The following is a 115,343-nucleotide window of genomic DNA, read 5'->3' as shown; positions in this document are numbered from 1 at the left end:
GACCGTCGACTTCTTCTCGGGCCAGGGCTCGCGCGCGGTCCGCGTGACACCGGCGAGGCAGTCCGCATCGGCGTGGAGCTCCAGCTCCGAGAGCGTCTGCCGTTCGAAGAAGCGCCACCACAGCGGCTTGGCGTCGCGGCGGTGATACTCCAGCAGCCAGCCGAGCAGCTCGGTCACACGCCGCTCCTCCGAATCCGGAGGGAGCGCCGCCGCGCGCTCGGCCAGGGCGGCCGCGTAGAGCTCGACCTCCTTCGGCACGCGATTGCTGATGGGGTCGGTCGGGGCGTCGGGGCGGGGAAGCCACGACAGCTCGGCCTCCTGCTGCCGCGCCAGCAGCCAATCGCGGAGCGGGACCATCGATTCGCAGTCGACGCGATTGTAGTCGCGGATGGCCGAGAGGATCGGCGACTCCGGCCACTGCCGGCTCTCGCCACTCTCGATCCATCGCTGGTACTCCACGACGGAGCCGCCGGCGCTGGTGATCGCCTCGGTCCGCGGCGGCATGTAGAGATGCTCGATCTCCTTCAGCGAATAGCTCGGCGTCCCGATCACCATCCCCTGCCGCACGACGGTGTAGAGATCGACGAAGACGTCGTGACGAAGCAGTTGGTCGAGCTCGTACTCGCGCGTCGCGTACTTGGTGCTCAATCGCGAGAAGGCGGTCCGCTCGTAGGCGGCGTAGTGATAGATGTGCATCGATGGGTCCTCCTTCAACCGCTCCCACGCCCAATCGATGAAGCCCTCGAAGGCGACGCGTTCCTCCGGTTCGTCGTGCGCCCACCAATCGTCGAAGGCGAGCTTGCCGTCCGTCGCGATCGTCGTGGCGCCGATGAGATACTCGAGCCCGCGTTCCGCGTAGGGAAAGCCCTCGAGATCGAGGAAGATGTCGAGCCGAGACGGTGGCGGCAGCAGGGCGAGGCCGCGGCGAGGCTGTTCGGTATCGAGCGGGCGCAGTGACCAGGCGATGGTGCCGGTGTTGCGCGTGGCGACCTGCAGCCTTGCCTGCTCGCGGATTGCCGCGAGGGACGCCGGCGAGATCCGCGGGATGGTCGCATCGGGTGCGAGGGTCGCCAGCTCTTCGACGGTGTCCACCGAGGCCGCGCGCAGTCGGATGATCTGGCTGCGACTGATGCCGGCGATCAGCGAGAGATCATCGACGTCGGTGAGCATCTGGAGTGCCGCCTCGCTCCACCGGCCGTGGGTACGGTCGAGGGCCGGATCGGGCAGCGTGTCGGTGTCCCACGATGCCTGGAAGCGCTCGAACGACTGCTTCAGGCGCCGGTAGTAGTGGATGACGTCGGCGGTGCGGAAGGTGGCCTCGCTGCCATCGCCCAGGATGAAGCCGAAGCGATCGGGCGCGCGCCCCTGCATCGCCTCGAGCATCTCGGCGTAGGCAGCAAGCTGCAGCAGGAAGTACGGCTTGGCGGAGCGGGCGAGCTTGGTGTCCCACGGTTCGTAGTGGTGATCGCCGAGGGTTGAGGCGCCCGGGACGCGATGGAGGAAATCGGCGATCCCCATCCATGGCTCGGCGCGGAGCTCGCCCTGAAAGATCACCGGGGCGCCTGCCTGCATCGCCGCGATCGTCAGCGCGTGGGCCTCGTCTGCGCGCGGCACTTCCACCAGGGTCGGCTCCTTGGCGCGGAGCCGAGCCAGGTGGGCGTCCTCGTGGGCCAACCCGCGCTGCTTCACGAGCTCGAGTTCCGCGTCGGCGCTGTCGGGGGCGAGTGCCCTCGCGCCCAGACGCTCCCGACCGCTTCCTCGCGCGCGTTCCGCGGCATTGCGCTCGCACCACGCCGCGAAGTCGCCCTCGAGGTAGGCGATCAGATCCTTGGGCGAGAAGCGATACGAACCGTCGGGGAGGCGCCGCATGAGAGATCCGTCGGGAGGGGTGCGGTGGAGACCTCCTATGATACCTCCGACCCGTGACAGGCGGGCGGGTGGCGGGGTGACAGTCACACCTCCCGTCTACCTTTCGGGGTCTCCCCTTCGGAGCCCGCCCTGAGCCAGCACACCAAACTCCGCCGCTGGATGGACCTCGTCGCCGCGCTGCTCGCCCGCAAGTACGGCGCGACGCTCGACGAACTGCGCGTCCTGGTTCCCGGCTATGGCACCGGCGCTCCGGAGGCGGTGCGGCGCGCCTTCGAGCGGGACAAGGACGAGCTCCGCGCCCTCGGCATTCCCATCGACACGGCCGGGACCCCGGGCGACGCCGAGAGCCGCTATCTGATTCGCGCCGACCGCTTCTACCTCCCCTATCTCGGCGTGGTCACTCCACGCGGCCTCAAAACCCCGCGACGGGTCGATCGCTACGGCTATCGTGCCCTCGCCTCCTTCAACTTCACCGACGACGAGTTCGCGCTGCTGGCCGACGCGGCCGCACGCGTCGCCGAGTGCGGTGACCCGACCCTGGCGGACGACGCGGCGCACGCGCTCCGCAAGCTCGCGCTCGATGTTCGCCCGCCCGACCTCGCGACCACACCGGGGATTGCCCTGAGCGCGCCACTCGCTGCCGCCGACCCCGCCATCCTCCGGAGTCTGGGCGACGCGCTGTTGGCGCGGAAGCAGGTGACCTTCACCTACTATGGCATCGAACGCGACGAGACCGAGCAACGGATCGTCCTGCCGTATGGCCTCTCCTTCACCAGTGGCCATTGGTATCTGCACGCGCTCGATCCGTCGCGCGGCTCGGTGCGGCGTTTCCGTGTCTCGCGAATGCGGCGCGTGATCGTCAACCGACGGAATCCGGGCAGTCAGGACTTCGAGATTCCACTGGACTTCCGGTTGGCGGAACGTGCGGTACCAGTCCCCGCGTGGGCGCTCGGTGACGAATCGCTGGTGCTCGTCGAAGTGCGCTTCGGGCGGAAGAACGGTGCGGTCCGCGCGGCGCGGGCGCTTGGCACCACGGTACGCGGTGCCCCCGACGTCACCCGCTACCGGGTGCGCCGTCGCGAGTCGTTCCTCCGTTGGCTTCTCGGGCTCGGGGGCGACGCCGTACCGGTCAGTCCGCCGGAGATGGTGCGCGGCTACCGCGAGCTGGTCGAGCGGACGCTGGCCGCGCTGGAGGTCGAATGACCACCGCCGCCGCGACCTTCCGCCGCTTGATGACGGTGCTGCCACGCTTCGCCGAGCGTGACACCCATCGCCTCGAGGACCTCGCCGCGGAGTGCGAGGTTCCGGTGGCGCAGTTGTCTGCCGACTTGCAGGCGTTGTCCAATCGCTTCGACGATCCCGGTGGCTATGTCGAGGGGGTGGCGGTGCTGATCGATGGCGAGGAGGTGTCGGTGCGGACCGACCACTTCCGTCGGCCGATGCGCCTCACCGTCGCCGAGCTCTGCGCGCTCGAACTCGGCCTCGCGCTGCTCGAACGGGAACACGATGGCGAGGAGACCGCCGCCCATCCGATGGCCCTGCTGCGGGCACGGCTCGCCGAGTTGATCACCAAGCTGCCGCAGGACGCCGCGTACGATGGCCTCCGCGACGGTGCCCTCGCCCATCCGGCACAGGCGCTGGCGGTGCCGCGACTCCGCGATGCGTTGCGCCGCCGTCGCGTGGTGGAGCTGCAATACCAGAAGGACCACGATGACGAGGCGCAACCGCGCGTGGTGCGTCCGTATGCGCTGCGCTTCAGCCGCGGAGCATGGTATCTGAGTGGCTGGTGCGAGCGCAGCGATGGCATGCGCCTCTTTCGCTGCGACCGCATCATGTCAGTCACGCTCACCGACCGCGAGCATGTGGTGCCAGCAGACTTTTCGGCCGATCAGCTGATGGTCGATGGCAAGGTCTTCCAGGGTGGCGAACCGACGCCGGAACTCACGGTGCGCTACAGCGCCGGCATCGCGCGGTGGATCGCCGAGCGAGATGGCGGGCCCGTCGAGGCGGACGGCAGTGCCGTGCGCACCATGCCACTAGCCGATCGCGACTGGGCCATCCGCCACGTGCTGCAGTACGGGCCGGATGCGCAGATCGTGAGCCCGGCCGAACTCCGCGACGAGCTGCGAGATCGACTTCAGCGGATGATCGATGATGGATGATCGATGATCGATGATCGATGAGTAGATTTGTTCCTTCCCTCACATCGGATCCTCCCATGCGCCTTGCCGTGCTCATCTCCGTGTGCCTTGCCGCGTGTACTCCGTCGACCGATACGCCGACGAACGCCGCGCCGCCAGATCGCCACGCCTACGTCTGGGCCGGCGGGATGGACTCCACCGTGGCCGACGTGCTGCTGGTGCTGGACATGGACTCCGCCTCCGCGACGTACGGCCAGGTCGTGGGGAGTGTCGCCACCGGGACGACGGACGGGATGCCGCACCACATCGAGCGTCGCGCGAGTGCCGACGGTCGGTTGCTCGCCAACGGCTGGCGCGCCAACACCAGCTGGCTCTTCGACGTCACCACACCGCGCGCGCCGACCATCCACGCGTCGCTGCAGACCGCCGGTGGGATCATCGGGTGGGCCCACGACTTCACTCGGCTGCCGAACGGCAACCTGCTGGTCGCCTTCAATGGCGGCCCCGGTGCGTATGTCGGCGCGGGCGGGCTCGGTGAACTCGATCGCGATGGTGCCGTGGTGCAGGCGGCGGTCGCGAAGAGCAGCGAGGCGGGCGACACCGCGATGACGCCGTACACCGTGCACCCAGTCCCCGGACGGGATCGCGCCGTCGTCGGACTCGGCGAAATGGGGATGGGGAAGGACTACAAGTATCACGACACCAGCACGCTGCAGTTGTGGTCGACCACGCCACTCGCCCCGCTTGCGCTGATTCCGCTCGCGCCGAACGGCACGGACCGCGGCCATGTCGCGCCCTCGACGGTCGCAACGACCGCCAACGGGGCGATGTTCGCGAACACCTTCTATTGCGGGCTCTATCACGTGCGCGGGCTCGAGGGCGACACGCCGATCGCGGCGCGCATCTTCACCTTCCCCGGCGGCGACACGGACGACAACCTCTGCGCCGTCGCCACGACGGTCGGGAACTACTGGATCCAGGCCGTAGCCGCACTCCCCGGCGTGATGGTGCTCGACCTGAGCGACCCCGCCGCACCGCGGGAAGTCGCGCGGCTGGTCGTCGACGGTGCACGCTTCGCCAAACCGCACTGGGTCTCCGCCAATCGGACCGGCACGCGCCTGGCCATCACCGGGATGGGCCCGTGGGTCCTGATGGCGCGCTTCGATCCGGCGACCGGAGCGATCGCGCTCGACTCGACCTTCCGCGAGGGGGGCACGCCGGGCATCACGGTGAAGGCGCCGAACGGTGCGATGCTCCATCCGCATGGGGTGGCGTGGGGGCCGTGATCAGTAACCGGTAACCAGTGACCGGTAACCAGTGACCAGTGACCAGTGACCGGTGAGGGGTGGGGGGCTGCCGCCCAAGGGAGGACCGGGGGGGCCGTCAGAGGAGGATCGCCTCGCGCGCAGCGCGAGTCGCGAGCCGACGGTTGACGGCTTCCCCCCGGCCGACCGTATGGCGGCGGCCACGGCGCGTCGAACTCGGCAAGGGGAAGGACTGGCGCATAATTAATTGAGCGATTAATGTACGGCCATGACCGCTCCCGATCCGACCCCAGCCTCCCGCGAGGCCATCCTCGACGCCGCCACCGATCTCTTTGCGAGGCAAGGACTTGAGTCCACCTCGATCAAGGAGATCGGGGCGGCTGCCGGGGTGAATCCTGCGCTCCTCTACTACTACTTCGCCGACAAACTGGCCCTTTACCAGGCCGTCATCGAGCGAATGGTCTCCAATTTTCCGGCCAGCCTCGCCGACATCGCCCAGCAGGCCGAGACACCGGCGTCGGGGATCGCCGCGATCATCCGGCGCCAGGCCGAACTCTTCCTCGCGCAGCCGCTGCTCCCGCGATTGATCGCCCGCGAGCTCGCCGACCACGAGGCGCGTCACGCCACGCCGTTCTTCCGCGAGCAGACTCGCCGCCTCCTCGGCGGGATCACCGGGCTGATTCGCGCCGGACAGGAACGCGGCGAGTTCCGCACCGACCTCGTCGCGGAGCACGTCGCCGTGTCGCTGCTGTCGCAGGTCAACTGGTTCTTCATCGCCGGACCGGTCCTCGAGATGATCGTCGACCGGCCCGGTTCGACGCGCGATGCCGCGTCGGTCCGTCAGTTTGCCGATCATGTCGTCCGCTTCTCGATGGCGGGCCTTGAACCTTCGCACCCCGTGAGTCGCTCATGATGCGCCGCGCCGCCACCATACCTTTGGTACTCCTGGCACTCGCCGCCTGCCGCGGCAACGCCGACGATGCGCTGACCGCTCGCGGCACCGTCGAAGTGCGCGAAGTCGACGTCGCGCCGATCGCGGCGGGCCGCCTCGTCTCGCTCCGGGTCGACGAGGGCGCCGCGGTGCAGGCCGGCGACACGCTCGCGATCCTCTCCGCGCCGACGCTGAGTGCGGATGCCGAAGTGGCGACGGCCCGCGTCAACTCGACGCGCGCGACGCTGCGCGACCTCGAGGCGGGCACCGATCCGCAGGAGATCGCCAAGGCCGCTGCGGAACTCGCCGCGAAGCAGGCCGATGCGACGCGCCTGGCGCATGATCGCGACCGGCTCAAGGCGCTGGCCGATGCAGGGGCGATCGCCCCGCGCGAGGCGGAGGCGGCGGCGACGGCGGCCGATGTGGCGGCAGCGGCGGTGACGTCGGCGCGTGAGATGCTGTCGCTCCGGAAGGCGGGGACGCGCAGCAACCGCATCGCGGCGGCGCGCGCCGATGTGGCGCAGGCGGAGGGGGTGCTGGCGGCGCGGTTGGCCACGAATGCCGATTTTGTCTTGATTGCGCCGATTGCCGGGGTCGTGCTGAATCGACTCGCCGAGCCGGGCGATCTGGTGCCGGTGGGCGGGGCGGTGCTGCGGATCGGGGCGATGCAGTCGCCCTGGGTGCGGATTTTCGTCCCGGCCTCCGTTCTGACGAGCCTTGCGGTGGGCGACTCTGCGATGATCTACCCACCCGGGGTGGGGGGGGTGGTGGCGAGAAAGGCGAGCCAGGACGACGAACCGCCGCCTCCCAACAGCCCTAACCGCCCCGGGTTCGGTCGCGTGGTCGCGATCAACCCACGCGCCGAGTATGTCACGCGCACGGCGCTCACGGAGGACGAGCGCGCCGATCTCCTCTTCGGCGTGAAGATCGAGATCGGTGAGCGCGATGGCCGCTTCAAGCCCGGGATGCCGGTCACCGTCACCCTGCAGCCGCGCCGACCGTTTCAGTGACCGCCGCCATCCACACCCGCGCGCTGCGCAAGAGCTTCGGCGAGTTGATCGCCGTCGATGCGCTCGACCTCGACGTCGCCCGCGGCGAGGTCTTCGGCCTCCTGGGTCCCAACGGCAGTGGCAAGACCACCACCATCCGCATGCTCTGCGGCCTGATGCCGCCAACGTCGGGTGAGATGACGGTGGTCGGCATCGATGCCGTCAAGGATCCGGAAGCGGTGCGCCGCCGGATCGGCTACATGTCGCAGCGCTTCGGCCTGTATGACGATCTCACCGTGGCCGAGAACTTCTCATTCTACGCCGGACTGTATGGACTGCACGGCAAGGTGAAGCGCGCCCGCGAGGACGAGCTCTTTGCCACGCTCGGCCTCACGCCGCGCCGGAAGCAGCTCGCCGGGACGCTCTCGGGGGGATGGAAGCAGAAGCTCGCCCTGGCCTGTGCCACGGCGCACAAACCCGATCTCGTCTTCCTCGACGAGCCGACGGCGGGCGTCGATCCGGCCGCGCGTCGCCGCTTCTGGGAGCTGATCCACGAATTCGCCTCGGGCGGGATGACGATCCTCGTCACCACGCACTACATGGATGAGGCTGCGCGCTGTGACCGCCTCGCCTTCCTCTCGCGCGGCCACCTGATCGGACTCGGCACACCGGACGAAATCACGGCGCAGTTCAACCAGCCGACCGTCGAGGATGTCTTCATCTCGTTGCAGGCCAAGGACGAGGGGCTGGCCGCGTGACGCGACTCATCGCCTGGGTGCGCGAGCTGACCATGTGGCCGATGCTGGTGAAGGAGTTCATCCAGCTCAGCCGGGACCGACCGACGATCGCCATGATGGTCGGCGTGCCGGCGATTCAGCTGATGCTCTTCGGCTTCGCGATCCGCACCGAGGTCCGCAACCTGCCGACCGCCGTCTACGACGAGGCGAAGAGCAGCGACTCGCGCGCGCTGGTGCAGACGATCCTCAACACGGGGAACTTCCGCTTCTACGCCGATGCCACCAGTCGCGACGAGGTGACGGCGTGGATCGAATCGGGGAAGGTCGCCGCGGCCATCGTCATCCCGCCCGACTTCACCCGCGACCTGGCGCGGCACCACACCGCCAAGGTGCAGGTGATCGTCGATGCGGCGGACCCACTCGCCTCGCAGGCGGCGATGAGTGGCGCGGCGATGGGTGGGCAGCAACGCGCGCTGGACATTGTCACCGCACGCGGCGGTGGTGGGGTGCCGCTCGAGGTGGTCGTCCGTCCACTCTACAACCCGACGATCCGGAGCGCGACCTACATCGTCCCCGGGATCATCGGCGTCCTGCTCTCGATGACGCTGGTGATCATCATGGGGATGTCGGTGGTGCGCGAGCGCGAGCGCGGCACACTGGAGCAGCTCGTCGTGACGCCGATCACGCGCACGTCACTGATGCTGGGGAAGGTGCTGCCGTTCGTGCTCGTGGGGTACGTGCAGATGACGGTGATTCTGACGCTCGGGCGACTCGTGTTCGATGTCCCCCTGCGCGGGTCGCTGCCACTGCTCTATCTGGCAGCGGTCGGCTTCATCGGGGCGAATCTGGCGATCGGCCTCTGGCTCTCGACCCTGGTGCGCACCCAGGCCCAGGCAATGCAGGCGGGCTTCCTCTTCCTGCTGCCGAACCTCCTGCTGTCGGGCTTCATGTTCCCCCGCGAGGCGATGCCGGAGCCGGCGCAGTGGATCGGTGCGGCCCTGCCGCTCACTTATTTCCTGCAGGTCCTCCGCGGCATCCTCCTCAAGGGAGTCGGGATCGACGCGCTGTGGCCCCAGATGTCGATCCTGATGGGGTTCGCGGTGCTGTTCATCGCGTTAGCCGTGCGGCGGTTTCATAAGACGGTGGAGTAGCGAGAAGCGAGAAGCGAGAAGCGAGAAGCGTGGCTCGGCGGGAAGATCTCTCCACTGGGCCACGCTTCTCGCTTCTCGCTTCTCGATCTCTACTTGATCTCGAAGTTCATCATCATCCCGCCATCCTCATGCACCACGTTGTGGCAGTGGAGCAGGTAGCGGCCACGATGCTGGGTGAACTGCGTGATGACTTCCACGGTTTCGCCCGGCTCCACGAGGACCGTGTCCTTCCAGCCGGTTTCCCACGGAAAGAGTCGCGCGCGGCCGCCGCTGCGTGAGAGGATCTGGAACTGGACCTCGTGCATGTGCACCGGGTGCGGAAACTGTGCGGTATTCACGAAGCGCCACACTTCGGTGCTGCCGAACGGGACGACCTCGTCGATCCGGTCCATCTCCCACGGCTTGCCGTTGATGGTGTGTTGCATCATCCGGCTGTCGAAGCGGAACTCGCGCACCTTCGTCTCGGCGGTGCGCACCAGCGGCGCAATCGTGGGGAACGGCTTCGGCACCCAGGGTCGCTCGGTCACCGCCTTGGTGACCACGAATTCCAGGAGGTCGAGGTCCGCGCCTTGTCCCTTGCCGCCGGCCCCCATCCGCCCCATCCCCATCCCCATCTCCCCCATCGGCGTGAACGGCAACGACTTCAGCATCACGCGCGTCCCCACGGCGAGTCCGCTGAAGTCGACCAGCAGATCGGCGCGTTCGCCGGTGCCGAGGTCGAGCCAGAACAGCTTCTGCGGGGCGGGGAGCAGGCCACCGTCGTTGCCGATCAGCGTCATCGCGGCGCCGGTGGAGAGGCCGAGGCGGGTGATGCGGGAACCCGTGCCGTTCACGACGCGGAGTCGATAGAGCGCGCTGTCGACGTTGTGCGTCGGCTCCATGATGCCGTTGCCGAACATCGTCGAGCCGAAGAAGCCCTCCATCCGCTCGTGCATCACGGGAGTGTAGGCGAACTCGTTGTTCGCATCGAACCGTCGTTCCTGCAGCAGCAGCGGAATCTCCCGCGCCCCGCTCGGCAGGCCGAGGGCGTCCTCCTCGGCGTCGCCGATGAGGAAGAGCCCGGCCATGCCGCGATAGATCTGTTCGCCGGTATGGTGGTGCGGATGCGCGTGGTACCAATACGTGCCCGCGCGATTCAGGATCGGGAACTCGTAGCGGTACGACGCACCGGTCTCGATGGCGAGTCGAGGGGCACCATCGGCGGCCTCGGGGACGGCGAGCCCGTGCCAGTGGAGGATCGACTGCTGCGGGAGCTTGTTCTGAAACGCGATCTGCGCGAGGTCGCCACGTCGCACCCGAATCGTCGCGCTGGCCGCCTGTCGCGAGCCGTCACCCACGACCCACGCGTTCGCCTGCACACCGGGCGCAATGTCGGCTCGGACCTGGCTCCCGATCAGCCGCTTGCCATCGGGGCGGTAGACCGGGGGCATCACCAACGGGGCCCGCTCCGCACGGCCGAGGGCGGCGAGATGGCGGCCACGTACAAAGGCGGCGGCGGTGGCGGCGGTGGCAAGGAAATCACGACGGCGCATGGCGGGACCAGGTGCAGGTGCGGGGGAAGGGAATCTTAATGGTGAACGGTGAACGGTGAAGGGGTGACCAGTAAACCGGTGACCGGTCACCAGGGGGCCTCCCTCTGGTCACAGGTCACAGGTTACAGGTTACTCGTCCCAACCCCTTGCATTATGTGTTGCCAACACGTATTGTTCCCCCATGTCGATCCGCTCCAGGCTCAACCAGTCGAAGTTCGCCAACCCCGCCGATGAGGCCGTGGTCGGCATTCTGATGGTGGCGGCCGAGGTGAATCGGGAGTTCGCCGAGCTCTGTCAGGCGAAGGGGATCACGCTCGAGCAGTACAACGTGCTGCGGATCCTGCGGGGCGCGAAGGACGACGGGTTGCCGCGCTGCGAGGTGGCGGGGCGGATGATCACCAAGGCGCCCGACGTGACGCGGATGATGGACCGGCTGGTGAAGCAGGGGTTGGTGATCCGCACCTGGGGGACCGAGAACCGGCGGCATTCCATCGCCAAGATCTCCCCGGAGGGGCTGGCGGTGTTGTCGGCCCTCGATCCGCACGTCGCGGCGGTGAATGCCCGGGTCGCGAGCCAGGTTGGCCCCGACGAGATCCAGGGGCTGATTGGCGCGTTGAACCGGATGCTCCCTTAGCCTCTGGAACGGGCTGGCCGGGTAACGTTGCGCGATAATATGTGTTGTAAACGTATTTCGTTTTTCGCAATTATTTACCGAGGAACTCTACAATGGCTGATCCGATGCTCTTTACCGCCACCGCGCTCGGCGCGATTCCAATTGCCAACCGCCTCGTCATGGCTCCGATGACGCGGAACCGGGCCGAGGCCGATGGCCGTCCCTCGCCGATGATGACCACCTACTACACGCAGCGCGCGTCGGCCGGGTTGATCGTCACCGAAATGGCGCAGATCGCCGCGACCGCCATCTCCTACGCCAACACGCCCGGCATCGAGACGGCGGAGCAGGTGGCGGGATGGAAGCAGATCACCGACGCCGTGCACGCGGAGGGCGGACGCATCGTGCTGCAGATCGCGCATGGCGGACGGATCTCCCATCCGTCGTTGCTTGGTGGCGCGACGCCGGTGGCGCCCTCCGCCATTCGTCCGGCCGGCGAGACGTGGACGCCGCTCGGCCTGGTGCCGTTCGAGACGCCGAGGGAACTCACCGCCGGCGAGATCATGGCGATCGTCACGCAGTTTCGCGTCGCGGCCACGAACGCGCGCGAGGCCGGCTTCGACGGCATCGAGTTGCACGCCGCGAACGGCTATCTGCTCGACCAGTTCCTGCGCAGCGGGAGCAACCAGCGCACCGACCAGTGGGGCGGCAGCGTCGCGAATCGCGCGCGCCTGTTGTTGGACGTGATCGAGGCGACGGTGGCCGTGTGGGGACCGGGCCGTGTTGGCGTGCGACTGTCGCCGTTCAACTCCTACAACGCCATGCACGACGACGCGCCGTTCACCACCTTTCCCGATGTGGCAGCGCTCCTCGACACACAGGCGCTGGCGTACCTGCACATCAACTACGGCGGCGGTTCGCCTGAGGATCGCGCGCGCATGCAGCACCTCCTCCGCGCCGCCTTCCACGGGGCGATCGTCGCCAACGCCGGCCTGAATGCGGAGTCGGGCGAGGAGGTGCTGGCCGAGCATCTCGCCGACGCGATCGCCTTCGGCGTGCCGTTCCTGGCCAATCCGGACTTGCCGCTCCGTCTTGCGAGCGGCGCAGAACTCAATCTTCCGGATGTGCCGACCTTCTATCAGGGCGGTGAGAAGGGCTACATCGATTACCCGTCGCTGCACGCCGGCGCCATCGCCTGAGTCACCGCGCGTGCACGTGAGTCGAATGCGGAGTGGTTTGCTCTGCATTCGACTTTCTTGTGTCGCCTATCAATCGCTCGGCCGCGACATACACTTCGGCACTGCATGCATTCTCCTCGATGTTCCGGAGTGCCGCCATGTCTACCTCGTTCTCTGCACGCACCATTCCCACGCCCATGATGATCGGCCTCACACTTGCCTTCACCGGCGTGCTGCTCGGCTTCCTCCTCGGCGGCGCATTCGGACTGCTCGAGCCGGCGATCCTCGCGCACCTCAAGGCCTCGGGTGAGGCGGTCCTCGCCACGACGTATGGCGGCGACGTCACGAAGCTCGATGCGGTCGTCGACAAGTCATGGACGTACATGCTGCGCGCGCACATGCACGGTGGCGCCATCGGATCGGCGGCACTCGGAGCGATCGGGATCCTGCTGGTCACCACCGGACGCGGTGGCATTGCGCAACTGAGTGCGCTCGCCATCGGCGGCGGTGCCCTGATCTATCCGACTTTCTGGCTGGTGACTGCCCTGGCCGCACCCGGACTCGGCGGCACGGGTGCCGCCAAAGACGCTTACGAGTGGATTGCAGTTCCCGGCGCGGGACTGGCGATTCTCGGCATGATCGGCTGCCTGATCGCCCTCTGGACGGATCGGCGAACGGCGTGACGTTGCCGCGGCGTTGAATCGACCAACCGCCGCGTCGGTGCGGTACGCGGCTCCACACGGCGCGGTCGATCATGCGGGATGGCCGACCACGGACGACCTGATCGCCGCACCATCCGCATGCCCGGCTGGAATTACCGTCGGGCCGGCTGGTACTTCGTGACGATCAATACCTGGGGGAGCTGCCACACCTTGGCGCGCGTCCGCTCGGGAAAAATGGTCCTGACGCGGATGGGGGAGATCGTTAGCGAGCGGTGGCATGCGATTCCGGGGCACCACCCCGCAGTGCGGCTGGATGAATTCGTGGTGATGCCGAGTCACATTCATGGCATCGTGGTGCTTACGAGCTCTGGTCCACCAGCAGACGGCCGTGGGTTGGGCTACTCCGCCGGGTCCCTCGCGGCGATCATCGGGTCATATAAGGCATCGTGCACCAGGATCGTCAGGGCAGAGATTCACCCACGGATGCAGGTTTGGCAGAGGAACTATTACGAACGCATCCTGATGGATCGGGAGGCGATCGATGCGGTCCGCAGGTATATCGTGGCCAATCCGTCGCGGTGGATTGCCGAGCGTCATCGGGCATGATGACCATGGGCGCGATCCCACCATCGGTGGATGTCGGGAGGTGCGGGTGGAAGGTCGTGTGTAGGGGCGCGGCCTGCCGCGCCCGTCCCACCATCGGTGGATGTCGGGAGGTGCGGGTGGAAGGTCATGTGTAGGGGCGCGGCCTGCCGCGCCCGTCCCACCATCGGTGGATGTCGGGAGGTGCGGGTGGAAGGTCGTGTGTAGGGGCGCGGCCTGCCGCGCCCGTCCCACCATCATCGGGATGTCGGCATGTCAACGACGGCGTCACGCGTCACGTCGCGGGGATTGGTGCGGACGGGAGGACGGGCGCGGCAGGCCGCGCCCCTACATCCGCGCCCCCCAATGCGCCGCGATGATCCCGGATGGGGCCGGGGGGCGGGCGGCGGCGTCCGCGCGCATTATCATTCCCCGATGCGATTCCTCGCCCCCGCGCTCCTCCTGCTGGCTGCGGCGCCCCTGCCGGCGCAGGCGCCGGTCCGGGCCCTCTCCTTCAATATCCGCTATGGCACCGCCGCGGATGGCGATCACGCCTGGCCGAATCGGCGCGGGCATGTGGTCACCCTGATCCGCGACCATGCGCCGCACCTGATCGGCTTTCAGGAGGCGCTCCGCTTCCAACTCGACGAACTCGAGCAGCGGCTCCATCGCTATCAGGAGATCGGCGTCGGGCGCGACGACGGCAAGACCGCCGGCGAATACGCCGCCATCTGGGTCGACACGCTCCGCTTCCGCGTGGTGACCAGCGGCACCTTCTGGTTCTCCGACACGCCCACGGTGCCTGGCTCCAAACACTGGGGCAACGGGATCACCCGCATCAGCACCTGGGCGCGACTGGTCGATCGCGCCACCGGCGACACCCTCCGCGTCTACAACAATCACTGGGATCATCAATCGCAACCGTCGCGCGAGAAGAGCGCGGCGCTGCTGTTGCAGCGGATTGCCCAGGATGGTGCGCCCGGGGACGGCATCCTCGTGTTCGGCGACTTCAACGCCGACGAGACGAATCCGGCGGCGCAGGCGATGGTCGCCTCGACGCGCACGCCGCTCCGCGACACTTTCCGCGCCGCCCACCCCGACGCGCGTGTCGTCGGGACCTTCAACAGCTTTCGCGGCGACTCGACCGGCGGCAAGATCGACTTCATCCTGGCCGATCCCGCCTGGCGCGTCAGTGATGCGGGGATCGACCGTCGTCGCTTCGGGCCGCTCTGGCCCTCCGATCATTTCGCCGTCTGGGCCGTGCTGCACCGGCCGCGTACCCCCTGATTCGCCACTATTCCGGAGTGCTCCATGCGCTGTGCCCCGATCGCCCTGCTCCTCGTCGCCGCCTGTGCACCGAAGGCCGCCTCCGATGCGGCCAATCCCGATAGCGGCAAGCAGGCGATGATGGCGCCGCCGCCGGGCGCGTCCGCCGCCGTCTTCAACTGCACCGACAAGGCGAAGACGGAGATCTTCGCGCTCTTCGCCACCGATTCGAGTGGCACCGGTGTGGTGTCGCTGGCGATCGGCGACGAGCGGATCCGTCTCCGTCAGGTCACGTCGGCGTCGGGGGCCCGGTACGCTGACTCCACCGCGACCTTCTGGAACAAGGGGAACGAGGTGACGCTGGAGCGGGGCGGGACGACGCTGACCTGCACCACCGCGCCGACGGCCACCGAGCCGCCCGCCCCGCCGGCCGAGAAGCCGGCCGGCGGCGAGTAACCGCTACGGCCCGGTCTCCTGATCCGACCCGCCTCGGCGGGATCACTCGACCCGCCCGCGACCCGCACAAGGTCGCGGCGCGGGAACTGAGCGCGCGACACCCCCGACTGGCTCGGCTGGTGGAGTTGGCGCACCCCCTGGAGCGGATCGTCCCCGACGAACGGCCGCTGACCGACCTGGTGGTCCGGACCGTGGTCGCCCAGTTGGTCTCGGCGGCAGCGGCACGCACGATCATGGAACGACTGCTGGTGGCGTTCGGGACGGCCGAGGGGGTGGTGGAGTGGGCGATGGCGACGCCGCCCGACGATCCGCCGGTGCACGGGCTGTCGCGCGGGAAGCGGAAGACCCTCGCGGCATGGGGGCGATACGTGGCGGAGCGGGGCGACCCGCGGTCGGCCTGGCAGGGCCTCGACGCCAATGCCCTGATCGCGGAAATCACTACCATCAAGGGGTTGGGGCCGTGGAGCGCCCAGATGGTGGCGATCTTCGGCTTCGGGCATCCCGAGATCTGGCCCACCGGTGATGCCGGCGTGGCGCGGGCGGCGGGCGTGGTCTTCCGGCGGATGAAGCCGGCGACGATCCGCCGGCTGATTGCGGGGTACGAGTCCCACGTGGCGATCTGCTGCTGGGCGCTGATCGACCAGCGCCGTCTGCACGAATTCGGTTAGTTTTTCCCCCGGCCATATTCCCGGAGTCGTCCCGTGCGTCCCATGCCGTTGCCTGAACTCGTCTACATCTATGCCTTGGTCGGCTTCTTCCTCGTGACGTTCATCGTCGCGAACGTCCTTGCCCGCGCGGTCGGCTACAAGGAGTAGCCGCGCTCAGGGGCCGACGAGGATCGTGGTGCGCCAGATGCCGGTGCCCGCCTCGATCGCGTCGAGCGGGACCAACACCGGAATGGTCAGCGACGGGTTGGTCGCGTTGATCAACAGCATCGTCGCGCCCGGGCCATACCGCCAATAGCCGAAGCGGCGGTCCGGTTCCGCGGCCGAGACCGGACAGCCGCAGGGTCCCGCCGCATCCTTCAGCGTCATGTCCACATTGAACTTGTCCGTCGCCAGCGACCTGACGAACGGCGTGAAATACGTCGTGCCGTTGATCACGTTGTCGATCGTCAGGCTCACGATCCCATCGGGATTGGTCAGGGTCGCGAGTGTTTCCGACAGCGGCTCGCCGGCCGTGCCGGCCTTGGCGCGGATGATGACCCAGCGCACGCGGGCGCTCGCCACCTTTTCCAGCTGCAGCGCGGTCGACGAGTTCTCCTGCATCGTCACCACGAGCGAGTCGTTCACGAAGAGCCGCACCGACGCCATCAGCTGGTTGGTGACCTCGAGCTGATAGACGTTCTGCGGGATGCTGAGCACCGTGAAGCTGGCCGACCCGGTCTTGCCGCCGGTGGTGGCGCTGACCGTGGCGCTGCCCGGCGAGACGGCGAGCAGCTGGCCCGCGCTGGTGACGGTGATCACGTCGGTGTTGGTCGAGGTCCACACCACGGTCCGATCCGTGACCTCGACGTCGAATTCGTCAATCACGGTCGGTCGCAACAGGAAGGTGGTCCCCAGCGAGATCGTCGCGGTGTCGGGGCGGATGGCGACGCTCTTCACCTCGGACGGAATCACGGCGACGGTCGCGAAGCCGGTGATGCCATTCACGCTCGCGAAGATCGGCGTGTTGGCGTTGTAGCGGAGCCCGAGCACGAGGCCGTTGGGCGCGACGATGGCGACGGTCGGATCGGAGACCGACCATTCCGGGGTGATCGGCACGATGCGGCCGCCGAGGTCCCGCCCGGTGGCGCGGACACGCGTGGTGTCACTCGACTTGATGACGGGGCGGTCGATGCTGACGGTGATCGCCTGCAGCGCGCCGTAGACCTGCACCTCGACCGTGTCCGCCTTGCCACCCGCCGAGGCGACCACCATCGCGCTGCCGGGGATGACGCCGGTGACCGTGCCCGATCCGCTGACGGTGGCGATGGTCGGCGCCAGTGAGCGCCAGGTGATCGGCGTCGTGACGGCGGTGCCCCCGGTGCCGATCGCGATCGCGGTCAGCGAGTCGATCCCCCCCACCCCAACCGAGAGCGTCGACGGGGTGATGACGACCACCTCGACGCCCGTGTTGCCGGTCGGCGAGCTGCTGCACGCGGCCAGGAGCAGGGCGATCGCGCCGAGCGATCGGGCCCGGCGAGGGGCAGGGAGGGGCGTCTTCGGGGCGGAGGTGGTGCGTCGCATCAGGTGCCTCGGGCATCGGGCAGAAAGTGACTGGGGTGAAATCTATCGTGGCCTTGGCCTCCCATGGGGAGGACCGGTGGTCTCATCCTTCGGCCCGTCGAAGCCGTATATTCAGCAGACGAACTCTGGGGGGCTTCCCCCGACCGACCAACGCACCAGGAATGACGTGACCGACGCCCTGCTCAACGACCTCAAGGCCGCCCTTGGCGAGGCCTACCTGATCGAGCGCGAACTCACCGGCGGCGGGATGAGCCGGGTGTTCGTGGCGCGCGAGCAGGCGCTGGGGCGTGAGGTCGTGATCAAGGTCCTGCCGCCCGAGTTGGCGGCCGGCGTCAATCGCGAGCGGTTCCGGCGCGAGGTGCAGCTGGCCGCTCGGCTCTCCCATCCCTACATCGTGCCGCTGCTCCACGCCGGCGAGGCGGGCGAGCTGCTCTGGTTCACGATGCCCTTCATCAGCGGCGAGTCGCTCCGGCATCGGCTCGAGCAGCAGGGCCCGCTGCCGGTGCGCGATACCATCGTCATGCTGCACGACGTCGTCGAGGCGCTGGCGTACGCGCATGCCCGCGGCGTGGTCCATCGCGACATCAAGCCGGCCAACATCCTCTCCGACGGGCAGCATGCCGTGGTCACCGACTTCGGCGTGGCGAAGGCGCTCTTCGCCGCGTTGCCGACCGGGATCGCGGGGCACACCACGTCGGGGATGGCGATCGGGACGCCCGCGTACATGGCGCCCGAACAACTCGCCGCCGACCCGGCCGCCGATCATCGCGTCGACATCTACGCGGTCGGGCTGCTTGCCTATGAACTGCTGATCGGTGCGAGCCCCTTCTCCGCGCCTTCCCCCACGGCGACGATGACGGCGCAGCTCACGCGCACACCGGAGTCGCTGCACGCGCTGCGCGCCGAGGTGCCGGAAGCGCTCTCGGTGCTGATTGCGCACTGCCTCGCGAAGAATCCGAGCGAGCGGCCGGCCGATGCGCAGACGGTGCTCCGCGAACTCGATCGCATCGCCGGGATGATGGCCGCCGACGCGCATCGCGAGACCTCGGGCGAGCGCACAGCCGTCGTGGTGCCGAAGAGCCGGATTCCGCTTGGGGTCGCGGCCGTGGCGCTGCTGACGGTACTGAGCGCGGCGGTGTACTGGGCGCAGATCAAGAACACCCCGCCACCCGCGACGCCCGCGGCGCCGAACACCGTCGTGGTGGCAGGGGGGCGCGACTCGTTGGAGGGGGCACCGCTGACCGGCAAGCCGCTCACGCGCGCGGACTCGCTCAAGATCGCGCAGCAGATGATGAGCGAGCTGGAGATGATGCGGGGCACGACGCCTCGGCGTACCGTCGTCGAGACGACGATGGTCACGTTGCCGCTCGACGTGCAGATCGCCTCCGTCGACTCGATCGTGCGAGCCCGCCTCGGGGAGCTGAGCCGTATGCGGATATCGACGCCGCCCACCGCGCCCGGAGTCACCGAGGTGGTCGGCGGGAGCGGTGCGAGCGGAGTGACGGCGGCCCCGGCCACCAAGACGCGTCGCCTCGTCCTGGTGACCGCGCCGCGCGCGCCCACGACACCGGAGCTCGCGGCGCTCAATGCGCAGGTGACGCAGGAGCTGGCGCGGCGCGTACGCGGAGGGACCGGCTGGGAGATCGTGGTGCCGGAGCAGGGCACCGAGCGCAACGTCCGCAACGTCGCCTTCGATGGGGCCGACGGCATGGTGCTGGTGCAACTGGCACCGAGCGGCAGCGATTCGGTCGACCTGCGGATCACCGTGCGCAACCTGGCGCCGGGGTCGGCCTTCAACGTCAACTTCGTCTCGAGTCAGGACGTCTACAAGCCGACGACGATCGAACCGTTCCGCGAGACGATCTTCCGCGCGTCCCGGATGATCGAGGACTTCAAGCGTGTGCCGGTGGGTGGGACGTGGCAGATGGACTTCAATCGGACCGGCCGGGCGACGTTCGACACCACCGGCGGGCGTCGGCCGAGCGGACCCGGCGGTCCGCGCGAAGGGATGGCCATCCCTGACAGCAACTACCGCCCCAAGTACCGGCCTCCCCAGCCGTGAGCCATCGATCATCGATGATCGATCATCGATGATCGAAACCACCCTGTCCATCCCGCCGTACGTTCCTCATGTTTCAATCTGAAAACGCCCCCTCCCCCGAGTTTCTGGCGCTCCAGGCGCAGGTCGCCGGGCGCTATTCGCTCGATCGGGAGCTGGGGCGTGGCGGGATGGGGATCGTCTTCCTGGCGCGAGAGGTCGCCCTCGACCGGCTCGTCGCCATCAAGCTGCTCCCCCCGGCCCTGGCGGCGAACGCCTCCCTCCGGGAGCGCTTCCTCCGCGAGGCGCGCACCGCCGCCCAGCTCTCCCATCCGCACATCGTCCCGATCCATGCCGTCGAATCGCACGAGGCGCTGGTCTTCTTCGTGATGACCTACGTGCGCGGCGAGACGTTGGGCGAGCGACTCCGCGCGCGCGGCGCGCTGCCGATGGCGGTGGCGTTGCGGGTGATGCAGGAGGTCAGTTGGGCGATTGCGCACGCGCATGCCCGCGGCGTGATCCATCGCGACATCAAGCCGGACAACATTCTCCTCGAAGAGGGGAACGACCGCGCCGTCGTGACGGACTTCGGCATCGCCGCCGTCGGCGAGGGAGACACGCCGGTCGGCACCGCGGTCGGGACGATGCACTACATGAGTCCCGAGCAAGCGGTCGGTGCGCCACCGGATGCCCGCGCCGACGTCTATGCGCTCGGCGTCACGGCGTTCATGGCGCTCGCCGGTCGCCGGCCGTTCGAAGGGGCCGAGGGGCGGGCGTTGCTGGCACAGCAGGCAGGCAGTGACGCCCCGTCGATTCGTTCGCTGGTGCCCGCGCTCGCCGCCGCCCCGGCCTCGGTGATCGATCGCGCGCTCGCCCGCGATCCCGGCGCACGGTGGCCCACGGTGGAGGAGTTCGCGGCGGCGCTGCAGGGAGCGCGGGCGCTCGAGCCGCAGCTCCCCGTGCCGCTGCAACGCTTCGCGCGCGAGATGCTGGTCCAGGGCAATCAGTTCAGCGCCGTGCTCGGCGGGACGTTGAGCGCCGGCATCGCCGCCGCGCTGATCGACATGGTGGTCGAGCACAACTTTCTCGGCCTCGAGAGCTTCCTCTTTCTGATGGTCGCCGCGCTCGGTGCCGGGCTGACGGTGCTGATGCTGGGGATGCAGGTCGCCTCCATCCGCGGCATTGCCGGGTGGGGCTACTCGCGCGAGGCCGTGCTCCGCGCCGTGCGCCAGCTCGAGGCCGAGGACGAAGGGACGACCCGCGCACCGTCGGGACGCCTCGGCGGCCTCTGGGACCGGCCGGTCGCCGTGAACGGACTCGGCGTGATGGCCACCTTCCTCGGCATCGTCGGTACCGTGAAGGCCGAGAGCCTCTTCGGGATCGCCTTCATGCTGGTCGCGTTGGTCGCACCAGTGGTCACGGTGCGACGCCTGGTGCAGCTCCACGGCGTGAAGGGGTCGTGGTGGGGGCGGCTGCTCGGCAGCAAGGTCGGCAAGCGGCTCTGGTCGGTCGCCACGCTCGGCCTCGGCAAGGTCCGGCAGGCGCCAACCTCGGGCGAGCCGACCGCGATCGCGCTCGGCGGCGCGATCCACGGGCTCTACGCGGCGCTGCCGCCGGGCGAGCAGAAGCTGCTCGCCGAGGTTCCCGATCTGATTGACCGCCTGGCAGCGCGCGCGCTTGATCGCGCCGATCCGCACAGCGTCGACGCCGTCATGGGGCTCGAGACGCTGCGGCTCGACCTGATGAAGCTGCGCGCCGGGCAGATCGCCGCCGACGGGATGACGGCGGATTTCGAGAAGTTGCGGGAGGTGGGGTACAGGGTCGACGCGGCAAGCGAACTGCAGGATGATCGATGATCGATGGTCGATGATCGATGGTCGAGGCACGTCATCCATGATCGCCCTGGCCAATCGATGGACGCTCATCGATCATCGATCATCCGTTGTTACCAGCCCAGCACCAACGCAAACATCAACGGCGCCACGATGCTCGCGTCGCTCTCGATGATGAACTTCGGCGTGTCGGCGCGCAGCTTGCCCCAGGTGATCTTCTCGTTGGGGACGGCGCCGGAGTAGGAGCCGTAGCTGGTGGTGCTGTCGGAGATCTGGCAGAAGTAGCCCCAGACCGGGATGTCCTCGCGCTGCAGGTCCTGGTGCAGCATCGGGACGACGCAGATGGGGAAGTCACCGGCGATGCCGCCACCGATCTGGAAGAAGCCGATGCCGCCGGGGACGTGGCTGTTCGCCATGTACCACTCGGCGAGGCGCATCATGTACTCGATGCCGGTGCGCACGGTGTGGACGTTCTTGACGTCGCCCGAGATCACGTGGCCGGTGAACATGTTGCCGAGGGTGGAGTCTTCCCAGCCGGGGACGAAGATCGGCAGGTTCTTCTCGCACGCGGCGAGCATCCACGAATTCTTCGGATCGATCTGATAGTACTTCTCGAGCTTGCCACTCCGCAGCACCCGGTAGAAGAACTCATGCGGGAAGTAGCGCTCGCCGGCCTGGTCGGCGGCGACCCACTCCTCGAGCACCGCGGTCTCGAGCCGACGCATCGCCTCCATCTCGGGGATGCAGGTGTCGGTGACGCGGTTCATGTGCCGGGCGAGCAGGGCCTCTTCGTCGGCCGGGGTGAGGTCGCGGTAGTGCGGCACCCGCTCGTAGAAGTCGTGCGCGACGAGGTTGAAGATGTCCTCCTCGAGATTCGCGCCGGTGCAGGTGATCGCCTGCACCTTCCCCTGCCGGATCATCTCGGCGAGCGAGAGGCCGAGCTCCGCGGTGCTCATCGCCCCGGCCATCGTGATCATCATGATGCCGCCGCCGTCCAGGTGCGCCGTGTACGCGGTGGACGCATCGATCAGCGCGGCCGCGTTGAAGTGGCGATAGTGGTGGCGGAGGAAGGCGGAGACGGGTGCGGACACGGGCGGATCCTGGTGTAGGGACAGATCGGAGCAGGATGATCGATGATCGATCATCGATGATCGATCATCCCTGCCAATCTCAAAAATACCCCCATCTCCATCCCCCGTCACGTTACCTTCTCCCCATGCCGCTTCCTGCCATCCTTCCCTGCTGGGCCGTCACGGCGCCAGGCGCCGAGCTGCTCGCGGCGGCGGAACTGCGCGCGCTCGGTATCGAGCCGGGCGAGGGGGAGCCTGGCGGCGTGCCGTTCGAGGCCACGGCGGCCCAGTTGGCCGACGCGCTGCTCTGGCTCCGGACGGCGGTCCGGGTGACGGTGCGGCTCGCCAGCTTCACGGCCAAGTCGTTTGCCGAGCTGGAGCGGCACGGGAAGGGCGTCGACTGGGCCTCGGTGATTCCACCGGGCACGGCGGTCCACTTCCGGGTCACCTCGAAGAAATCGAAGCTCTACCATGAGGACGGCATCGCGGAGCGCCTGGAGCGGAGTCTCTTCGCGGCGGTGTCAGGACTGACCACGGTCCGTGCGCCGTCCACGGCCGAGGCGCTTGAGGACGACGTGACGAAGGTGCCGCCGGTGCTGCGGATCGTGGTGCGGGTGCATCGCGACGTGGTGACGCTCTCGGCCGATGCCGCGGGCGGGTTGCTCCATCGTCGCGGGTGGCGGCAGGCAGTCGCCAAGGCTCCGATGCGCGAGACGCTGGCGGCCACGCTGCTGCTTGCCTCCGGATGGACGCCGACCGAGCCGCTGCTCGATCCGATGTGCGGCTCGGGAACGATCATCATCGAGGCGGCGTTGATGGCACGGCGGATGGCGCCTGGGCGCGCCCGCCGATTTGCGGCGGAGGCCTGGCCGGGGATCGCCGAGGCGACGTGGCCGGCGGCGCGGGCGCGCGCTGCGGCGCAGGAGCTGCCACGCGTGACGGTCCCCCTCGTCGGCACCGACCGTGATGCCGGGGCGATCACTGCCTCGATGGAGAACGCCGAGCGGGCGGGTGTCGCGGGCGACGTCGAGTTCGTGCGCGGCACGCTGTCGCGCTTGCCGCACGACGATGGCACCGGATGGATCGTCACCAATCCACCGTACGGGACGCGCATCGGCGAGCGCACGGCGCTCCGCGATCTCTACGCCTCGCTCGGCCATCTGGTCACCCAGCGGCGGCCGCAGTGGCATCTGGCGATGATCAGCGCCGACCGGATGCTCGAGGGACAACTCGGCTTTCCGCTTCGGGAAGTGCTGCGGACGACGAACGGCGGGCTGCCGGTGCATGTGATGACGACGTCTTCAACCGCGCATGTCAATGCGCGGCGGCCGCCAGGCCGTGATGGTGGATGATCGATGATCGATGGTCGAATGCTGGACGACTACTCACCACCCCTCGCCGCGCATTGACATGCGCGGCTGAAGAGACCTATGACTTCCGACCTTACCCTTGCCCAACGCCTCGAACGCACCGAGGCCCGCTCTAACGCCGCCTTCGTCGAGGCGCGTGCGCGATTGATGCCCGAGGTTGGTGCGGCCTGGCAGGACTTCGAAGGTACCTACGCGATGTTCGACGGGGTCGGATCGCCTCTCACGCAGAGCTTCGGGTTGGGCGTCTTCGGCGAGGTGACCGACGCGCATCTCGCGGCGCTGGAGCAGTTCTTCGATGCGCGGGGTGCCGCGTCGCAGCACGAGATGTCAGTACTGGCGGGGAACGCGGCCCTGGCACCACTTGCCGCGCGCGGCTATCGACCGATCGAACTCTCGACGGTGCTGTGCCAGCCCGTGGTCGACGCGCCGCCTGCGGCACTGCCGCCCTCACTGCGAGTTCGCGCCATCGCTGCGGATGAGGTCGATCGGTGGGCTGCCACCTCGGCGGCGGGGTGGGGGGAGACGCCGGAGCTGGCGGCGTTCATGTTGGCATTCGGCCGTGTCGCCGCGACGGCCGCGGGGTGCGTGGCCTTCCTGGCCGAGTGGGATGGCGAGCCGATCGCGGCCGCCGCGATGAATCTCCATCACGGAACGGCGCTGCTCGCGGGTGCCGCGACCATTCCCGCGTGGCGAGGGCGCGGGGCGCAGGCTGCGTTGTTGGGGGCGAGGTTGCACCATGCGGCGCGTGCCGGCTGCGACCTCGCGATGATGGCGGCGGAACCGGGGAGCACCTCCCAGCGGAACGCCGAGCGGCAGGGATTTCGGGTGGCGTACAACAGGATCAAGTGGGGGAAGGAGTAGCAAGGGCGAACGGCGAACTGCGAACGGCGGTAAGGGGTGAGGGGGTATTGTCATCCTGAGCGAAGCACCCCGCAGGGGTGCGCAGTCGAAGGACCTCTTTCCCGGCGCACGGAGAGAGGTCCTTCGACTGCGTCCGCTTTGCGGACTTCGCTCAGGATGACAACCGTCCGGGCGGCTACGGCTCCTGCGGCGTCTCCGTTCCCAGTTCGCCGTTCGCTGTTCGCGGCTTCACCACCACCAACACCACGGCCGGCACCAACAGCATGGTCGCGAGGACGATGCGCGGCGTGATGTGCTCATCCGCCACGAGGGCGCCGAGCGCGAGGGCCACGATCGGATTGACGTAGGTGTAGGACGACACCGCCGTGGCGTCGACGTGTTCCATGAGCCACTGGAAGACGGTGTAGGCGAGCATCGAGCCGAAGACGGTCAGGTAGCCCCAGGCGGCGAGGCTCTGCCACGACACGGCGTTGGCGTCGAAGTGATTCGCCTCGCCGAGCAGCACGCCCGCCACGATCGCGATCCATCCTCCCGCAAACATCTGCGCGCCGCTGCCCATCAACAGATTGCGCGTCTGTGGCCAGTCGCGTCCGTACGTCGCGCCGATGGCCCAGGCGATCATCGCGAGCGCGATCATCCCGAGGCGGAGCGGGTCGGGGATCGCGGCGAAGGTCTCGCTGCCGAGCAGCACGAGCCCGACGGTGCCGAGGGCGAGGCCGATCAGGCGACGGGTGCCGAGCGGCGTCCCGGTGCGCTGCCAGGTGAGGAGCGAGATCAGCAGTGGCGAGCCGGCGGCGAAGAGCGCGACGACGCCCGAGGGAACGCGCTGTTCCACCCAGACGATCAGCGCATTGCTGAGCGTGACGAGGCAGAGGCCGACGCCAGCGGCGCCGAGCCACTCGCGGCCCTTCGGAAACACGGTGCCGCGATGGCGCGCAATGGCCAGAATGACCGCGCCGGCGACGACGAATCGTGCACCGGCGAGGAGGAAGGGCGGCAGCGTCTCGACGGCGATGCGGATGCCGAGGTAGGTGGAACCCCAGACGAGATAGAGCGTGACGAAGGCGGCGAGGACGCGGCCCGGCGTGGCGGCGACGTCGGTCCGCGTCACGCTACGGTCGGGTCCCCGTGGGTGGCGACATGACGCGGCGCGCCAGGCACGGCTCGTCGCTGTAGACCGTCGGCATCAGCCAGCGGGTGCCGTCCCAGCGAATCGTGCCGGCGGAGGTGACGACTTCGTCGATGCCATCGCGGTCACTGTCGACGGTGCCATAGATGTCGACATTGCCCGACATCTTCGCCACCGGAAAGCCCCAACCATCCACCAGCCAGGTGCCGGTGGTGTTGGCGGTGCCGTCGTTGTAGTCGTCGCGCAGCCAGTAGGTGAAGACCGCGAGATTGCGACCGCCGGGGCCGCGCACGCCAATCAGGGTGCGGGTGCCGTGCCCCGAGTCGAGCGAGTCGGTGTGGAAGCTGTACCAGAGGAAGGCAGCGGCGCGTTCAGTCTTCGGCTTGGTCGCCGCGAGGTAGCGTTGCCATGCGGAATCGGCGGTCGCGAGGAACGAGTACTTGGCGCCGCTTCGGGCCAGTGGTGGCGGATCGCGGCGCACGGGGGTGCCGAACACCCCCGGGAGCACCACGGCGAAGGCCGAGGTCGGTGGCGCATCGAGGTCGTAGAGCCATCCCGGATGCGCCACTTCGTCACAGGCTGCGCGCCACGAGAGCGGCGGATCGAAGCGACGGCGGGCGGTCACCTTGGCACTGCGCACGCGACCGAGCGTGGCGCCGTTGTCGAAGTAGTAGAGCGTGACGGAGTCGCCCACATTGGCCATCGGCATGATGCCGAGCGAATCGAATTGCGAGGCGACCGGCCGCCGGGCGTTGGCGCGGGACCGTTGGAAGACCTGCGCGCCCTGCGCCCGCTGCGCCGGATGCGGCGCCGGACGCGGATCGGGGAGGAGGCGGACGGTCGGCGAGGCGACGCGTGGGCGTCCGCTGATCTGGGCGTGGAGCGGTGTCGACGTGTCGAGCAGTAGCGCGAGCCCGAGCAGGATCGTGGCAGATCGTGTCATCGCCCTCTTCCGTTGGTCTGGCGAGGGCTCCAGGCGCGGGTGAGCTTCCACGTCAGGCCGCTGCGCGTAAAGGTCAGGACACCACCATCGTCGGCAGTCTTCCCTGCCGGATAAAGGACGACATCGACCTGTGACGGCGCACGGTAGCGGTAGGAGGTGACGGCGGTGCCGGTGAGGGAGTCGGCGGCGTCCGGACCTGGGAGGCGCGTCCCGAACTGGGTCACGATCTGCGACAGCCCCTCCGGCGTCACTGCCGCGTCGACCAGGCCGCCGAGCATGGCGGTCGCCACGGTGGCACCGAGGCCGGACCGTGCGCGGGCCTCGATCCCCTTCCGCAGATCCTCCCGCAGGTTCATCCGGAGCAGCGGGAAGTCGACGGTGGCCTCGAGTTCGGCCTCGTTGCCGAAGGCGACGGCCTGCAGGAAGCGGTCGTAGGCTCGGCGCGGGGCGAGATAGTACCAGACGCCGGTCAGGACGAGGACGATCAGGAGGGTCCAGCGGAGGAAGCGGGCCATGGTGGAATCTAGGGGGAGCCGGCGAACCGCGAACGGCGAACGGCGAGCGGCGGTTGCGTTGTCGAGGATGTTTAACAGCGTTAGGCTGACGGTATGCCCTCCAAGACCCGTCGCACCCGCGAACGCGAAGCCACCCACGATCGCATCCTCGATGTGGCACGGGAGTTGTTCGTGGAGCGCGGCGTTGAGGCGACCACGATGCGGGCGATCGCCGAGCGACTGGAGTGCACCGCACCGGCGATCTACCACCACTTCGCCGACAAGCAGTCGCTGCTGCGCGAGTTGGTGACCCAAGACATCGGCGCGCTCGGCGCGAGCTTCCTGCGGTTGGCGGCGGTCGCCGACCCGGTCGAGCGGCTGATCAAGTTGGGGATGGCCTACGTCCGCTTCGGCCTCGAGCATCCGCAACACTATCGGCTGCTCTTCATGACGCCGGGGGCGAAGCGCGACCACCCGGACGACCACGTCCAGCAGGTCGAGCGGAATCCCGAGAGCGACGCCTACGGCATCGTCCGCGCGACGGTGGCCGAGGCGATCCAGGCGGGTCGATTTCGCGGCGACTATGGCGATCCGGAACGCGTCTCCCAGATCTGCTGGGCTGCCACGCATGGCCTGATCTCGCTGCACATGGTCTTCGCGGAGGATGCCTGGATCGAGTGGCGCGACGTGGAGACGAGTGCGGAGCGGATGCTCGCCGCGCTCGTAGACGGGATGATGGATGATCGATGATGATCGATCATCCTGCGTGTTCTACGGCGTCGTCCCCCCCTCCGGCACCAGCATGAACCGCGCGACATTCTTCGGATCGAGGTAGCGCGCGGCGGCGGCCTTCACCATCGCCGGGGTGAGCGCGGTCAGGCGGGCATCCCAGGCGAGGATCTCCGCGAGCGGGCGTCCTTCCTGCTGGGCCTGACGCAGCTGCCCGAGCCACCAGCCGTTGGTCTTGACGGCGACTTCGGTGCCGCGACGATACTGCGCCACGAACTTCTGCAGCTCCTCGGCGGTCGGTCCATTCGTCCGGAGCGCGGCGATGATCCCTTGCGCGGCGGCCCAGAGGGTGTCGACCTGTTCCGGCGTCGACGTGAACTGGATCATCGCGTTGTATTCCCCGTGCGGCTGGCGGCTCACCTCGGTCATCGCGTTGACGCTGTAGGTGGCGCCCATCGCCTCGCGCAGTGCCTCGAGCAGCCGGGTCTGCAGGATTTCGCCGACCGCCTCGGCGGCCATCTCCGTCATGGCGTCGGGCGGCTCGGTCGCGCCGGAGAAGATCGCGAACTGCTGGGCGACCGGCTCCTTCCCCTTGCGAATCGTCTTGGTGATCACGCCCGCGGGCGGCCGCGGGGCCACGTCCTTCCAGCTCTCCTTCCGCCCGGTGACGGGCAGCGCACCGAGCCACTGCTCCACCCGAGGGCGGAGCGAGTCGAGTTGCACGTTGCCGACGATCAGGAAGGTGTAGTCACCGAAGTCCGCGAAGCGCTCCTTGTAGATCGCCAGCGCACGATTGGCGTTGAACATCTCCAGCGTGGCGGCGGTGACCGACGGCTGGCGCGGGGAATTCTGCGTCATCACCGCCGAGAGGGTGTCGAGCAGCGCCATCGTCGGGATGCGATCGCGGCCGGCGAGTTGACTCTTCAGCTGGTTGACGAAGGCGGCCACCGCGTTGGAGTCGTAGCGCGGTGCGGTCGCGTTGAGCCAGAGCAACTCGAAGAAGGTATCGAGGTCCTTCGGTGTGGTCGCGCCGCCGATGCCTTCCGTGAGGTCGGCGATGTTGGCCGAGACGCGCGCGACCTTGCCCGCGAGCCGCCGACGGAGCGAGGCCGCGTCGAAATCGCCGACCCCGCTCTGCTGCACGATGATGGTGGCGAACTGCGAGTTGAGGACGTCGGCGTCGCTCACCAGCGAGGCGCCGCCGGGCGACCAGCCGGAGACGACGATCTCGTCGGCCTTGAAGGTGGTCGGCTTGACGAGCACGCGGATGCCGTTGCTGAGCGTCCACTCGGTGAAGCCGAGCTCGCTGTTCTGCTTCTCGCCGACGATGCGGCCTGCCTTGGGGATCATCGGGACGAGCGGGCCGGCGACGGTGGTCTCGGTCCATGCGTCGGTGGTCATCGTGTCGGTCCGCGCGACGATCGCGAGCAGCGCCTCCTGTGTCGGCACCGTCATCCCGGCCTTTTCCGGAATGCGCGCGGCGAGGAAGCGATCGCTCCCTGCGGCCTGCTCGCGAAGGGCGGCATCGATTTCGGCCTTGGTGATCGTCGGCAGGAGTTGCTGCGCGAGCGCAAAGCGCGTCTTCGCCGATGGCGTCGTGTTGCCGCTGGTGATGGCATCGATGTAGAGGTCGACGAAGGCGTTGCTGAACGCCTTCTCCTGCTCGTTCGCGGCCACTTCCCGCCCGCGCAGCAGCGATGCCTTGGCGCGCTCGAGCTCGGCGGGGAGGACGCCGTGTTGCGCCAGTCGGCGCGCCTCGCGCAGCACCTCCTCGAACGCCTGCGTCAGCTTGCCTTCCTTGGGGCCGACCGAGACCGAGAAGAGCTCGACGTCGCGAATGAGCCGCGTCGGGCCGATGCCGGCGCCGACGAAGCCGGCGTTCGGATTGCGCGCGAGGTCGGCGAGCCGCTGGCCGGCAATGGTCGAGACGATGGCATTGATCAGTACGCGACGCTCATCCGCTTCGCGACGATACGGCCCGTGGGACGGGCGCCGCACCAGCAACTGGATTGACTCGCTGCCGAGTTCGGGGTCGGTCACGATCGAGACGCGGGTTCCCGGCTGCTCCGGAATCGGCGCCTCGACGCGCGGCCGTGGCCGTGGCGGATTGGTCAACTTGCTGAAGCGATTGCGGATCAGCGCTTCGAGTCGATCGGCCGGCACGTCGCCAACGGCGATCACGGCCATCAGGTCGGGGCGATACCAGTCGCGATAGTAGCGCTTGAGCGGGGCCGGCACCGCATGCGCGATCGTCGCGGTGTCGCCGATCGGCAACCGCTCGGCGTAGCGCGACCCGCGGAAGAGGAGCGGGAATTCCTTGTCCTGGATGCGCTTGCCGGCGCTGAGCCCGCTGCGCCATTCGCCGAGCACCACGCCGCGCTCATTCACGACCTCGGCCGAATCGAACGAGATCCCACTCGCCCAATCCTGGAGGATGTCAAAGGCGCGCTCGAGCAGCTCCGGCTTGTCGGTCGGGACGGGGAGGATGTAGACCGTCTCGTCAAACGAGGTGTAGGCGTTGAGGTCGGCGCCGAAGCGGACCCCGATCGACTCGAGGTACGAGACCAGGTCGTTCTTCTTGAAGCGCGTGGTGCCGTTGAAGGCCATGTGCTCGATGAAGTGCGCGAGCCCGCGCTGGTCCTGGTCCTCCTGGATCGATCCGGCCCGCACCACCAGCCGCAGCTCGAGTCGATCGGCGGGGAGGGGGTGCTGCCGGATGATGAAGCGGAAGCCGTTGGCGAGCGTCCCGGTCCGGACCGCGGCATCGGCCGGGATCAGGGCGTCCGGGGTCTGGCCGGCGAGCGGGGTGGCGACCAGGAGGAGCAAGGCGAGCGAGAGGAAACGCATCGACGGTCCAGAGGAGAGAGTTACCGGAAGATACCGCGCGTCAGACGGTGACGGCCGCCACGCGCGGGTCGCCGTAGCGGGCCGCGGCCACCCGAAGGCGGAGGTTCGGGAGGATGGCCGCCTCCCGGGCGGCATGGGTGTGTCCGGCGAGGACCGTGATCTGGTGGTCTGGATGGGCCATCGCAAAGCGTCGGAGGACCGCCCCGGTGGCTCCAGACACCAGCAGCGGGTGCCACTCGGCGCGGGAGAGCCGGCCGCTCGCGGGGAGCCCCTCGACGAAGGGCGGCACGTGGGTCGCGACCACGATCCGGTGATAGTCGGGCGCGGCGCGTTCCAGCAGCGTGGCGAGTCGCGTGGCATCGGCGTCGGCCAGGGCGCGTTTGACCGCCAACTTCGAGATCCGGTCCGGCTGGGCGGCGACCTCTGCGATCAGTCGGTCATCATTGAGGACCAGGGGCGTCGTGAGCGCATTGCCGGCGCGGCCATCCGCCCAGCCGTCGACCCCGACGAGCGCGGTGTCCGCATCGAGGGGTACCACGCCGGCTGGTGGCAACCATTGAATCGATGGATGGGTCTCATGGAGGGCGATCACCGCGTCGCGCACCGAGCCGATGCCGCCGTGGTAATGGTCGTGGTTGCCGAGGACGAGATAGAGTGGCGCCGCCGCGGCGTCGGCGAGGTCGATCAGGTCCTGGACGAGGCGGGGGGCGGTCGAGAGGTCACCGGTCAGGATGACGGGAAGGGCCGGCCCCCGACGCAATGCCAGGAAGAACGACTCGACCACCCCGGGTGCGGCGTGGTCGAGATGGAGGTCGGTGGCCCAGCGGATCCCGGTCATCACGGTCCTTACCCTTGGCCGGTGGAGCGCGTCAAGTCTGGTGCGAACTGCCGGAATGTATAGATTGGATGCACTGCCGTACCGATGCAATCTAGAACGTCTCATCGTTGGAACGCAGGACCAAGTACCCCTACCCACTCTGTTGGAGGCTTCCAGTATGCGGATCAAGTCCATGTTTGCAGGTGCAGTGCTTGCGCTCGGCGTCGCCGCCTTTGCGCCGTCGACCGCACAGGCGCAGGTCGGTTTCGTCGTGCAGGGCAGCTATGGCTTCGATGTCGAGGCGCTGGGCGTCGGCGGCGGCGTGAACCTCGGGCTGGGCTCGCTGACCGAGAAGCAGGGGATCCGCCTCGAGGCGACGTTCGACTACTTCCTCGCTGATGACCCCCTCACGTTCTGGGAGATCAACGGGAACCTGCTCAAGGACATCCCGTCGGTGAAGAACCTGTACGTCGGCGCCGGCATCAACTACGCCAACTCGTCGTTCGACTCCGCCTTCTGCGGCACCCTTGTTGACTGCAGCAGCAGCGACATCGGCATCAACGTCCTCGGCGGCTACAAGCTGGGCAGCGGCAAGGCGGCTCCGTTCGTGCAGGCCCGCTTCGCCATCGGTGGCGCCGAGCAGCTCTACGTGACCGGCGGCTTCCGCTTCTAGTCACGACCTCGATGCCGTGACCCTCTGGGGTCGGGCGTCGGACCACGCGGGGACCTCCTCAACGGGGGGTCCCCGCGTCGCGTATTGGGGGGGATTGGCGCGGAGCGAGCGAACGGGGCGCAGCATGCTGCGCCCATACACACTGAGCGTCGGAGCGGTGCATGGGGATCTCGAAGGCGGTGAGGTGGGTGGTGGTGTTCGGGGCGGTGCTGGCGCCGCTCGGGGCGGGGGCGCAGGCGCCGCGGCTGTCGATCATCACGCAGGCGAGCTATGCCGCGGACATGGAGGCGTTCGGCGTGGGTGCCGGGCTCGGCTTCCCGATCCAGGAGTCGAAGGTGGGCGACGGCATCCGCGGGCAGGCGACCTTCGACTGGTTCTTCCTCGAGAAGGTGGTCTCCGGCCCGCTGGCAACGCGGCCGACCTACTGGGAGTTCAACGTCAACGGCACCTACGAGCTGCCCAAGACGCACGGGATCTATGTCGGGACCGGGTTGAACTACACCAACTACACGGTCGATGGCGCCCTCTACACCAACGCCGGCGGGACGGAGCTCGGGTTGAATGCGATCGCGGGCCTGAAGCTGGGGCGTGGCCGCGGGGCACCGTTCGCCCAGGCCCGCTACGAATTGGGCGGCGGAAAGCAGCTGGTCCTCACCGGCGGCATCGAGTTCTAGGCGAGGCGGGGCCGGGTGATTCCCGGCCCCGTTAGTTTTCAGCACTTCCTTCCTCTCCGGAGCCCCATCCGATGCTTGCCCATGTCGAAGACGCCTACGAGGCCCTCTACACCGGCCGCTCCTACCAGCATGAGATCGGGCTGGTGGACCGTCTGCTCGACGTGCGGCTGCCGCCGCCGCCCGAAGACGAAGAGCCGGAGCCGCGTCGGGTGCTCGAGATCGGCTGCGGGCCCGGCCTGCGCCTCGCGGTGCTGAACCAGTGGCACGGGAAGTACCGCCCGGAAGGACTGGACCGTGACCCCGAAATGCTCCGCCTCGCCGCCCGCCGCCTCGGCGACGTCCCGCTCCACCTCGGCGACATGCGGGACTTTGCCGTCGACGGCAAGTTCGCGGCGGTCCTCTGCCTCTTCGGGATGATCGGCTACATGCGCGACGTGGCCGACATGACGAAGGCCGTCACCCGGATGCGCAGCCACCTCGCCCCGAATGGGGTGTTGCTGCTGGAGCCCTGGCTCTCGCCGGCCCAGGTGACCGATGGCCACGTGAAGGCGGACCGTGCCCAGCGCCCGGGGCTCTTCGTGCAGCGGATGAACTACACCCGCATCGTCGGCAATCGCTCCCTGCTCGACATCCACTACCTGATCGGCACCGACTCCGGCGTCCGTCACGTGCAGGAGCTCCGCACGCTGACGCTGTTCACCGATGCGGAGTACCGGATCGCGCTGAAGGCCGCCGGCTTCGGCGACGTGGTGCTCGAGGCGTACGGGCCGCAGGGGCGCGGCCTGTATATCGCGCAGGTCTGATCGATGATCGATGATCGATCATCGATGATCGATGGTCGATCTGTGTTGCCAATTGAGGCCACTCTTCCCGCGCTTCGGGCTGCACTCGCCGAGGCGCGGCGCGCGGTGCTGGTCGCGCCCCCGGGCGCCGGCAAGACGACGCGCGTCCCGCTGGCGCTGCTCGACGCGCCGTGGCTTGGGGCTCGGCGCATTGTCATGCTGGAGCCTCGTCGGCTCGCCACCCGCGCCGCGGCGACCTACATGGCGAGCATCCTGGGCGAGCGGGTCGGGCAACGGGTCGGATACCGGATGCGGCAAGACACCAAGGTCAGCAGCGCCACGCGCATCGAGGTGGTGACCGAGGGGATTCTCACCCGCATGCTGCAGGACGATCCCGCGCTCGACGGGATCGGCGCCGTCCTGTTCGACGAGTATCACGAGCGCTCGCTGGTGGCCGACACCGGATTGGCGCTCACGCTGGCCGCCGCCGAGCTCTTCCGCGACGACCTGCGCCTGTTGGTGATGTCGGCCACGCTGGATGGCGCGGCGGTTGCGGCGTTGCTGGGCGACGCGCCGTTGATCGAGAGCGAGGGGCGTTCCTTCCCGGTCGAGACGCGGCACGCCCCGGCGCGGAGTGGTGTGCGCCTCGAGGCGCACGTCGCGCAGGTGGTGCGTGAGGTGCTGGCCACCGAGACGGGCTCGGTGCTGGTCTTCCTCCCTGGTGCCGGCGAGATCCGCCGAGTCGAGTCGCTGCTGCGGGAAGGGGCGTTGCCGAGCGACGTCAGTGTGCAGCCGCTCTACGGGATGATGGAGGGGAGCGCGCAGGATGCGGCGATCGCCCCGGCGCCGGCGGGACGGCGGAAGGTGGTGCTCGCCACCTCGATTGCTGAGACGTCGCTCACGATCGATGGCATTCGGGTGGTGGTCGATGGCGGGATGATGCGGATTCCGCGCTTCTCGCCGCGCACCGGGATGACCCACCTCGAGACGGTGCGGGTGTCGCGTGCCTCGGCCGATCAGCGGCGCGGCCGCGCCGGGCGGTTGATGCCGGGCATCTGTGTGCGCTGCTGGAGCGCCGGGGAAGAGGCAGGGCTGGTGCCGCAGACGCGCGCGGAGATCCTCGACAGCGACCTGGCGCCGCTGGCGCTCGACCTGGCGGCGGCAGGCTTCGCCGACCCGACCGCGTTGCGCTGGCTCGACGCGCCGCCCGCCGCGGCGTTCGCGCAGGGGCGCGATCTGCTCACGCTGCTCGGTGCCCTGGATGGTGCGGGAGGCTTGACCGCACACGGCCAGGCGATGGCCGGACTCGGCACGCACCCGCGATTGGCACATCTGCTGTTGCGCGCCCGCGAGGGTGGGGCAGCAACGTTGGCGCGCGCGGCGGCGCTGGTGGCGTTGCTCGACGAGAAGGATCCGCTGCGCGGCACGATGGGCCCACCACCAGCGGACCTGGCGCTGCGACTCGACCTGCTCGATCGGCGCAGCAGTGAGGGGGCCGGCACACTTGGGGCGACGGTCGATCGCGGAGCGCTCGAGCGGGTGCGCACCACGGCGACGGCGTGGCGGCAACGGGTGGGGAGCGCGCGAGGTGACAGCGCGCTCTGGTCCGATGGCGTGTTGCTGGCATTGGCATATCCGGAACGTGTGGCGCGCCAGCGCGGTGGGCCAGGGCGATTCCTGCTGCGCAACGGGCGCGGCGCCACGCTCCCGGTGACCGACCCACTGGCGCATGAGGCATGGCTGGCGGTCGCAGTGATCGAGGATGTCGGGCGCGAGGGGCAAATCCGCCTCGCGGCGGCGCTCGACCTCGATGAGTTGTTGCTGCACGCCAGTGAGCAGGTCGAGGTGGTCGACGAAGTCACCTGGGATGATGCGTCTGACGCCGTCGTCGCACGGCGCCAGCATCGGCTCGGCGCGCTGGTGCTCCGCGAGCAGCCGCTGCGCGAGGTCGATGCGGAGGCGGTGCGCGGGGCGCTGCTGGCGGCGATTGCCGGTCGCGGGATCGGCGCGCTGCCGTGGTCGGCGGGTGCGGTGCAGCTGCGCGATCGGCTGCAATTCCTGCATGCGCTCGATGCGCGGTGGCCGGACGTTGGCGACGCCGCGCTCCTCGCGACGCTCGGCGCCTGGTTGGGCCCGACGCTCACCGGCATCCGAAAGCTCGAGGCCATCAGCCGTGTCGATCTGAGTGGGGCACTCCTTGATCAGCTCGACTGGGAGCAGCGGCGGCGGCTCGACGAACTCGCGCCGGAGCACGTCGAGGTGCCGACCGGATCACGGATTCGCGTGGACTACAGCGATCCGTCGGCGCCGGTGCTCGCCGTGCGATTGCAGGAAGTGTTCGGATGGCGGGAGACGCCGCGGATCGGTGGCGGGGCGGTGCCGCTCACGATGCACCTGCTCTCGCCGGCGCATCGGCCGATGCAGGTGACCCGGGATCTGGCCAGCTTCTGGGCGACGGGATACTTCGACGTGCGGAAGGACCTGCGCGGGCGGTACCCGAAGCATCACTGGCCCGACGATCCGCTGACGGCGCCACCGGTCCGGGGTGCCAAGCGGCGAAAGTGAGGTTTATCCCTCGAGGGCTTCCATCAACTCGTCCAGCGTGAATGGTTTGGCCAGGAAGGGCACATCGCGGTTGCTGAAGGTGTGACGCAGGCGATCGTCGTCCGTGAATCCCGACATCAGGACGACGCGCTGGGCCGGGTAGCGCTTCTCGATCTCTTCCAGCAATTCGAAGCCGGTGCGACCCGGCATCGCATGGTCGGTGAGCACCACGTCGAAGGGCGTGGTGCTTGCCGCGAGCGTGGCGAGGGCTTCGTCGGCGCTCTCGACACTGGTCACCGTGATGCCACGGTGCTCCAACAGGCGCTGCGTGCTGCGACGGACGACCTCATCATCGTCGACCAGCAGGAGGCGGCGCACGGCGCGGCCCGCCTGTTTCGGCAGATGCCGAGCGTCGACGGACGCCGAGTCGTCCACTTCGGTGAGGATCGGGAGTATGAGCCGCACCGTGGTGCCCTCTCCCGGCAGTGACTCGACCTGCACGCTCCCCTGCAAGCGCCGCACGAATCCGTAGACGGTCGGCATGCCGAGGCCGGTGCCCTTGCCCTGGGGTTTGGTGGTGAAGAATGGTTCGAAGATTCGCTCGCGAACCTCGTCGGTCATCCCGACGCCGGTGTCGCGCACCGTGATGATCACGAACCGGGTGGCGACGCGTGGGGCCGGGGCGTCGAGGCCGGGCGCCTCGTCGACCACCTGCGTGGAGATCAGCACCGTCCCGCCATCAGGCATCGCATCGCGGGCGTTCGCCACCAGGTTGAGCAGCGCGAGCTCGAGGTTGGCGGGGTCGAGACGCAACAGCTGGTCCGGTGCCGCCAGTTCGACGCGCAGGGCCTGGGCCGGTCCGAGCATCCGGTGCAGCAACGGCGCCACCTGCGATACGACCGCATCCACCACCACCATGGCGCTCTGTTCCACATCCTGGCGGGAGAAGGCCAACAACTGCCGCGTGAGCGCCTTGGCCCGGTCAGCGGCCAACGCGATGTTCTGCAAATCCTGTTCGTGGGGATCGCCCGCCGACGTGGTGTCCAGCAGCAATTCCGTGGTGGAGCCGATGGCGGTGAGCAGGTTGTTGAAGTCGTGGGCGATGCCGCCGGCGAGCTTGCCGACGGCATCCATCTTTTGTCCGTGACGGATCTGCTCCTCCAGCGCCTTCTGGTGCGTCACGTCGGTATGCGTGCCGACCATGCGCACGGCCCGGCCCTCGGCGTCGCGCGAGAAGGCGCGGCCCCGGGCCCGGATCCAGACCCAATGGCCCTCGGCGTGGCGCATGCGAAACGTCTTGTCGAAGTCCTCGCCGGGGGCCTCCAGGTGGCGCTCGACGGCGGGCCACAGGGCGGTCAAGTCCTCGGGGTGCACCAGCTGCGTGAAGACCGAGATGTCACCGAAGCGGCCCTCCGCCGGATACCCGAGCATGCCGAACCACTGCGGGCCGAAGTAGATCTTCCCGGTGACGCAGTCCCAGTCCCAGACGCCATCCCGTGTCGCTTCGAGCACAAGGCCGAGGCGCTCCTCCGCCTCGGCCCGCGCCGATTCGGACAGCTTGCGCTCGGTGATGTCTTCCGCCTGCACAATCATCTGCGGCGGGCGCTCGGACTGGCCGCGGACACCGGCGACGGTCATCTGCGTCCAGACCAGCGTGCCATCGCGTCGCAGGCAGCGTCGCTCGGCCCGACTGCTGGCGAGTTGCCCTGCGGCGATCTCCCGGAGAACCACCGAAGCTTCCGGGATCTCGTCCGGGTGGAGGATCTGATGCCACTGCGTCCTGACCGCGTCCTCGAGGGTATAGCCGAACATGTTCGCCAGCGCGGCATTCACGCGCAGGGTCGTGCCCTCGTTGGAGACGAGGGCCATGCCGATGGCAGAGTCGTCGAACGCGGAGCGGAATTGTTCCTCGCTCTCGCGCAGGCGCGCTTCCGTCTCGACCAGCAGCGTGATGTCGCGCGTGATCGCATAGATGATGCCTGGGTCGTTGGCGTTGGCCCGCACCAACTCGCCGCGGGTACGCATCCAGCGGATCTCCCCCGAGGGCGTGATGATCCGATAGGACACCTCGAACGGGACGGTCTCGCCTGGATTCCAGGACGGGAGCGACAGGCGTCCGCGGTACACCCGCTCCCGATCGTCGGGATGCACCATCGCGCGGAGCTCGGCGATCGTCGTCGGCAGCGGGGCATCGGGAGGCAGGTCGAACAGCGTACGGTAGCTCTCGGAGACGATCAGGGCTTCGGTGGCCTGATGCATCTCCCAGGCGGAGAGGCCGGCCGCGTGCATGGCGGTGCGGTAGCGGCGCTCGCTCGCCGCGATCTCGGAGCGATCCTCGATGACCAGCTGTCGATAATCGTAGGGGAGTGGTGTCTCCGAGATCTCGATCGGACGCCACTCGCCATCGGCCGAACGCAGCTTGCATCGGAACGACGGCGGGCGGACGGCTTCCGCGGGGGGGCAATCCAGATGATCCGGCAGCCGGAGCCCGATCAGGGCGGTCGGCTCCATCTGCATCAGCGTGGCGAATGCCGCATTGGCCTCCACGATCTTCCCGTCGGGGGCCACCAGCACGATCGAGTGGGTGGATCGTTCGAAGAGCAGTTCGCGGAGCCGCGTCGACACCGCCAGCTGGACGGCGCGCTGCCGCTCGGCGGAGAGATCCTCGATGAGCACCAGCAGCGTGTCGGCATCTTCACGCGTCGCCGTCTGCCGCACCCAGGTCGCTTCGACGGCGCCGGAGACGATGGGATATTCATCCGTTTGCGGCGCGTCACTCGCCAGTGCTTCGGCGAAGCGGTCGACAAAGCGATCAATGCGTGGGGTGGGGAAGATCTGACGGAGCGTCGAACCGGCCACCTGCGAGAGTGGCCGGCGAACCATCGCCGCGATGATGGCGGATGCCTCGGTCACGCGGAAGTCCGTGATGCGGTCGAGTGCATCACGAATTGCGGTCAGTCGAAAGCCGTTTCCCGGAAGCTGGGAAGCCATGATGTACTATACCCGGTCGGACGCCGCGGGGCCTTGTGGTGCGAAGGGCTGGCGGCGCCCGGGGCAACCGCCACGCCCGGGAGGGCATGGCGGCCGCGTGGCAACTAGAAACGCAGTCCGACGGTGATCGGGATCAACGTCGACTTCGGATCGCCGAAGCCGTACATGAGCCGACCCTCGGCGAAGAGATTCTTGCCGAAATTGAGGCCGAGGCCGGCCGTCATCGCGGCATCGGAATTCGTGTTGGTGAACCGGACGCCGCTGACCACGATCTGATTCTCGTTGCGGACGACGCCGACGCCACCGATCGCGTACATCGTCGGCGACAGGTCGTAATCGGCGCGGACGAAGGCGGCGAAGATGTTGGCGTGCGCGTCGGTGAAGGCATCCTGATTCAGCCGATGCAGCGAGGCATGCAGCTTGAAGACCACCTTCGAATCCAGGGCGCGATAGCCGATAGCGGCGGCGCCGTGGAAGCCGGTGTCATAGAGATCGGCGGTGTTGCCCATCGGAATCGTCACGCCGCCGCCGAGCGAGGTTTCGAAGGAACCGCCCTGGGCCGAGGCGAAAGTCGGCACGGTGGCGGCGAGGAGGGCGGCGAATAGGACGTTGCGCATAGTGGTGCTCCTGGTGAAGGGCCATCGCGTTGGGCGACGGTACTACCAGAGAACACGTCCCAGTGTGCGAAGGGCACACACAACTATTCCGGTTTGAAACGTTCTCCATCGTTGGGTGGAGTCCACGGATGCTTCGGCTCGAAGGTCTGCCAGAGCAGCGCAGACACCTTGCGCAGCAGGGTGTAGCCCTGGTTGGACGCGCGATAGGTGGTGTCCTGCTGATTCCTGGTGATGACGGCGAAGACGTAGTCGCCCGAGGGCGCATTCACGAGCACCACTTCGGAGCGCGAGCGATCGACGGCGCCCTGCTTCGACGCGGTCTGCACCCAGGGCGGGATCGTGGAGAGCGCCTCGCCGGTGAAGTAGATGCGCGTCAGATGACGATACATCTCGGCCGAAGCGGCAGGTGACACCGCCTTGCCCTCGCGAATGCGCACCACCAGTTCGGCGATCTCGCGCGGCGTGGTCTGGCCCCATCCCATCGCGGCGCGGTTGGCCTGACGCCCCGGGGTCCGCGAGTTCATGCGGGTCGAATCGAAGCCGTTGGCCGCGAGCCAGCCGTTGATGGCGGTGCCGCCGCCCACGAGCGCCTGCAGCCAGAGCGCCGCGGCGTTGTCCGAGGTGGTGATCATCATGAGCGAGACCTGCGCGAGCGGCACCTTGACGCCATCCCGCAACTTGTCGAAGAGATCGTCCTCGCCGTTGTAGCGCAGCGAGTCGCTCCATGTCAGCGTTGTGTCAACGCGCAGCGCGCCCTGCTGCATCCGGTCGAAGAGGGTGGCGAGGATCGGCACCTTGATCATCGAGGCGGTGGGGAAGAGCTCGTCGGCCCGGAGCACGGCGCCACGGCCGCTCTTCAGGTGGCGGACGTAGATGCCGACATCGCCCTGCACCGCGCTGGCGAGCGCTTGGAGCTTGGCTTCCAGCGCCTTGTCGCGCTTGACGGCCGGCCACTGGCCTTGGGCGGCGAGCGGTGCGGCGAGCAGGAGGAGCAGGGCGAGGGTGCGTCGGAAGAGGGCCATGGGGCATCTCGATGGGGAGGCGCAGAGGGTTCGCGCAGAGGCGCAGAGGGGCACGAGGCGCAGGATAGCTGAAGATACGTCGGTTTCTGCCCCGAAACCTCCATCGTAGGGGGGTCGTACAGGCTCCCGGTCGCTAGCTTCCCGTTCACCGTTCACCGTTCACCCCCTCCCTACCCGGATCCCCGATGCTGCTGCTCGCCACCGCTGTCACGGCTGCCTTCCTCGTGGTGCCCGGCCCCGCCGATCCTGACCCGCGGGTGCATTCGGGGCGAGCGGGGCAGACCGCCGTCAAGCCGCCCCGGTTGGCGGGGGTGGCGACCATCGATGGCGTGCTGGACGAGCCGATGTGGGGGCAGGCCGCGGTGTTGACGGGCTTCTCGCAGTTCACTCCGGTTGATGGCGTGGCGGCGGGCGACTCGACCGAGGTCCTGGTCTGGTACTCGGCCACCGCGCTGCACATCGGGGTTCGGGCGTTCGCGCCGGGCGGCACGGTGCGGGCCACGCTGGCCGAGCGGGACCGGATCGGCAGCGATGACCAGGTCCAGCTGTATCTCTCGACCTTCAACGACGGGCGGCAGGCATCGTACTTCGCCGTCAACCCGCTGGGCGTGCAGGCGGACGGCGCGCTGAACGAGTCGGGCGGGGTGTCGTGCGGGATGATGGGGTGCGGCGCCTCGACGCGGCAGTCCCCCGACCTGTCACAGGACTTTGTCTGGACCTCCAAGGGGACGGTGACCGCGGACGGCTACGTCGTGGAGATGCGGATTCCCTTCAAGAGCATCCGCATGCAGGGGAGCAAGGTGCAGACGTGGGGAATCAACCTGCTCCGCAGGGTGCAGCGGAGCGGGCAGGAACAGACGTGGACGGCCGCCAAGCTCGCGTCCTCCTCCTTTCTGGCGCAGTCGGGCCGGCTCGAAGGGCTGACGGATCTCGACACCGGCCACGCGCTCGACATCATCCCGACGATCACGTCGCGGGTGACGGGTGCGCCGCCGTCGGGCAGTGGCCGATTCGACTACGGCGGTGGGACGCCGGAGTTCGGCGGCGACCTCCGCTACGGCGTGACCCCCAACCTGACGTTGCGCGCCACGGCGCATCCCGACTTCTCGCAGGTCGAGAGCGACGTCACGCAGTTCGCGTTCGACCCGCGGCAGGCCGTGCGCTACGCGGAGCGTCGGCCCTTCTTCCTCGACGGCGTCGAGCAGTTCGACGCCCCGTTCGGGTTGATCTACACGCGCCGCATCGTGCAGCCGGTGTTCGCCACGAAGTTGACGGGCAAGGTCGGCAACAATCAGATCGGCGTGATGGCGGCGGTGGACGATCAGGCCGGCTCCGCCTTCGACAGCCATCCGGTCTACGGCATCGTCCGCGCCTCCCACGACCTCGGCCCCGGCTCGAGGATCGCAGGATTGTGGACCGAGCAACATGACGGCGATGCCACCAACCGCGTCCTCGGCATCGACGGCCGATTGGTGATCAAGGGAATCAACTCGCTGACCTGGAGCGCGGCGTACGCCCACGACAACCGCAACGGCGTGGTGACCAACGCGCCGATCTTCAGTGCCGGGTTCCGGCGCGCCGGGCGCAACCTCCGGCTCAACTACTCGATGAACGCGGTGCCGGGCGACTTCATCACGCGCACGGGGCTGATCGGCCAGCGCGACGTCGCCAACGTGGTCATCGACCACAGCTACACCTGGCTCCTCGGCCGGAAGACGGTGGAATCGGTGACCGGCGGCGTCTCGGTGCAGGGGACCTGGAAGTACGACAACTTCGTCCACGGCGGCGAGATCCTCAACCGCTACCTCCACTTCAACACGACGGCGCGGCTCAAGGGTGGCTGGAATGTCGGGGCGTCGTACTTCGTGGAGACGTTCGGCTACGACTCGACGATCTACCGCGGCGTCTATGTGCAGCAGGCCAACGGCGACGTCACGCCGTTCACCGGCGGCGGGCAGCGGTTGCCGAACAACGACTATGTCCTGCAGTTCAACACCCCGGCGTGGAAGCACTTCGATTTCAGCGGCTTCACGCTGATCGGGTTGAACGACGAGAACTACGCCGAGTGGTCGTCGGGGCGGTTGTTCACGACGAACCTCGGGATGAACATCCGGCCCAATGACCAGCTCCGGCTCGGCTTCTCGGTCAACGAGAACCGCGTCTACCGCGCGACGGACCACAGCCGCGTCCTGCTGCAGGACGTCCTGGTCGGCCGCGTCGAATACCAGATCTCGCGGGCGATGCAGATCCGCCTGATCACCCAGTACTCCATCGACACGCGTGATTCGCTGCGTGATGATGGACGCACCAACCTGCCGCTGGTCGTGCAGCAGGGCAACGCGTTCGTCCCGGCCGCGGCGTACGATCGACGCAGCCTGCAGGCCAACTTCCTCTTCACCTACCTGCCGAACCCGGGCACGGTGATGTACCTCGGTTACGGCAACCTCCGCCAGCGGCCCGACCTCGATGGGCGCGCGGCGCTGGGGCCGACGCGGAGCGACTTCTTCTTGAAGCTCAGCTATTTGCTCAAGATGAGGGGATAGTTCGGCAAGGGAGAAGCGAGAAGCGAGAAGCGTGGCTCGGCGGGAAGATCTCTCCGCTGGGCCACGCTTCTCGCTTCTCGCTTCTCGCTTCTCGAGCTACGCCAGTCTGCTGCTCCCATTCGCCGCATCGACGAAGGCCTCGAAGAGGCGGCCGACGCCGGCGTCACCGCCTTCGAACATTTCGGGGTGCCACTGGACGCCGACGGCGAAGCCTTCCGTGGCTTCGGCGGCCTCGATGAGGCCGTCGGGGGCCGTGGCGGTGGCGACCAGGTTGTAGCCGAGGGTGCGAATGCCCTGATGGTGCATCGAATTCACCGACACGGCGCCGTGCCCGAGGGCTTCGCCGAGGCGGGAATCGCCGCGGACTTCGACGTCGTGGGCGCGGTGTTCGCGGGCCCAGCCGGCCGTCGGGAAGAAGTCGTGCTTGAGTGACTCGGGGCGTTCCTCGGCGAGGTCCTGCCAGAGGGAGCCGCCGAGCGCGACGTTGAGCACTTGCAGACCGCGGCAGAGGCCGAGGAGCGGCTTGGCGTCCTTGACGGCCCAGCGGGCGATCACCAATTCGGAGGTGTCACGGGCGGGGTCGAGGCGGCCGAGCTTCTCGTGGCGCGGGGTGCGGTAGTAGGCGGGGTCGATGTCGACGCCGCCAGGAATCAGCACGCCGTCGATCCGCTCGTAAATGGCCCGCAGGGTGGCCGGGTCCTCGGCCAGCAGCGGGATCAGCACGGGGACGCCGCCCGCCGCCATCACGGCGTGGACATAGCGCTGGTTCATCACCCAGGAGACGGGGAGGTCCTGGGGGATGCCGTCGATGGCGTGCAGGGTCTGCGTTGTCACCCCGATGAGGGGCCTGGTCCGGGCCATCTACCGCACTCCTTCCGCTGTTTCTGCCACGAGGCGATCCACCACGTCGTGAAGATTGCCAGTTTCGCGCCACGTCGCCAGCTGGCGGTCCGCCGAGGTCCCCTCGTTGAGGATCTTGTAGGCGTATTCGACCTCCTTCCGGGAGCCGAGCTCGTCGAGGACGTCATCGAGGAACCACTCGATCAGCTCGCGGATCAGGTCGCGGGCGGGGAACTCCTCGCCCTTGCCGAGGTCGATCAGCTTCCCTTCGAGGCCATAGCGGATGGCCCGCCACTTGTTCTCCTCGATGAAGTGCACCGAGTACTGGCGGAAGGTCAGGTTGTCGCGGCGCAGCTTCCAGAGCTTGAAGCAGATCGCCTGGAAGATGGCGCCGATGCAGACGGCCTCGTCGACGCGGGTGCAGATGTCGCAGATCCGGAACTCGAGCGTCGGGTAGCTCCAGCTCGGCCGCACGTCCCACCAGATCTTGGAGGCGTTGGGGATCGAGTTGGTCTTGACCGACAGGTTGACCAGCGACTCGAAGTCGTTCCACGATTCCATGGTGCGCGGGATGCCGGTGCGCGGGAAGTTGCGGAAGACGATGCTGCGGTAGCTCTTGAGGCCGGTGTTGCGGCCGAACCAGAACGGCGACGAGGTCGAGAGCGCGAGGACGTGCGGCAGGAAATAGCGGCAGACGTTCATCGCGTCGATGAGGAACTCGCGGTCCTCGATGCCGATGTGCACGTGGGTGCCGAAGATCAGCAGCCGCTGCGCGAGGTCCTGCAGGTCCTCCTTCACGCCGACGTAGCGATCGAGCGGCGTGATCTCCTGATCCATCCACTTCGAGAAGGGGTGCGTGCCGGCGGCGGCGATCACCAGGCCATTCTTCGCGGCGAGGTCCATCACCATGCCGCGGAGCCGGACGATTTCCGCACGCGCCTCCGCCGGGGTGTGGCAGACCTGGGTGCCGACCTCGACCATCGACTGGTGCAACTCCGGCTTGATCTCGCGGAGGATCGCGGAGTCGGCCTTGAGCATCTCGGTGATGTAGCTCTTCAGCTCGCGAGTCACCGGATCGATGATCTGGTACTCCTCCTCGATGCCGATCGTGAACGACGGCTGCTTCATGATCATCGGGGCTCCACGACGAAGGTGGGAATGGTGGAGCCGCCACCGGCGGTGACGTTCACCAGGGTCGAGGTCGAGATGCGGGTGAGGCAGCCGTCCATGAACGCGCCGTGCCAGCAGAACGGCGCGGTGTCGACGATCCGATCCTCGACGTGGAGCGCGCCCTCGTGGATGGCGGGGAACGGCTCGCTCGGCAGGGCGATCCGGCGCTGCACGACGTACGGCTCCGCCACGGCGCGCGCGACAGCGGCGTGCCAGGTGGTGTCGTCGACTTCCCAGCCGAGGACGATGCCGGTGCCGCCGTAGTCGTCGTTCGGCTTGAGGACGAGCGACTCGCGCTCCCGGAGCATCCAGGGGAGGAGATCGATGGCGGTTCCGTCGATCACCGTCTTCCGCTCCTCGACCACGCGGGTCCAGGGGACGTGCGTGGCGATGGCGGCCTGCTCGGCCCCGGAGAAGCGGCCGGCATTGCGTTCGTCGGAGAGCACGGCGAGCGAGGCCTTCTTGTGCAGCGGCTTGCAGGCGAACGGATTCACCATGCAGACCGCGCCGTCGGCCACGGCGCGCACCATCGGATGCTCGAGTCCGCCCTCGGCGATCAACTCATGCAGCAGGACGCGCTTGTAGATCAGGTCGATCACCGTGCCATCGGCGTCCTTGAGCTTGCCGCCCTCGTAGCGCAGCGCCTCCGGTGTCGTGATCCGGCAGGGGACACCCATCGCGCGGAAATAGTCGAGGCAGATCCGGAACTCGGCCTGGGTCGGGACGTCGTCCCAGTCCACGATGGCGATGCTCGGCACGGTGCGCACGCCGCGGAAACGATGCCAGCTCTCGAGCAGGACGTTGTGCACGTGCCCCATCGCGGGGAGCGGGCGCACCACCCAGTGCTCGAGGAAGGGGCGCATCGCCGGCAGCGCGAGGAAGAGCTCGGCCAGCGCATCGGTGTAGCCGGTGCCGGCCGGGGTCTCGCCGTTGTATTCGGTGATCCGGGCGATGCCGCTCACCGGGTCGATGAAGGCGTCGAGGCGCGAGAGGGGCGCCGCCACATGGAGCCGGGGTGCGGTGGCGAGGAGCTGCTCCTCCCAGTCGGCGAGCCGGAACTGCGCGCGGAAGGCGTCGTCGTCCTGCGCCATCGCACCGGCGTGGCGGAAGGCGCCGAGCAGCGAGGCCGACGCGGTGCGGAGCGTGTCGTATTCGGCGGGACTCAGGAAGCGCGGCCGAATGACGGTGCAGAGCGGCCGCTCGCCGAAGGTCAGGCCGATGTCGCGCTGGCGCGCGGTCAGCCACTCCGACGACTCGCGGGCGAGTCCGTCGTCGAGACCGTCATGGTAGGCGGCGACCGCGTGCTGGCTCATCCCGTGCGCTCGTGTCCGGCGAAGAGGTGCTTCGCCTTCGGCTTCGGGGCGACCCGCTCCTCGAGGGCCAGCGCGATCGTCACGTCAGCCATCGTCTGCACGGCCCACTCGAAGTGGGTCGGCGTGAGCGAGTTGATGTCGAAGTCCGGCGCCGGATTCATGAAGTCGATGGCGTAGGGGACGCCGTCGCGGATGGCGAATTCGATCGAGTTCATGTCGTAGCCGAGGGCGCGGCAGAGCTTCCGCACCTGCTTGATGATCGTCTCCTTCATCTCGGGCTCGAGGAACTCGCCGACGTGGTACTTCCGCTCCTTCGGGTCGTACTTCATCACCAGGACATGCTCGCGGCCGATGCAGAGGCAGCGGATGAACTCCTCCCAGACGATGAACTCCTGCACGATCATCGTCAGCATGCCGCAGCGGTCGTAGTGATAGAGCAGTTCGTCGAGGGTGTGGCAGACGTAGACGTCGCGCCAGCCGCCGCCGTGGGCATCCTTGAGGATGCAGGGGAGGCCGATGTGGTCGATGATCCCCTGCCAGTCGAGCGGATACTCGAGGTTGCGCAGCGATTCGTCGTGCTTGATGCCGGGGACGTAGTCCTTGTTCGGCAGCAGGATCGTCTTGGGCGAGCGAATGTCGTTCGCCTCGGCGAGGGTCGCGCCGAAGAACTTGTCGTCGGCGGTCCACATGAAGGGATTGTTGATCACCTTTACGCCCCGCGTCGCGGCGTGCTTGAGCCAGGTGCGATAGAACGGCACCTCGTGGGAGATGCGGTCGACGACCACGTCCCAGGGGATGACGTCGTCGAGGGTCGGCCCACCGAGCGTGACGAACTCCGCCACCACGCCGGCGTCGCGCCGATTCACTTCCTCGATGAAGGCGGGGGGCCACGACCACTCGCGTCCCACCAGGAGTCCGATGCGCTTCGGGCCGGCCTGCGATTCCTTGCTCATGACAACCTCAGTCGTGTCCACCGATGTAGAGTCGCACCATCTGCTTCCACCAGGGCCAATCGTGTGCCCAGCCGTCCCAGAGACGGAGGGCGTTGCCGATCCCGCGCTCCCAGAGGACGCGGGAGAATGCCTCGTTGCCGGGACGCAGCGGGTCGTCGCGCCCCACGGCCAGGATGATGTCCATCCGGCGGAAGGCCTCGAGGCGCGCCGGGTCATGCTCGTGCCGCATGAAGTCGGCGGGATTGTACGCGTACACCAGGTCGTCCGAGTAGCCGTGCGTGAGCCGCTTGATGTCGACCAGGCCGCTCATCGCCAGGACGCGACTGACGAGATGCGGATAGCGGCAGCCGAACGCCAGCGCGTGGTAGGCGCCGAAGGACGCCCCCATCGTGATCAGAAACGGATTCGGATTGCTGACCAGGGTGAAGGGCACCACTTCGTCGCGCAGATACGCGTCATAGCGCGCGTGCCACACGGCCTGATGGTGCGGGTGCGCGTGATCGTCGTACCAGCTCTCGGCGTCGACCGACGCGACGCAGATCAACTGCAGATGGCCCGCCGAGAGCTGATCGGCGAGCAGCTGCGCCATCCCCTGGTCTTCCCATTCGTGGAACCGTCCCATCGAGGTCGGAAAGACCAGCACGCGCGCCCCGGCATGGCCATGCACCACGAGTTCCATCGACCGCCCCAGGAGGTTCGGGCTCTCCCAGCGGTGGGTGGTACGCTGCCACATCCTGTCGGGTCCGGCGTTGAGGGTGAAGAGAGAAAGTAACAGCGAACGGCGAACCGCGAACGGCGGACAGCGATCAAGTGACCTGTGACCTGTAACCCGTGACCAGGGGTGTTCCGGGGGAGAGGTCACTGGTTACCGGTCACCGCTGTTTCGGTGCACTATGAAACAATTGAGTACCCGTCCCCGAATTGCCCGAACGTCGATCTGGCTCCGGCGTGCAAGTGGGTACTTGCTACGTTGAACGTTGTTAGGTAATATCGTCTCATGGACATCAGATCATCGCTGCTCGAAGTCACCGCCCAGCTCTTTGCCGAACATGGCTGGCGCGGCACGACCACCCGCCGGATCGCCGAGGCGGCCGGGGTCAACGAAGTGACCGTCTTCCGGCACTTCGGGTCGAAGGAGGTCCTGCTCCGCGAGGCCATCGAGTCCGCGGCCACCGTGGGACCGTTGGCAATCCTCCCGGAGGAGCCGGGGCAGGTGCGGGAGGAGTTGTTGTCGTGGGCCATGGCGGTTCATGCGCATGTCCTGGGGCAGCGCAAGCTGATCCGGACGGCGCTGGCCGAGTTCGAGGAGCATCCCGAGGTGGCCCCGGTGAGTTGCGAGGGGGCGATGCGGGCGATGGAACAGATGGTGGGGTATCTCACGAAGGCGCGTGCGCGTGGACTGATCGCTGACGAGGGGTCGCTCGAAGGGGCGACCGTAATGCTGATGAATGCAATCTTTCTGGATGGAATCACCCGCGACGTGGTGCCGTCGTGCGGTGGCATGACGGCGCCCGTGACGATCGAGGCTTTCGTCGACCTGATGACGCGCGCGCTGGGGGTGACGGCGTGAGGGGGGCGTGGGTGGTGGTGGGGGCGATGATCGTCGGGGCGGGGCCTATGGGGGCGCAGGCGCGGGCGACGGTAGGGGCGACGCATGCGTCGCCCCAACCCAAGGCCAGCATTGGCCCATTGGGTGAGCCCGTGCGCCTGACGTTGGCGGACGCATTGGCCCGCATGGATTCGGCGTCGGAGTCGGTCGGGATCGCGCGCGCCGCGGTGCGGAGCGCGGAGGCCGGCCAGATGAGGGCGCGGTCGGCGTATCTGCCGCAGCTGAACGGCAGCGTCGCCTACACCCGCACCCTCAAGACGCAGTTCTCGGGGTTGTCGACGGGGAGCAACGACTCCACGCCGGCACCGACGAATTGCGGGACCTTCCGCCCCAATCCTGCGCTGCCACTCGCCGAGCGACTCGACTCGCTCGAGCGCGGTCTCGACTGCACCGCGAACGGCAATGGCGGACTCGACTTCTCGAATCTGCCGTTCGGCCGCGCCAACCAATGGAACTTCGGCCTCTCGGCGACGCAGACGATCTACAACCCGGCGCTGGCCGGTCGGCGTGGTGCGGCGAATGCCGCCCTCGATCGGGCCGAGCTCGCGCTGGCAGCTGAGCGCGCCAAGGCAATTCTCGACGGGGCGCAGGCGTACCTCGATGCGCAGCTGGCGGAGCGGTTGCTGGCGATCGCCGACTCCTCGTTGGCTCAGGCCGAGCGCACGCTCGGCGAGACGCGCCTTGCGCGGGAAGTCGGCAACGCCGCCGAGTTCGACCTGCTGCGTGCCTCGGTGGCACGCGACAACCAGCGCCCGATCGTGATTCAGCGTCGGGTGCAGCGCGATCAGGCGTTGCTCCGGCTGCGGCAACTGCTCGATCTGCCGGCCGGGACGACGCTCTCCCTGGTCACGCCGCTCGGAGACACCAGTGCGGTCGCCCTGCCGACCTTCGCCGCGACGATCGCGGCGGCCGGCAGCGGCGGCGCGATGGACCGCGCCCCGGTGCGCCAGGCCGAAGCCGGGCTGCGCGCCAGCGCGGGCAACCTCTCCTCTGCGCGCGGGACCCGGTTGCCGTCGTTGGCGCTGAGCAGCGACTACGCCAAGATCGCCTTCCCCGACGATGTCTTCGGGATCAAGAACTTCCTGACCGACTGGACCGTCGCCGTGCGCGTCCGGGTCCCGCTCTTCACGGGCGGCGCGCTGCGTTCCGACGTGCTGGCCGCCGAGGCCGCGCGGGATGATGCCGCGCTCCGCCTGCGCCAGGCGACCGAAGTGGCGACGCGCGAAGCGGAGTCATTGCAGCTCGAGCTTCAGGGCGCCGAAGCGTCCTGGGCCGCGAGCGCCGGCACGGCGGAGCAGGCCGCGCGCGCCTACGCGATCAGCGAGGTCCGGGTACGCAACGGCCTCTCGACGTTGACCGACTTGGCGGAGGCCCGGCTGCAGTTGCAGCAGGCCGAGGCGAATCGTGCGCAGGCCGCGCGCGACCTGCAGGTGACGCGCCTCCGCATGGCGCTCTTGCGTGACCTTCCGTTTGGCACTGCCGCTTCGGGTGGCTTCTGATGCGTTCCTTCCTGACCCCACGGCCCGCGATGACGGGCGTTGAGACGACCATGCCGACCCCCCAGTCCCTTCTGCGGCGCTTTGTGCGCCTCGCCCCACTCGTCGTGCTCGCCACGGCGGCTTGCAGCAAGCCCGCGGCCGAAGAGGCCGCACCTGAACCGCCGGTGCAGGTGGCGGCGGACCAAGTGGCGATGGTGGATTCGCTCGAGGTCGAGAGCGGCCCCGCCCTCTCCGGCACGCTGACCGCCGAGCGCACCGCGCAGGTCCGCTCCCAGATGAGCGGCACCGTGCTCGCACTCTACGTCAAGGAAGGGCAGGCGGTGAGCGCCGGTCAGGCGATCGCGCTGATCGACACCACGGTCGCGGCGGAGCAGGCGCGCTCGGCGCGCTCGGCGCTCCGAAGTGCCCAGGTGCAGGCGCAGCTCGCGACGCGCAATGCCGAACGGGCCGCCACGCTCCTGAAGGCCGGCGCGATTGCCGATCGGGACGAGGAAGGTGCCCGAGCGCAGGCGCAGTCCGCAGCGGCTGCGGTGGCCGACGCAACGTCGCGGCTCGCCTCGGCCGAGAAGCTGCTGCGTGACGGCACGGTGCGCGCGCCGTTCGCCGGCGTCATCAGTGAACTGCCGGTGAGCACGGGCGACGTGGTGCAGGGCGGGGCCGGTGGCGCGACGCTGCTGGCGACGGTGGTCGACCCGACCGAGCTCACCCTCGAGGCCTCGGTCCCGGCGGAGCACCTCGGCGCGATCAAGCGCGGCGCCCAGGTCGAGTTCACGCTCAACGGGATGAGCACGAAGGTGGTGACGGGAACGGTGGCGCGGATCAATCCGACCGTCGATGCCACCACGCGCCAGGTGCGGATCTACATCGTGGTGCCGAATCGCAATCAGGCACTCGCCAGCGGTCTCTTCGCCGAAGGGCGGGTGACGGTCGAGGCGACGCGCGCCCTCGCGGTGCCGATCTCGGCGCTCGATCCGCGCGCGACGACGCCGTCGGTGAAGCGGCTGAAGGGCGGCAAGGTCGAGCTGGTGCCGGTCACGGTCGGCTTGCGCGATGCGCTGCGCGAGCGGGTCGTCGTGACCGGCGTGGCGCGTGGCGACACGGTGCTCCTCGGCGGCGCGATCGGCACCCCAACCGGCTCGTCGGTGCGCATCACGCGCGCCGACGGCTGATCGGAGCGCGACGCCATGTGGATCTCTGATTTCGCCATCAAGCGCCCGATGATCACCATCGTCTCGATGCTGGCGCTGGTGGCGTTCGGTGTCGCGGCGCTGTTCAACCTGCAGACCGACGAGTTCCCCGACATCCAGCAGCCGATCGTCGCGGTGAGCATCGTCTATCCGGGCGCCTCGCCGGACATCGTCGAGCGCGAGATCGTCGAGCCGATCGAAGAGGCCGTGCTCGCCATCGCCGGCGTCGACCGCACCAAGACCAAGGTCAACGCGGTGGACGGGCTGGCGCAGTTCACGGTCTTCTTCGAGTTCTCGAAGCCGGTGGCGGAGGCGTCACAGGACGTGCGCGACGCGATCGCGGCGATCCGCGACGAGCTGCCGACCGAAATGAAGGAGCCGATCATCACTCGGTTCGATCCGGCGCAGCAGTCGCTGCTGTCGTTGAGCCTGGCGTCGGCGACGATGTCGCCGGAGGCCCTGACGCGCGTGGCCGACCCGACCGTGGTGCGGGCGCTGCGCTCGGTGCCGGGTGTGGCCGAGGTCACGGTGGTCGGCGGGTCGTATCCGGAGATGACGGTGCAGATCAAGCCGGCCGCGATGCAGGCCGCCGGAGTCGGCGTCGACGCGATCGTCGCGGCGGTGGGGCAGCAGAACCTCGCGGCGCCAGTCGGCCGCCTCAATGGTGCACTCGAGGAGCGCTCGATCCGGCTCAAGGGACGCCTGGCCGATGCCGAGGCGTTCCGGCAGCTGGTGATCACCAGCCGCAACGGGACGCTGGTGCGGCTCGGTGACGTGGCCGACGTGTTCGAGGGGAACGAGGAGCAGCGGACCGCCGCGAACTTCAGCGGCAAGCCGGCGGTCGGCATCGAGGTCAAGAAGGCGAAGGGCTATTCGACCACCGCGGTGGTGGCCTCGCTCAAGGAGGAGTTGGCGCGCCTCGAGGGCACGCTGCCCGGCGACGCGAAGGTGAGCATCGTCCGTGACCAGGGTTTCCGGGTCGAGCGCGCGGTGGCGAACGTGCAGTCGGCGCTCATCGAAGGCGCCGTGCTGACGGTGCTGGTGGTCTTCCTCTTCCTGAACTCGTGGCGCTCGACGGTGATCACCGGCCTGGCGCTGCCGGTCTCGGTGCTCGCGTCGTTCATCGCGGTATGGGCGTTCGGCTTCACGCTCAACACGATGTCGCTGCTCGGCCTCTCGCTGGCGATCGGCATCCTGATCGACGACGCCATCGTGGTGCGCGAGAACATCGTGCGCCACATCGAGATGGGGAAGGACCACATGACGGCCTCCCACGAGGGGACGGCCGAGATCGGGCTGGCGGTGGCGGCGACGACCTTCTCGATCGTCGCGGTGTTCGTGCCGATCGCCTTCATGTCGGGGCAGGCGGGGCAGTGGTTCAAGCCGTTCGCGCTGACGATTGCCTGCGCCGTGCTGGTGTCGCTGTTCGTCTCCTTCTCGCTCGACCCGATGCTCTCGGCCTACTGGGCCGATCCGCACAAGGAAGAGCACGAGAAGGGCGTCATCACCCGGACGCTCGACAAGTTCAATCGCTGGTTCGACCGGATGACCGAGGGGTACACGAGCGTCGTCGGCTGGGCGCTCGACCATCGCAAGTCGATGGTGTTCCTGGCGCTCCTCTCGTTCGTCGGGGCCTTGGTGCTCCAGGGGACGATCGGCGGCTTCGGCTTCGTGCCGGTGGCCGACCGGTCGGAGTTCGAGGCGATCGTCGAGTCGCCGCCGAGCGCCAACCTGGCCTACACGATGGAGCGCGCCGAGGCGGTGGCGAAGATCGCGCGCGCGCACCCCGAGGTGGCCTACACCTACATCACGGCGGGGAATCCGCTGCCGATGCGGACGCCCGGCGTCGACCAGGCGCAGGTGTACGTCAAGCTGACGCCCAAGGCGGAGCGGAAGACGTCGCAGGCCGACATCGCCACGATGCTGCGGAAGGAGTTCCAGCAGGTCGGCGGCGTGAACGTCTCGGTCTATTCCTCCGGCTTTGCCGGCGCGATGAAGGAGATCCAGTTCGAACTGCAGGGGCCGGACGCGGCGGTGCTGACGCAGCTGGCCGAGCGGGCCGGGGCCGCGGCGCAGACGGTGAAGGGTGCCGTGGACGTCGGGTTGTCGGTGCGCGGTACCCGCGAAGAGGAGACCGTCGACCTCAACCGCGGGCTGGCCGGCTCGCTCGGGCTCTCGGTGGCGCAGGTGGCGCAGGCGCTGCGGCCGTCGTTCGCCGGCATCGATGCGGGCGACTGGGTCGACCCGACCGGCGAGACGCGCGACGTCCGGATCCGGCTCGCGCCGGATGCGCGGTCGCGCTCGGCGGACCTGGCGCAGCTGCCGATCACCGTCCGTGGCGCCAATGGCACCACGAGTACGGTGCCGCTCGGCCAGATCGCCACGGTGCGGAGCGAGATCGCGCCGGGGCAGATCGACCACCTCGACCGCAACAAGGTGATCACCCTCGGTGCCAACACCGACGGCCGCGCGTTGACCGAGGTCTCGGTCGACATCCGGGCCAAGCTCGACAAGCTCGGCTTCCCGCCGGGGTACGGCATCATCGAGGGCGGGCAGGGGCGCGACCAGGCCGAGGTGTTCCGCAACGTCTTCACGGCGCTCGGCATCGCGGTGCTGATGATGTACCTGATCCTGGTGGTGCAGTTCGGCTCGTTCCTCGATCCGATCGCCATCCTGGTCTCGCTGCCGCTCTCGCTGATCGGCGTCGTGGTGACGCTGATCCTGACCGGCGACACGATCAACATCATGTCGCTGATCGGGGTGATCCTGCTGATGGGGATCGTGGCGAAGAACGCCATCCTGCTGATCGACTTCGCGAAGTGGGCGCGCGAGAAGAAGGGGCTCCCGCTGCGCGAGGCGCTGATCGAGGCGGGGCGGATCCGGCTCCGGCCGATCCTGATGACCACCTTCGCGCTGATCGCCGGGATGATCCCGGTAGCGCTCGGCCTCGGCGAAGGCGCCGACTTCCGCGCCCCGCTCGGCCGCGCCGTCATCGGCGGCACGATCACCTCGACGATCCTCACGCTGCTGGTGATCCCGACGTTCTACGAGATCATCGACGGGATGCGGACCCGCTTCGCGAATTTTGCAGGACGGTACTTCGTGGGGGCGTCGGAGTGGCGCGCGAAGACGGGGGAGTTTGTGGTGCCGGTGAAGGAGTCGTAAGTCGTAAGTCGTAAGTCGTAGGTCGTAAGTCATCCCGAGCGACGCGAGGGACCTGCGTGGCAGCCACCACGCAGATCCCTCACGTTGTTCGGGATGACGCCATACACGACTTACGACCTACGACTTAGGACCTACGACCTATTTCAGCATCCCCACCAATCTCGTCCACTGCTCATCGACCCTCCGGCCCCACGACGCCTCGTCGTGGTCGCCGTCGGGATCTTCGAGGTAGTGCAGCCCCTGATTCAGTTTCCAGCCGCGGGTGACGAGGAGGTCGCGCATCTGGCGGACTTCGTCGAGCTGGTCGTCGCCTTCCTTCACGCCGGTGTCGAGCCAGAGCTGGCCGACGGGACCGGGCTGCGTCGCGATCCAGTCGTAGATCGCGCCGCCGGCATACCAGAGCGCGGGGGAGAGGACCCAGGCGGCGCCGAAGGTGCCGGCTTCCTGGATCATCGCGTAGAGGGCGAGGAGGCCACCCATCGAGGAGCCGCCGATGCCGGTGGAGGCGCGCTCGGGGCGGGTGCGGAAGGAGCGGTCGATCAGCGGCTTCACGGTGCGCGCGACGTAGCGGAGGTAGGCTGTCCCTCGCCGACGCCGTGGATCACGTCATCGAAGGGGGAGTACTCGCGCAGCCGGCCGTGGCCGAGGTTGGGAGTGCCGACGAGGATGACGGGATGCCTGGGGTGCGCGGCCATCGTCTCGAGGAGACTCCAGTGCCCGGCGTAGGAGGTCATCGGGTCGAAGCAGTTCTGGCCGTCCTGCAGGTAGACGACGGGATAGCGGGTGCGCGGGTGCTGGTCGTAGCCGGGTGGCAGGGCGACCATGATGTCGCGCACCGCGTCGCCTGGCCCGGTCACCTCCTCGAAGCTCCAGAGCGTAGGCGGCTCGTGGGCGTCGGGGAAGGCGACGGGCAGCGGGAGGAGGATGGGGTGGGCACGGGGGGCCAAGGATAATCGCGAACAGGAACGGCGAAAAGCGAACGGCCAGAAGCGTGGCCCAGTGAGGGAGATCTCCCCGCCAGACCACGCTTCTCGCTTCTCGCTTCTCGTTACCTACGCTGTTCGACTAGAACAGCGTGCTGATCCCCACCAGGACGCGGCGGCCGATGACGGCACCACCGAACATCTGGTAGCGCTGCTGGTCGAGGATGTTCACGCCGTTGGCGAACAGCCGGTAGCCTTCGCCGGTGTCGAAGCCGATGGTGGCGTTGATCTGCTGCTGCGCCGGGACGCGGCCGACGAAGACGCCGGCGGCCCAGTCATACGAGGCCACGAAGCGGGAGGACAGCGAGGCGTTGATGCCGTTGCGTGCCCCTTCGTAGGTCAAGCCGAGCGTCGCCTTGCGGTCCGGCGTGTTCGGCAGGAGCTGGTCGCCGGCGCGCTGGCTGTTGACGGTGAAGTCGAAGAACGAGAAGGTGGCATCGGCCCGCAGCTCGGAGGTCAGCTGGACGCCGACGCCGACGTCGAGGCCCTTCTGGTCGACGTCACCCGCGTTGGTGTACGAGACGAGCACCGCGGTGTTGCCGTTCTCGTCGCGGGTGAGGCCGGCGGCGGCGAGCGCCGTGGCCGGGTTCGCACCCAGCTGCGCCTTGATCGCACCGATGAGGCCCGGCACCGCGGCACCCGGGACCGCGGCGGGCGCGGTCCAGTACGGGAACGCCGAGTTCACGCCCGGGAGGAGGTCGGTGATGAAGCCGGTGATGTTGTTCTGGTAGAGATCCACCGTGACATACACCTTCTCGCTCAGCGCGCCCTTGTAGCCCACCTCATAGCCGGTGGTCTTCTCGACGTCGAGGGCCGCGTTGCCGCGGGCAAGCACTGGCACCGAGGCGGAGTTGGTGAACAGCGTGCCGACGGGGACGCCGGCGAGCGCCGGCCCGAGCTGGGCGTTGGCGCGCAGGCCGGTCTCGAGGGCCGAGAAGTTCACCGGGGCGCCGGCGTTGGCGCGGAGGAAGAACTCCGAGTAGTTGGCGGTCTGGAACGCCTTGTTCACGGTGAAGCGGAAGGCGTGGTTCTCGTTCGGCGTGTAGACGATCGCGCCCTTCGGCGAGACCTGGCCTTCGAAGAGGTCGCCCTCGTCGTAGCGCGCGGCGCCCACGAGGCGGAGCTTGTCGCCGATACGCAGCTCGCCCTGACCGAACACCGACTTGACGGCATCGCTGCGGTCGTCGTTGGCGAGGCTCATCAGGGTGCCGAAGGTATTGAGGGCGTAGTTCCGGTACGACGCGCCGCCGATGAGGCGGAACTTGCCATCCAGGAACGTCTGGTTGCCCTGCGCTTCGATGTGCGAGACGGTGCCGGTCTCCATCAGGCCGATGCCGCTGTTGAGCAGGTACGTCGTGTCGATCGACTCGCGGCGGTTCATGTAGCCGAAGACGTTCAGGTGGCCGCTGTTGTAGGCGGCGCGAACGAACGGCTTCCGGGTCAGGCCCACCTGGGCCCGGCCGATGCCGGTCACCAGCACTTCGCCCTCGACCTGCGACGCCCCACCCTCAAGGGTGACGACGTTCGAACCGAAGTAGCGGTCCAGGCGCACGGCGCCGTAGGCGCTCTTGATGAGGTCACGGTCGCCCTTCGGCCGGCGAGTGCCGGTCCCCACGCAGGCGGAGCTCTGACCGTCGCAGGTCTGACCGGCCAGCGCACGGATCTCGGGGGTCTGCGCCCGGATCACGACGTCGGTGGCACCGGTACGGGCTTCCTTGTATTCGTTGCGGAGCGCGAAGGAGAACGGCGGTGCCACCTGCGGAGACGGAGTCGATGCTGGTGCGCGACCGGCTCCAGGTGTCATTGGTGCTGTAGCCGCCGGTGACGCGGATGCCGTAGCGGCCGCCGCCGAAGAGCGCCGCGTACCGGCCGTCGATCTTCTTCGAGGAGAGCCCGCCGACCGACGCGCTGACTCGGCCGCCGAGCGCTTCCCGCGGCGAGAGCGTGGTCATGTTGAGCACGCCGGCGAAGGCGTTCGGACCGTAGAGTGCCGAACCCGGGCCGCGGACCAACTCCATCCCGCGCATGTCTTCGGTCGACACGGTGAGCGAGTTCCACTCCTGCGAGCCGAGGAAGTCGATCGCCAGGTCGCGGCCGTCGAGCAGCGTGAGCACGCGACGGTTGAGGGACGAGTTGAAGCCGCGCGCGTTGATGTTGAAGTCGTTGACGCCGCTCTGGACGATGTCGACGCCGGCGGTCTGCGCCAGCGCGAGCGGCGCCTGGCCGGTGGCGCCGGTGGCCTGCAGCACCCGCGGCTCGATGCTCGAGACGGCGGCCGGCGCTTCGACGATCCGCTCCGGCTCCTTCGAGGCCGCGGTGACGGTCAGGTCGCCGAGGGCCACGGCCTTCGGCTCCAGCTCCGCATCGACGGTCTGGTCGGTGCTCACCGTGACGGTCTTCTCGACCGGCGCGTAGCCGAGCCAGCGGAAGACGAGCGTCTGGCTCCCCGCGGGGACGCGGAGGAAGACGTACTTGCCGTTGCCGTTGGTGGTGGTGGCGATCGTGGTGCCCTTGAGCGTGACGACCACGCCCGCGACCGGTTGATTGTCGCCGGACCGGGTAACCGTGCCGCGGATCGCCGCGATCTGCTGCGCGGTCAGCGGGGTCACCGCGCCGAGCAGGAGTGCGAGCGCCGCGCCGAGACGAACGTTCCTCAGGAACATGCCGTCAATCCTTTGCTGGAGTATGCAGGGGGGTGAGCAGAACCAATGGGCCTGGCGGTAAAGATCATTGCGGAATGGGATTTGGGGAAGAGTCTCCCCCGGTCTGAGGGCCGAGGGCGGCGGCAAAGCGACGGACCACCCCCCCCGCGGGTTCGATCGCCGTGATCCGGGCGACCGAGCGACCCGCCTGCCAGTACTCCACCTTGCCGTGGGCGTCCAGCGAACTGCGCTTGAGCTGCCAGAGCGAGCGGAGGGCGTAGATCGTCCGCATCCAGTGGCGGGTGCGCCGGCCCCGGAGCATCCACCGTGCGATGGGACCCGCCCGGAGCCCCATTCGTTCCACGAGGGGCGTCCGGATGATCGCCACCGGAACCCCGGTAATGCGTTCCGAGAGGACGATATCATCTTCGCCGGCCTTGAGGATCGCCGCCTTGTAGGCGTCGCTCGTCCGGCACTCCGTGGTGGCGATGAAGCGGGTGCCACACTGGACGGCGGCATAGCCGAGGTCGAGCATCGCCCGAAATTCATCGGCCTCACCGACGCCACCGGCCGCCACCACCGGGACGCCGAAGGGCGTCAGCTCGCGAAGGAGGGTGACGGCGTCGCGCCCACCCGCGTGTCCGCCGGCGCGTCGGTTCACGGCAATCAGCCCATGCACGCCCCCCGCGAGGGCCTTCTCGGCCCACTTCGGTTCGGTGACATCGTGATACACGACCCCGCCGACGGCGGCGACCCGCTCGACGACCCAGCGCGGATTCCCCAGCGAGGTGATGAAGAAGCGGATCCCCTCCTCGAGGGCGATCCCGATCCACTCCTCCATCTGCACCCGATAGCGCGCAGATGACTGCTCGATCAGGGCGTTCATGCCGATCGGCTTCGGCGTGAGCGACCGGATGAGGCGCAGCCCGTCGCGGAAGCCATGTCCATGCACGTAGGTCAGCGCGATCGGCTGCACCACGCCGAGCCCGCCGGCGTCGGACACCGCCGCCACCAGCTCCGGATTGGAGCAGGGATACATCGGGCCGCAGATGAGCGGGACCTCGACGCCGGCCGCTCGAGTGAAGGGCGTCTCCATCAGAGCGCCTCCAGGCGCCAGGTGACGGTGGCCACGGCGACCTCGTCGCCGGCGGCATCGCGGATGGTCGCGGTGACCTCGGTGTCGATCGGTTCGGTGCCGACGCTCGGTGGTGTCGCGCGGCACTCGGCGAGCAACCGACCACGCGCCTTCTTGCCGTAGCTGATGCGCAGCCCGGTCACGATACCGCGGACATTCGCCGGCACCGCGGTGAGCATCGCGAGCCCACTGGTCACCTCGGCCAGGTTGACCAGGGCGATGGCGTGGACCGAGCGGAGGTGATTCCGGACGGCGCGACGGTCACGCAGCGAGACGATGACGTGGCCCGGCACGAGCTGTTCGACCCGCGCACCGATCGACCCGGTGTACGGCACCATCCAGCCGAGGAGGCGCGAGAAGAGCCAGCGGCCGCCGGGGGAGGGCGTGGAGCCGGGCCCAGGTGGCCAGCAGGCGGGGCGCGGGGGAGACTGCCATCAGCGCCGCCGGCGCCGCCGGGCGCCGTGGCGGATCAGCATCTCCGAGCTGTCGATCGGCGGGAGGGCGCCGCGCGGACGGAAGCGGCGGCGCATCGGGAGCCAGCACCGCACGCTGCGCCGGTAGAATTCGTAGTCGCGGCCGAAGCGCCGTTGCAGTTCGTGTTCGGAGCCCGGGCGAATCAGCAAGTGCCAGAGGAGGCGAGCAGCGCGAGGTAGCCGACCAGCAGTGCCGATCCGGTGTAGATGCAGACGCCGATGCCCTGGGCGATCGTGGAGGTGGCAATCGGATTGCGCAGCCAGGCGAAGGGGCCCGTGACCACGAGCTTGGCGGGCGGCGTGAAGAGCACGGCCACCCCTTGGCCACGAATGGCGAGCGTGAGGCGACTCCAGAGATTGAAGGCGGCGGCGAGCGAGAAGACCACGAGCCCGGGAATGACCATGGGCTCGATGCCGACGTGGCGGAGCTCCTCGGCCTGCTGCCACCGGACGATGGCGCGCGGGATGTAGTACTGCAGCACACCCCAGCTGACGGCGCCCTGCAGCAGCGCCGTCACGACGGGCCACGCCACGCGGGTGATGCGACGCATCCGGACTCGGGGTGCGGGGAGTCGAGGCGCGCGGGCTTACGCCCGCGCGGCCACCGTGTTCGCGAGGAGGTACTCGATCACATCGACCGCGGAATAGCTGGTGCGGCCCTGCAGGAACTCGGCGATCATGGTGAGGTCGTCCCCGCTGGTGAGCAGCTGGGTCTCCTGGAAACCGTCTTCCCGGAATTGGCCGATGTTCACGTTGGCCATCAGGGAGTTGCAGAGACAGCGGCGGCCGGTCGTCTCCGCGATGTCGCCGCCCTTCTTCACGTAGTCCTCGATCGGCTCCGAGGCGCAGCGGAAGCCGATCTTGCCGTCTTCGCGCGCATAGGCGGTGCGCAGGTAGCCCAGGTCGCAGATGCGCTTGCGAGGAATGCCGGCATCCTTGTCGCCACTCCAGGTCACCACCTTGAACGGATAGCCCGTCGGTGAGGCGAGCGGGTCGGTGCGGACGGCCACTTCGCCCCGGAGGGCGCTCTCCAGCACGGAGCGCTTCAGCTCGGCGGTGAAGCCGGACTCATTCGAGAAGGCGAAGAGCGTCCCGATCTGGATGCCGGCCGCACCGGCCGCCTTGGCCTTGCAAAGGCGGTCGGGCCATCCTTCGCCGCCTGCCAGCCAGAAGGGGAGACCGAGCTCGGCGATCTGCGACAGGTCGACGACGTCGCGCTCGCCGTAGATCGGCTCGCCGGCGTCGTTGAGGATCATGGTGCCGCGCGGCGGCGCATTGTGGCCACCGGCCGTCGGCCCCTCGATGATGAAGCCCTGCACGCCGCCGCCACCCTTGCGGGCAAGCATCGTCGCGAGCGAGTTCGACGCGACGATGGCGAGGAACGCGGGGCGCGTCACCGGAATCGGCGTGGCACCATCCCAGTGGTCGGCGGGGTCGAGCGTGATGTACTCGGTGCGTCCTTCCTCGAGCCCGAGCACGTCCATCTTCAACTGCGCCTGCTGGTGCGTCGCGAAGGCGTCGAGTGCCGGCGGAATTTCGCGCGGGATGCCGGCGCCCATCAGGATGTAGTCCACCCCGGCGAGCATGCTGCCATACAGCGCCGCCAGATTGGGGCGCTGGATCTTGGTCAGCAGGTTGGCACCCACGAGACCGTCGTGCCCTTCCTTGGCGAGCCAGACTTCGGCGAAGGCGGCCAGCATCTGGGCCTCTTCGCGCTCGCGGCGGACGACCTGCTTGTACATCGGGAGCAGCGCGTACGGCTTCCCCGGCTCGCGTCCCTCGGGGAGGAAGTACTTCGTCAGGAAGCCATCGGCCGCCCGACGAATCGGGAACGCGGCCAGCGCCCGACGCATGTGACCACCGGCGTCGCCGTCCTGCAGTCGACGCACCAGGACCGTGTCGATGCCGGTCGCGGAGATCACCCCGAGCTGTCCGGCCATCGAGACGGTTCGCGCGAGGCGCCAATCGGAGACGGCGACTCCCATCCCGCCCTGAATGATCTCGGGCAGCGGGTGCGTGATCATGGCGTGGTCAGCCATCAGGGGCGGCGGCGTGTGGTAGGGCGCCCGCGCGCCGACGAGGCCCGGGGGCGGTCGCCGCGGGGGCGGTGGGAGCGGCAGGAGCGGCACCCGGCTGAGCGGCGCGGCGGGCCGCCTTCTCCTTGGCGCGGGCGCGCTCATCCGACTTGCGGGCCCGGATCGCGGCGATCCGCTCGGCGAGCGGGACCTCGAGCGCGACGTCGGGCTTGGCGCGATAGTCGAAATCGGGGACGGTCACGCGTGGCAGGCGCTTGTTGAGCACCTTCTCGATCTGGCGCAACTCGCTCTCTTCTTCCGGGGCCACGAAGGTGAAGGCATCGCCGGTCGCCTCGGCGCGCGCCGTCCGGCCGATCCGGTGGATGTAATCCTCGGGGACCAGCGGGACGTCGAAGTTCACGACGTGGCCGAGCTCCTCGATGTCGATGCCGCGGGCGACGATGTCGGTCGCGACGAGGACGCGATACTTCCCCTTCTTGAAGCCGGCGAGGGCCTCGGTCCGCTGGGCCTGCGAGCGATTGCCGTGGATCCGTTCCGCCGGAATGCCGTGCTTGCTCAGGAAGGCATGCAGCCGGTTGGCGCGGTGCTTGGTGCGGGTGAAGACCAGGACTTCCTGCATCTCGCCGCGCTGCAGCAGCGTGAGCAGCAGCGTCGACTTCAGCTCCTGCGCCACCGGGTAGAGCGCCTGGGTGATGCCGACGGCCGGCTTGGACTGCCGCTCGAGGTTGATCAGCACCGGATCCTTCAGCATCTCGCGCACCAGCGTCATGATCGGCGCCGGCATGGTGGCCGAGAAGAAGAGCGTCTGGCGCTTGGCCGGCACGTGCTTGAGGATCCGCTTGATGTCCGGCAGGAAGCCCATGTCGAGCATCCGGTCGGCCTCGTCGAGGACCAGGTATTCGATGCCCGGGAGCTTGCCATACTGCGACTTGAAGTGGTCGAGCAACCGGCCCGGCGTCGCGATCATGACGTCAACGCCGCTGCGGAAGGCGTGCTCCTGCGGCCCCATCCCCACGCCACCGAAGACGGCGGCGCCGGTGATCGGGGTGTGGACGGCGAGATCGTTCAGGTCGGCGAGGATCTGCGCGGCCAGTTCCCGGGTCGGCGTCAGGATCAGCGTCCGGGTGGTCCGGCGCGGCTTGTCCATGAGCTGGTGCAGGATCGGCAGCAGGAAGGCCGCGGTCTTGCCGCTGCCGGTCTGGGCGCAGGCGAGCACGTCGCGACCCGCCAGGGCCGGCGGGATGGCATCCGCCTGGATCGGGGTCGGACGGGTAAAGCCGAGTTCCTTGATGCCGCGCAGGAGGTCGGGATGCAGGTCGAGACTACTGAAAGGCACGCAAGATCCTAGGTCGGGGACGGTGTTTCGCACGAGGCAACCTAACAACCTGTCCCACCGAATGACGACAGACGGGCTCCTGCGACCCATGCTCAGGAGTGATACGCCCCGAGTGGGGCGATTGTTCGCACTTTGGCCATTCCCGGGGTGGCCTACGGGCCCGGGGTGGTGAGCTCGCGGAGCCAGATGTTGCGAAACTGTACAGTGACGCCGTGATCTTGCAGGGCGATCGGGAGCCGGTCGGGGTGGGCGGAATAGGGGGTGCGGACGCCGTTGCTGGTAGGCCCCAGCAGGATCGCCTCCTGATGGACCAGGATTCCGTTGTGGAAGACGGTCATCCGGGCGGGGACGGCGAGGAGGCCGGCAGCGTCAAAAATCGGGCGGCGGAAGACGATATCGTAGCTCTGCCACTCCCCGGGTGCCCGTGACGCATTCACGAGGGGAGGGAACTGGCCGTAGATCGAGGCTGCCTGGCCGTCGGCGTAGGTGGTGTTCTCCCACGAATCGAGGATCTGGAGCTCGTAGCGCCCCATGAAGAAGACGCCGCTGTTGCCGCGCTCCTGGCCGGTCCCCTTCACCTCCTTGGGGGTCCGCCACTCGAGGTGGAGCTGGACGTCGCCGAACGGTTGCCGGGTCCGGATGGTGCCTTTGCCCGGAACGACTTCCAACGCCTGACCGACGATCCGCCAGGGAGCCGCCCCGCCGGAGGAGTCCTTGCCGGTCTGCCACGCGGCGAGCGAGCTGCCGTCGAAGAGGACGATGGCATCGGCGGGTGCGGGGACCGGGGCGCCGGCCGGGCCGGGGTGGACAATCGGCGGCTTCGGGCGCGTCATCGAGTGCTGCGACCACTCGACGGGTGCCTGGCCGGCAAGGGGGAGGATCAGGGTGGTGGTCAGGACGGCGAGACGAGCGAGCGGGTTCAGCATGACAGCTCTCCGGGGGAATGCGCCAAGCGCGGCGGCGCAGTAAGTTATCGCGCCGGCTCAACGCATGGTGTTCCACCCGTCACGGATCGTCGATCGGTCCCGTGTCGTCCTCCCCTCGGAGAATCAATTCTATGGTTTCGCTGCTCCGCGTCGCGGGGGTGGTGACGTGCGTCGCCACGATCGCATCGCCGCTCTCCGCCCAGCGCAACGCCCCGGCGGCCTACGCCATCACCAATGCCCGATTGGTCCCGGTCTCGTCGCCGGCGATCGACCAGGGCACGGTGGTCATCCGCGGCGGTTTGATCGTCGCGGTCGGCGCCACGGTCGCCGTTCCCGCCGATGCCCGCGTGATTGATGGCACGGGCCTGACGGTCTACCCTGGCCTGATTGATGGCTTCGGCACGCTCGGTCTGCCGTCGGCGACGCCGGCCGCGGCCGGTGCTGCCGCCCCGCCGGGAGGTGGCGGCGGGCGTGGCGGTGGTGGTGCCGCGGCGCCACGGGCGCCGAATTCGACCCAGGCGGTGGGGTTGCAGCCGGAACTCGCGGTGGTCAACGAACTCGGGCCGGACGCCGCGTCGTTCACCGCGGCGCGCGCGGCAGGCTTCACCACGGCGTTCACCTCGATCGGTGGCGGCGTCTTCCGCGGGCAGTCGGCGGTGATCAACCTCGACGGCACCGACGTCTCGGCGATGGTGGTGAAGAGCGGGATGACGCAGCAGCTCGCCTTCTCGCGCGGCGGCGGTGGGGGCGGCTTCCCGGGATCGTTGTTCGGCGTCTTCGCGGCGATCCGACAGGAGCTGCTCGACGCGCAGCGCTATCGCGAGGTGACGGCCGCGTATGCGCGGAGTCCGAAGGGAATGGTGCGGCCGGCCTACGATCCCTCGATGGTGGCGCTGCAGCCGGTGCTCGCGCGGCAGATCCCGATGGTGATGCTCGCCAACACGCAGCGCGAAATCGAGCGTGCGCTCGACCTCGCGAAGGAGTTCAACCTGCGCGTGATCATCGCGGGCGGGACCGAGGCGTGGAAGGTGGCGGGACGGCTCAAGGCGGAGAACGTCCCGGTGCTGCTGACGGTCAACTTCCCGCGCCGCACGACGACGCCGGCCGCGGACGCCGACCCCGATCCGCTGCGCGTGCTGCGCGAGCGCGTCGAGGCGCCGAAGGGCCCGGCCGTGCTGGAGGCGGCCGGCGTGACCTACGCCTTCACCTCGGGCGGGGCCTTCCCCGAGTTCCTCGCGAATGTCCGCCGCGCCGTCGGGGGTGGCTTGACCACGGAGCAGGCGCTCAAGGCGATGACGACGACGCCGGCGCAGCTCTTCGGCATCGCCGATCGGATGGGTGCGCTCGAAGCGGGTCGGATCGCCAACCTGACGATCACCAAGGGCGATCTCTTCGCCCTGGGCAGCACGGTGCAGCAGCTCTTCATCGATGGCCAGCCGATCGCGATTCCGGTGACGGCGCCGACGGCGGGAGCGGGGGCGGGTGGTGGACGTGGTGCGCGGCCGGGCACGCTGGAAGGCCAGTGGACCGCGCGGATCGCCTTCGACGGCGCCGAGCGTGAGGTCACCTTCACGTTGACGCAGGACGGGGCGTCGCTCGGTGGCGTGCTCGAGGGGACGTTCGGGTCGGCCGTGCTCGAGGAAGGCAGCATCGCGGCGGACGGCACCTTCCGCTTCGCCGCCTGGCTGATGCATCACGACGGACTGGAGCGGGCGCAGTTCCGCGGCACGCGGCGGGGCGATGCCCTCGTCGGCGAGGTCGCGGTCCAGGGCCATGGCACGTCGCGCTTCACCGGCAGCCAGGAGCGCTGAGATGACCACCACTTTCGAGGCACCCATGATGAAGTCCGCCGTGGCGCTGGCGTTGCTGGTGGCCGCGCCCGCGCTGTCGGGCCAGGCGCCGCGCGCCGCGGCCCCCGCGACGCTGATCCGCAACGCCACCGTCCTCACGGTGACCAAGGGGACGCTCGCCGGCACCGACGTGCTGCTGCAGAACGGCAAGATCGCGCAGATCGGGAAGAACCTGACGGCACCAGCCGGCGCGACGACGATCGACGGCACGGGGAAGTTCCTGATGCCGGGGATCATCGATCCGCATTCGCACATGATGAGCGACGCGACGAACGAGGGCTCGCTCTCGGTGACGTCGATGGTGCGGATGCACGACGCGCTCAACCCGACGGCGCCGAACATCTACCGCGCGCTCGCCGGCGGCACCACGATGCTCAACATCCTCCACGGCTCGGCGAACACCATCGGCGGGCAGAACGCCGTCGTGAAGCTCAAGTGGGGGCGCACGGCGCAGGAGATGCTCGTGCCGGGCGCGATGCCGGGGATCAAGTTCGCCCTCGGCGAGAACGTGACCCGGAAGAACAGCCAGACGGTGATCGTGCAGGGGCAGCCCGCGGCCCCGCGCCGCTATCCGACGACGCGCATGGGCCAGGAAGTGATCCTGCGCGACGCCTTCACCCGGGCGCGGGACTACCAGGCGGCGTGGGCAGACTATCGGGCGCGGCTCGCGAAGAAGGAGGCGGGGCTGATCGCGCCGCGCCGCGACCTGGAGCTCGAGCCGCTGGTCGAGGTGCTCGAGGGGAAGCGGTGGGTCCACGCGCACTCGTATCGCGCCGACGAGATGCTGATGCTGCTCAACCTCGCCGATGACTTCGGCTTCAAGATCAAGACGCTGCAGCACGGCCTCGAGGGCTACAAGATCGCCTCGGAGATTGCCAAGCACGGCGCCGGGCTCTCGACGTTCGCCGACAGCTGGGGCTACAAGATCGAGGCGTACGATGCGATTCCCTACAACGTCGCGATCCTGGTGCGCCATGGCGTGCTGACGACGATCAATTCCGACGACGACGGCCGGGCACGCCGCCTGAACATCGACGCCGCGAAGATGGTGCGCTACGGCGCGCTGACCGAGGACGAGGCGCTGCGCATCATCACCTACAACGGCGCGGTGCAGCTCGGCCTCGAGAACCGGGTCGGCTCGATCGAGGTGGGGAAGGAAGCCGACGTGGTGCTGTGGAATGCGCACCCGCTGAGCGTCTATGCCTCGCCGGACTACACCTTCATCGACGGTGAGCTCTTCTTCTCGAAGGCGATGGACGCCGAGCAGCGCGCGGCGCGCCTTGCCGAGCGCACCGAACTCGAGAAGGCCGAACCCAATCAGGCCCCGAGCGGCCGCGGCGGCGCCGGTGGCCGCGGTGGTGCCGGGACTCCCCCCGCCATGCCCTCGAAGGAGAACCGCTGATGCGCGGCCTCATCCGTTCTGCCACGACGAGCGCGGTCGTCGCGCTGCTCGCGGCCTCGCCGCTCACGGCCCAGCTGGGCTCCTTCAATCCGCGTCCCGGCCCGCAGGGAACGTTCGCCATTCGCAATGCGCGGATCGTCCCGGTCAGCGGTCCCGAGATCGCGAACGGCACGCTGGTGATCAGCGGCGGCAAGATCACGGCGGTCGGCGCCAACGCGGTGATTCCCGCCGGCGCGCAGATCATCGACGGCACCGGCCTCTCGGTCTATCCGGGAATGATGGACGCCGCCAACGAGATCGGCCTCTCGGAGATTCCGCAGGGCGCCAATGCCACGATGGATGCCAGCGAGGTCGGGTCGTTCAACCCGCAGGCGCGGGCGATCAACGGCTTCAACCCGCACAGTGCCGTCATCGGCGTGACGCGCGTGGTGGGGATCACGCACATCCTGTCGCGGCCGAGCGGCGGCGTGATCGCCGGTGCCGCGGCGCTGATGAATCTGGCCGGTGACACCCCGCCGTCGATGGCGGTGGTGCCGCAGGCGGCGATGGTGCTCACGCTGCCCGGTGGTGGCGGCGGGCGGGGCGGCGGCGGGGGCGGTGGATTCGGTGGCGGCGGCGGTGGTGGCGGCGCGGCGACGGCGCAGCGCGACTCGCTCAAGCAGTTGCTCGACGACGCGCGCGCCTACGGCAAGGCGATTGCCGCAGCGAACGCCGACAAGGCGCTCCCGCGGCCGACCCACGACCTGACGCTCGAGGCCCTGGGGCCGGTGGTGAACGGCACGATGCCGGTGCTGATCGCCGGCACCAGCGCCGCGAACATCCGCGACATCATCGCCTTCGCCGACTCGCAGAAGATCCGGCCGATCATCCTCGGCGGCCGCGATGCGCTGCAGGTGTCGGCGCTGCTCAAGGAGAAGAACGTCCCGGTGCTGCTGACCGGGGTGCGCGCCCTGCCGGGTCGCGAGGACGATCCGTACGACGTCAACTACACGCTGCCCGCCAAGCTCGTGGCGGCGGGGGTGCGCTTCGCGATCACCTCCGGCGAAGAGACGCCCGACACGCGCGACCTCCCCTACGTGGCGGGTGTCGCGGCCGCCTTCGGCCTCAGCCATGAGGATGCGCTCAAGAGCGTCACCCTCTGGCCGGCCGAGATCTATGGTGTGGGCGACAAGCTGGGGTCGCTCGAGGTCGGCAAGATCGCCAACGTCGTGGTCACCACGGGCGACATGCTCGAGGCGCGCACCGAGACGAAGTATCTCTTCATCGACGGGCGGATGGTGCCGTTGGACACCAAGCACACGCAGCTGTACGAGATGTTCAAGGGGAGGCCGTAACCGCGAGTGACCCGTGACCCGTGACCAGTGACACCAGTCACAGGTCACCGGTTACAGGTCACAGGTAAATCTCGCTTCCCTTGGCCCGGAACTCCGCCGACTTCTCGGCCATGCCGGCCTTGGCGGCGTCGCGGATGTCCTGCGAGATCCGCATCGAGCAGAACTTCGGGCCGCACATCGAGCAGAAGTGGGCCACCTTGGCGCCTTCGGCCGGCAGCGTCTCGTCGTGATAGGCGAGCGCGGTCTGCGGGTCGAGGGCGAGGTGGAACTGGTCGCGCCAGCGGAATTCGAAGCGCGCCTTGCTGAGGGCATCGTCGCGGCGCTGCGCGCTGGGATGGCCCTTGGCGAGGTCGGCCGCGTGCGCCGCGATCTTGTAGGTGATCACGCCGGTCTTCACGTCGTCGCGGTTCGGGAGGCCGAGGTGCTCCTTCGGCGTCACGTAGCAGAGCATCGCGGTGCCGTACCAGCCGATCATCGCGGCGCCGATGGCGCTGGTGATGTGGTCGTAGCCCGGCGCGATATCGGTGGTGAGCGGCCCGAGCGTGTAGAACGGCGCCTCGCCGCACCACTCGAGCTGCTTCTCCATGTTTTCCTTGATGAGGTGCATCGGCACATGGCCGGGCCCCTCGTTCATCACCTGCACGTCGTACTCCCACGCGATCTTGGTCAGCTCGCCCTGCGTCTTCAGCTCGGCGAACTGCGCCTCGTCGTTGGCGTCGGCGATCGAGCCGGGGCGGAGGCCGTCACCCAGCGAGAACGAGACGTCGTACGCCTGCATGATCTCGCAGATCTCGCGGAAGCGGGTGTAGAGGAACGACTCCTGATGGTGCGCCAGGCACCACTTCGCGATGATGCTGCCACCGCGCGAGACGATGCCGGTCATGCGGTTGGCGGTCATCGGGATGTAGCGGAGCAGCACACCGGCGTGCACGGTGAAGTAGTCGACGCCCTGCTCGGCCTGCTCGATCAAGGTGTCGCGGTAGACCTCCCAGGTGAGGTCCTCGGCAATGCCGCCGACCTTCTCGAGCGCCTGATAGATCGGCACCGTCCCGATCGGGACCGGCGAATTGCGGAGAATCCACTGCCGCGTCTCGTGGATGTCCTTGCCGGTCGAGAGGTCCATCACCGTGTCGGCGCCCCACAGCGTCGACCAGCGGAGCTTCTCGACCTCTTCCTCGATGGAGGAGACGACGGCGGAGTTGCCGATGTTGGCGTTGATCTTCACGTGGAAGCCGCGGCCGATGATCATCGGCTCGACTTCGGGGTGATTGATGTTGGCCGGGATGATGGCGCGGCCGCGGGCGACCTCGCTGCGCACGAACTCCGCCGGCAGGCCTTCGCGGAGGGCGACGAACTCCATCTCGGGGGTGATCTCCCCCTTCCGCGCGTAGTGCAGCTGGGTCACCGGCCCGGTGCCGCGGACGACGGTGCGGCGGAGTCCCTCCGGCATCGCGACGCCGAGGGCCTGATCGCGCTCGGGGCGGAGCTCGACGGTGCGGGCGCGGATCCACGAGTCGCGGATCGGCGGCAATCCCTGGCGGACATCGACGCCCTGGGGCCCCGAGGTGTCGTAGACCCGAAGCGGCGGATTCGGGGTGCCGTCGGGGGAGTCGGCGAGGGTGATCTCGCGGACCGGGACGCGCACGCCGTCGGGACCGAGGAGATGGACCTTTTCGGAGCAGGGGAAGGCGTCGGCGAACGACGAGCCTGGGATCAGGGCAGTGGCCATCGGGGTGGACCTCGTGCGGGGTCGCCTTCCTCCGCCGGTATGAGCCGGGTCAGGTTCAAAGGGTGCCTCTCAATCCCGTGCCGGACGTGGCGCGGGATGCCCCTGGCGACGGGGCAAAGATAAGGGCTGGGCCGCCCTCTGGCGCACCCGGGACCCCGCCCCAATTGACCCCCCCCCCCCCCCCCCCCCCCCCGCGCCCCGGGCCCCGGCCCCGCCCCCGCCCCCCCTGCCCGCCCGGGGACAGTCCCGTCCCCATTTCCTCCGTTCCACTGGAGGTACCATGCGTCGAAGTGTTTTCTCAGCTGCCTTGCTCCTGACCGGCTTCGCTCTCGCCACCGCGCCGCTTTCTGCCCAGGGCTTCGTCGGCGCCGGCCTGAGCATGCCTTCGGGTGAGTATGGCGACTACGCCAAGAGTGGCTGGGTTGTGAACGCCGGATTCCGTCCGTACCAGTCCGCCGACAAGCGGATGTCGATCTGGGCCGAGGGGCTGTACGGCTCGAACAAGCACGATGGTGCGGGTGACGACAAGACCAACCTCTTTGGCGGCTTCGGCTCGGTCACCTACAACCTGACGGCCGAGGCGAGTGCGGTACCGTACGTGATCGGCTCGGCGGGCTATCTCGTCCACTCCTACAAGTCCGGCATCAACAGCAGCTTCGACGACTCGGCCGGCGGCTTCGGCTTCGGCGGCGGCGCGGGGGTCGGCATCAAGAAGCTGTACCTGGAGGCGCGGTATCTCACGGCGAAGATCGATGGCGGGACGACGGCGTTCATCATGTTCACCGCGGGGATCACGTTCTAGACGGCGAACAGCGAACGGTCGCGGGTGACCAGTGACCAGTGACCAGTGATCCGTAGCCCGTGGCCGATGTTGGTCACGGGTTACTGGTTACTGGTTACTGGTTACTCGTTTCTCTTCCACTAGCTTTCAGCACCTGCCGCCCCGGAGCTCCTGCCGTGCTGCACCTCGCGTTGACGCTGTCGCTCGTCCTGCCTCAGCAGTCGGCCGAAGGACTCCGTCAGTTCATTCCGCCGGTGCCGACGCCGGCGTCGTTCATTTCCGATCCGCGCCGCGTGCTCACCGATTCGGCCCATGCTGCGCTCGATGCGCGGATCCGCGCCTTGCAGGCGGGCGGGTTCGGCGACATCGCCGTGGCCATCGTCCCCGACATCGGCGACTACACCCCCAACGACATCGCCGTCGCGATCTACCGGGACTGGAAGGTCGGGAGTGTTGCGCCGATCGGCTCGGTCCGGCGCGACGTCGGAGTGTTGATCCTGATCGTGCCGAAGGAGCTGGCGCCGAACAAGCGGGGCCAGTGTTACATCGCGCCCGGCACTGGCGCCGAGGGGATCGTGACCGATGCGGCGAGCGGGACGATCTGTCGCGACGCGATCATTCCGCTGCTGAAGACGCGCGACTATGCCGGTGCCCTCGCGGCGGGGATCGAGGCGATCGCCGCGCGGCTGACGAACGATGCGGGGTTGGCCGACACGAGCAGCGCCCAGCGCGTGGTCGGGCCGATGCCACCTGTGGGCTGGTTTCGGTGGTGGTACATCCCTGGCGGCCTCGCCGCGGTGGTGGCGTGGATCGTGGCGGCGATCGGGATGCGGCGTCGACGCCCGCGGAATTGCCCGCGATGCGGTCGTCGGATGCATCGCCTCGGTGAATCGGATGACGACGCCTTCCTCGCGCAGGGTCAGGTCGTGGAGGAGCGGATCAAGAGCGTCGACTACGACGTCTGGGAATGCGATTGCGGCGAGCACCTCGTGCTGCCGTACAAGGCGCTCTTCACCAGTTACACCGCGTGCAAGCAGTGTCAGCGTCGGACGGCCAAGGCGAAGCGGACGGTGCTGGAGCATGCGACGACACTGTCGACGGGTCGGGCGCGCGATGCGTACCGCTGCAAGGCGTGCGAGGCGACGTGGGAGGTGCTGGTCACCCTGCCGATCATCGTTGCCTCGAGCAGTGGGTCGGGCGGCGGCGGTGGTGGTGGCGGCGGCGGTTCGTCGTTCGGCGGGTCGGGGTCGAGCAGCGGGGCTGGGGGCGGCGGCAGCTACTGATGATCATCCTCGACGGCATCGGGCAACGGCTGGCGCGCTACCTCACCGCGCCACGGCACGACCGCGTGCACGCCACCACGGCGTCGCCCGGCGCGCTCGCCCTGACGATCCGCCCGGGCGATGTGCTGCTGGTCGAGGGGAGCTCGCGCATTGCCGCCGCGATCAAGTACACGACACAGTCGACCTGGTCGCACGCCGCCCTCTGCGTGGCCGCCCCGGCGCAGGGGGTCACGACCGCTCAGGAGCCGTCGGTCCTGCTCGAAGCAGATGTGGTGGATGGCGTGCACCTGGTGCCCCTGGCGAAGTATGCCGCCCTGCACACCCGCATCTGCCGACCGGTCGGGCTGACCGTCGAGGAGATTCGTCGCGTGCTGGACTTTGCGCTCGCCCACGTGGGCCATCGCTACGATGTGAAGCACATCCTCGATCTGGCGCGATTCCTCTGGCCCACGCCCCCCGTGCCGATCCGCTATCGTCGTCGCCTGCTGGCGCTTGGCAGCGGCGATCCGACGCGCGCCATCTGTTCCGCGCTGATCGCCGAGGCGTTCCACGGTGTCGGCTATCCGGTGCTGCCGACGGCGCGGCTGTTGCCGCCCCGCGACCCGGCGGCTGCGGCGGATTACCGCGAGGCGCTCCACATCCGGCACCACTCGCTCTTCACGCCTCGGGACTTCGATGTCTCGCCCTACTTCGAGATCGTCAAGCCCACACTGGCGCAGGGGTTCGATCCGCACCGGCTGCAGTTGATCACCGATCCACCCGGGATGGAGTGAGGGAGCTACTTTTCGGCGTCGTCCCCACTTCCTCACGCGAGGTCTCCCCTGATGTTGCGCACCCTCCGGCTTCCGGCGCTGCTGCTCGCCGCCGTGACGGCCTGTTCCTCCACTGACTCCCCGATTCGGGATGCCCAAGTGATCGAAACCACGACCTTCGCCCCTGCGCTCGGTGTCAATCTCGGCGCGTCCACCAAGCTCGCCAGCGGGATGTACATCCGCGACATCACCGTCGGCACCGGCGCCGATGTGGTTGCCGGCCAGAACGTCTCGATGCGGTACACGGGCACGTTCAACAATGGCACGCAGTTCGATGCCAACACGAGCGGGACGCCGTTCTCGTTCCGCCTTGGTGCGGGGCAGGTGATCGCGGGATGGGATCAGGGGATTGTCGGCATGAAGGTCGGCGGCGTGCGCCAGCTGATCATTCCGTCCGCGCTCGGCTATGGCCGGTCGGATTATGGACCGATTCCCGGCGGATCGATCCTGGTGTTCACGGTGACGGTCGTCTCGGTCCCGTGACCGCATGAACCCGGCGCTGCAGGTCTTCCTCGCCTTCGTCGTCGGACTCGGCGCCGGCATCGTTTTGCCGAGCGAGGGAGCCCTGCACGCCGTGGAGCCGTTGGGTACGCTCTGGATCAACGCGTTGCGGATGCCGATCCTGCCGCTGATCGTGATGCTGACGATCGCGGGGATCGCCAAGGCCCGGGACACCCGTGAAGCCGGCGTGCTCACGGGACGCGCCGTCCTCACCTTCCTGTTGTTGCTGGTCACCTTCACGGCGATCATGACGGCGCTCGCCCCGCTGCTGCTGGCGGGGCTGCCGCTCGATCCGGCGGCGACGGCGGCGCTGCGTGCCTCGGCCAGCGCCGACGCGGTGACGGCCGGCGCGCAGCTGACGGTCTCGGGGTGGCTACTCTCCCTGGTGCCCACGAATCCGATCAAGGCGGCGGCCGATGGCGCCCTGTTGCCGTTGGTGGTCTTCGCGCTGTTGTACGGGCTCGCGCTGACGCGGCTCCCGGAGGATGTCCGGCGTCGGCAGGGAGATGGCGCGCAGGGGATTGCCGACGTGCTGATCGTGATCATCCGCTGGGTGCTGCTGGTGGCCCCGATCGGCGTCTTCGCGCTCGCGTACGGCCTGGGTGCCAAGGTGGGTGCGCCGGCCGCCGCCGCCGTCGCGCGCTACCTGGTGGTCACCTCGCTCGCGATCTGCGTGGGGGGCGTGGTGCTCACGGCGATGACGCTGGCGATCGGACGGGTGGCGCCGAAGGCGTTTGGCGCGGCGCTCGGCCCGGCGCTGGTCATCGCCTTCTCCTCCCGCTCCTCGCTGGCGGCGCTGCCAGTGCTGATCACCGGCGTTCGTCAGCACCTGCGACTCCCCGAGCCGGTGATCGGCGTGGTGATGCCGCTGGCGGCGTCGCTCTTCAAGTTCAACGCGGCGATCACCTGGGCCCTCGGCGCGGTCTTCGTGGGCGCACTGTACGGGGTTGAGTTGCACGCCGCGCAGTTGGTGACCTTCGGCGTGGGGACGGTGCTGCTCTCGCTCACCACGCCCGGCATTCCGAGTGGCGGCTTCCTGGTGCAGGCGCCGCTCTACCTCGCGGTGGGATTGCCGGTGGAGGGGTTGGGCATCCTGATCGCGATCGACCTGATCCCCGACTTGTTCAAGACCGCGATCAACGTGACGGGCTATGCGAGTGCGGCGGTGATCGTGGCGCGCGGGGGGGAGGGGGCGTGAAATCGTCCCTGGGAATGCTCGCGCTAACTCACACCCTCACGATCGCGGTGGCGATGATCGTGCTCGCGCGCGGGCTTCGAGGACTGCGGAGTCCGCGGATCTGGGGCATGCTCCTCGCCATCGCCCTGGGGGGCATCTTGATGCTCAAGTACGGGCAGTCCTGGTGGCCGGGAAGGTCCGGCAAGTGTCCCTGACGACAACGAATGCGTCGCTGTTCCTCCTTGGGGCCACTCTGTCCATCGGCGGGGCCGTGATTGGTCTGGGCTCGGTTTTCAGGCGATTTCGGGCCCTGCACATGGCGATGGACCGGCTTGACGGCTATCTGCAGGGCTCCGCGCCGCTGCCATTCCCGGAGCACGATGCAACGGCGCGTCGTGATCTGGGCACGGTGGCGAGACTCCTGGCCGATCCAGTGCAGTCACATCGGTACCCACCCGAGGTGCATCATCGCGTGGCTGCGCTCGCCGCGCGTCCGTTGCCGGCGCCGAGGGGATAGACCGCCATGCGATGCGGCGCGCTGCTCCTGCTGATGCTCAGCGCCATGCCGCAGGGAAGCACCGCGCAAGTCGCGCCAGTCCCGGCGCCGGCGAAGCCCGCCACCGACACGGCGATCGCCACGTGGAGCACGCGCGGCCTCACGATCCGCTTTCCCCGTTCGGTCTCTCCCGACTCGATCACCTACGACACCCGCGTCGCGGACGCCTTCTCCGGCTTCGAGTGGCGCGTCATCCTGATCACCGACCAGCGCCCCTACATGGCCGCGTTGGTGATCACGCCGAGCGATTCGCTCACGCTGCAGCACGTGCCGACGATCGCGGAGGCGTACCGTGTCGGCGACCTGCGCAGTTGCGATCGCACCACCGGCAACCTCGTGTTGCGCTGCAACCGGCTGGCGCAGGGGTTGGTGCGCGACGTGGATGGGCGGCTTGAGATCGCGATCGTCGACACGCGGTGGCTGCAGGCGCTGATGACGTCGCGGACGGTGCGCGTCCACCTGCTGGTGAAGGTGGCGAAGGAGACGGTGTGGGAGGAGGAGCGGGTGGTGACGTGGAGTGGCGCCGCGAGGCCGTAGGGGCGACGGTAGGGGCGACGCATGCGTCGCCCGTCCATGTGATGGGTAGGAGATCGTAGGGGCGACGCATGCGTCGCCCTTACACACGCATGGAACCGTGTGGGCCGGGGAGATCGGTGGCGGTTGACAATATTCCTATATGAGCATATAGTAGAGGTATGACCAAGCGACTTCTGCTCCCCATGCTCCTCCTGGTCGGCGCTGGCCCCCTGTCGGGGCAGGCGCTGACGCTCAGCGAGGCCCTGCGGCGTGCCGATTCCGCCGCCTTTCCGAACCGAATGGCCCGTGCCGCCTCGGCGGCCGCGTCGGCCCGAGCCGCTGGTGCCGACCAGGGCGTCCTGCCCGGCCTTCGGGCCGAGCTCGGCGCCGTGCGGACCTCCGACCCGCTCGGCGCCTTCGGCTTCCTCCTCCGGCAGCGCGGCGTCACGCCAGAGGCGTTTGACCCCGCGGGGCTGAACCGGCCCACGCCGCGCACCGACATCGGGGCGGCGATGGTGGCGGAGGTCCCGCTGCTCAACCTCGATGCCTGGGCCGGACGCCGGGCGGCCCGCGCCGCGGCCGACGCGGAATCGGCGCGCGAACAGTGGTCCGCGACCGGCGTCGAGCTCGAGGTCATTCGCAGCTACTTCGGCGCGGTCCTGGCGCGAGAGCAGGCGCGAGTCCTCGCCGCTGCGGACCTTGCCGGGCAGGCGCACGTCCGCCGCGCCGAGAACGCCTTGGCCAATGGCCTGGTGACCAGGTCGGATCTGCTCCTGGCGCAGGTGCGGCTCGGCGACATCGCCACCCAACGGCTGCGGGCCGACGCTGATGCGATGCTGGCGCGGCAACAGCTCGCGCTGGTGCTCGGCACGCCCAATGACACCGCCGGCGCGCTGCCCTCCCGGATTCCCGGGTTGGCCACCCGAGAGATCGCCGGATCGGGAACACGGGCCGACCTGAGCGCCATTGCGGCGATGGTGAACGCCGCCTCCCAGGAAGCGGATCGGCGGAGCCTCGCGCTCCTGCCGCGCGTGAACGGCTTCGGGCGATACGAGTGGCACGACGCCTCGTCGCCGCTGGCCGGCAAGCCGATGTGGACCGTCGGCGTGATGGCGACCTGGGCGCCGTTCAGCGGGGGCGCCGAACTGGCGGCTCGCCGCGAAGCCCGAGCCAACGCGACGGCCGCGCGGGCCGGGTTGGCGGCTGCGCAGGGTGCGGCCGCGCTGGAGCTCGCCTCGGCGGAAAGCGGCGTGCGCGTCGCCGAGCAGGCCTTGGCCATCGCGACGCGCGGGACGGCGCAGGCGGCCGAGGCGCACCGGATCGTGGTCCGCAAGTACGACGGCGGGCTGGCCACGGTGGCGGAGCTGCTCGATGCCCAGGCAACAGACCTCGGCGCGCAGCTAGGCGAAGCCAAGGCACGTCATGACCTGATTGTGGCGATCGCCACGGTCGCGCGACTGCGCGGCAGCGATCTCAGCTTGTTGGCGCAGGCGCTCGACGCGTCGGCCACGAACCCGGAGTGACACCCATGCGCGGATATTGGATGATCGGCCTTCCCCTCGTGCTGGCGGCCTGCGGCGGCGACGCCTCACCGGCCAAGCCCGCGACGCCCGCCACTGGCGGCACCGCGGTGGCCGTCGTCGACACGATGATTGTCGGCACGACGGAGGCGACCGGGCTTGCGTCGCCGATGGAGAGCAGCACCCTCTCGACCCGCTTGATGGCGAGCGTCGTGGACGTGATGGTGCTCGAAGGGGCGAAGGTCCAGCAGGGGCAGGTGCTGGTCCGATTGGACCTTCGGGACCTTGCCGCGAAGCGTCAGCAGGCGCAGGCCGGGCTGGCCGACGTCGAGGCCCAGCGGCAACTCGCCCTGGTGAGCGCCACGCGCCTGCGCGCCATGTATGCCGACAGCGCCGCGCCGAAGGCGTCACTCGACGCCGCCGAAGCGGGACTGGCACGAGCCGAGGCGGGCGTTCGGGCCGCGAAGGCGGCTTTGGCAGAACTCGATGCCGTGGCGTCCTACGGTGAGATCCGCGCGCCGTTCGCCGGCGTCGTGTCGCGGCGATTCGTCGATCCGGGCGCCTTCGTGGCTCCCGGGGCACCGATGCTGACGGTCGATCGACTCGGCGACCTCCGGATCTCGGTGACGGTGCCGGTTGCTGGAGTGGCCGGGCTGACTACCGGCCGCACGGTGATCGCGGTGATCGAGGGCGACACCGCGACGGCGAAGATCGAGGGAGTCGCGCGCGAGAGCGGCGGCACCTATGCGGTCAACGCGGTGGTGCGCAACGCCGACGGGCGCTTCCGTGGGGGCAGCTCGGCGGCGCTGCGGCTTCCAGGTACCGAACGGCGCGCGCTGTTGATTCCGACCGCTGCGCTCCGGCAGGAAGGTGATCTGCATTCGGTGCTCCGCCGCACGGCGCAGGGCGACCTGATGACGGTGGTGCGGGTCGGGAGCGTCATCGGTGATCGGACCGAGGTGCTCGGCGGACTCACGGCGGCAGACAGCGTCGTGGTGCCTGCCGTCGCCGGGAGGCCGTGATGGGCATCGCCGGCAAGATTGCCGCGTCGTGGCTGCACTCGAAGCTCACCCCGTTGGTGACGATCGCGTCGCTGGCGGTGGGTGCGCTGGCGATCGTCGCCACACCGCGCGAGGAAGAGCCGCAGATCTCGGTCCCGATGATCGACGTGATGGCGCAGCTCCCTGGTGCCGGACCGAATGAGGTCGAGCAGACCATCCTTCGGCCGATCGAGCGCCGGATGCGCGAGATCGCCGGCGTGGAGCACGTCTATGGCGTGGCCGGCGACGGCTGGGCGATGGCGACCGTCCGCTTTGCGGTGGGCGAGCCGCAGGACCTGAGCGTCGCCAAGGTGCACGCCAAGTTGATGGCCGCGATGGGCGACATGCCGCCCGGGGCGTCGCCGCCGCTGGTGACCCCCCACTCGATCGATGACGTCCCGATCCTGGCGCTGACGCTGCACGGCGGTGGGCTCGATGCCGAGGGATTGCGTCAGATCGCCGTCCATCTCGAGGACGAACTGCGCACGCTCCCCGACGTGGCCAGGACCTTCACGGTGGGTGGGTCGCCGCGCCAGTTGCGGGTGACGCTCGATCCGGCGCGACTCGCTGCGGCTGGTGTGTCGCCGGGCGAGGTGGTGCAGGCGCTACGCGGCGCGACGGCGCGGATGCAGGCGGGTGAACTGACGACGTCGCAGGGTGTCCTGCTGGTGGAGGTCGGCGCGCCCATCACCACGGCGGCCGAGGCGGCGCAGGTGATTGTGGCGTCACGCCAGGGTCGCCCGATTCCGCTTGGCGCGGTCGCGACGGTGAGTGAGGGACCAGCTGAGGCGACGCGGCAGGTGTCGTATGCCGACTCGCTCGGGACGGCGCCGGCAGTGACGATCGCGTTGGCCAAGCGCCCCGGTGCCAATGCCACAGCGGTGACGCACGCCGCGCTCGCGCGGGTCGAGGCGGCCAAGGGGCGGATCATCCCGGCGAACGTCGCCGTGGTGGTGACCCGCGACTACGGCGAGACCGCTGGCGAAAAGGCCTCGGAGCTGATCCTCCACCTGGTCCTCGCCACGCTGTCGGTGACGGTGCTGATCGGCTTCTTCCTCGGATGGCGCGAGGCGCTGGTCGTGCTGGTGGCCGTTCCGGTCACGCTCGCCCTGACGCTCTTCGTCTACTACCTGCTCGGCTACACGCTGAACCGGATCACGCTCTTCGCGCTGATCTTCTCGATCGGCATCCTGGTCGACGATGCGATCGTGGTGGTCGAGAACATCTACCGGCACCTTGCGATGGGCGGGAAGGACGCCGACGTGGCCGCCATCGAGGGGGTCGACGAGGTCGGCAATCCGACGATCCTGGCGACCTTCACGGTGATCGCGGCGATCCTGCCGATGGCCTTCGTGTCGGGGATGATGGGGCCGTACATGCGGCCGATTCCGATCGGCGCCTCGGCGGCGATGCTCGCCTCGCTCGGCGTGGCGTTCGTCATCACGCCGTGGCTGGCGATCCGGTTGCTCAAGGGGCATGTGAAGCCGAGTGGTCATGCCGAGGCCGAGTCGGCGGCGATCGCCAACGGGCGCTACTCGCGACTCATGCGCGGCTTGATCGAGAACCGGTCGCGTCGACGGCTGGTCTATCTCGGCACCGTCGGCCTGTTGCTCGCCTCGATGGCGCTGCTGGCCGTGCGGCTGGTGCAGGTGAAGATGTTGCCGTTCGACAACAAGTCGGAGTTCCAGGTGGTCCTCGACTTCCCCGAGGGGACGCCGTTGGAGACCTCGACGGCCGCCGTCGACGAGATCGCGGCGGTCCTGCGCACGGTCCCCGAGGTGGTGAGCACCCAGACGTATGCCGGCACGGCCGCGCCGTTCAACTTCAACGGCCTGGTCCGGCACTACTTCCTGCGGCAGGGAACGCACGTGGCGGACGTGCAGGTCAACCTGCTGCCGAAGGGGGAACGCAGTCGGCAGAGTCACGAGATCGCGGTCGGGGTCCGTCCGCTGGTGGTGGAGATCGCCACCCGGTATGGCGCGCGCGCGAAGATCGCCGAGATCCCGCCGGGGCCGCCGGTGATGAGCACGCTGGTCGCCGAGGTGTATGGGCCGGATGACGCCACGCGGCTCGCCGCCGCCGAGCGCGTGCGGCAGGTGATGGAGGCGACGCCGGGCGTGGTGGATGTGGACTGGAGTGTCGAGGCGCCGCAGCACCGGCTCTCGTTGCGGGTCGACCGCGCGCGGGCTGGGGCCGCTGGTGTCGCCGTCGAGCAGATCACCTCCGTGCTGGCGCTTGGCCTCTCCGGGATGCCGGTCGGCCTGGCCTCGCAGCCGAGTGCGCGCGAGCCGGTGATGATCGTGCCGCGACTCGCCACGGCCGATCGGCAGGACCTCTCCGCGTTGCTCGCCCTGCCGGTGGCCACTCCGACGGGACCGCTGCCACTCGGCCGTTTCGTCACCGTCGATTCGCTCACGCGGACGTCGGCTCGGCAGTCGCGCAACCTGCGGCCGCTGATCTACATCACCGCGGACGTGGCCGACGTGGTGGAGTCGCCGGTCTACGCGATCCTCGCCATGAACGCGGCGCTCGATACCGTCCGCGTGAATGGTCAGGCGATCGCGCGGTACAATGCGGTCCAACCGGACCAGCTCGACGAGCTCGCGCTGAAGTGGGACGGCGAGTGGCAGGTGACCATCGAAGTGTTCCGCGACCTCGGGCTCGCCTTCGCGGTGGTGCTGCTGCTGATCTATCTGCTGGTGGTGGGGTGGTTCCAGTCGTACACGATCCCGCTGGTGATCATGGCGCCGATTCCGCTCACGCTCATCGGCATTCTCCCCGGGCATGCCATCACGGGCGCCTTCTTCACGGCGACGTCGATGATCGGGATGATCGCCCTGGCCGGCATCATCGTCCGGAACTCGATCCTGCTGGTGGACTTCATTCAGCTGGCGGAGGCGCGTGGCGAATCGCTGGAACGGGCGGTGATCGAGGCGGGCGCGGTGCGCTTCCGGCCGATCGCGCTGACCGCGGCCGCCGTGGTGATCGGCGGGATCGTGATGGTGCTCGATCCGATCTTCCAGGGGCTGGCCGTGGCGCTGATGTTCGGCGCGGTCGCCGCGACGGCGCTGACGATGGTGCTGGTGCCACTGCTGTACTGGGAATTGATGCGCCGCCGTGGGCGGCAGGAGTCGCAATCATGAAACTCGTGCTCTTCCTGTACCTCGGCCCCGATCCTCAGCGGTTGCACGCCCTGGTCGAGGGGCTCGGCCTCCCCGGTCACACCGACCTTGGCGAGGTGCACGGCGCCGGCCGCACCGGACGGCACGAAGGCACGCGGGCATTCCCAGGCGGCGGCTCCGCGATGTTCAGCGTCGTGGAGAGCGCCCAGGTGCCGGTGGTCATGGCTGCCGCCGCCGCCGCGTCGGCTGCACTGCCGCCAGGCGAACGGCTGCATGCCTTCGTGCTGCCGGTCGAACAAACACTCTGATCACCACCAGCCCCCGGAGGGGAGTCCTCATGTGTCCTGATGGCATCATCCGCCGCTTCGCCGGCCTGTTCGTCCTGCTCTCGTTGGCGCTCGCCCATTGGGTGAACCCGGCGTGGTACTACTTCACCGCGTTCGTCGGGGTGAATCTGGTGCAATCGAGCTTCACGGGATTCTGCCCGCTGGAGAAGATCCTGGGGGCGGCGGGGGTGTTGGGGTGCAAAAAGGCGTAGGGGCGACGCATGCGTCGCCCGTACGAAAGGGGAGATCCAGGCGCGTCGGTAAAGCGAGAAGCGTGGTCTGGCGGGAAGATCCCTCCGCTGGGCCACGCTTCTCGCTTCTCGCTTCTCGCTTCTCGCTTACTTCCCGACAATCGCCGCGTAGATCAACGCCCGAATCCGCTGGTGGTCATCGACGCCGCCGGTGTCGTTGAGGTTGGTCATGTACGTGACGACCATATCCTCTTGCGGGTCGACCCAGTAGGTCGAGTGGTAGGCGCCGCCCCAGCCGTATTCGCCGAGGGAGCCCGGCAGGCCGGAGGTGCCAAGGGTCTGCTTGATGGAGAAGCCGAGGCCGAAGCCGTCGCTGCCATAGAGGGTGCCGGCATGGTTGACGGTCATCAGCTTGACGGTGGTCGGCGAGAGGATTCGTGCGCCGTCCAGTTGGCCGCCGTTGAGGAGCATCTGCAGAAATCGGGCATAGTCGCCGGCCGTCGAGGTGATGCCGGCGCCGCCGGAGAAGGCGATCCGCGGCCCGTCGACGTACGCCCCCTGGCCGGTCATCGCGCCCGGCGTCGGCGAGGGCTCGAGCTTGCCGTTGACGGCGGTGTAGACGGTCGCGAAGCGGCCACGGTTGGCCGGGTCGACGTAGAAGGCGGTGCTGGTCATCCGGAGCGGCACGAACAGCCGTGCCTTGAGGAACTCGGCGAGAGTCTGCCCGGAGACGGCTTCGATCACGGCGCCGAGAATGTCGGTGTTGTAGCCGTAGACGAACGCCGCGCCGGGCTGCGCGTCCATCGGCAGCGCGGCCATGCGCTTCATGACGGCCGCGACGGTCTCGTTGCGGTCGGCGAAGTACCACCCCTGAATCCCCGCGGCCTTCCACTGATCGCTGGCGGGGCCGTAGCCGTAACCGATGCCGGCGGTGTGGGTGAGGAGGTCGCGGAGCCTGATCTGACGCTTGGCCGGCACCACGTCGTATCCGCCACCGCTCTTCGCGACCGCGACCGTCGTCTTTTCCCACTCCGGGAGGTAGCGGGAGAGCGGCTGATCGATCAGCAGCTTCCCTTCCTCCTGCAGCATCATGATGCCGACGCTCACCAGCGCCTTGGTCTGCGAGGCGATCCGGAAGATGCCATCGGCGCGCATGCTGTCCTTCGCCTCGCGGTCGCGCATTCCAAAGGCATGCTCGTAGACGACCTGGCCATGCCGCTGGACGCGCAGCACGCCGCCCGCGAGCTTGCCCTGCGCCACGTAGTCGTCGAGCAGGGTGGTGAGATTGCGGAGTCGGGCCCGCGAGGTGCCCTCGACCCTCTGGGCGGCTGGTGTCGTTTGCGCGACGAGTTGCGCCTGCAGCGGAGCCGCCACCAACGCGGCGAGCAGCAGCAGGCGGCTGGTGGCGGTGCGGAGCATCACTGCCCCCGGCTCGACGGCGGGACCATGCCATTCATCCGCAGGTAGGTGACGATGTTGCCGTAGTGCTCATCGTCGTGGGCCGCGTTGGTCACCAGTGCCCAGAGCTTGCTGCGCTTCTCGCCCCAGATGGTGATCTCCTGGTGGATCGCCGCGTCGGAGATGGCATACGCCTTGGCACAGTAGGCGGTCGAGGCCTTGAGTGCCGCGACCAGCGCCGCCTTGGTCGTCGCCGACTTCTCCACGGCGTCCTCCTTCGGCTGCGGATCGCCGAGGACGGCGGCGCAGATCATGTTCTGGGCTCCGGCGACATGGCCGATCAGTTCGCCGAACGTCCGCACCCCCGCCACCGGCCGGAAGGCGTACTTCGCCTCGGGCATTTCCTCGGCGGCCGTGGTGATGAAGCCGATGGTCGGCGTCCAGACGTCGCGGACCGTGCCGGCGACATGATTGCCGGACTGGGCGGCGAGTGGAGAGGCGGCGAGGAGGAGGAGGAGGGGGAGGCGCATGAGACGGGATTCCAAGGAAGGGAGGGGTGATGGATGATCGATGGTCGATGATCGATGGTCGATGGTCGATAACTGCTCATAAGGTGTGTCTCTGGGCCAGAAAGGGGAATCCCGAGGCCCTTGGGCGCCATCGATCATCGACCATCGATCATCGATCCTCGCTTCTCGCTCTTCCCATCCCGCCTCCTTCCCCGCACGTTTGACACTTCCCTCAGCCACCGGTCCGGTGCCCATGCTCCGTCGTGTTCTGCCGTTGTTGCTCCTGGCCACCCCGCTTGCCGCGCAGGCGCGCGACTCGGTCGTCCCCGATCTGCTGGCGCTGGTGGCGCGGCCACGGAGTGAAGTGGCGCCGGTGCTCGAGCGTTGGTCGACCGACCGGGCGGCCCTGGGCCGACGGTACGCCGTGGAGTACTCGCCGGAGCGCACGAACCGGTTTCGCTCCTTCTACCGCTCCTGGCAGACCGAGCTGCAGCGACTTCCGTTCGAGAAGCTCTCGCGGCCGGGGCAGGTGGACTTCCTGCTGCTCGACAACAAGTTGCGCTACGAGTTGGCGCTGCTCGACCGCGAGCAGAAGCTCGCCGCCGAGATGGCGCCGCTGCTCCCCTTCGCGCCGACGTTGTTCGGCCTGGTCGAGGAGCGGCGGAAGTTCGTGCGCCCGGCGCCCGCCGATGCGGCGAAGCGGATCACCGCGATGACGACCGCGCTCGACGCCGCCCGCGCCTCGATGATGGCGCCCGCGAATCGGCCCACCAAGATCGTCGCGCTGCGTGCCGCGGAGGCGGCGGCCGACCTGCGCGGGCAGTTCCAGGGGTGGCTGCGCTTCTATCAGGGCTACGACGCCGAGATGACCTGGTGGGTGGGCGAGCCGGCCAAGCGCTTCGACGCGGCGCTCGAGGCGTGGCGCAAGTACCTGCGGGAGCAGCTGGTTGGTGCGCGGGATGGGCAGGATGAACCGATCGTCGGCGATCCGATCGGCGCCGAGGGGCTGGCGGTGGACCTGCAGGCCGAGATGATCGCCTATACGCCGGCGGAGTTGATCGCGATCGCGGAGAAGGAATACGCCTACCTGCTTGGTGAGGCGAAGAAGACGGCGCGCAGCATGGGCCTCGGCGACGACTGGAAGAAGGCCGCCGAGAAGACCAAGGACGACTTCGCGCCGGTCGGGACGCAAACGCTCGCGGTGCGCGACATGGCCTTCGAGGCCATCCAGTACGTCGAGAAGAACAACCTCGTGACGGTGCCGCCGCTGGCGAAGGAGATCTGGCGGATGGAGATGATGTCGCCGGCGGCGCAGAAGGTCTCGCCCTTCTTCCTCGGCGGCGAGGTGATCCAGGTGTCGTCGCCGACCGACGGGATGACCGACGAGGAGAAGCTGATGGTGCTGCGCGCCAACAACCTCCACGGGTCGCGCGCCACCGTGCAGCATGAGCTGATTCCGGGCCACCACCTGCAGGGTTTTGCCGCGGCGCGGAACGGCACCGCGCGCGGGATCTTCGGGACGCCGTTCTTCCACGAGGGGTGGGCGCTCTGGTGGGAGCTGTACCTCTGGGACCGCGGCTTCCCGGTGACACCGGAGAACCGGATGGGGATGCTCTTCTGGCGGATGCACCGCGCCGCCCGGATCATCTTCTCGTTGAAGTTCCACCTGGGTGAGTGGACGCCGCAGCAGTGCATCGACTTCCTGGTTGACGCGGTGGGCCACGAGCGGGCGAGCGCCACCGGCGAGGTGCGCCGCTCCTTCAACGGCAGCTACTCGCCGCTCTATCAGGCCGGCTACCTGCTCGGCGGGATGCAGTTGCGCGCCCTGCACACCGAGCTGGTGACCAGCGGCAAGATGACCGACCGGTCGTTCCACGACGCGGTGCTGGCGGCGGGGCCGATGCCGATCGAGATGGTGCGCGCGCAGTTGGAGCCGGACCGCCCCCTGACCCGCACGTATCGGAGCGCCTGGCGCTTCGGGGAGTGACGTGATGGCCAAGCAGAGCGCGCAGCAGCGCGCCGATCGCATCGTGGCGTTCCGCGCCGAGCTGTCCGAGCTCGAGGCGGCGGGCGTCGCGACGCTGGATCCGGTGATGGCCACGCAGATCCGCGCGCATCACGACGCCATTCTCACCCGGCTCGCCTCCGAGACGGAGGTCGATCTCTCGCGCGGCGAGGCGCGTCTCTCCGCCGGGATGCGGGCCGCGTCGATCCTCGGCGCCGCCGCGCTGTCGGCGGCGTGGGGCTTCTTCGTCGCGGCCACCTGGAACGACATCGGCCGGCCGGCGCGGCTGGCGTTGGTCACCATTCCGCCGATTCTCCTCGCCATCGGAACCGCCGTGGCCGCGCGCCGTGAGCAGAGTGGCTACGTGGCGTCGATCGTGGCGACGGTCGCCACGATCGCCTTCGGCGTGAACCTCGCCGCGCTCGGCGTGCTCTATGATCTCCCCGATTCGCGCAACTTCCTGCTGGCGGTCGGCAGCTTCGCGATGATCCTCGCCTACGGCTATGGCCTGGTGCTGCCACTGCTCGGCGGGATTGTCGGGATCGGCGGCTGGCTCTGGTCGCTGGCGGCGATTCCGCAGGGCCTCTGGTGGGACGGCGCGTATGGCGATTTCGAGCCGCTCGCCCTCCTCGGCCTCGGCGCGATCTTCCTGCCGCGTCTGGTGCGACGCGGTCCGCCCAGCTTTACCACGACGTGGCGGGCGTGTGGTGCCGCCGCGGTGATGGTTGCCCTGCTTGCGCTCGGCCAGACCCACAGCGCGTCGCTCTTCGACGGCATGAACGCGGCGCTCCTCGAGGGCGGCTACCAGCTGATTGGCGGGGCCAGCTTTGCCGTGATGATCTGGCAGGGCCTCGCACGGGATCGCAGTGAACTGGTCCGCGCGGGGACGATCGGGATGGGGATGCTCCTCTTCCTGCGGGCGGTCGACTGGTTCTGGGAGCTGATGCCGAAGTGGCTCTTCTTCCTGCTGGTGGGCGCGTTGGCATTCGGGACGCTGCTGCTGTTGCGGCGGTTGCGACTCGCGGAACGGAGGCTGCCATGAAAGCGGTCGGATTGGCGATCGGGCTGGTGGTCGTGCTCAACGCGGTGGTGATCGTGCCGGCCGCGCGCGAGCGCGCCGCCCCCGTCCACCACGTGACGGTGCAGGCGTGCGGCGATCATATCCAGGGCGGCTGGCGCGATGGGGAGCTCCCTTTGCTCACGCTGCCATTGGCGGGTCGTCCGGGTGGTTGGGGCGATGCCATCGATGGGGCGACGCTGACCCGTCTTGGCTTCACGGCGGCGCATCTCGCCCTGCTGGGCGACACGATCGCGTCGTTCGGCGACCTGCCGACACCGCGCGAGGCGTGGCTGACGATGCGCCAGCGCGACGACTCGCTCCACGAGTACGACATCGTCGGCGCCGCACCGAGCCGACCCTCGGCGGGTGACGGGGTGCTCGTGTTGCGGGGGCTGGTGGGGTTCCAGTGGGTCGATCGGCGGCTACCCCCTGGGATGGACTCCTTGCCGTCTGCGGCGCATCGGTCGCAAATCGGCGTCACGGTCATCCGGCTGCTCCCGCCGCAACTCGGCCTCGACCGCGCGCAGGCCAACGCCCTCAAGTCGCTCCGGGATGCGACCGGCGCACGATGCCCTCGGACCCTCGCGGTCACGCTGGCGTTCGGGAGTCGTGGGGCGGTCTGGGTGGAGGCGGTGGGCGCGACGCCCTGATGGCGATCGGCTAGTTGGTGGCCGCGAGGACGCTGCGGACGGTGGCCAGCAGCTGGTCGATCATGAAGGGCTTGCTCACGATGGTGACGTCCGCACCGACTCCGGCCCGCTCGCGCGTGAACTCGACCGAGTAGCCGGAGGTGAGGATCACCGGCATCGCGGATCCCCCGGCGCGAACGCTGGCGATCAGCTCCCCCCCGCTCAGTCCCGGCATCATCATGTCGGTGATCACCAGCGCCAGCGAGTCGCGGTGCTCCGCGATCGCGACCAGCGCTGCGTCGCCATCCACCGCCTCGAGCACCTCGAAGCCGTCCCGCTCGAGCACCCGCCGCATCACACGACGGACCGGCTCCTCATCGTCGACGACCAGGATGCGCTGCACCGAGGCCGGGCCGCCGGTGGGACGGCTCGGCGCGCGTGGTGTCGCTGCCGCCGTGGCCGGAAGTGGCGTGTCGGCGTCGCCTCTGGCGCCCGGCAGTCGGATGGTGAAGCTGGTACCCCGGCCCGGCGTGCTCGACGCCGTGATGCGACCGCCGGCACCCGTGATGATCCCGAGGCACGTCGCGAGTCCAAGTCCGGTGCCCTTGCCGGGTTCCTTGGTCGTGAAAAACGGTTCAAAGAGATGCTCCTGCGCCTCGGCGTCCATCCCCATGCCGGTGTCGCGTACGGTGAGCTCCACCCAGCTCTCGCCGTCTTCCGACGGGAGGCGAGTGTTGGCCATGGCCAACGTGAGCGTGCCACCCGTCGGCATCGCGTCGCGCGCGTTGATGGCCAGGTTCATCACGACCTGTTCCATCTGACCCCGATCGATCAGCACCGGCGGGAGGGTCTCGGCGAATCGGGTTTCGATCTCGATGTTCTCCCCGATCAACCGTTCGAGCATCGGCAGCAGGCCACGGACCACCTCGGCCAGGTCGACCCTCGAGACCTTCGCGGGTTGCTGGCGGGAAAATCCGAGCAGCTGCCGCGTCAGCAGGACGGCACGCGCCCCGGCGCGTTCCGCCTCCTGCAGGTCGGGCCTGGCCTCGTGGTCCGGCGGCAGCGTGGCCTGGGCCAGGTCGATCGACGAATTGATGACGGTGAGCAGATTGTTGAAGTCGTGGGCGACCGACCCGGCGAGGCGACCGACGCTTTCCATCTTCTGCGACTGGTGGAACTGGGCCTCAAAGCGGCGCTGCGCGGTGACATCGCGCTTGATGGCGATGAAGTGGGTGACCACGCCTTGCGGGTCAGACACCGGGGTGATCGTCTGCTGTTCGACGTAGCGGCTCTGATCCTTGCGGCGGTTGATGAGTTCGCCGCGCCACACCTCGCCACGCAACAAGGTGCTCCACATCTCCTCGTAGAACGCCTGATCCTGTGCCCCCGAGCGACTCAGCAAACGGGGGCTGCTGCCGAGAGCCTCCTCGCGACTGTACCCCGTGAGCGTCGTGAACGCCGGATTGCACCAGTGGATGACGCCGTTCCGATCGGTGATCACGACGGCGTCGGCGGCCGCATCGAGCGCGACCATCTCGAGGCGGGCGGTCAGTTCCGCGGCCTTCTGCTCGGAGATGTCGGTGTGGGTGCCGAGCATCCGGAGCGGGGCGCCGTGCTGGTCGCGGGCCATGGTCCGGCCCACGGATCGAATCCAGAGCCACTCCCCATGGGCCGTGCGCTGCCGGAACTCCACTCGATACTCCGGCCGATTCCCGCTGATGTAGTCGCGGAAGGCGGCAGCGACGTGCTCGCGATCGTCGGGGTGAAGGCGCTCGATCCAGGCCGCGTTGGTTTCCCGAAAGGTTGCCGGATCGTACCCGAGCATGGACGCGTATTCCGGCGAGACGATCGCCTCCCCGGTACGTACGTCGAGGTCATACGTCCCCTGGCCGCCGGCGGCGAGCGCCAGCGCCAGCCGCTCCTCGGTGGCCTTGAGCGAGCGAAAATCGCGACCGCGACGCAGCCGGTCCCGCATCAAGAGTCCGAGCACCATGGTGGCGAGCGGCAGGACCAGAAGGAGCGGGATCATCACGTCGTCGCGTGCCGCGGCGCGATGGTCGGGCGGCAGCAGGACCGTTCCGAGGAGCGTGGTCAGGTTGACCGCGATCCCGAGGGCGAGGAGTTCGGGCCACGCGAGATTGGCCAGACGGGAGCGACGCCAGTGACGCCATGCGAGGCCGATCCCACCTGATGCCATGATGGTGACCACGCCCATCAGGGCACCTTCGCCTCCGAGCGAAAGCCGATACGCCGCCGTCATCGCCATCGCGATTCCGGCGGGCGCGAGGCCGGCATAGAGGCCGGCCACCACGAGGAGGACCCCCCGGGCGTCGAATTGGATGCCCGGTCCCACCTTGAAGGGGACCATCATCAACGCGATCCCGATGGCTCCGAGCAGGATGCCGAGCACGGCGTCGCGCCGCCCCCGGAGCGCCGGACGCAGCTTCGCTGTGACCAGGTCGTAGATGGTCACCATGGCAAGCAGGAGGAGGGCGTTGGCGGACAGCGCCATCACGGCGGGAAGTAGCATGCGCTCCTCAGAACCGGGGGTGGAGTGATGCTACTGGGAATACTACCTCATATTCGTCAGGCCGCCAGCATTGGTGCTCTTGTTGGCAGGACACTTTGGTGCGATCCTCCGGGATGCGCTCCTACCTTGCCCCTTTGGTGCTCCTGCTGACTGCCTGTGCGGGCGGTTCGCGCGTCGACCCCACCCCGGTGCCAGCGGCTGGGGGCGGCACGGTGCTGCTGATCTCGCTCGACGGCTTCCGCTGGGACTATCTCGATCGGGCGGTGGCACCGAATCTCCAGGCACTGGCGCGCGGCGGCGTTCGCGCGCAGTGGATGACTCCCGCCTTTCCGTCGCTGACCTTTCCCAATCACTACACGATGGTCACCGGGCTCTATCCGGAGCACCATGGGATCGTCGCCAACACCATGCGCGACGCCGCGCTGGGGGCGTTCCGGATCTCCGACACGACCGCGGTCCGCGACGCCCGCTGGTGGGGCGGCGAACCGATCTGGCGCACGGCGCAACGGCAGGGGAAGCATGCGGCGGCCTTCTTCTGGCCAGGTTCGGAGGCGCCGATCGGGGGCGCGATGCCGTGGCGTTCCATGGCGTTCAACGACACCTTCCCGAACGCCGCCCGCGTCGACTCCGTGCTCACCTGGTTGTCGCGGCCACGGGGTGAAGCCCCGTCGGTGGTGACGCTCTACTACAGCGACGTCGACCACGCGGGGCATGACTTCGGCCCCGACGCGCCCCAGACCGATTCGGCGATCGCGCGCGTCGACTCGATGGTCGGTCGACTGATGGCCGGGCTTGCCGCAGGCAAGTTGACCGACCGGGTGAACGTGATCGTCGTCAGTGATCACGGCATGATTGCGACCTCTGCTGAGCGGGTCATCAAGCTCGACGACTACATCTCCCTCGCCGACATCGACGTGGTGGACTGGTCGCCGGTGGGAACGATCATCCCGAAGCCGGGCAAGGAGACGGCCGTCTACGACGCGCTCGTCCGAGCACATCCCCGGCTCAAGGTCTATCGCAAGGGAGAGGTGCCCGCGCGCCTCCACTTCAACAATCACGCGCGGATCACGCCGCTCGTGCTGGTGGCCGATCCGGGCTGGACCATCGCCTCGACGGCGCGGCTCGCGGCGCGGCGCCCGAACGCCGGTGGCCACGGCTTCGACAACGCGGCGCGCGAGATGGGCGCACTCTTCGTGGCGTCGGGGCCGGCGTTTCGGCAGGGCGTAACGGTCGCGCCGTTCGAGAACATCCATCTCTACAGCCTGATGGCGCACATCCTCGGGGTCACGCCGGCACCGAACGACGGCTCGCTCGACAGTGTGCGCACGCTGTTGCGCGGCGCACCGGAGCAGGGGGCCTCGGCGGATCGGATTCGCGGTCACCTGATCACATTGGCCTCCGACGCGTACGAAGGCCGGCAGCCCGGCACCCGTGGCGACACCCTGGCCACGCGCTACGTGCAGCGTGCGATGGCGTCGGCGGGACTCTCGGCGGGCAGCGCGGATGCGACGTGGTTCCAGTCGGTGTCACTCCTTGGCGTCACACCAGGCGGGACGGTGCGTCGCTGGCAGGACAGCGCGACGCGCTCGACCTTCGGCGCGAGCGACCTCCTGCTCTGGACACGTGGCATGGATGGCCCGCGTCGACTCGACACGGGGGACGTGGTGTTCGTGGGCCATGGCATCGTCACCGCCGACGGACGCTGGGACGACTACAAGGGCATCGATGTGCGCGGGAAGGTGGTGGTGCTGTTGGGGGGTGTGCCGCAGGCCGCGACGGGGGTGTCGCTCGCGCCTGGGGAACAGCAGCGCACGGCGACCGCGCGCGGTGCGTGGGCCGTGGCGATGATCGTGAATCCCGCCCAGTGGGCCCAGCTCAGCCCCGCCTTCCGCCGCGAGACCGTTCGCCTCGCTGCCGACACCAGTGTGGCTGGGACACTCGAAATCCTCGTGCATCCGGATGCGGCGACACGCTTCTTCGGCGACGGCACGGCGCTCGCCGCCGCCCGCAGCGAGGCCGCGCAGGCGAGCTTCCGGCCGCGCGCATTGCCGGGCAAGGTCTTCGTCGACTATCTGCCGCGTCGCCGGGCGGTCGTGTCGCCCAATGTCCTCGGCCTGCTCGCGGGCAGCGACCCCACACTGCGCGATGAGGTGGTCGTGGTCACGGCCCACTGGGATCACTTCGGTCGCAATCCGACGCTGACCGGCGACCAGATCTTCAACGGCGCATTCGACAACGCTGTGGGCACGGCGAGCATGCTGGAAATGGCCCGGGTGCTCGCGGCGGGCCCGCGACCAAAGCGCAGTGTGCTCTTCGTGGCGACCACCGCCGAGGAGTCCGGCCTGCTCGGCGCCACGTGGTACACGCGCCAACCGCGCTTCCCACTGGCCAAGACCGTGGCCGCGGTCAACCTCGATGCCGGCAATCCCTGGGGTCGCACCCGCGACGTCATTGTGCTCGGCGGGGCGCTGTCGTCGCTCGACAGCATCTTTGGGGCGGTGGCGGCGGCACAGGGTCGACGCGTGACGCCCGATCCGTATCCGGAGCAGGGCTTCTATCGACGCTCCGATCACTTTGCCTTCGCGCGTGTCGGCATCCCCGCGATGTTCACCGCCACGGGGATGGATTTCGTCGGTCGCCCGGCCGGGTGGGGAAAGGCGCTGTTCGATCGCTACCTCGCCGGCACGTACCACTCACCAAGTGACGAGGTTGGCGGTGACTGGGACCTCCGCGGCGGCGCCGAGGATGTTGATGCCCTGGCCGAGACCGTGCGCCGCATTGCCAACGCAGCGGGTCGGCCCACGTGGAACAATCAGCCGGAAACCGCCGCCTTCCGCGCGGCGCAGGCTGCACAGAGGAAGACTCCATGACCATCGATCGACGGCACTTCCTCGCGGCGAGTGCCGCCGCCATCCCGGCGTTGCGCGGGCTGCAGCCGCGACTCACCGTGGCGCCGAGCGCCGACCGGATGGCGTGGTGGCGCGAGGCGCGCTTCGGGATGTTCCTGCATTGGGGGCTCTACTCGATCCTCGCCGGGAAGTGGAAGGAGGATGATCGGTGGGCCGAGTGGATCCGGCACAACGCGAAGATCCCGATCGACGAGTACGATCAGCTGCGGGCGCGCTGGAATCCGACCGGCTTCGATCCGGACCAGTGGGCGCACATGGCGCAGCGCGCCGGGATGCGCTACGCCGTGCTCACCACCAAGCATCACGACGGCTTCTGCCTCTTCGATTCGACGGCGACCGACTTCGACGTGATGCAGACGCCCTCGACGCGCGACATCTGCCGCGACCTCGCCCCCGCGCTGCGCAAGCGCGGCATCCGCGTGGGGTGGTATCACTCGATCATGGACTGGCATCACCCCGACTACCTGCCGCGGCGCGACTGGGAAGCGGCGAGCCGACCGGCGTCGGAGGCACAGTTCGCCCGCTACGTCACGTACTTGCAGGCGCAGGTCGACGAGTTGCTCACCAACTATGGCGCCATCGATGTGCTCTGGTTCGATGGCCAGTGGGAGGCGACCTGGACGCACCAGTTGGCGCTCGAGCTGGAGCAGCGGATTCGCCGGCGGGCACCGCATATCGTCATCAACGATCGGATCAACGGCACCGGGACGCCGAAGGGTGGCCGGCTTGGTGACTTCGGAACCCCCGAGAACGAGGTGCCGGCGACGGGGACGCCCGAGCGCGACTGGGAATCGTGCATGACGATGAACGAGAACTGGGGCTTCAAGGCGAAGGACCAGAACTGGAAGTCGCCGCAGAAGCTGGTGGAGTTGCTGGTGGAGACGGCCTCGAAGGGGGGCAACCTCCTGCTCAATGTCGGGCCGATGGCGGATGGTCGCTTTCCGGCACCGGCGATCGAGCGGCTCGAGGCGGTCGGCGAGTGGATGGCGGTGAACTCGTCGGCGGTCTACGGCAGCTGGGCGTCGCGCTTCGCCACGCCGGTCGGCTTCCGGTCGACGACGCAGGCACGCCGCTGCAACCTCTTCCTGACGAGCTGGCCGACCGGGCCGATGCCGCTCCCCGGCCTGCGCACGATGCCGAGGCGGGTGGAGTTGCTGGGCGCTCCCGGCGCCGCCGTGCGGGTGGTCGAGCAGGCGGGTGGGCTCGCGCTCGTGGTTCCCGCCACGGCGCCGGCGGGGTTGCTGCCATGCGTGGTGCTGCACTTCGCCGATGACTGGCAGGTGATCGCGCCGCGCGGCTGAGGCCCTTCAACCCGTCGGGCTTTTCGAGTAGCTTGCCGATGTGACTGCTTGCGCGGTTCCCGCACCACCCCGTGCCTGAGGTGACGATGGGATTCTCCGCCCGACCGCGCGTTCGCTTCGGCGATGGCGACGTCTACCAGCTCCGCATCGAATTGGAAGGGATCCTCCCTACGGTCTGGCGCCGCGTGGCGGTGTCGGGTCGTGCGTCGCTCCAGGAGCTGCACGGGATCGTCCAGTGCGCGTTCGACCGCGACGACGAGATGTCGTTCGGCTATCGCTTCCTGGTGGACGGCGTCGAGTACCTCGACCCCGAGGATGGTCCCCGGCGCGGCCATGCCGCCGATGCGATCGCCCTCGAGCAGCTCGGCCTCCTCCCCGGCGCCCGCGTCGAACACGCGGTGGAGCACCACGGCGAAGGATGGCGGCACGTGGTGTCGCTGGAACAGGTGACGCCGCGCCTTGTGGGCCAGCGGTTGCCAACCTGCCTCGGCGCGGGGCGTGCCGCCCCGCCGGAGCATTGCAGCGGGGCCCCCGAGTATCGGCGGCTGCTCGACGCGCTGCACGACCCGCATGACCCACACGCCCGCGACTGGCTGCCGGATGACTTCGATCCCGCGTACGTCGATGTCGTCGCCATCAATGCGGCGCTGGCGAAGTTGAAGCGGCATCGGCCGGCGGCCTAAACTGCAGGATGATCGATGATCGATGGACGACAAACGTGAGCCGGTCGCTGAGTATCGATCATCGATCATCGATCATCCTCCCACCTTCCTCACCATTCACCGGTTTCCCATGCGTCGTCTCCTCCCGCTCTGCCTCCTCCTCGCCGCCTGCTCCAAGAAGCCGGCGGTCCCCTCCACCGACCTCGTGCTTCGCAATGCCACCGTCTACACCGGCGATTCGCTGGCGCCGACCGCGACGGCGGTGGCGGTGCAGGGCGGCAAGATCGTCTATGTCGGCGACGAGGCCGGGGTGGCGAAGTACATCCGCGAGGGGACCGAGACGATCGACCTCGCCGGGCGATTCGTCTATCCTGGCTTCGTCGACGCGCATGCGCACTTCACCGGGATCGGCCAGCGCGAGCAACGGCTGAACCTCGAAGGGACCTCGACCAAGGACGCCTTCCTCGCCAAGGTCGAGGCGGCGGTGGCCAAGGCCAAGCCGGGAGAGTGGGTCACCGGTCGCGGCTGGATCGAGACCTTCTGGACGCCGCCGGTCTTCCCGACGCGGCACGACCTCGACAAGCTCGCGCCGAACAATCCGGTGGTACTGACGCGCGCCGACGGCCACGCCTCGGTCGCCAACAGCGCGGCGCTCAAGCTGGCGGGGATCACGGGCGCGTCGGTCGCCCCGGCCGGTGGCGCGATCAACCTCGACCCCGATGGCGAGCCGACCGGGATGCTGATCGATGCGGCGCAGGGGCTGCTCCGCGACCTGGTGCCCGATCCGACCGAGGAGGAGCTCGAGCGCGCGCTCGAGCTCGCAAGCGAGCGGTCCGTGATGCTCGGCTGGACCGCCCTGCACGACGCGCACGGCTCGTGGCCGGAAGTGGCGCGGATGCGGAAGCTGTTCGGTGAGGGGCGGATCAAGATCCGGCTCTACAAGACCATCAGCGGCCCGGGTGTGGCCGCCGATTCGCTCATCAAGCTCGGGCCGCTTCCCTCCGAATTCGACGACCACTTCACGCTGCGCGACATCAAGTTGGTGATGGACGGCGCCCTCGGCTCACGCGGTGCGGCGTTGCTCGCCCCGTACACCGACGACCCGTCCACGACCGGACTGATCACCACCGACACCGTCGCCGTGCGCGACATGCTGCAGCGCGCCCTCAAGGCCGGCGTGCAGGTGGAGATCCACGCCATCGGCGACCGTGGCAACCGGCTCTCGCTCGACCTGTTCGAGGCGGCGTTCAACAGCGTGCCGGTGGCCGAGCGGAAGATCGCCGAGCCGCGGTGGCGGGTGGAGCACGCGCAGATCGTGGCACCGTCCGACCTGCCGCGCTTCAAGTCGCTCGGGTTGATCGCCTCGATGCAGCCGTCGCACGCGATCGGCGACCTCTTCTTCGTGCCGAGCCGGATCGGGGTGGCGCGCACGTCGGGGGCGTATGCCTGGGAGTCGTTCCTGAAGATGGGCGTCCCCGTCGCCGGCGGCACCGACGCGCCGGTCGAGCGCGGCGAGCCATTGATCGAGTTCTACGCCGCCGTGGCGCGGAAGTCGCTCGACGGCAAGGACGGCCCGGGCTGGCATCCGGAGGAGAAGGTCAGCCGTCATGAGGCGCTCAGGATGTTCACCTGGTTCCCGGCGTTTGCGGCGTTTCAGGAAGATCGGTCCGGGACGATCGCCGTCGGGATGCGCGGCGACTTCACGGTGTTCGACAAGGACATCATGACGATTCCCGAGCCCGAGATCCTGCAGGCGACGAATGTACTGACCGTCGTTGGCGGGAAGATCGTCTTCGCGAAGCGATGATCCGTAGGGGCGACGCATGCGTCGCCCGCGCCGAATTGAGATGCGAGCGTGGCGGACCGATGGGCGACGCATGCGTCGCCCGTACCGAAGGGGAATCCATGGCGAAACGGCTGATGCTGGCGCTCGCAGCGCTGGGAGTGGTAATGAGCGATGCCCCGTTGGAGGCACAGGATTGGGCGGGGCTGAATCGCTATCGCGCGGCCAATGCGGAGCTCGGCCTTCCGAAGCCCGGTGAGCAGCGGGTGGTCTTCTTCGGCAACTCGATCACCGAGGGATGGGCGCCGTACTTCGCGGCGCAGTTCCCGGGGAAGCCGTACGTCGGCCGCGGCATCAGCGGGCAGACCACGCCGCAGATGCTGATCCGGTTTCGGCAGGATGTGGTGGCGCTCAAGCCGGCGGTGGTGGTGATCCTCGCGGGCACCAACGACATCGCCGGCAACACCGGGCCGTCGACGCAGGCGATGATCGCCGACAACCTGATGGGGATGGTGGAGATGGCCCAGGCGAACGGGATCCGGGTCGTCCTCTCCTCCGTTCTCCCGGTCTCCGACTATCCCTGGAAGCCGGGGCTTGAGCCGGGGCCGAAGATCGTCGCGCTCAACGCCTGGATGCGCGAGTACGCCGCCGCTCGCCACGAGACCTACCTCGACTACCACTCGGCGATGGTCAACGAGAAGCTTGGACTCAATGCCGATCTCGCGGCGGACGGCGTGCATCCGACGGCCAAGGGCTACGGGATGATGGCGACGTTGGCGGAGGCGGCGATCGCGAGGGCGTTGCGGCGGTAGGGGCCGGTGTGGCGCGGACAACGGGGCGACGCAGGCGTCGCCCGTACGAATGGAGGGCGCGGTGTGAATGACGGGCTGAGGCGCATTCTCGCGCAATGCCGGGCAGGAAGTCATCTGCCCACGCCCCGGAGCGCGCCACCATGTCCGCTGTCAGCAGCCTCAGGATCGGTTCCCGCCAGATCAGCCTCTATCGCTTCACGGGTGAGGTGCTGGATAGCCAGCGCTCCTCCCACACCACGGTGACCAGCCACCAGAATGGGCAGGTCAGCGCCCAGACCGAGCACTACAACCAGGTCTTCCTGCGGGCGTCCGATGGGGAGGAGCGCTCCGTCGAGGTGGCGTCGGCGGGAGTCGCGGTGCGGGTGGGCAACATCGTGACGGTGGGATGGGGGCTCGTGGGGAGCAACGCGACCGGAAGCTATGCGACGGTGTGGAATCACGACACCAACCAGGTCGGGCACATCGCCAAGGCGATCAACGACACCGCCGGCCCGCCGCTCTACAACATGATGATCATCGTCTTCGTCTTCATCGGCGTCTTCAACGCGATGGGGGTATTCGCGTTCAATCTCCGCGCGATCTTCTGGGTCGGCCTGACCTTCTTCTTCTTCTGGTGGCTGACCCAGCGCCGTCGGACGCTGCGCGCTGCGCTGGAAGCGGTGGTCCGGGGGGGCTGAGGGGGCGACGCATGCGTCGCCCATACCCAATCGGAGCGCAGTGCGAGCGGTTGGGATCAGCCCGCGATGAGGCCCTCTTCCATGGCGAGCTTGGTGAGGCCGGCCACGGTGCGGACGTCGAGCTTGGCCATCAGCGACTCCCGGTGCGTCTCGACGGTCCGGTGGGAGATGCCGAGCCGCGCGGCGATCTCCTTGTTGGTCTCGCCGCCGGCCACGCCGATCAACACTTCCTTCTCGCGCGGCGTGAGGACATCGGTGGCCGCGGGCTGCGGCGCCGGGGCGCGCAGGGCATCGGTCAGGCGGGCCGCGACGGCGGGCGGGAAGAACTGTTCGCCGTTGAACACCGCCCGGACCGCGCGGCGCAGTTCGGCCGGCGGCGAATCCTTCAGCAGATAGCCGCGGGCCCCCGACTTCACGCTCTCGAGCACGTACTCGGGCTGGTCGTACATCGAGAGCATCAGCACCTTCGTGCGACTCCCCTGGCGATGCAGCTCGGCGGCCACCTGCAGGCCGCCCTTTTCCGGCATCGCCACATCCATCACCAGGACATCGGGCTTCTCCTTCGCCACCAGGCGCAGGGCCTCGTCGCCATTGGCGCCCTCGCCGACGATCACCACACCCGGCTCGCCCTCGAGCACACGGCGGATGCCCTCGCGGACCACGGCGTGGTCGTCGACGACGGCGACTCGGATCTCGGGCATGCGGGGACTCCGGGGGAGGAGAAAATACCGATCATCGATGATCGATCATCGATCATCGATACACAAGGCGCAGGTCCGGCTAGGTGCTCACCACGGGCACTTCCACCACCACCGTCACCCCGCTGGCGCCACTCACCTGCACGGTGCCGCCGAGGGCGGTGATCCGCTCGCGCATCCCGGCGAGGCCGAGGTGGCCGTCGCGCTCGAAGGCGGCGATGTCGCTGCCAACCGCGAAGCCGCGGCCGTCGTCTGCCACGGTCAGGCGGAGGTTGCGGCCAATACCGGTCAGCGTGAGGGTGACGTGGGTCGCCTCGGCATGACGCACCACGTTCGCGAGCGCTTCCTGTGCGGCGCGGAAGAGCGCCAGCTCGGCCTCGGGGCCGATCCGGGCCAGCGCGTCGTCGAGCTTGGTGGAAATCTGCAGGCGGCTGCGTTCGGCCACGTCATTCGCGAGCGAGCGGATCGCGGGGACGAGGCCGAGGTCGTCGAGCAGGGCGGGGCGCAGGTCGTTGATGACCCGCCGGATCCCGCGGATGCCGCCATCGACCAGCCCGAGGACATGGTCGAGTCGGGCACTCGTGATGGGGTCGGCACCCTCGCGGAGCATCCCGACCTCGAGCTTCACTGCCGAGAGGGTCTGCGCGGTTTCGTCGTGCAGTTCGCGCGAGAGTCGGCGGCGCTCGCCCTCGTATTGGCCGACGACCCGGCCCTGCAGGCGCGCGAGCTCATCGGTGCGGACGGCGAGCCGCGTGGCGAGTTCGGAGAGGACCATCAGGCCGAAGCCGATGCCGACCGCCAACTCGAAGAGGATGTCGAGGTAGTAGCCCCAGGGCTGCCACGCGCCCTTGGCGCGGAGGAACGGATAGTCGAGGTGGTGGAGGCCCCAGAGCCAGAAGGTGACCGCCACGAAGCGGGCGCCGCTGGAGTTGTTGCGGCGGGCGTGCTGCCAGAAGACCCATCCGGTCCAGATCGTGACGCCGGAAATGAGCAGGACCATCGGGAGGGCCACGAGCAGGAACCGATCGAGGCCATTGACCGCAACCCACGCCCAGCCGACGGGGATCAGGGCGAGCGATGCGTACCCGTTGCGCCACGGCAGGTCGCGGGAGAAGACCAGCGCGGCCCAGAGGATGGCGAGGGCGACCCACCCCGTGACGACCTGGTGCCAGAAGAGCCAGGTGAGGTCGCCGGTGGCGAGGAAGAAGATGATGGCGATGAGGCGCAGCAGGTACAGCGCCCACGCGGCCGCCCACCAGACGAACCAGCGGGCCCGCACCCGCCACCAGAGGACCAGCGCGAAGATCGCGAGGCCCGCGGTGATGAGCGCCTGGAAGACGGCATCGGCGAGTTCCGAGCCGGCAGCGAGTGGCATGGCGGATTCCATGCCGGGAAGGTAAGCCGGGGTAGGGTGTGGCGGGCTAGAGCGAGTCGGCCGCTGCGGCCGAGACGGCCTGTTCGCGGGCGCGGCGCGCGGCCGCGGAATCCTGGAGACGCATGGCGCCGTTCACGCCGCCCGCGCCGGGGAGTCGCGACTGTCCGATGATGCTGTCCTTCTGGTGGCGCGTCAGCGAGTCGGCGTCTGGCGCGGCGGGCTTGCTGGCGCAGCCGGCCAGGAGCAGGACGAGCATCAGCGGCTTCATGCATCGCTCCGGGGCAGGAATGGGGCGGGTGCGCAGCGCACCTCGGTGGTGACCGAGTTGGCAATAAAGCAGAGGCGGTGAGCCTCATGGTGCATCGTATCGACCTCAGCGGCCGTCGGCTGCAGTTCGCCGCTCCACTCGACTGCGGGCCGCAGCGTCACGACCGTCATCACCAATCGTCCGGCGCCGTCCTTTGCCAGCATTCCCTCGGCCTCATCGCGATAGCGCTCGACTCGAAATCCCCGCGCCGCGGCAATGCTGAGGAACCAGAGGAGGTGGCAGGCCGAGAGCGACGCGACGAAGAGCTCCTCCGGGTCGACCGCCGACGGATCGGACATCGGCGTCGGCACGACCTGCGGCGAGGATGACCCGGGCACCGACACGCCGCCATCGAAGTGCAGGGTGTGGCGCCGGGAGTAGCGCTGATCGGTGAACGTGGCGTCGCCACGCTCCCATGTCGCGGTGCTGGTGTACCGACCCATCGTGCGGCTACTCCTGGTCGAGGGTGTAGTCGAAGTGATACGAGTGCTTGCCGTCCTCGATGATGATCTGCAGCGTGCCGGTCAGGCCGACCAGCTCATCGGTACCGGAATCGGGGACGACGGAGACGTTCAGCGACGCGACGCCGCGGTTCATGATGCCCACATGGCACAACATGAAGTTGCCGCGCCGCCCGTGCAGCGAGCCGGTGACCGACTCCATGGCCACGTACGCCGCCGAGCCGGCCACGGCGGTGCGCCCGGCCAGCATCTGGCCGTTGCTGGTCCCCTCGAGATCGCCATGGAAGCGCTTGTCGAGCAGCATCCGGCCGAAGGGGCCCGCGGTGGCAGGGTCGTCCTGCTGGGGGAGGAGTTTGACGTCGAATGGGCCGGCAGCGTGGAGACGGGGCATGGGGGGTCCGGTTTTTCAGCCGCGGCCGCCTGCCCTGAGCAGAGCGAAGGGTCAGGCCGCGGTCGTAGGTCGTAAAAGTCGTAAGTCGTAGCGGATGATAGTGGGGGGTGATGGTCCGTGCGTCCGACGTTAGATTTGGCGAATCCCCTCCCCGGAGTCAGCCGATGTTCGTCCGCCCCTCGCTTGTGGCGCTTGCCGTCGCCTCCCTACTCGTGGCCCCACCGCTCGCCGCTCAGGCCAATCGGGCCGATTCGATCCGCACCGCCGGTCAGATCGATGCCGCCGGCAAGCACGCCGAGGCGCGGGCGATCTATCAGGCGCTGATTGCCACTGCGCCGGACGCGGCCGCCAAGGCCGCCGCGACCCGCCGCCTGGCGATGTCGTACGGCTATGACGCCAACTGCGCCAAGGTGATCGAGCTCGAGGAGCAGGTGATCGCCTATTGGCAGACGCGTCGGGCCGCCGAGCCGCAGAATGCCCACTATCAGGAAGGGGAGATGGCCAACGAGGCCGCCCGCGTGTGCATCGATCACGGCTTCCTCGACGAGGCCGAGAAGATGTACAAGCGCGGCACCGCCCTCGGCAACGCCGAGCCGGCGCCCCGGACGCATCCGGCGTCGCTCTGGGCGTTCCGCGAGGCGCATGCGTTGGCCCGCGTCGCCGCTCGGCGCGGCAACGCGGCCGAGGCAAAGCGTTGGGTCGGCGAGGCGCGGAAGGCACTCGATGCGGACCCGGCGATGGCCAAGGCGCAGGAACAGTATTTCCCGTACCTGGTCGGCTACGTGGCGCTCTTCACCGGCGACCTGGCGACCGCGCAGGCCGAGTTCACCAAGACCGTGGCCGCGATGCCGAACGACCCGTTCCAGCTGGTGCTGCTCGGGATGACCCACGACAAGATGGGCCACGCCGATGTGGCGCGCGGCTTCTATCAGAAGGCGTACGACATGGCGACCGGCAGCAATCCGCCGGCGGTCTATTCGCGCACGTTCACGAAGAAGGCCCTGGGCAAGCCCTGACCCCGCCGGTCCTCTCCCTCGACGCCGTCTCCCGTCGCTTCGGCAGCACCGTGGCGGTCGACGGCGTCTCGCTTGCCGTGGCGCCGGGAGAGTTCTTCTCGCTCCTCGGCCCATCCGGCTGCGGCAAGACCACGACGCTCCGGTTGATCGCCGGCTTCGAACAGCCCGACGCCGGGCGCGTGCAGATGCTCGGCGAGGATGTCACCTTGCGTCGGCCGTATGAACGGCCGATCGGGATGGTGTTCCAGAGCTACGCGATCTTCCCGCACCTGACCGTGTCCGGGAACGTGGCCTTCGGGCTGGAAGAGCGGCGCGTCCCGCGTGGAGAGATTGCGGGGCGCGTCGCGCGCGCCCTCGAGCTGGTGCGGCTCGACCCGAGCGAGTTTGCGCATCGCCGGCCGGCCGAGCTCTCCGGTGGCCAACGCCAGCGCGTCGCCCTGGCGCGCGCCCTGGTGCTCGAGCCGCCGATCCTCCTCCTGGATGAACCGCTCGCCGCCCTCGACCTCCAGCTCCGCAAGGAGATGCAGCTCGAGCTCAAGGCGCTCAACCGTCGACTCGGCATCACCTTCATCCTGGTGACGCACGATCAGGAAGAAGCGCTGGTGATGTCCGATCGGATCGCGGTGATGCATGCCGGCCGGGTCGAACAGGTGGGTACGCCGGCCGAGATCTACGAGGCACCGCGCACGGCGTTCGTTGCCGAGTTCATTGGCGAGGCGAATTTCTTCGACCTCGTCGCTGCAGACGGAACGCCCGTGCGGGCCGCCCTGCGCCCCGAGTGGCTCGACCTGCACCGCCCCGGGATGAGTCCCGCCAGCGAATCATCCCGCGCCGGGGTGGTGCGCGAGACGATCTTCCTCGGCGAGACGCTCCACGTGGTGGTGGTGCTCGGCGACGGCCAGGTCGTGCGCGTCGCGCTGCGGAATGAGGGCTTGCTGACCAAGCCGCTGCCGTGGGCCGCCGGCGAGGCGGTCGAGGTGGCGTGGCATCCGGCTGACGCTCAGGTGCTTGAAGGGTGAGCATGCGCCGCCGGCTACTCGCCGCGCTGCGACGCGTCCCGGCACTCGAGGCGACGGCGGCGCTGCTCCCTGCGGCATCGTGGATGCTGCTCTGGTTCGGCGTTCCGATCGCGATCATGGCGACGTACGCGCTCCGGCCGCGTCACCTGCTGGGCGGCGTCTATCCAGGGTGGACCACCGTCTCCGTGGTGCGTCTGCTCGATCCGCTCTACCTCACCATCCTCTCCAACTCGCTGCTGATCGCCGCGGTGACCACGCTGTTGACGCTGTTGCTCGCGTATCCGATCGCGCTGGTGATCGCCCGCGCCACGCGGTGGCGGTCGCTGCTGCTGTTGCTCGTCGTGTTGCCATTCTGGACTTCGTTTCTCGTGCGCACGTACGCGACCGTCTTCCTGCTTCGTGATACCGGCCCGCTCAACCAGTTGCTGATGGCGCTCGGGGTCACCGCCGAGCCGGTCCAGCTGCTCTACACCACGGGTGCGGTGCTCTTCGGACTGGTGACGTGCAGCATCCCGTTCGCGGTCTTGCCGATCTATGCCTCGCTCGAGAAGCTCGACCCCGTGCTGCTCGAGGCCGCCGAGGCACTCGGCGCGACCGAATGGCGGCGGTTCGTGCGCGTCACCTGGCCGCTCACGCTGCCGGGGGTGATCGCCGGGGCGTTGTTGGTCTTCATTCCGACGCTCGGCTCGTTCCTGACGTCGGATCTGCTGGGTGGCGCGAAGGTGGTGCTGATCGGCAACCTGATCCAGAACCAGTTCACCTCGGGGCGCAATTGGCCCTTCGGCTCCGCGCTGGCGTTCCTGCTGATGGCAGTGGTGCTCGTGGGGATGCTGGTGCGACTCCGCTGGGCGCGCGACGAGTCGCTGGCATGAGCCGGCGCCTCGTCGGGGCGGTGGCGGGCCTCGGGCTCTTCGCGATGCACCTTCCGCTGCTGCTGCTGATCGCATGGAGCTTCAACGCGTCGCGCACCGGGGCGCGCTGGGATGGCTTCACGATCGGATGGTATACGCGGCTGCTCGAACGGCCCGACCTGCTCCGCGCACTCTGGACGTCGCTGGTGGTCGGCACGATCTCGACGCTGCTCGCGACGGCACTCGGCACCGGCGCCGCGCTGGCCTTGGCGCGTGGCAGGTTCCGCGGTCGGGCGCTCCTCGAGGCGCTCCTCGCGGTGCCGATCGTCACGCCGGAGATCGTCGCCGGGATCTCGCTGCTGATCCTGGTGACCGGCCTCGGCCTCCCGCTCGGGCTGCTCACCGTGATCATCGCGCACACGACCTTCTCGCTGCCGTTCACCACGCTGGTGGTGCTGGCACGGCTCCGCGGGATGGACACCGCGCTCGAGGAGGCCGCACTCACGCTTGGCGCCGACGAATGGACCGCCTTCCGCCGGGTGACGCTGCCGCTGCTGATGCCCGGCGTGATCGGTGCGGCGCTGCTGGCGTTCACGCTCTCGTTCGACGACTTCGTGATCACCTTCTTCACCGCCGGCCCCGGGACGACGACGCTGCCGCTGATGGTGTACTCGATGGTGCGGCGCACGGTGGAGCCGAGCGTGAATGCGATCTCGACGCTGCTGGTGCTGGGGACGACGGTGATGCTCGTGATTGCAGCCAAGGTGGGGCTGGTGAAAAGTGACCCGTGACCCGTGACCCGTAACAGCGTCGCGCGTCGCGAATTCCTGCTGCGCTGCGCGCGGCTGGGGCTCTCGGCGTCGACCGCGTCGCTGCTGCTGGGCTGCATCACCAAGCGGACGCCGCCGCCGACCGACGAGGCCGCCGTCTCGGCGGCGGGGCCGCTGGAGCGCGAGCTGCGGATCTTCAACTGGTCCGACTACATCGGCCGCACGACGGTGGCGGACTTCGAGCGCGAGTTCGGCGTGCGCGTGTCGTATGACACCTACGAGAGCAACGAGGAGCTGCTCGCCAAGCTGGTGGCGGGGGGCGGGGGCTACGACATCATCTGCCCGACCGGCTACATCGTGCCGTTGCTGGCCGAGGGGGGGATGCTGCAGCCGCTCGACCACGGGGTGCTCACCAACTGGGGCAACCTGCTGCCGCTGTTTGCCGACCAGGGGGTCGACGCGGGGGGCCGCTATGCGATGCCCTACCAGTGGGGGATGACCGGAGTCGCCTACCGGACCGACCTGGTCGCGACGCCGCCAGAGAGCTGGGCAGCGTTTGGCGATGCCGCGCTGCGCGGGCGTCTGACGATGATGGATGACGGCCGCGAGGTGCTCGGTGCGATGCTGCGATGGCGCGGCCAGTCGCTCAACGCCACCGAGCCCGCGCTGCTCGAGGCGGCGCGGCGGGACGCGCTGGCGATCAAGCCGAACCTGCGTGCGTACATCTCGGCGGCAGTGAAGGGGCAGCTGATCAGCGGCGACATCGCGGCGGCCCAGATGTACCTGAGCGACGCCCGGATGGCGCGCGGCGAGGAGCCACGGGTGGCGTTCACCGTGCCGAAGGAAGGCTCGACGCTCTACGCCGACTACTTCGCGATCCCGCGCGATGCACCGAACCGGCGCGCCGCGCATGCCTTCCTGAACTACGTGCTGCGGGCGGACGTCGGCGCGGCGATCAGCAACGAGGGGGGCGGGGCGTCACCGAACGGGGCGGCGCTTCCGCTGCTGACCGATCCGGTGCCGCCACCGGACGCGGCGATGCAGGCCAGGCTGGAGTTCCAGCGCGACCTGGGGGCGGCGACCGACTTGTGGGACAGGATGTGGACTGAAGTGAAAGCCGGGTGAACGGTGAAGGGTGAACGGTATGACAGCCGCGGCCGTCAGGCCGCGGACGTCACGGCGCCTAGTTGCCGGCCTTGTCGACCGCCGCCTTCATGGAGGCGACCCAGCCCGGGATCACCCGGAGGTGTGTGCCGGTGATCTGCGCTGGCCCCTGGACGTAGATGATGCCGCCGTCGTGCGAGGGGCGGTTGGACCACCCCGACGTGTCGGAGAAGCGGGGGTCGCGCGCCCATGGCGTCGGCGGGCCCGCCGGTTCGCCCGTCGCGGCATTCACCTTCACCATGAACCACGAGACGCCGACCCGATAGACCACTTCGGTCGGCGAGAGCCAGAGCGGCTCGTTGCCGTCCGAGGCAATCTGCCACCGACGGCCCGGTGTCGGGAACGACGTGATGATGATCCGATTCCCCTCGAGCGTCTGGTAGAGCAGCAGGCTCGCGCTCGGCGAGAGCGACGCGAAGCGGCCGCCGGCGAGGACGGTGTCGAAGGTCGGCTTCGCCAGGGAGGGATCGAAGCGGAAGACCATGCTGCCGCCCCAGTTCTGGCCGACGGCGAGGTGCTCGTCGTGGTAGTCCACGGCGTCGGGGAGCGCGGCCTCGGTCAGTGTGCTCGCGATGGTGTCGGGTGCCGAGCCGGAATTCGGCTTGCCCCGCAGCAGCATCCATCGATCGCCCTCGCGGGCAATCGTGAGCAACTGTTCGCCGGTCGGATCCCAGAGCGGGTGGCGGAGATACTCGCTGTGCAGCCAGGTGAAATGCTGCCCACCGCGCAGGTCGTAGAGCCGCAGCTCATTGTCCACGGTGCCCTGCACGGCCGCCGCCAGCCACCGACCATCGCGGCTCAGGTCGTAGCGCTGGAAGTCGGCGCTCTCGGTCGGCAGTGCTTCGGGCTCCTTGCCCGCCACCAGCTTCACGATCCGGCCCTGCGTCGCGTCGACCCCGGGCGCATAGATCAGGGAGCCGTCGGTGGTCAGGTCGAACTGCCCCTCGCCGATCGACTCGCGGCGGACGCCCGAGAGCAGCGCCACGGGCGTGCCAGCCGTCCGAGTGACGGGATCGAAGCGCGTGGCCACCAGCGATCCGTCGATGGCGAGATAGACGAGGTACTTCTCGTCGACCAGGCGGAACGACGACCCGGTGACCAGCTTGCCGGGGAGGTTCGCTGTTCCGGCGAGGCGGAGAATGCTCGACTTGGCCGAATCGGGGTTGACCAGGAGCGCGGTCCGATTGGCCGAACAGAGCAGCTCTTTGCTTGCGGCGATCCACGAACTGCCGAAGGCGCAGCGGGTGATCGCCCGGGACTTCGGCTCCCCGCCGGCCGGATCGAGTTCGCTCAGCCGGTTGCCGTCCTGGTCCGCGGCCAGCAGCTGGCCGGTGTCGGTCCACATCAGCCAGGAGACGCTGCGCCCGTCGAGGAGTCGCCGCGCCTGCCCACCCGCGACCGGGATGATCATGATCTGGTCGCCGATGAGGAAGGCGACCTGCGTCCCATCGAGCGAAAGCCGTGGCGCGGTGCCGCCCTCCGTCCCCGCGATCGGATGCACCTCGGCCGTCCGGAGCGAACGGTACCAGAGTTCACTCGATTCACCGCGCGAGGCGGCGTAGACGACGAACTCGCCTGACTTCGCGACCGAGAGGCTCCTGATTGCCGTGCCGTAGGAGATGGTCCGGGAGCTGGCCGCGAAGGAGATCAGTGCCGTGTCGGGGAGTGCCGCGTCGTAGACCGAGGGGCCGGCGCTCGAGGTGGTGCCGCCGCGACGGCCCAGGAGCCAGCCGCCCGCGAGGCAGCAGGCGGCGAGGGTGATGCCCGCGACGACATAGCCCCGCCGCTGCCCGGGCGTCGGCCCCACCGGTCGCGCCGCCGAGCGTGTCGTCGCGCGAGCGGTCACGCCGCCAGCCAGTGCGGCCGAGAATTCCGCGGCGGTGGCGAAGCGGTCGGCCGGGAGCTTCTCGAGCGCGGTGAGGACGGCATCCTCGACCGCCTCGGGAATCGTGCTGCGCACGCGCGTCAGCGCTGCCGGCTTCTCGGTCACCACCTTGGCGACGATCGCCTGGGCGGTGCTGCCGGTGAAGGGCGGGTCGCCGATCAGCATCTCGTAGGTGACGCAGCCGAGGGCATAGACGTCGGAGCGCGCGGTGATCTCGCGCTCGCCCATCGCCTGCTCGGGGCTCATGTAGTGCGGCGTGCCGAGCGACATCCCGGTCTCGGTCATCCGGGAACCACCGGCCTTGCTCGCGGCGAGGGCGATGCCGAAGTCGGCGACAAGCGCCGCGCCGTCGTGCAGCAGGATGTTCTCGGGCTTGATGTCGCGATGGATCACGCCGCGCCGGTGGGCATAGTCGAGTGCCGCGGCGACCTCGCTCGCGATCCGCACCGCCTCGCCGATCGGCAGCTGCTTCTCGCGATCGAGCCGGTCGCGCAGGGTCTCGCCCTCGATGAAGGGCATCACATAGAACAGGTAACTCGGCGAGTGCCGATCGATGATCGATGATCGATCATCGATGATCGACGGCGCCAGCGCTTCCCCTGAATCGAATAGTGGCAGGATGTGCGGATGCTGCAGGTTCGCGGTGGTCTTGATCTCGGTGAGGAAGCGCTCGGCGCCGATCACGGCGGCGAGTTCGGGCCGCAGCACCTTGATGGCGACGTCGCGGTCGTGCTTGAGGTCACGGGCGAGGTAGACGGTGGCCATGCCGCCGGCGCCGAGCTCCCGGACGATCTGGTAGCGGTCGGCGAGGGCTGATGCAAGACGGTCAACGCTCATCGCACCAGTTCCATCAGCCAGACGTTGCTCTGCCGATCGGTGAGCGTGTAGTACACCAGCCCGTTCGCGATCCGGAATCCGTAGCGGTCGGACTGCAGCCGGCCATCGCCGAGTTGCAGCACGCGCGTCGGGATGCCGCCGCTCGCGGGGACCGACCATATCGAGGCCGCCCCGTCGGCCGTGTGGCTCTTGAAGTAGATGGCGGCGCCGTCCGCCGACCACGTCGAGTTCTCGGCGACCGGCGCCCCGGGAACCTCGAGCGGGTACAGGAGGCGCGAGGGGCCGCTGTCGGAGGGTATCACCCGGAGCTCGCCGCCGAGCAGGGAGGTCGTGAAGACGACCCGTCGGCCATCGGGCGAGAAGCGCGGCCAGTATCCCGGCACCAGCGCGCGACTCACCCAGCGACGATCCGCACCTCGGGTCGCGATCTTGATGCTCGGCTCGCCGGTGATGTTGAAGTAGGCCAGCGCCGATCCATCCGGCGACCAGGTGGCCTGCGCCTCCTGTGCCGGGGTGTCGGTGACCCTCTCGAGCGCCCCCCCGTCGAGCGGCAGCACATACACGTCGCGCGAATCGCCGCGGAAGGAGTGGAACGAAACCGTGCGGCCGTCGGGCGAGGGCTCGGGCGCGAACTCCGGGGTGCGGTCCGTCGTGAGGCGCTCCGCGATGCCGGTGGCGAGCGACATCCGGTAGATGTCCGAGTTGCCGGCCAGGTCGTTGTCGTGGAAGATCCACCGCCCGTCGGAAGAGAGCGCGAACGCCTCGATCACCTGCTGGCCGAAGGTGACCGGCGTGGGCCGCGCCCCGGCGAGGGGTCGACCCTCCTGCCACGGTTGCGACCAGATGTTGGCGCTGATGGACATCACCGCATAGCTGAGGCGACGATCATCGCCCGACAGGCTGAAGGTGGAGACGTTCAGGCCGACGGTCAGCCGCTCGGGCTCGCCGCGCGGCGTCCCGTCGCCCGTGACCCGCAGCGCATAAATGTCGGCCGGGCCGAGCCGGTTTGAGCTGTAGAGCAGGTGCGTTCCGTCGTGTGACCACTGCGGCGACTGGTTGTTGGAGCTGCTGTCCGTGATCGTCTGCAGCGTGCCATCGGCGACCCGGATCAGGGTGATCCAGCTCGGCGCGATGTTGCCGAAGCCGATGCCCGGCGCAAGGTAGAGCGAGTTCCCGGCAGAGCAGGCAATCACGTCGTGCGGGCCCCAGTTGCACAGGGTCAGTTGCTCGGCCGCCGCCAGCGGACGGCTGGTCCCGTCGGCGCGATGGATGAACAGGGTGTCCCCGATGACGTAGGCGATCTGCTGGTTGTCCGGTGACCAGGCCAGCGCGGTGACCTGCCCATCCCGGGACGGGACATCCTGACGCGCCGCTCCGCCGCCCACCGGCGCGGAGAAGACGAGGCCGTCCTTGATGAAGAGGATGCGGGTGCCGTCGCGCGACCACTGCGGCGAGAGCTCGACCGCCGTGCTGTCGGTCGTCAACGGGGTGGGGCGACCGTCGCCGACCGGGCGCACGAAGATGCGACTGACGGTGCCATTCCCGGACGCATAGGCCACCTGCTTGCCATCGGGCGACAGCGCCGGCGTGATCTCGAGGCCCTGCTCCCACGTCACCGGCGTGGCCAATCCCGGGGTGGCGAACCGTTCCACGGCGCGACCGGAGCGCATCGCCACGAGACTGCCACCGGCCATCGCACCGAGCAGCAATCCGCCAGCGAGTGCCAGCCGCCACGCCTGTCTCCGGCGCACCGGGGCGCCCGCCTCGAAGGTGCCACTGGTGGCATGGAGGGCGGCCGCAAGCTCCGCGGCCGTGCCGAAGCGGTCAGCCGGCAGCTTCTGGATCGCGACGTGCACTGCATGCGCCACCGGGGCGGGGATCGTCGCCCGGTAGGTGGTGACCGGCTCCGGCGTGGCCGTCATGACCTTGGCGACGATCGCCTGCGCGGTCGGGCCGGTGAATGGCGGCTCGCCGGCGAGCATCTCGTAGAGCACGCAGCCCAGCGCGTAGATGTCGGTCCGCGCGTCGAGGGCGCGTTCGCCCATCGCCTGCTCGGGGCTCATGTAGTGCGGCGTCCCGAGCGACATCCCGGTCTCGGTCATCCGGGTGCCGGCGCTGCTTGCCGCGAGGGCAATGCCGAAGTCGGCCACCAGCGCGCTGCCGTCATGCAGCAGGATGTTCTCGGGCTTGATGTCGCGATGGATCACGCCACGGCGGTGGGCGTAGTCGAGCGCGGCCGCCACGTCGGAGGCCAGCCGCACCGCGTCGGCAATGGGGAGCTGCTTCTCGCGGCCGAGCCGGTCGCGCAGCGACTCGCCGTCCACGAACGGCATGGCGTACCAGAGGAAGCCATCGTTCTCGCCAGAATCGATCAGGCCAAGGATGTGCGGGTGCTGCAGGCTGGCGGTGGTCTTCACTTCCTTGAGGAAGCGCTCGGCCCCGATGACCGCGGCGAGCTCCGGACGCAGCACCTTGATGGCGACGTCGCGGTCGTGCTTGAGGTCACGCGCAAGGTAAACGGTGGCCATGCCGCCGGCGCCGAGCTCCCGGACGATCTGGTAGCGCTCGGCGAGGGCGGTGGTGAGGCGATCGAGCGTGCTCATCAGGCGGGGGCGCGTCCGGCGAGGATGGTGATGTTGTCGCTGCCGCCGCGGCTGAGCGCGAGCTCGAGCAGCTCACGACAGAGCTGCTCCGACGAGGTCATCCGGTCGAGGTGCTCGGCCAACTCCGCATCGGTGACATGCTTGGTGAGGCCGTCGCTGCAGAGGAGGATGACGGAGCGGCGGTCGCGGATGTCGAAGCGCGACACGTCCGGCTCGGCCTGGTCGCCACCGATGGCGCTGACCAGGACGTTGTTGAGCGGCGAACGGGTCACCTTCTCGCGGCTCAGCACGCCCTGGTCAACGAGCGCCTGCGCCATCGTCTGGTCCTTGGTGATCTGCGCGATCTCGCCGGAGAGGTAGCGATAACAGCGCGAGTCGCCGACCTGCACCACGTAGACCCACGGCCAGATGATGATGGCCAGGGTGAGCGTCGTCGCCATCTTCGACCCGTCCCCATGGGCCGCCGCCTCGGCGCGCACCGCGGCATGGGCCTGGAACGCCGCCGAGCGGAGCGCCGCCTCGAACTCGCCGTCCTGCGCGCCACCAGCCAGGTGATAGCAGCGCAGCGACGACGACACGTACCCCATGATCGCCTCGACGGCGAGTTGGCTGGCTTCTGCACCGCCAGCCACGCCACCGACACCGTCGGCCACCATCATCAGCGTGGCCACGCGCTCACCGCGAAGCGGCAGCTGCTGGGCGCCGGCGAGCGAGGTGGCGTGCAGCACCACCTGCGGATGGATGGTGGCGAGGAGGAACTGATCCTGGTTGTCACGCCGGACCTTTCCGGCGTGCGTGAGCCCGAAGAGGTCGAGCTCGTCGTCGCGCGGACGCTCCGACTCGGTCGTGGTGCTGAAGGCGGTGATCATCCGCGTGGCCGGTCCATGCCGCCAGAGACGATCCGCTTGAAGCGCTCGTTGTTCTTGAGCGGCGCGAACATCGGGTCGGACTTCAGGTAGCCGCGGGTCACGAACGATTGCCGCGTGAGGATGTCCTCGATGCCGTCCAGGGCCGCGTCCTGTTCGCCGAGGGCGAGGTGCATGCGGATGGCCTGCAAGCGGACATACGACTCGTTGAGGCCGCTCCCCTTCGGGGCGTCGGCGACGGCCTGGGTCATCTCCTTGTTGGCCTCGGCCCCACGCCCGACGTATGCCAGACTCACTGCATAGAGGGAACGCAGCTGCGGGTCCTTCGGCGAAGCGTCGCTCTGCTGCTTGGCGGTGGCGAGCGAGGAGTCGGCGTAGGCCTTGGCGCGCTTGAGGTCGCCCTGCTGATAGGCGGCGGTGGCGAGCGACTGCCCCCACCACGCGATGTCGTTGTCGTAGGCGGCGGGCGTCATCCGGAAGAGGAGTTCGCGCTCCTTGTCGCCAAGGACGTACGCAAGCTCCTGATAGCCGGCGAAGTAGGTGATCAGCTCGACGGCCGGGACGCGCTTGAGCACGTCGGCCACCACCTTCTGGGCGCCGGCGAGGTCACCGGCGCTCAGGTGGGCGAAGGCTGCCCACTGAATGACATCGTATCCCTTCGGCTCAAGGGCGAGCAGTTCGGCGCTGGTGACCAGCGCCTCCTCCGTCCGCCCCAGATAGATCTGCGCCTGTACCAGTCGGTTCAGCACGCCGATCGAGCGGGGGTCGATCTGCCGCGCCTTCGAGAGCTTCTCGAACATCGCCTGATAGTTGCCATCGTCGAGGTCGAATCCGGCAGCGGTATTCAGCGCCCAGATGCTCTTCGGGTCGAGCGCCAGCGCTCGCTCGGTCTCCTGGCGCGCGCGTGGCAGGTCACGGGCCACGTTCTGGTAGTAATTGGCGGCGATCAGGTGCGCGCCGACCGAGTCCGGGGCCAGGCGCACCAGCCGATCGAGCGCCTCCTTGGCACGCCGGCCAACCACGGCCTCCCGCGTGCCGTCGGAGTAGAGCACCGAGAGATTCCACGCCAATCCCGCCCACGCCCGCGTGAACGTGGAGTCGAGGGCGACGGCCTGTTCCAGCAGGGTGGCGCGCGCCCGTGCCCCGCCGGTCCCGATGATTCGCACACCCTGCGCCTTCAGGTAGAGATCGTACGCCTCGGGGTTCTTCGTCAGCGTGCTCGCGAGCGCGTCGGTGGCGGCCTGGCCGAGCACGGTGCCGAGGGCCCCGGTCACGCGGGTCGCAATCTGCCCCTGGATGGTGAAGGCGTCGGCCATCGGGGCATCGAAGGTGTCGCGCCAGGTGACCTTGCCGGTGGCACCATCAACCAACTCGGTGGCGACGCGCACCTGCCGCGTGCCATCGGCGCCGCTGGCGTAGCGCACCTTGCCGCGCAGCACCTGATCGACGCGGAGTTCCTTGGCGATCACCACGTCGGTCTTGGGCGAGGCGCGGTACTGGTCGGCGCTCGCAGACGCCGTCACCGTCAGCTTGGGGACGTGCGAGAGTTTGTCGCGCAGCTCATCCACCAGGCCGTCAGCGAAGTAGGCATCGTCTGCGGTGCCCTGATTCTCGAACGGCAGCACCGCGAGGGTCTTCTCCTCCGTGCTTGCCGCCGCACCACCCTTGCCGCCGAGCAGCTTGGAGCCGGCCACGCCCGCGGCGAGCAGGACCAGCGCGGCGATGGCGAGCTGCCACGGCCGGACACCGCGTGCCGGCGCGGCCGCGACGACTTCGCCCGACGGCGTGCGGACCTGATCTTCCGCGGCATTCAACGCCGTCACGAACTCGGCGCCGGTCGAG

97 protein-coding genes and 1 riboswitch (2 of these 98 running past the window's edge) are annotated in these 115,343 nt (G+C 68.7%); of the genes, 57 read left to right on the top strand and 40 right to left on the bottom strand.

Annotated elements, in window-relative coordinates; translation table 11 throughout:
• A protein-coding gene (locus IPG05_15225; GenBank protein ID MBK6496427.1) for a TM0106 family RecB-like putative nuclease crosses the window boundary here: on the bottom strand, window positions 1-1,869 show its 5' portion. 1,536 nt of this gene lie to the left of the window's left edge; 1,869 of the gene's 3,405 nt are visible here — the first part of the coding sequence; the start codon lies at window positions 1,867-1,869; its stop codon lies beyond the left edge, outside the window.
• A gap of 159 nt (window positions 1,870-2,028) precedes the next feature.
• Here IPG05_15225 and IPG05_15220 point away from each other — a divergent pair, with 159 nt between their 5' ends.
• From IPG05_15220 to IPG05_15190, 7 genes are all read left to right on the top strand, one after another.
• Window positions 2,029-3,072 (top strand): WYL domain-containing protein, encoded by a 1,044-nt coding sequence (locus IPG05_15220; protein MBK6496426.1) that lies wholly within the window; start codon window positions 2,029-2,031, stop codon window positions 3,070-3,072.
• Entirely contained in the window at window positions 3,069-4,031 is a 963-nt protein-coding gene (locus IPG05_15215; GenBank protein MBK6496425.1) for a WYL domain-containing protein, read from the top strand. The genes IPG05_15220 and IPG05_15215 overlap by 4 nt, the downstream gene beginning before the upstream one ends.
• A 56-nt stretch (window positions 4,032-4,087) precedes the next feature.
• Window positions 4,088-5,296 carry a hypothetical protein gene (locus IPG05_15210; protein MBK6496424.1) on the top strand — a complete coding sequence of 403 codons (1,209 nt, stop codon included), beginning with the start codon at window positions 4,088-4,090 and terminating at the stop codon, window positions 5,294-5,296.
• A 247-nt stretch (window positions 5,297-5,543) separates the two neighbouring features.
• Window positions 5,544-6,188 carry a TetR/AcrR family transcriptional regulator gene (locus IPG05_15205; GenBank protein MBK6496423.1) on the top strand — a complete coding sequence of 215 codons (645 nt, stop codon included), beginning with the start codon at window positions 5,544-5,546 and terminating at the stop codon, window positions 6,186-6,188.
• Window positions 6,185-7,216 (top strand): efflux RND transporter periplasmic adaptor subunit, encoded by a 1,032-nt coding sequence (locus IPG05_15200; GenBank protein ID MBK6496422.1) that lies wholly within the window; start codon window positions 6,185-6,187, stop codon window positions 7,214-7,216. The genes IPG05_15205 and IPG05_15200 overlap by 4 nt, the downstream gene beginning before the upstream one ends.
• Window positions 7,213-7,953 (top strand): ABC transporter ATP-binding protein, encoded by a 741-nt coding sequence (locus tag IPG05_15195; protein MBK6496421.1) that lies wholly within the window; start codon window positions 7,213-7,215, stop codon window positions 7,951-7,953. Before IPG05_15200 ends, IPG05_15195 begins: the two co-directional genes overlap by 4 nt.
• A gap of 41 nt (window positions 7,954-7,994) precedes the next feature.
• Window positions 7,995-9,083 carry an ABC transporter permease gene (locus IPG05_15190; protein MBK6496420.1) on the top strand — a complete coding sequence of 363 codons (1,089 nt, stop codon included), beginning with the start codon at window positions 7,995-7,997 and terminating at the stop codon, window positions 9,081-9,083.
• A gap of 89 nt (window positions 9,084-9,172) precedes the next feature.
• On the opposite strand, the gene IPG05_15185 is transcribed toward IPG05_15190, so the two are convergent.
• Window positions 9,173-10,615, bottom strand: a complete 1,443-nt coding sequence (locus IPG05_15185) for a multicopper oxidase domain-containing protein (protein ID MBK6496419.1) — start codon at window positions 10,613-10,615, stop codon at window positions 9,173-9,175.
• A 181-nt stretch (window positions 10,616-10,796) separates the two neighbouring features.
• Between IPG05_15185 and IPG05_15180 the strand changes: the two genes are divergently transcribed.
• The 7 genes from IPG05_15180 to IPG05_15150 all read left to right on the top strand — a co-directional run bounded on the left by IPG05_15180 (window position 10,797) and on the right by IPG05_15150 (window position 16,040).
• Window positions 10,797-11,249 carry a MarR family transcriptional regulator gene (locus tag IPG05_15180; protein MBK6496418.1) on the top strand — a complete coding sequence of 151 codons (453 nt, stop codon included), beginning with the start codon at window positions 10,797-10,799 and terminating at the stop codon, window positions 11,247-11,249.
• A 92-nt stretch (window positions 11,250-11,341) separates the two neighbouring features.
• On the top strand, window positions 11,342-12,427 hold the full coding sequence (locus IPG05_15175) for an alkene reductase (GenBank protein ID MBK6496417.1): 1,086 nt from the start codon (window positions 11,342-11,344) through the stop codon (window positions 12,425-12,427).
• Between the two features lie 137 nt (window positions 12,428-12,564).
• Complete coding sequence (locus tag IPG05_15170) at window positions 12,565-13,089, top strand: hypothetical protein (protein ID MBK6496416.1); 525 nt, start codon at window positions 12,565-12,567, stop codon at window positions 13,087-13,089.
• Between the two features lie 78 nt (window positions 13,090-13,167).
• Window positions 13,168-13,674, top strand: a complete 507-nt coding sequence (locus tag IPG05_15165; GenBank protein MBK6496415.1) for a transposase — start codon at window positions 13,168-13,170, stop codon at window positions 13,672-13,674.
• Window positions 13,675-14,085: 411 nt separating this feature from the next.
• Window positions 14,086-14,937, top strand: a complete 852-nt coding sequence (locus IPG05_15160; protein ID MBK6496414.1) for an endonuclease/exonuclease/phosphatase family protein — start codon at window positions 14,086-14,088, stop codon at window positions 14,935-14,937.
• 24 nt (window positions 14,938-14,961) lie between these two features.
• A complete protein-coding gene (locus tag IPG05_15155; protein MBK6496413.1) occupies window positions 14,962-15,372 on the top strand; it encodes an MliC family protein in 411 nt (136 codons plus the stop codon).
• A 125-nt stretch (window positions 15,373-15,497) separates the two neighbouring features.
• Window positions 15,498-16,040, top strand: coding sequence for a hypothetical protein (locus IPG05_15150; GenBank protein MBK6496412.1), 543 nt, complete (start codon window positions 15,498-15,500; stop codon window positions 16,038-16,040).
• A gap of 153 nt (window positions 16,041-16,193) precedes the next feature.
• On the opposite strand, the gene IPG05_15145 is transcribed toward IPG05_15150, so the two are convergent.
• On the bottom strand, window positions 16,194-17,600 hold the full coding sequence (locus tag IPG05_15145; protein MBK6496411.1) for an Ig-like domain-containing protein: 1,407 nt from the start codon (window positions 17,598-17,600) through the stop codon (window positions 16,194-16,196).
• A gap of 166 nt (window positions 17,601-17,766) precedes the next feature.
• On the opposite strand from IPG05_15145, the gene IPG05_15140 reads away from it, so the two are divergent.
• A complete protein-coding gene (locus tag IPG05_15140) occupies window positions 17,767-19,662 on the top strand; it encodes a serine/threonine protein kinase (protein ID MBK6496410.1) in 1,896 nt (631 codons plus the stop codon).
• A 68-nt stretch (window positions 19,663-19,730) separates the two neighbouring features.
• Window positions 19,731-21,494, top strand: a complete 1,764-nt coding sequence (locus IPG05_15135) for a serine/threonine protein kinase (GenBank protein ID MBK6496409.1) — start codon at window positions 19,731-19,733, stop codon at window positions 21,492-21,494.
• 89 nt (window positions 21,495-21,583) lie between these two features.
• Here the strand turns inward: IPG05_15135 and IPG05_15130 are convergent, their stop codons facing one another.
• The gene (locus IPG05_15130; protein MBK6496408.1) at window positions 21,584-22,615 is read right to left on the bottom strand and encodes a deoxyhypusine synthase family protein; all 1,032 of its coding nucleotides are present in this window, start codon (window positions 22,613-22,615) and stop codon (window positions 21,584-21,586) included.
• Window positions 22,616-22,686: 71 nt separating this feature from the next.
• Between IPG05_15130 and IPG05_15125 the strand changes: the two genes are divergently transcribed.
• Window positions 22,687-23,892 carry a class I SAM-dependent RNA methyltransferase gene (locus IPG05_15125; GenBank protein ID MBK6496407.1) on the top strand — a complete coding sequence of 402 codons (1,206 nt, stop codon included), beginning with the start codon at window positions 22,687-22,689 and terminating at the stop codon, window positions 23,890-23,892.
• 78 nt (window positions 23,893-23,970) lie between these two features.
• Window positions 23,971-24,771 carry a GNAT family N-acetyltransferase gene (locus tag IPG05_15120; GenBank protein ID MBK6496406.1) on the top strand — a complete coding sequence of 267 codons (801 nt, stop codon included), beginning with the start codon at window positions 23,971-23,973 and terminating at the stop codon, window positions 24,769-24,771.
• Between the two features lie 175 nt (window positions 24,772-24,946).
• Here the strand turns inward: IPG05_15120 and IPG05_15115 are convergent, their stop codons facing one another.
• From IPG05_15115 to IPG05_15105, 3 genes are read right to left on the bottom strand one after another with little or no spacing between them, the layout of a single operon-like run.
• Complete coding sequence (locus IPG05_15115; protein ID MBK6496405.1) at window positions 24,947-25,882, bottom strand: EamA family transporter; 936 nt, start codon at window positions 25,880-25,882, stop codon at window positions 24,947-24,949.
• Between the two features lies 1 nt (window position 25,883).
• Window positions 25,884-26,843 carry a hypothetical protein gene (locus IPG05_15110; protein MBK6496404.1) on the bottom strand — a complete coding sequence of 320 codons (960 nt, stop codon included), beginning with the start codon at window positions 26,841-26,843 and terminating at the stop codon, window positions 25,884-25,886.
• Complete coding sequence (locus IPG05_15105) at window positions 26,840-27,358, bottom strand: DUF2939 domain-containing protein (protein ID MBK6496403.1); 519 nt, start codon at window positions 27,356-27,358, stop codon at window positions 26,840-26,842. Before IPG05_15105 ends, IPG05_15110 begins: the two co-directional genes overlap by 4 nt.
• A 93-nt stretch (window positions 27,359-27,451) precedes the next feature.
• Between IPG05_15105 and IPG05_15100 the strand changes: the two genes are divergently transcribed.
• On the top strand, window positions 27,452-28,087 hold the full coding sequence (locus IPG05_15100; protein MBK6496402.1) for a TetR/AcrR family transcriptional regulator: 636 nt from the start codon (window positions 27,452-27,454) through the stop codon (window positions 28,085-28,087).
• A gap of 21 nt (window positions 28,088-28,108) precedes the next feature.
• Here IPG05_15100 and IPG05_15095 read toward each other — a convergent pair whose 3' ends face one another.
• Window positions 28,109-30,913: an insulinase family protein gene (locus IPG05_15095; GenBank protein MBK6496401.1), complete on the bottom strand. Its 2,805-nt coding sequence runs from the start codon at window positions 30,911-30,913 to the stop codon at window positions 28,109-28,111.
• 40 nt (window positions 30,914-30,953) lie between these two features.
• Window positions 30,954-31,751, bottom strand: a complete 798-nt coding sequence (locus IPG05_15090) for a metallophosphoesterase (protein ID MBK6496400.1) — start codon at window positions 31,749-31,751, stop codon at window positions 30,954-30,956.
• 157 nt (window positions 31,752-31,908) lie between these two features.
• Here IPG05_15090 and IPG05_15085 point away from each other — a divergent pair, with 157 nt between their 5' ends.
• The 4 genes from IPG05_15085 to hrpB all read left to right on the top strand — a co-directional run bounded on the left by IPG05_15085 (window position 31,909) and on the right by hrpB (window position 36,424).
• Window positions 31,909-32,403, top strand: coding sequence for a hypothetical protein (locus IPG05_15085; protein ID MBK6496399.1), 495 nt, complete (start codon window positions 31,909-31,911; stop codon window positions 32,401-32,403).
• A gap of 161 nt (window positions 32,404-32,564) precedes the next feature.
• Window positions 32,565-33,077, top strand: a complete 513-nt coding sequence (locus IPG05_15080) for a hypothetical protein (protein MBK6496398.1) — start codon at window positions 32,565-32,567, stop codon at window positions 33,075-33,077.
• A gap of 71 nt (window positions 33,078-33,148) precedes the next feature.
• On the top strand, window positions 33,149-33,880 hold the full coding sequence (locus IPG05_15075) for a class I SAM-dependent methyltransferase (protein MBK6496397.1): 732 nt from the start codon (window positions 33,149-33,151) through the stop codon (window positions 33,878-33,880).
• A 24-nt stretch (window positions 33,881-33,904) separates the two neighbouring features.
• A complete protein-coding gene (gene hrpB, locus IPG05_15070) occupies window positions 33,905-36,424 on the top strand; it encodes an ATP-dependent helicase HrpB (protein MBK6496396.1) in 2,520 nt (839 codons plus the stop codon).
• 3 nt (window positions 36,425-36,427) lie between these two features.
• Here hrpB and IPG05_15065 read toward each other — a convergent pair whose 3' ends face one another.
• The 3 genes from IPG05_15065 to IPG05_15055 form a co-directional block, all read right to left on the bottom strand.
• Window positions 36,428-39,394, bottom strand: a complete 2,967-nt coding sequence (locus IPG05_15065) for a PAS domain-containing protein (protein ID MBK6496395.1) — start codon at window positions 39,392-39,394, stop codon at window positions 36,428-36,430.
• A gap of 104 nt (window positions 39,395-39,498) precedes the next feature.
• Window positions 39,499-40,011 (bottom strand): outer membrane beta-barrel protein, encoded by a 513-nt coding sequence (locus tag IPG05_15060; GenBank protein ID MBK6496394.1) that lies wholly within the window; start codon window positions 40,009-40,011, stop codon window positions 39,499-39,501.
• A gap of 83 nt (window positions 40,012-40,094) precedes the next feature.
• A complete protein-coding gene (locus IPG05_15055; protein MBK6496393.1) occupies window positions 40,095-41,033 on the bottom strand; it encodes a serine hydrolase in 939 nt (312 codons plus the stop codon).
• A gap of 185 nt (window positions 41,034-41,218) precedes the next feature.
• On the opposite strand from IPG05_15055, the gene IPG05_15050 reads away from it, so the two are divergent.
• The gene (locus IPG05_15050) at window positions 41,219-43,576 is read left to right on the top strand and encodes a carbohydrate binding family 9 domain-containing protein (protein ID MBK6496392.1); all 2,358 of its coding nucleotides are present in this window, start codon (window positions 41,219-41,221) and stop codon (window positions 43,574-43,576) included.
• A gap of 96 nt (window positions 43,577-43,672) precedes the next feature.
• Here IPG05_15050 and IPG05_15045 read toward each other — a convergent pair whose 3' ends face one another.
• Genes IPG05_15045 through IPG05_15025 form a run of 5 tightly spaced genes read right to left on the bottom strand, consistent with a single transcriptional unit; the run spans window position 43,673 to window position 48,585 of the window.
• Window positions 43,673-44,437, bottom strand: coding sequence for a gamma-glutamyl-gamma-aminobutyrate hydrolase family protein (locus IPG05_15045; protein ID MBK6496391.1), 765 nt, complete (start codon window positions 44,435-44,437; stop codon window positions 43,673-43,675).
• A complete protein-coding gene (locus IPG05_15040) occupies window positions 44,438-45,544 on the bottom strand; it encodes a carboxylate-amine ligase (GenBank protein ID MBK6496390.1) in 1,107 nt (368 codons plus the stop codon). It abuts the gene before it with no gap.
• 2 nt (window positions 45,545-45,546) lie between these two features.
• Window positions 45,547-46,899 (bottom strand): hypothetical protein, encoded by a 1,353-nt coding sequence (locus tag IPG05_15035; protein ID MBK6496389.1) that lies wholly within the window; start codon window positions 46,897-46,899, stop codon window positions 45,547-45,549.
• Entirely contained in the window at window positions 46,896-47,852 is a 957-nt protein-coding gene (locus tag IPG05_15030) for a hypothetical protein (GenBank protein MBK6496388.1), read from the bottom strand. The genes IPG05_15035 and IPG05_15030 overlap by 4 nt, the downstream gene beginning before the upstream one ends.
• 7 nt (window positions 47,853-47,859) lie before the next feature.
• On the bottom strand, window positions 47,860-48,585 hold the full coding sequence (locus IPG05_15025) for an esterase family protein (GenBank protein ID MBK6496387.1): 726 nt from the start codon (window positions 48,583-48,585) through the stop codon (window positions 47,860-47,862).
• Between the two features lie 264 nt (window positions 48,586-48,849).
• Here IPG05_15025 and IPG05_15020 point away from each other — a divergent pair, with 264 nt between their 5' ends.
• The 4 genes from IPG05_15020 to IPG05_15005 all read left to right on the top strand — a co-directional run bounded on the left by IPG05_15020 (window position 48,850) and on the right by IPG05_15005 (window position 55,312).
• A complete protein-coding gene (locus IPG05_15020) occupies window positions 48,850-49,422 on the top strand; it encodes a TetR/AcrR family transcriptional regulator (GenBank protein ID MBK6496386.1) in 573 nt (190 codons plus the stop codon).
• Between the two features lie 131 nt (window positions 49,423-49,553).
• Window positions 49,554-50,960: a TolC family protein gene (locus IPG05_15015; GenBank protein MBK6496385.1), complete on the top strand. Its 1,407-nt coding sequence runs from the start codon at window positions 49,554-49,556 to the stop codon at window positions 50,958-50,960.
• A 50-nt stretch (window positions 50,961-51,010) separates the two neighbouring features.
• Window positions 51,011-52,129, top strand: coding sequence for an efflux RND transporter periplasmic adaptor subunit (locus IPG05_15010; protein ID MBK6496384.1), 1,119 nt, complete (start codon window positions 51,011-51,013; stop codon window positions 52,127-52,129).
• Between the two features lie 15 nt (window positions 52,130-52,144).
• Entirely contained in the window at window positions 52,145-55,312 is a 3,168-nt protein-coding gene (locus IPG05_15005; GenBank protein MBK6496383.1) for an efflux RND transporter permease subunit, read from the top strand.
• A gap of 138 nt (window positions 55,313-55,450) precedes the next feature.
• Here IPG05_15005 and IPG05_15000 read toward each other — a convergent pair whose 3' ends face one another.
• The 10 genes from IPG05_15000 to IPG05_14955 form a co-directional block, all read right to left on the bottom strand.
• Window positions 55,451-55,864 (bottom strand): hypothetical protein, encoded by a 414-nt coding sequence (locus IPG05_15000; GenBank protein MBK6496382.1) that lies wholly within the window; start codon window positions 55,862-55,864, stop codon window positions 55,451-55,453.
• On the bottom strand, window positions 55,861-56,259 hold the full coding sequence (locus IPG05_14995; protein MBK6496381.1) for a hypothetical protein: 399 nt from the start codon (window positions 56,257-56,259) through the stop codon (window positions 55,861-55,863). Before IPG05_14995 ends, IPG05_15000 begins: the two co-directional genes overlap by 4 nt.
• 1,613 nt (window positions 56,260-57,872) lie before the next feature.
• Entirely contained in the window at window positions 57,873-58,958 is a 1,086-nt protein-coding gene (locus tag IPG05_14990) for a TonB-dependent receptor (GenBank protein MBK6496380.1), read from the bottom strand.
• Window positions 58,959-59,022: 64 nt separating this feature from the next.
• Window positions 59,023-60,033 (bottom strand): nitronate monooxygenase, encoded by a 1,011-nt coding sequence (locus IPG05_14985; protein MBK6496379.1) that lies wholly within the window; start codon window positions 60,031-60,033, stop codon window positions 59,023-59,025.
• A complete protein-coding gene (locus tag IPG05_14980; GenBank protein MBK6496378.1) occupies window positions 60,033-60,407 on the bottom strand; it encodes a DUF4442 domain-containing protein in 375 nt (124 codons plus the stop codon). Before IPG05_14980 ends, IPG05_14985 begins: the two co-directional genes overlap by 1 nt.
• Before the next feature lie 99 nt (window positions 60,408-60,506).
• Complete coding sequence (locus IPG05_14975) at window positions 60,507-60,695, bottom strand: hypothetical protein (protein MBK6496377.1); 189 nt, start codon at window positions 60,693-60,695, stop codon at window positions 60,507-60,509.
• Window positions 60,689-61,096 carry a hypothetical protein gene (locus tag IPG05_14970; protein MBK6496376.1) on the bottom strand — a complete coding sequence of 136 codons (408 nt, stop codon included), beginning with the start codon at window positions 61,094-61,096 and terminating at the stop codon, window positions 60,689-60,691. Before IPG05_14970 ends, IPG05_14975 begins: the two co-directional genes overlap by 7 nt.
• Window positions 61,097-61,132: 36 nt before the next feature.
• Window positions 61,133-62,569, bottom strand: coding sequence for a nitronate monooxygenase (locus IPG05_14965; protein ID MBK6496375.1), 1,437 nt, complete (start codon window positions 62,567-62,569; stop codon window positions 61,133-61,135).
• A gap of 7 nt (window positions 62,570-62,576) precedes the next feature.
• Window positions 62,577-64,007, bottom strand: coding sequence for a DEAD/DEAH box helicase (locus IPG05_14960; GenBank protein MBK6496374.1), 1,431 nt, complete (start codon window positions 64,005-64,007; stop codon window positions 62,577-62,579).
• 62 nt (window positions 64,008-64,069) lie between these two features.
• Complete coding sequence (locus tag IPG05_14955; GenBank protein ID MBK6496373.1) at window positions 64,070-64,843, bottom strand: DUF1080 domain-containing protein; 774 nt, start codon at window positions 64,841-64,843, stop codon at window positions 64,070-64,072.
• 131 nt (window positions 64,844-64,974) lie between these two features.
• Between IPG05_14955 and IPG05_14950 the strand changes: the two genes are divergently transcribed.
• From IPG05_14950 to IPG05_14940, 3 genes are read left to right on the top strand one after another with little or no spacing between them, the layout of a single operon-like run.
• Window positions 64,975-66,654, top strand: coding sequence for an amidohydrolase family protein (locus IPG05_14950; GenBank protein MBK6496372.1), 1,680 nt, complete (start codon window positions 64,975-64,977; stop codon window positions 66,652-66,654).
• A gap of 1 nt (window position 66,655) precedes the next feature.
• On the top strand, window positions 66,656-68,095 hold the full coding sequence (locus IPG05_14945; GenBank protein MBK6496371.1) for an amidohydrolase family protein: 1,440 nt from the start codon (window positions 66,656-66,658) through the stop codon (window positions 68,093-68,095).
• Window positions 68,095-69,429, top strand: a complete 1,335-nt coding sequence (locus IPG05_14940) for an amidohydrolase family protein (protein ID MBK6496370.1) — start codon at window positions 68,095-68,097, stop codon at window positions 69,427-69,429. Before IPG05_14945 ends, IPG05_14940 begins: the two co-directional genes overlap by 1 nt.
• A gap of 58 nt (window positions 69,430-69,487) precedes the next feature.
• Here IPG05_14940 and thiC read toward each other — a convergent pair whose 3' ends face one another.
• Window positions 69,488-71,158 carry a phosphomethylpyrimidine synthase ThiC gene (gene thiC / locus IPG05_14935; GenBank protein ID MBK6496369.1) on the bottom strand — a complete coding sequence of 557 codons (1,671 nt, stop codon included), beginning with the start codon at window positions 71,156-71,158 and terminating at the stop codon, window positions 69,488-69,490.
• Window positions 71,159-71,167: 9 nt separating this feature from the next.
• A riboswitch (TPP riboswitch) is annotated at window positions 71,168-71,272 on the bottom strand.
• A gap of 166 nt (window positions 71,273-71,438) precedes the next feature.
• On the opposite strand from thiC, the gene IPG05_14930 reads away from it, so the two are divergent.
• The 12 genes from IPG05_14930 (at window position 71,439) to IPG05_14875 (ending at window position 83,004) form a co-directional block, all read left to right on the top strand.
• A complete protein-coding gene (locus tag IPG05_14930) occupies window positions 71,439-71,960 on the top strand; it encodes an outer membrane beta-barrel protein (protein MBK6496368.1) in 522 nt (173 codons plus the stop codon).
• 155 nt (window positions 71,961-72,115) lie between these two features.
• Window positions 72,116-73,222, top strand: a complete 1,107-nt coding sequence (locus IPG05_14925) for a TPM domain-containing protein (GenBank protein MBK6496367.1) — start codon at window positions 72,116-72,118, stop codon at window positions 73,220-73,222.
• Window positions 73,222-73,995 (top strand): lipo-like protein, encoded by a 774-nt coding sequence (locus IPG05_14920; protein ID MBK6496366.1) that lies wholly within the window; start codon window positions 73,222-73,224, stop codon window positions 73,993-73,995. Before IPG05_14925 ends, IPG05_14920 begins: the two co-directional genes overlap by 1 nt.
• A 51-nt stretch (window positions 73,996-74,046) precedes the next feature.
• Window positions 74,047-74,517: an FKBP-type peptidyl-prolyl cis-trans isomerase gene (locus IPG05_14915; protein ID MBK6496365.1), complete on the top strand. Its 471-nt coding sequence runs from the start codon at window positions 74,047-74,049 to the stop codon at window positions 74,515-74,517.
• A 4-nt stretch (window positions 74,518-74,521) separates the two neighbouring features.
• Window positions 74,522-75,733, top strand: coding sequence for a cation:dicarboxylase symporter family transporter (locus IPG05_14910; GenBank protein ID MBK6496364.1), 1,212 nt, complete (start codon window positions 74,522-74,524; stop codon window positions 75,731-75,733).
• Window positions 75,730-75,927, top strand: coding sequence for a hypothetical protein (locus IPG05_14905; GenBank protein MBK6496363.1), 198 nt, complete (start codon window positions 75,730-75,732; stop codon window positions 75,925-75,927). The genes IPG05_14910 and IPG05_14905 overlap by 4 nt, the downstream gene beginning before the upstream one ends.
• A 308-nt stretch (window positions 75,928-76,235) precedes the next feature.
• Complete coding sequence (locus IPG05_14900) at window positions 76,236-76,805, top strand: hypothetical protein (GenBank protein MBK6496362.1); 570 nt, start codon at window positions 76,236-76,238, stop codon at window positions 76,803-76,805.
• A gap of 158 nt (window positions 76,806-76,963) precedes the next feature.
• A complete protein-coding gene (locus IPG05_14895; GenBank protein MBK6496361.1) occupies window positions 76,964-78,307 on the top strand; it encodes a TolC family protein in 1,344 nt (447 codons plus the stop codon).
• 5 nt (window positions 78,308-78,312) lie between these two features.
• Entirely contained in the window at window positions 78,313-79,326 is a 1,014-nt protein-coding gene (locus IPG05_14890) for an efflux RND transporter periplasmic adaptor subunit (GenBank protein MBK6496360.1), read from the top strand.
• On the top strand, window positions 79,326-82,487 hold the full coding sequence (locus IPG05_14885) for an efflux RND transporter permease subunit (protein MBK6496359.1): 3,162 nt from the start codon (window positions 79,326-79,328) through the stop codon (window positions 82,485-82,487). The genes IPG05_14890 and IPG05_14885 overlap by 1 nt, the downstream gene beginning before the upstream one ends.
• Entirely contained in the window at window positions 82,484-82,774 is a 291-nt protein-coding gene (locus IPG05_14880) for a hypothetical protein (GenBank protein ID MBK6496358.1), read from the top strand. Before IPG05_14885 ends, IPG05_14880 begins: the two co-directional genes overlap by 4 nt.
• 29 nt (window positions 82,775-82,803) lie before the next feature.
• Window positions 82,804-83,004 (top strand): DUF2892 domain-containing protein, encoded by a 201-nt coding sequence (locus IPG05_14875; GenBank protein ID MBK6496357.1) that lies wholly within the window; start codon window positions 82,804-82,806, stop codon window positions 83,002-83,004.
• A gap of 126 nt (window positions 83,005-83,130) precedes the next feature.
• Here IPG05_14875 and IPG05_14870 read toward each other — a convergent pair whose 3' ends face one another.
• Both IPG05_14870 and IPG05_14865 read right to left on the bottom strand, forming a co-directional pair.
• Complete coding sequence (locus IPG05_14870) at window positions 83,131-84,402, bottom strand: beta-lactamase family protein (GenBank protein MBK6496356.1); 1,272 nt, start codon at window positions 84,400-84,402, stop codon at window positions 83,131-83,133.
• Window positions 84,402-84,911, bottom strand: a complete 510-nt coding sequence (locus tag IPG05_14865; protein ID MBK6496355.1) for a DinB family protein — start codon at window positions 84,909-84,911, stop codon at window positions 84,402-84,404. The genes IPG05_14870 and IPG05_14865 overlap by 1 nt, the downstream gene beginning before the upstream one ends.
• A gap of 232 nt (window positions 84,912-85,143) precedes the next feature.
• On the opposite strand from IPG05_14865, the gene IPG05_14860 reads away from it, so the two are divergent.
• From IPG05_14860 to IPG05_14850, 3 genes are read left to right on the top strand one after another with little or no spacing between them, the layout of a single operon-like run.
• Window positions 85,144-86,877 (top strand): DUF885 family protein, encoded by a 1,734-nt coding sequence (locus IPG05_14860; protein MBK6496354.1) that lies wholly within the window; start codon window positions 85,144-85,146, stop codon window positions 86,875-86,877.
• A 4-nt stretch (window positions 86,878-86,881) separates the two neighbouring features.
• Window positions 86,882-87,937, top strand: coding sequence for a DUF2157 domain-containing protein (locus IPG05_14855; GenBank protein ID MBK6496353.1), 1,056 nt, complete (start codon window positions 86,882-86,884; stop codon window positions 87,935-87,937).
• Complete coding sequence (locus tag IPG05_14850; protein MBK6496352.1) at window positions 87,934-88,605, top strand: hypothetical protein; 672 nt, start codon at window positions 87,934-87,936, stop codon at window positions 88,603-88,605. The genes IPG05_14855 and IPG05_14850 overlap by 4 nt, the downstream gene beginning before the upstream one ends.
• Window positions 88,606-88,615: 10 nt before the next feature.
• On the opposite strand, the gene IPG05_14845 is transcribed toward IPG05_14850, so the two are convergent.
• On the bottom strand, window positions 88,616-91,114 hold the full coding sequence (locus IPG05_14845; GenBank protein ID MBK6496351.1) for a PAS domain-containing protein: 2,499 nt from the start codon (window positions 91,112-91,114) through the stop codon (window positions 88,616-88,618).
• 137 nt (window positions 91,115-91,251) lie between these two features.
• On the opposite strand from IPG05_14845, the gene IPG05_14840 reads away from it, so the two are divergent.
• From IPG05_14840 to IPG05_14815, 6 genes are all read left to right on the top strand, one after another.
• Entirely contained in the window at window positions 91,252-93,984 is a 2,733-nt protein-coding gene (locus IPG05_14840) for an alkaline phosphatase family protein (GenBank protein MBK6496350.1), read from the top strand.
• Window positions 93,981-95,324, top strand: coding sequence for an alpha-L-fucosidase (locus tag IPG05_14835; GenBank protein ID MBK6496349.1), 1,344 nt, complete (start codon window positions 93,981-93,983; stop codon window positions 95,322-95,324). Before IPG05_14840 ends, IPG05_14835 begins: the two co-directional genes overlap by 4 nt.
• A gap of 86 nt (window positions 95,325-95,410) precedes the next feature.
• Complete coding sequence (locus IPG05_14830; protein MBK6496348.1) at window positions 95,411-96,007, top strand: plasmid pRiA4b ORF-3 family protein; 597 nt, start codon at window positions 95,411-95,413, stop codon at window positions 96,005-96,007.
• 109 nt (window positions 96,008-96,116) lie between these two features.
• Window positions 96,117-97,793 (top strand): amidohydrolase, encoded by a 1,677-nt coding sequence (locus IPG05_14825; GenBank protein ID MBK6496347.1) that lies wholly within the window; start codon window positions 96,117-96,119, stop codon window positions 97,791-97,793.
• Window positions 97,794-97,891: 98 nt separating this feature from the next.
• Window positions 97,892-98,581: an SGNH/GDSL hydrolase family protein gene (locus tag IPG05_14820; GenBank protein ID MBK6496346.1), complete on the top strand. Its 690-nt coding sequence runs from the start codon at window positions 97,892-97,894 to the stop codon at window positions 98,579-98,581.
• A gap of 140 nt (window positions 98,582-98,721) precedes the next feature.
• A complete protein-coding gene (locus IPG05_14815; GenBank protein MBK6496345.1) occupies window positions 98,722-99,258 on the top strand; it encodes a hypothetical protein in 537 nt (178 codons plus the stop codon).
• A 56-nt stretch (window positions 99,259-99,314) separates the two neighbouring features.
• Here IPG05_14815 and IPG05_14810 read toward each other — a convergent pair whose 3' ends face one another.
• The 5 genes from IPG05_14810 to IPG05_14790 all read right to left on the bottom strand — a co-directional run bounded on the left by IPG05_14810 (window position 99,315) and on the right by IPG05_14790 (window position 102,490).
• Window positions 99,315-99,959, bottom strand: coding sequence for a response regulator transcription factor (locus IPG05_14810; protein MBK6496344.1), 645 nt, complete (start codon window positions 99,957-99,959; stop codon window positions 99,315-99,317).
• A 79-nt stretch (window positions 99,960-100,038) separates the two neighbouring features.
• Window positions 100,039-101,343, bottom strand: coding sequence for a sensor histidine kinase (locus IPG05_14805; protein MBK6496343.1), 1,305 nt, complete (start codon window positions 101,341-101,343; stop codon window positions 100,039-100,041).
• A gap of 34 nt (window positions 101,344-101,377) precedes the next feature.
• Complete coding sequence (locus IPG05_14800; GenBank protein ID MBK6496342.1) at window positions 101,378-101,599, bottom strand: hypothetical protein; 222 nt, start codon at window positions 101,597-101,599, stop codon at window positions 101,378-101,380.
• On the bottom strand, window positions 101,596-102,081 hold the full coding sequence (locus IPG05_14795) for an OsmC family protein (protein MBK6496341.1): 486 nt from the start codon (window positions 102,079-102,081) through the stop codon (window positions 101,596-101,598). The genes IPG05_14800 and IPG05_14795 overlap by 4 nt, the downstream gene beginning before the upstream one ends.
• A gap of 7 nt (window positions 102,082-102,088) precedes the next feature.
• Window positions 102,089-102,490, bottom strand: a complete 402-nt coding sequence (locus IPG05_14790) for a DUF3224 domain-containing protein (GenBank protein ID MBK6496340.1) — start codon at window positions 102,488-102,490, stop codon at window positions 102,089-102,091.
• 164 nt (window positions 102,491-102,654) lie between these two features.
• Between IPG05_14790 and IPG05_14785 the strand changes: the two genes are divergently transcribed.
• The 5 genes from IPG05_14785 to IPG05_14765 are packed head-to-tail and all read left to right on the top strand — an operon-like array spanning window position 102,655 to window position 107,271.
• The gene (locus IPG05_14785; protein ID MBK6496339.1) at window positions 102,655-103,506 is read left to right on the top strand and encodes a hypothetical protein; all 852 of its coding nucleotides are present in this window, start codon (window positions 102,655-102,657) and stop codon (window positions 103,504-103,506) included.
• Window positions 103,503-104,525: an ABC transporter ATP-binding protein gene (locus IPG05_14780; GenBank protein MBK6496338.1), complete on the top strand. Its 1,023-nt coding sequence runs from the start codon at window positions 103,503-103,505 to the stop codon at window positions 104,523-104,525. Before IPG05_14785 ends, IPG05_14780 begins: the two co-directional genes overlap by 4 nt.
• A 2-nt stretch (window positions 104,526-104,527) precedes the next feature.
• Window positions 104,528-105,397, top strand: a complete 870-nt coding sequence (locus IPG05_14775; GenBank protein MBK6496337.1) for an ABC transporter permease — start codon at window positions 104,528-104,530, stop codon at window positions 105,395-105,397.
• Window positions 105,394-106,167, top strand: a complete 774-nt coding sequence (locus IPG05_14770) for an ABC transporter permease (protein MBK6496336.1) — start codon at window positions 105,394-105,396, stop codon at window positions 106,165-106,167. Before IPG05_14775 ends, IPG05_14770 begins: the two co-directional genes overlap by 4 nt.
• A 3-nt stretch (window positions 106,168-106,170) precedes the next feature.
• Complete coding sequence (locus IPG05_14765) at window positions 106,171-107,271, top strand: spermidine/putrescine ABC transporter substrate-binding protein (GenBank protein ID MBK6496335.1); 1,101 nt, start codon at window positions 106,171-106,173, stop codon at window positions 107,269-107,271.
• Window positions 107,272-107,329: 58 nt separating this feature from the next.
• Here IPG05_14765 and IPG05_14760 read toward each other — a convergent pair whose 3' ends face one another.
• The 4 genes in view from IPG05_14760 to IPG05_14745 are tightly spaced (each overlapping or abutting the next) and all read right to left on the bottom strand, a layout consistent with a single transcriptional unit that may run on beyond the window.
• Entirely contained in the window at window positions 107,330-110,032 is a 2,703-nt protein-coding gene (locus tag IPG05_14760) for a serine/threonine protein kinase (GenBank protein MBK6496334.1), read from the bottom strand.
• The gene (locus IPG05_14755; GenBank protein MBK6496333.1) at window positions 110,029-112,635 is read right to left on the bottom strand and encodes a protein kinase; all 2,607 of its coding nucleotides are present in this window, start codon (window positions 112,633-112,635) and stop codon (window positions 110,029-110,031) included. Before IPG05_14755 ends, IPG05_14760 begins: the two co-directional genes overlap by 4 nt.
• Window positions 112,635-113,504: a serine/threonine-protein phosphatase gene (locus tag IPG05_14750; GenBank protein MBK6496332.1), complete on the bottom strand. Its 870-nt coding sequence runs from the start codon at window positions 113,502-113,504 to the stop codon at window positions 112,635-112,637. The genes IPG05_14755 and IPG05_14750 overlap by 1 nt, the downstream gene beginning before the upstream one ends.
• Window positions 113,501-115,343 carry the 3' portion of a protein kinase gene (locus IPG05_14745; GenBank protein ID MBK6496331.1) on the bottom strand. Its footprint extends 785 nt past the window's final position, so the window shows 1,843 of its 2,628 coding nt (coding positions 786-2,628); its start codon lies off the right edge, out of view; its stop codon occupies window positions 113,501-113,503. The genes IPG05_14750 and IPG05_14745 overlap by 4 nt, the downstream gene beginning before the upstream one ends.

It is taken from the genome of Gemmatimonadota bacterium (genome assembly GCA_016704275.1).
Lineage (GTDB): Bacteria > Gemmatimonadota > Gemmatimonadetes > Gemmatimonadales > GWC2-71-9 > Palsa-1233.
This window is presented reverse-complemented; position numbering and strand designations above follow the sequence as displayed.

What these genes read in the sequence shown, in the direction of transcription:
- IPG05_15060 (MBK6496394.1), bottom strand. Translation starts at nt 40,011, where the DNA reads ATGCGCAACGTCCTATTCGCCGCCCTCCTCGCCGCCACCGTGCCGACT.
- IPG05_15035 (MBK6496389.1), bottom strand. Translation starts at nt 46,899, where the DNA reads ATGAGCCAGCACGCGGTCGCCGCCTACCATGACGGTCTCGACGACGGA.
- IPG05_14970 (MBK6496376.1), bottom strand. Translation starts at nt 61,096, where the DNA reads ATGCGTCGCATCACCCGCGTGGCGTGGCCCGTCGTGACGGCGCTGCTG.
- IPG05_15085 (MBK6496399.1), top strand. Translation starts at nt 31,909, where the DNA reads ATGCGGATCAAGTCCATGTTTGCAGGTGCAGTGCTTGCGCTCGGCGTC.
- IPG05_14930 (MBK6496368.1), top strand. Translation starts at nt 71,439, where the DNA reads ATGCGTCGAAGTGTTTTCTCAGCTGCCTTGCTCCTGACCGGCTTCGCT.
- IPG05_15045 (MBK6496391.1), bottom strand. Translation starts at nt 44,437, where the DNA reads ATGGCCCGGACCAGGCCCCTCATCGGGGTGACAACGCAGACCCTGCAC.
- IPG05_14805 (MBK6496343.1), bottom strand. Translation starts at nt 101,343, where the DNA reads ATGGAATCCGCCATGCCACTCGCTGCCGGCTCGGAACTCGCCGATGCC.
- IPG05_15180 (MBK6496418.1), top strand. Translation starts at nt 10,797, where the DNA reads ATGTCGATCCGCTCCAGGCTCAACCAGTCGAAGTTCGCCAACCCCGCC.
- IPG05_14795 (MBK6496341.1), bottom strand. Translation starts at nt 102,081, where the DNA reads ATGGGTCGGTACACCAGCACCGCGACATGGGAGCGTGGCGACGCCACG.
- IPG05_14835 (MBK6496349.1), top strand. Translation starts at nt 93,981, where the DNA reads ATGACCATCGATCGACGGCACTTCCTCGCGGCGAGTGCCGCCGCCATC.
- IPG05_15065 (MBK6496395.1), bottom strand. Translation starts at nt 39,394, where the DNA reads ATGGCTTCCCAGCTTCCGGGAAACGGCTTTCGACTGACCGCAATTCGT.
- IPG05_15190 (MBK6496420.1), top strand. Translation starts at nt 7,995, where the DNA reads ATGCTGGTGAAGGAGTTCATCCAGCTCAGCCGGGACCGACCGACGATC.
- IPG05_14915 (MBK6496365.1), top strand. Translation starts at nt 74,047, where the DNA reads ATGTTGCGCACCCTCCGGCTTCCGGCGCTGCTGCTCGCCGCCGTGACG.
- IPG05_15005 (MBK6496383.1), top strand. Translation starts at nt 52,145, where the DNA reads ATGTGGATCTCTGATTTCGCCATCAAGCGCCCGATGATCACCATCGTC.
- IPG05_15120 (MBK6496406.1), top strand. Translation starts at nt 23,971, where the DNA reads ATGACTTCCGACCTTACCCTTGCCCAACGCCTCGAACGCACCGAGGCC.
- IPG05_14870 (MBK6496356.1), bottom strand. Translation starts at nt 84,402, where the DNA reads ATGCTCCGCACCGCCACCAGCCGCCTGCTGCTGCTCGCCGCGTTGGTG.
- IPG05_14775 (MBK6496337.1), top strand. Translation starts at nt 104,528, where the DNA reads ATGCGCCGCCGGCTACTCGCCGCGCTGCGACGCGTCCCGGCACTCGAG.
- IPG05_14790 (MBK6496340.1), bottom strand. Translation starts at nt 102,490, where the DNA reads ATGCCCCGTCTCCACGCTGCCGGCCCATTCGACGTCAAACTCCTCCCC.
- IPG05_14985 (MBK6496379.1), bottom strand. Translation starts at nt 60,033, where the DNA reads ATGGAGACGCCCTTCACTCGAGCGGCCGGCGTCGAGGTCCCGCTCATC.
- IPG05_14855 (MBK6496353.1), top strand. Translation starts at nt 86,882, where the DNA reads ATGGCCAAGCAGAGCGCGCAGCAGCGCGCCGATCGCATCGTGGCGTTC.
- IPG05_15145 (MBK6496411.1), bottom strand. Translation starts at nt 17,600, where the DNA reads ATGCGACGCACCACCTCCGCCCCGAAGACGCCCCTCCCTGCCCCTCGC.
- IPG05_14900 (MBK6496362.1), top strand. Translation starts at nt 76,236, where the DNA reads ATGCGATGCGGCGCGCTGCTCCTGCTGATGCTCAGCGCCATGCCGCAG.
- hrpB (MBK6496396.1), top strand. Translation starts at nt 33,905, where the DNA reads ATGATCGATGGTCGATCTGTGTTGCCAATTGAGGCCACTCTTCCCGCG.
- IPG05_15170 (MBK6496416.1), top strand. Translation starts at nt 12,565, where the DNA reads ATGTCTACCTCGTTCTCTGCACGCACCATTCCCACGCCCATGATGATC.
- IPG05_15105 (MBK6496403.1), bottom strand. Translation starts at nt 27,358, where the DNA reads ATGGCCCGCTTCCTCCGCTGGACCCTCCTGATCGTCCTCGTCCTGACC.
- IPG05_15220 (MBK6496426.1), top strand. Translation starts at nt 2,029, where the DNA reads ATGGACCTCGTCGCCGCGCTGCTCGCCCGCAAGTACGGCGCGACGCTC.
- IPG05_14955 (MBK6496373.1), bottom strand. Translation starts at nt 64,843, where the DNA reads ATGCTGAACCCGCTCGCTCGTCTCGCCGTCCTGACCACCACCCTGATC.
- IPG05_14875 (MBK6496357.1), top strand. Translation starts at nt 82,804, where the DNA reads ATGTGTCCTGATGGCATCATCCGCCGCTTCGCCGGCCTGTTCGTCCTG.
- IPG05_14830 (MBK6496348.1), top strand. Translation starts at nt 95,411, where the DNA reads ATGGGATTCTCCGCCCGACCGCGCGTTCGCTTCGGCGATGGCGACGTC.
- IPG05_14890 (MBK6496360.1), top strand. Translation starts at nt 78,313, where the DNA reads ATGCGCGGATATTGGATGATCGGCCTTCCCCTCGTGCTGGCGGCCTGC.
- IPG05_14825 (MBK6496347.1), top strand. Translation starts at nt 96,117, where the DNA reads ATGCGTCGTCTCCTCCCGCTCTGCCTCCTCCTCGCCGCCTGCTCCAAG.
- IPG05_14845 (MBK6496351.1), bottom strand. Translation starts at nt 91,114, where the DNA reads ATGCTACTTCCCGCCGTGATGGCGCTGTCCGCCAACGCCCTCCTCCTG.
- IPG05_14885 (MBK6496359.1), top strand. Translation starts at nt 79,326, where the DNA reads ATGGGCATCGCCGGCAAGATTGCCGCGTCGTGGCTGCACTCGAAGCTC.
- IPG05_15075 (MBK6496397.1), top strand. Translation starts at nt 33,149, where the DNA reads ATGCTTGCCCATGTCGAAGACGCCTACGAGGCCCTCTACACCGGCCGC.
- IPG05_15090 (MBK6496400.1), bottom strand. Translation starts at nt 31,751, where the DNA reads ATGACCGGGATCCGCTGGGCCACCGACCTCCATCTCGACCACGCCGCA.
- IPG05_14860 (MBK6496354.1), top strand. Translation starts at nt 85,144, where the DNA reads ATGCTCCGTCGTGTTCTGCCGTTGTTGCTCCTGGCCACCCCGCTTGCC.
- IPG05_14755 (MBK6496333.1), bottom strand. Translation starts at nt 112,635, where the DNA reads ATGAGCACGCTCGATCGCCTCACCACCGCCCTCGCCGAGCGCTACCAG.
- IPG05_15160 (MBK6496414.1), top strand. Translation starts at nt 14,086, where the DNA reads ATGCGATTCCTCGCCCCCGCGCTCCTCCTGCTGGCTGCGGCGCCCCTG.
- IPG05_14880 (MBK6496358.1), top strand. Translation starts at nt 82,484, where the DNA reads ATGAAACTCGTGCTCTTCCTGTACCTCGGCCCCGATCCTCAGCGGTTG.
- IPG05_15185 (MBK6496419.1), bottom strand. Translation starts at nt 10,615, where the DNA reads ATGCGCCGTCGTGATTTCCTTGCCACCGCCGCCACCGCCGCCGCCTTT.
- IPG05_15040 (MBK6496390.1), bottom strand. Translation starts at nt 45,544, where the DNA reads ATGAAGCAGCCGTCGTTCACGATCGGCATCGAGGAGGAGTACCAGATC.
- IPG05_14760 (MBK6496334.1), bottom strand. Translation starts at nt 110,032, where the DNA reads ATGAGCGTTGACCGTCTTGCATCAGCCCTCGCCGACCGCTACCAGATC.
- thiC (MBK6496369.1), bottom strand. Translation starts at nt 71,158, where the DNA reads ATGGCCACTGCCCTGATCCCAGGCTCGTCGTTCGCCGACGCCTTCCCC.
- IPG05_15210 (MBK6496424.1), top strand. Translation starts at nt 4,088, where the DNA reads ATGCGCCTTGCCGTGCTCATCTCCGTGTGCCTTGCCGCGTGTACTCCG.
- IPG05_14990 (MBK6496380.1), bottom strand. Translation starts at nt 58,958, where the DNA reads ATGTTCCTGAGGAACGTTCGTCTCGGCGCGGCGCTCGCACTCCTGCTC.
- IPG05_15130 (MBK6496408.1), bottom strand. Translation starts at nt 22,615, where the DNA reads ATGATCGATCATCGATCATCCTGCTCCGATCTGTCCCTACACCAGGAT.
- IPG05_14815 (MBK6496345.1), top strand. Translation starts at nt 98,722, where the DNA reads ATGTCCGCTGTCAGCAGCCTCAGGATCGGTTCCCGCCAGATCAGCCTC.
- IPG05_15165 (MBK6496415.1), top strand. Translation starts at nt 13,168, where the DNA reads ATGGCCGACCACGGACGACCTGATCGCCGCACCATCCGCATGCCCGGC.
- IPG05_14960 (MBK6496374.1), bottom strand. Translation starts at nt 64,007, where the DNA reads ATGGGTCGCAGGAGCCCGTCTGTCGTCATTCGGTGGGACAGGTTGTTA.
- IPG05_14965 (MBK6496375.1), bottom strand. Translation starts at nt 62,569, where the DNA reads ATGATCACGCACCCGCTGCCCGAGATCATTCAGGGCGGGATGGGAGTC.
- IPG05_14950 (MBK6496372.1), top strand. Translation starts at nt 64,975, where the DNA reads ATGGTTTCGCTGCTCCGCGTCGCGGGGGTGGTGACGTGCGTCGCCACG.
- IPG05_14810 (MBK6496344.1), bottom strand. Translation starts at nt 99,959, where the DNA reads ATGCCCGAGATCCGAGTCGCCGTCGTCGACGACCACGCCGTGGTCCGC.
- IPG05_14910 (MBK6496364.1), top strand. Translation starts at nt 74,522, where the DNA reads ATGAACCCGGCGCTGCAGGTCTTCCTCGCCTTCGTCGTCGGACTCGGC.
- IPG05_14945 (MBK6496371.1), top strand. Translation starts at nt 66,656, where the DNA reads ATGACCACCACTTTCGAGGCACCCATGATGAAGTCCGCCGTGGCGCTG.
- IPG05_14850 (MBK6496352.1), top strand. Translation starts at nt 87,934, where the DNA reads ATGAAAGCGGTCGGATTGGCGATCGGGCTGGTGGTCGTGCTCAACGCG.
- IPG05_15100 (MBK6496402.1), top strand. Translation starts at nt 27,452, where the DNA reads ATGCCCTCCAAGACCCGTCGCACCCGCGAACGCGAAGCCACCCACGAT.
- IPG05_15135 (MBK6496409.1), top strand. Translation starts at nt 19,731, where the DNA reads ATGTTTCAATCTGAAAACGCCCCCTCCCCCGAGTTTCTGGCGCTCCAG.
- IPG05_15095 (MBK6496401.1), bottom strand. Translation starts at nt 30,913, where the DNA reads ATGCGTTTCCTCTCGCTCGCCTTGCTCCTCCTGGTCGCCACCCCGCTC.
- IPG05_14920 (MBK6496366.1), top strand. Translation starts at nt 73,222, where the DNA reads ATGATCATCCTCGACGGCATCGGGCAACGGCTGGCGCGCTACCTCACC.
- IPG05_14750 (MBK6496332.1), bottom strand. Translation starts at nt 113,504, where the DNA reads ATGATCACCGCCTTCAGCACCACGACCGAGTCGGAGCGTCCGCGCGAC.
- IPG05_15110 (MBK6496404.1), bottom strand. Translation starts at nt 26,843, where the DNA reads ATGACACGATCTGCCACGATCCTGCTCGGGCTCGCGCTACTGCTCGAC.
- IPG05_15205 (MBK6496423.1), top strand. Translation starts at nt 5,544, where the DNA reads ATGACCGCTCCCGATCCGACCCCAGCCTCCCGCGAGGCCATCCTCGAC.
- IPG05_14770 (MBK6496336.1), top strand. Translation starts at nt 105,394, where the DNA reads ATGAGCCGGCGCCTCGTCGGGGCGGTGGCGGGCCTCGGGCTCTTCGCG.
- IPG05_15010 (MBK6496384.1), top strand. Translation starts at nt 51,011, where the DNA reads ATGCCGACCCCCCAGTCCCTTCTGCGGCGCTTTGTGCGCCTCGCCCCA.
- IPG05_15020 (MBK6496386.1), top strand. Translation starts at nt 48,850, where the DNA reads ATGGACATCAGATCATCGCTGCTCGAAGTCACCGCCCAGCTCTTTGCC.
- IPG05_15175 (MBK6496417.1), top strand. Translation starts at nt 11,342, where the DNA reads ATGGCTGATCCGATGCTCTTTACCGCCACCGCGCTCGGCGCGATTCCA.
- IPG05_15155 (MBK6496413.1), top strand. Translation starts at nt 14,962, where the DNA reads ATGCGCTGTGCCCCGATCGCCCTGCTCCTCGTCGCCGCCTGTGCACCG.
- IPG05_14785 (MBK6496339.1), top strand. Translation starts at nt 102,655, where the DNA reads ATGTTCGTCCGCCCCTCGCTTGTGGCGCTTGCCGTCGCCTCCCTACTC.
- IPG05_15050 (MBK6496392.1), top strand. Translation starts at nt 41,219, where the DNA reads ATGCTGCTGCTCGCCACCGCTGTCACGGCTGCCTTCCTCGTGGTGCCC.
- IPG05_15030 (MBK6496388.1), bottom strand. Translation starts at nt 47,852, where the DNA reads ATGAGCAAGGAATCGCAGGCCGGCCCGAAGCGCATCGGACTCCTGGTG.
- IPG05_15080 (MBK6496398.1), top strand. Translation starts at nt 32,565, where the DNA reads ATGGGGATCTCGAAGGCGGTGAGGTGGGTGGTGGTGTTCGGGGCGGTG.
- IPG05_14865 (MBK6496355.1), bottom strand. Translation starts at nt 84,911, where the DNA reads ATGCGCCTCCCCCTCCTCCTCCTCCTCGCCGCCTCTCCACTCGCCGCC.
- IPG05_15215 (MBK6496425.1), top strand. Translation starts at nt 3,069, where the DNA reads ATGACCACCGCCGCCGCGACCTTCCGCCGCTTGATGACGGTGCTGCCA.
- IPG05_15055 (MBK6496393.1), bottom strand. Translation starts at nt 41,033, where the DNA reads ATGGCCCTCTTCCGACGCACCCTCGCCCTGCTCCTCCTGCTCGCCGCA.
- IPG05_14800 (MBK6496342.1), bottom strand. Translation starts at nt 101,599, where the DNA reads ATGAAGCCGCTGATGCTCGTCCTGCTCCTGGCCGGCTGCGCCAGCAAG.
- IPG05_14940 (MBK6496370.1), top strand. Translation starts at nt 68,095, where the DNA reads ATGCGCGGCCTCATCCGTTCTGCCACGACGAGCGCGGTCGTCGCGCTG.
- IPG05_14820 (MBK6496346.1), top strand. Translation starts at nt 97,892, where the DNA reads ATGGCGAAACGGCTGATGCTGGCGCTCGCAGCGCTGGGAGTGGTAATG.
- IPG05_14895 (MBK6496361.1), top strand. Translation starts at nt 76,964, where the DNA reads ATGACCAAGCGACTTCTGCTCCCCATGCTCCTCCTGGTCGGCGCTGGC.
- IPG05_15025 (MBK6496387.1), bottom strand. Translation starts at nt 48,585, where the DNA reads ATGTGGCAGCGTACCACCCACCGCTGGGAGAGCCCGAACCTCCTGGGG.
- IPG05_15125 (MBK6496407.1), top strand. Translation starts at nt 22,687, where the DNA reads ATGCCGCTTCCTGCCATCCTTCCCTGCTGGGCCGTCACGGCGCCAGGC.
- IPG05_15200 (MBK6496422.1), top strand. Translation starts at nt 6,185, where the DNA reads ATGATGCGCCGCGCCGCCACCATACCTTTGGTACTCCTGGCACTCGCC.